General features: G+C 60.4%; 120 protein-coding genes (1 of these 120 running past the window's edge). 32 read left to right on the forward strand and 88 right to left on the reverse strand.

The features are described from left to right. Window positions 1–12: 12 nt before the first annotated feature. Window positions 13–735 (forward strand): SDR family oxidoreductase, encoded by a 723-nt coding sequence (locus BKD70_RS17770; RefSeq protein ID WP_047275876.1) that lies wholly within the window; start codon window positions 13–15, stop codon window positions 733–735. Between the two features lie 41 nt (window positions 736–776). Here BKD70_RS17770 and BKD70_RS17775 read toward each other — a convergent pair whose 3' ends face one another. From BKD70_RS17775 to ccmA, 10 genes are all read right to left on the reverse strand, one after another. Then, complete coding sequence (locus BKD70_RS17775; RefSeq protein WP_047275877.1) at window positions 777–1,175, reverse strand: hypothetical protein; 399 nt, start codon at window positions 1,173–1,175, stop codon at window positions 777–779. A gap of 83 nt (window positions 1,176–1,258) precedes the next feature. Further along, window positions 1,259–2,461 carry a c-type cytochrome biogenesis protein CcmI gene (gene ccmI / locus BKD70_RS17780; RefSeq protein ID WP_047275879.1) on the reverse strand — a complete coding sequence of 401 codons (1,203 nt, stop codon included), beginning with the start codon at window positions 2,459–2,461 and terminating at the stop codon, window positions 1,259–1,261. After that, window positions 2,454–2,927: a cytochrome c-type biogenesis protein gene (locus BKD70_RS17785; RefSeq protein WP_047275881.1), complete on the reverse strand. Its 474-nt coding sequence runs from the start codon at window positions 2,925–2,927 to the stop codon at window positions 2,454–2,456. Before BKD70_RS17785 ends, ccmI begins: the two co-directional genes overlap by 8 nt. Then, on the reverse strand, window positions 2,924–3,460 hold the full coding sequence (locus tag BKD70_RS17790) for a DsbE family thiol:disulfide interchange protein (RefSeq protein WP_047275883.1): 537 nt from the start codon (window positions 3,458–3,460) through the stop codon (window positions 2,924–2,926). The genes BKD70_RS17785 and BKD70_RS17790 overlap by 4 nt, the downstream gene beginning before the upstream one ends. Further along, complete coding sequence (locus BKD70_RS17795) at window positions 3,457–5,445, reverse strand: heme lyase CcmF/NrfE family subunit (RefSeq protein WP_047275885.1); 1,989 nt, start codon at window positions 5,443–5,445, stop codon at window positions 3,457–3,459. Before BKD70_RS17795 ends, BKD70_RS17790 begins: the two co-directional genes overlap by 4 nt. After that, a complete protein-coding gene (ccmE, locus tag BKD70_RS17800; protein ID WP_047275887.1) occupies window positions 5,445–5,903 on the reverse strand; it encodes a cytochrome c maturation protein CcmE in 459 nt (152 codons plus the stop codon). The genes BKD70_RS17795 and ccmE overlap by 1 nt, the downstream gene beginning before the upstream one ends. Next, window positions 5,900–6,076 carry a heme exporter protein CcmD gene (gene ccmD, locus BKD70_RS17805; RefSeq protein WP_047275889.1) on the reverse strand — a complete coding sequence of 59 codons (177 nt, stop codon included), beginning with the start codon at window positions 6,074–6,076 and terminating at the stop codon, window positions 5,900–5,902. The genes ccmE and ccmD overlap by 4 nt, the downstream gene beginning before the upstream one ends. Continuing rightward, the gene (locus BKD70_RS17810) at window positions 6,073–6,831 is read right to left on the reverse strand and encodes a heme ABC transporter permease (RefSeq protein WP_169859523.1); all 759 of its coding nucleotides are present in this window, start codon (window positions 6,829–6,831) and stop codon (window positions 6,073–6,075) included. The genes ccmD and BKD70_RS17810 overlap by 4 nt, the downstream gene beginning before the upstream one ends. A gap of 85 nt (window positions 6,832–6,916) precedes the next feature. Further along, window positions 6,917–7,585: a heme exporter protein CcmB gene (gene ccmB / locus BKD70_RS17815; protein ID WP_047275893.1), complete on the reverse strand. Its 669-nt coding sequence runs from the start codon at window positions 7,583–7,585 to the stop codon at window positions 6,917–6,919. Beyond that, window positions 7,582–8,217, reverse strand: coding sequence for a cytochrome c biogenesis heme-transporting ATPase CcmA (ccmA, locus tag BKD70_RS17820; protein WP_047276198.1), 636 nt, complete (start codon window positions 8,215–8,217; stop codon window positions 7,582–7,584). Before ccmA ends, ccmB begins: the two co-directional genes overlap by 4 nt. Before the next feature lie 191 nt (window positions 8,218–8,408). On the opposite strand from ccmA, the gene BKD70_RS17825 reads away from it, so the two are divergent. The 3 genes from BKD70_RS17825 to idi are packed head-to-tail and all read left to right on the forward strand — an operon-like array spanning window position 8,409 to window position 10,891. Further along, on the forward strand, window positions 8,409–9,980 hold the full coding sequence (locus tag BKD70_RS17825) for a flagellar hook-length control protein FliK (protein ID WP_047275895.1): 1,572 nt from the start codon (window positions 8,409–8,411) through the stop codon (window positions 9,978–9,980). Next, the gene (locus BKD70_RS17830) at window positions 9,977–10,294 is read left to right on the forward strand and encodes an EscU/YscU/HrcU family type III secretion system export apparatus switch protein (RefSeq protein WP_047275897.1); all 318 of its coding nucleotides are present in this window, start codon (window positions 9,977–9,979) and stop codon (window positions 10,292–10,294) included. The genes BKD70_RS17825 and BKD70_RS17830 overlap by 4 nt, the downstream gene beginning before the upstream one ends. Before the next feature lie 18 nt (window positions 10,295–10,312). Further along, window positions 10,313–10,891 (forward strand): isopentenyl-diphosphate Delta-isomerase, encoded by a 579-nt coding sequence (gene idi, locus BKD70_RS17835; protein WP_047275898.1) that lies wholly within the window; start codon window positions 10,313–10,315, stop codon window positions 10,889–10,891. 39 nt (window positions 10,892–10,930) lie between these two features. Here idi and BKD70_RS17840 read toward each other — a convergent pair whose 3' ends face one another. From BKD70_RS17840 to BKD70_RS17915, 16 genes are all read right to left on the reverse strand, one after another. Then, window positions 10,931–11,323, reverse strand: coding sequence for a DUF2802 domain-containing protein (locus tag BKD70_RS17840; RefSeq protein WP_047275900.1), 393 nt, complete (start codon window positions 11,321–11,323; stop codon window positions 10,931–10,933). Beyond that, window positions 11,324–11,806, reverse strand: a complete 483-nt coding sequence (locus tag BKD70_RS17845) for a chemotaxis protein CheW (RefSeq protein WP_047275901.1) — start codon at window positions 11,804–11,806, stop codon at window positions 11,324–11,326. An 80-nt stretch (window positions 11,807–11,886) separates the two neighbouring features. Beyond that, window positions 11,887–12,729, reverse strand: a complete 843-nt coding sequence (locus BKD70_RS17850) for a CheW domain-containing protein (RefSeq protein WP_047275903.1) — start codon at window positions 12,727–12,729, stop codon at window positions 11,887–11,889. An 84-nt stretch (window positions 12,730–12,813) separates the two neighbouring features. Continuing rightward, window positions 12,814–13,602 carry a ParA family protein gene (locus BKD70_RS17855; protein WP_047275905.1) on the reverse strand — a complete coding sequence of 263 codons (789 nt, stop codon included), beginning with the start codon at window positions 13,600–13,602 and terminating at the stop codon, window positions 12,814–12,816. 51 nt (window positions 13,603–13,653) lie between these two features. Beyond that, window positions 13,654–14,544: a flagellar motor protein MotD gene (gene motD / locus BKD70_RS17860; protein WP_047275907.1), complete on the reverse strand. Its 891-nt coding sequence runs from the start codon at window positions 14,542–14,544 to the stop codon at window positions 13,654–13,656. Between the two features lie 15 nt (window positions 14,545–14,559). Continuing rightward, window positions 14,560–15,300, reverse strand: a complete 741-nt coding sequence (locus tag BKD70_RS17865) for a flagellar motor protein (protein ID WP_047275909.1) — start codon at window positions 15,298–15,300, stop codon at window positions 14,560–14,562. Further along, window positions 15,300–16,445, reverse strand: a complete 1,146-nt coding sequence (locus BKD70_RS17870; protein ID WP_047275911.1) for a chemotaxis response regulator protein-glutamate methylesterase — start codon at window positions 16,443–16,445, stop codon at window positions 15,300–15,302. The genes BKD70_RS17865 and BKD70_RS17870 overlap by 1 nt, the downstream gene beginning before the upstream one ends. Window positions 16,446–16,494: 49 nt before the next feature. Further along, entirely contained in the window at window positions 16,495–18,735 is a 2,241-nt protein-coding gene (locus tag BKD70_RS17875) for a chemotaxis protein CheA (RefSeq protein ID WP_047275913.1), read from the reverse strand. Window positions 18,736–18,746: 11 nt separating this feature from the next. After that, on the reverse strand, window positions 18,747–19,535 hold the full coding sequence (locus BKD70_RS17880) for a protein phosphatase CheZ (RefSeq protein ID WP_047275915.1): 789 nt from the start codon (window positions 19,533–19,535) through the stop codon (window positions 18,747–18,749). 21 nt (window positions 19,536–19,556) lie between these two features. Beyond that, the gene (locus BKD70_RS17885) at window positions 19,557–19,928 is read right to left on the reverse strand and encodes a chemotaxis response regulator CheY (protein ID WP_162199707.1); all 372 of its coding nucleotides are present in this window, start codon (window positions 19,926–19,928) and stop codon (window positions 19,557–19,559) included. 207 nt (window positions 19,929–20,135) lie between these two features. After that, window positions 20,136–20,876, reverse strand: coding sequence for an RNA polymerase sigma factor FliA (fliA, locus tag BKD70_RS17890; protein WP_047275918.1), 741 nt, complete (start codon window positions 20,874–20,876; stop codon window positions 20,136–20,138). Then, window positions 20,873–21,706: a flagellar synthesis regulator FleN gene (gene fleN / locus BKD70_RS17895; protein WP_047275920.1), complete on the reverse strand. Its 834-nt coding sequence runs from the start codon at window positions 21,704–21,706 to the stop codon at window positions 20,873–20,875. The genes fliA and fleN overlap by 4 nt, the downstream gene beginning before the upstream one ends. Before the next feature lie 119 nt (window positions 21,707–21,825). Next, entirely contained in the window at window positions 21,826–23,139 is a 1,314-nt protein-coding gene (gene flhF, locus BKD70_RS17900; RefSeq protein ID WP_047275922.1) for a flagellar biosynthesis protein FlhF, read from the reverse strand. A gap of 10 nt (window positions 23,140–23,149) precedes the next feature. Then, window positions 23,150–25,279, reverse strand: a complete 2,130-nt coding sequence (gene flhA, locus BKD70_RS17905; protein ID WP_047276200.1) for a flagellar biosynthesis protein FlhA — start codon at window positions 25,277–25,279, stop codon at window positions 23,150–23,152. A 171-nt stretch (window positions 25,280–25,450) separates the two neighbouring features. Continuing rightward, on the reverse strand, window positions 25,451–25,720 hold the full coding sequence (locus BKD70_RS17910) for a hypothetical protein (protein WP_047275924.1): 270 nt from the start codon (window positions 25,718–25,720) through the stop codon (window positions 25,451–25,453). A gap of 354 nt (window positions 25,721–26,074) precedes the next feature. After that, window positions 26,075–26,644, reverse strand: a complete 570-nt coding sequence (locus BKD70_RS17915) for a hypothetical protein (RefSeq protein ID WP_047275926.1) — start codon at window positions 26,642–26,644, stop codon at window positions 26,075–26,077. A gap of 177 nt (window positions 26,645–26,821) precedes the next feature. Between BKD70_RS17915 and BKD70_RS17920 the strand changes: the two genes are divergently transcribed. Then, on the forward strand, window positions 26,822–27,946 hold the full coding sequence (locus tag BKD70_RS17920) for an RHS repeat-associated core domain-containing protein (protein WP_052892184.1): 1,125 nt from the start codon (window positions 26,822–26,824) through the stop codon (window positions 27,944–27,946). Window positions 27,947–27,962: 16 nt separating this feature from the next. Here BKD70_RS17920 and flhB read toward each other — a convergent pair whose 3' ends face one another. The 35 genes from flhB to BKD70_RS18095 all read right to left on the reverse strand — a co-directional run bounded on the left by flhB (window position 27,963) and on the right by BKD70_RS18095 (window position 63,946). Continuing rightward, a complete protein-coding gene (gene flhB, locus BKD70_RS17925; RefSeq protein ID WP_047275928.1) occupies window positions 27,963–29,099 on the reverse strand; it encodes a flagellar biosynthesis protein FlhB in 1,137 nt (378 codons plus the stop codon). A gap of 2 nt (window positions 29,100–29,101) precedes the next feature. Further along, window positions 29,102–29,884, reverse strand: coding sequence for a flagellar biosynthetic protein FliR (gene fliR, locus BKD70_RS17930; protein ID WP_047275930.1), 783 nt, complete (start codon window positions 29,882–29,884; stop codon window positions 29,102–29,104). Continuing rightward, window positions 29,885–30,154, reverse strand: a complete 270-nt coding sequence (fliQ, locus tag BKD70_RS17935; protein ID WP_047275932.1) for a flagellar biosynthesis protein FliQ — start codon at window positions 30,152–30,154, stop codon at window positions 29,885–29,887. A 24-nt stretch (window positions 30,155–30,178) separates the two neighbouring features. Further along, window positions 30,179–30,922, reverse strand: a complete 744-nt coding sequence (gene fliP, locus BKD70_RS17940) for a flagellar type III secretion system pore protein FliP (RefSeq protein ID WP_047275934.1) — start codon at window positions 30,920–30,922, stop codon at window positions 30,179–30,181. Beyond that, complete coding sequence (fliO, locus tag BKD70_RS17945) at window positions 30,922–31,362, reverse strand: flagellar biosynthetic protein FliO (protein WP_047275936.1); 441 nt, start codon at window positions 31,360–31,362, stop codon at window positions 30,922–30,924. The genes fliP and fliO overlap by 1 nt, the downstream gene beginning before the upstream one ends. Continuing rightward, window positions 31,363–31,830 (reverse strand): flagellar motor switch protein FliN, encoded by a 468-nt coding sequence (gene fliN / locus BKD70_RS17950; RefSeq protein WP_047275937.1) that lies wholly within the window; start codon window positions 31,828–31,830, stop codon window positions 31,363–31,365. It abuts the gene before it with no gap. Window positions 31,831–31,886: 56 nt separating this feature from the next. Continuing rightward, entirely contained in the window at window positions 31,887–32,855 is a 969-nt protein-coding gene (fliM, locus tag BKD70_RS17955) for a flagellar motor switch protein FliM (protein ID WP_047275940.1), read from the reverse strand. Window positions 32,856–32,864: 9 nt separating this feature from the next. Next, window positions 32,865–33,356, reverse strand: a complete 492-nt coding sequence (fliL, locus tag BKD70_RS17960) for a flagellar basal body-associated protein FliL (protein ID WP_047275942.1) — start codon at window positions 33,354–33,356, stop codon at window positions 32,865–32,867. A gap of 196 nt (window positions 33,357–33,552) precedes the next feature. Further along, window positions 33,553–34,893: a flagellar hook-length control protein FliK gene (locus BKD70_RS17965; RefSeq protein WP_047275944.1), complete on the reverse strand. Its 1,341-nt coding sequence runs from the start codon at window positions 34,891–34,893 to the stop codon at window positions 33,553–33,555. Window positions 34,894–34,970: 77 nt separating this feature from the next. After that, window positions 34,971–35,333: an Hpt domain-containing protein gene (locus tag BKD70_RS17970; RefSeq protein ID WP_047275946.1), complete on the reverse strand. Its 363-nt coding sequence runs from the start codon at window positions 35,331–35,333 to the stop codon at window positions 34,971–34,973. Between the two features lie 31 nt (window positions 35,334–35,364). Continuing rightward, a complete protein-coding gene (locus BKD70_RS17975; protein ID WP_186350475.1) occupies window positions 35,365–37,080 on the reverse strand; it encodes a fused response regulator/phosphatase in 1,716 nt (571 codons plus the stop codon). Further along, window positions 37,077–37,382 carry an STAS domain-containing protein gene (locus tag BKD70_RS17980; protein ID WP_047275948.1) on the reverse strand — a complete coding sequence of 102 codons (306 nt, stop codon included), beginning with the start codon at window positions 37,380–37,382 and terminating at the stop codon, window positions 37,077–37,079. Before BKD70_RS17980 ends, BKD70_RS17975 begins: the two co-directional genes overlap by 4 nt. A gap of 86 nt (window positions 37,383–37,468) precedes the next feature. Beyond that, complete coding sequence (gene fliJ, locus BKD70_RS17985; RefSeq protein ID WP_047275950.1) at window positions 37,469–37,921, reverse strand: flagellar export protein FliJ; 453 nt, start codon at window positions 37,919–37,921, stop codon at window positions 37,469–37,471. A gap of 6 nt (window positions 37,922–37,927) precedes the next feature. Next, window positions 37,928–39,286, reverse strand: a complete 1,359-nt coding sequence (gene fliI, locus BKD70_RS17990; RefSeq protein ID WP_047275952.1) for a flagellar protein export ATPase FliI — start codon at window positions 39,284–39,286, stop codon at window positions 37,928–37,930. Continuing rightward, complete coding sequence (gene fliH, locus BKD70_RS17995) at window positions 39,276–40,049, reverse strand: flagellar assembly protein FliH (protein ID WP_047275953.1); 774 nt, start codon at window positions 40,047–40,049, stop codon at window positions 39,276–39,278. Before fliH ends, fliI begins: the two co-directional genes overlap by 11 nt. Next, on the reverse strand, window positions 40,050–41,072 hold the full coding sequence (gene fliG, locus BKD70_RS18000; protein ID WP_047275955.1) for a flagellar motor switch protein FliG: 1,023 nt from the start codon (window positions 41,070–41,072) through the stop codon (window positions 40,050–40,052). It lies immediately after the preceding gene. Next, window positions 41,065–42,858, reverse strand: a complete 1,794-nt coding sequence (gene fliF / locus BKD70_RS18005; RefSeq protein ID WP_047275957.1) for a flagellar basal-body MS-ring/collar protein FliF — start codon at window positions 42,856–42,858, stop codon at window positions 41,065–41,067. Before fliF ends, fliG begins: the two co-directional genes overlap by 8 nt. Window positions 42,859–42,872: 14 nt before the next feature. Further along, window positions 42,873–43,205 carry a flagellar hook-basal body complex protein FliE gene (fliE, locus tag BKD70_RS18010; RefSeq protein WP_047275959.1) on the reverse strand — a complete coding sequence of 111 codons (333 nt, stop codon included), beginning with the start codon at window positions 43,203–43,205 and terminating at the stop codon, window positions 42,873–42,875. A 185-nt stretch (window positions 43,206–43,390) separates the two neighbouring features. Then, window positions 43,391–44,794, reverse strand: coding sequence for a sigma-54 dependent transcriptional regulator (locus tag BKD70_RS18015; protein WP_047276204.1), 1,404 nt, complete (start codon window positions 44,792–44,794; stop codon window positions 43,391–43,393). 5 nt (window positions 44,795–44,799) lie between these two features. Then, entirely contained in the window at window positions 44,800–45,999 is a 1,200-nt protein-coding gene (locus tag BKD70_RS18020) for a PAS domain-containing sensor histidine kinase (protein WP_052892185.1), read from the reverse strand. A 160-nt stretch (window positions 46,000–46,159) separates the two neighbouring features. Beyond that, window positions 46,160–47,635, reverse strand: a complete 1,476-nt coding sequence (locus BKD70_RS18025) for a sigma-54 dependent transcriptional regulator (protein WP_047275963.1) — start codon at window positions 47,633–47,635, stop codon at window positions 46,160–46,162. 177 nt (window positions 47,636–47,812) lie between these two features. Then, window positions 47,813–48,106 carry a hypothetical protein gene (locus tag BKD70_RS18030; RefSeq protein ID WP_047275964.1) on the reverse strand — a complete coding sequence of 98 codons (294 nt, stop codon included), beginning with the start codon at window positions 48,104–48,106 and terminating at the stop codon, window positions 47,813–47,815. A gap of 25 nt (window positions 48,107–48,131) precedes the next feature. Next, window positions 48,132–48,521 carry a flagellar export chaperone FliS gene (fliS, locus tag BKD70_RS18035; protein WP_047275965.1) on the reverse strand — a complete coding sequence of 130 codons (390 nt, stop codon included), beginning with the start codon at window positions 48,519–48,521 and terminating at the stop codon, window positions 48,132–48,134. A 99-nt stretch (window positions 48,522–48,620) separates the two neighbouring features. Continuing rightward, a complete protein-coding gene (gene fliD / locus BKD70_RS18040; RefSeq protein WP_047275967.1) occupies window positions 48,621–49,976 on the reverse strand; it encodes a flagellar filament capping protein FliD in 1,356 nt (451 codons plus the stop codon). 80 nt (window positions 49,977–50,056) lie between these two features. Next, window positions 50,057–50,410: a flagellar protein FlaG gene (locus BKD70_RS18045; protein WP_047275969.1), complete on the reverse strand. Its 354-nt coding sequence runs from the start codon at window positions 50,408–50,410 to the stop codon at window positions 50,057–50,059. A 72-nt stretch (window positions 50,411–50,482) separates the two neighbouring features. After that, the gene (locus BKD70_RS18050) at window positions 50,483–52,204 is read right to left on the reverse strand and encodes a flagellin (RefSeq protein WP_047275971.1); all 1,722 of its coding nucleotides are present in this window, start codon (window positions 52,202–52,204) and stop codon (window positions 50,483–50,485) included. A gap of 258 nt (window positions 52,205–52,462) precedes the next feature. Then, complete coding sequence (locus tag BKD70_RS18055) at window positions 52,463–53,389, reverse strand: ketoacyl-ACP synthase III (RefSeq protein WP_047275974.1); 927 nt, start codon at window positions 53,387–53,389, stop codon at window positions 52,463–52,465. A 365-nt stretch (window positions 53,390–53,754) separates the two neighbouring features. Further along, complete coding sequence (locus BKD70_RS18060; protein ID WP_047275976.1) at window positions 53,755–55,332, reverse strand: flagellar hook-associated protein 3; 1,578 nt, start codon at window positions 55,330–55,332, stop codon at window positions 53,755–53,757. A 14-nt stretch (window positions 55,333–55,346) separates the two neighbouring features. After that, window positions 55,347–57,392, reverse strand: coding sequence for a flagellar hook-associated protein FlgK (gene flgK, locus BKD70_RS18065; protein WP_047275977.1), 2,046 nt, complete (start codon window positions 57,390–57,392; stop codon window positions 55,347–55,349). Between the two features lie 10 nt (window positions 57,393–57,402). Further along, window positions 57,403–58,671: a flagellar assembly peptidoglycan hydrolase FlgJ gene (gene flgJ / locus BKD70_RS18070; protein ID WP_047275979.1), complete on the reverse strand. Its 1,269-nt coding sequence runs from the start codon at window positions 58,669–58,671 to the stop codon at window positions 57,403–57,405. Window positions 58,672–58,681: 10 nt separating this feature from the next. Next, window positions 58,682–59,791, reverse strand: a complete 1,110-nt coding sequence (locus BKD70_RS18075) for a flagellar basal body P-ring protein FlgI (protein WP_047275981.1) — start codon at window positions 59,789–59,791, stop codon at window positions 58,682–58,684. Between the two features lie 44 nt (window positions 59,792–59,835). Next, window positions 59,836–60,531 carry a flagellar basal body L-ring protein FlgH gene (gene flgH, locus BKD70_RS18080; RefSeq protein ID WP_047275983.1) on the reverse strand — a complete coding sequence of 232 codons (696 nt, stop codon included), beginning with the start codon at window positions 60,529–60,531 and terminating at the stop codon, window positions 59,836–59,838. Between the two features lie 49 nt (window positions 60,532–60,580). Further along, the gene (gene flgG, locus BKD70_RS18085) at window positions 60,581–61,366 is read right to left on the reverse strand and encodes a flagellar basal-body rod protein FlgG (RefSeq protein ID WP_047275985.1); all 786 of its coding nucleotides are present in this window, start codon (window positions 61,364–61,366) and stop codon (window positions 60,581–60,583) included. A gap of 44 nt (window positions 61,367–61,410) precedes the next feature. After that, window positions 61,411–62,151, reverse strand: a complete 741-nt coding sequence (locus BKD70_RS18090; RefSeq protein WP_047275987.1) for a flagellar basal body rod protein FlgF — start codon at window positions 62,149–62,151, stop codon at window positions 61,411–61,413. A gap of 232 nt (window positions 62,152–62,383) precedes the next feature. Beyond that, entirely contained in the window at window positions 62,384–63,946 is a 1,563-nt protein-coding gene (locus BKD70_RS18095) for a sigma-54-dependent phenylalanine hydroxylase transcriptional regulator PhhR (RefSeq protein WP_047275989.1), read from the reverse strand. Window positions 63,947–64,220: 274 nt separating this feature from the next. Between BKD70_RS18095 and phhA the strand changes: the two genes are divergently transcribed. The 6 genes from phhA to BKD70_RS18115 all read left to right on the forward strand — a co-directional run bounded on the left by phhA (window position 64,221) and on the right by BKD70_RS18115 (window position 68,411). Continuing rightward, complete coding sequence (phhA, locus tag BKD70_RS18100; protein ID WP_047275991.1) at window positions 64,221–65,012, forward strand: phenylalanine 4-monooxygenase; 792 nt, start codon at window positions 64,221–64,223, stop codon at window positions 65,010–65,012. 59 nt (window positions 65,013–65,071) lie between these two features. Continuing rightward, entirely contained in the window at window positions 65,072–65,428 is a 357-nt protein-coding gene (locus BKD70_RS18105; protein WP_047275993.1) for a 4a-hydroxytetrahydrobiopterin dehydratase, read from the forward strand. Then, window positions 65,425–66,624, forward strand: a complete 1,200-nt coding sequence (locus tag BKD70_RS18110) for an amino acid aminotransferase (protein ID WP_169859522.1) — start codon at window positions 65,425–65,427, stop codon at window positions 66,622–66,624. Before BKD70_RS18105 ends, BKD70_RS18110 begins: the two co-directional genes overlap by 4 nt. Window positions 66,625–66,819: 195 nt before the next feature. Beyond that, entirely contained in the window at window positions 66,820–66,951 is a 132-nt protein-coding gene (locus tag BKD70_RS25445; protein WP_255163946.1) for a hypothetical protein, read from the forward strand. 89 nt (window positions 66,952–67,040) lie between these two features. Continuing rightward, the gene (locus BKD70_RS25085; RefSeq protein WP_088500190.1) at window positions 67,041–67,217 is read left to right on the forward strand and encodes a hypothetical protein; all 177 of its coding nucleotides are present in this window, start codon (window positions 67,041–67,043) and stop codon (window positions 67,215–67,217) included. A gap of 18 nt (window positions 67,218–67,235) precedes the next feature. Continuing rightward, window positions 67,236–68,411: an MFS transporter gene (locus BKD70_RS18115; protein WP_047275995.1), complete on the forward strand. Its 1,176-nt coding sequence runs from the start codon at window positions 67,236–67,238 to the stop codon at window positions 68,409–68,411. 10 nt (window positions 68,412–68,421) lie between these two features. Here BKD70_RS18115 and arfB read toward each other — a convergent pair whose 3' ends face one another. The 8 genes from arfB to BKD70_RS18155 form a co-directional block, all read right to left on the reverse strand. Then, window positions 68,422–68,835 carry an alternative ribosome rescue aminoacyl-tRNA hydrolase ArfB gene (gene arfB, locus BKD70_RS18120; RefSeq protein WP_047275997.1) on the reverse strand — a complete coding sequence of 138 codons (414 nt, stop codon included), beginning with the start codon at window positions 68,833–68,835 and terminating at the stop codon, window positions 68,422–68,424. Between the two features lie 90 nt (window positions 68,836–68,925). Then, window positions 68,926–70,344 (reverse strand): amino acid permease, encoded by a 1,419-nt coding sequence (locus tag BKD70_RS18125; RefSeq protein ID WP_047275998.1) that lies wholly within the window; start codon window positions 70,342–70,344, stop codon window positions 68,926–68,928. A gap of 680 nt (window positions 70,345–71,024) precedes the next feature. After that, entirely contained in the window at window positions 71,025–72,221 is a 1,197-nt protein-coding gene (gene rluB / locus BKD70_RS18130) for a 23S rRNA pseudouridine(2605) synthase RluB (protein WP_047276000.1), read from the reverse strand. 144 nt (window positions 72,222–72,365) lie between these two features. Next, entirely contained in the window at window positions 72,366–72,557 is a 192-nt protein-coding gene (locus tag BKD70_RS18135; RefSeq protein ID WP_047276002.1) for a DUF1289 domain-containing protein, read from the reverse strand. A 54-nt stretch (window positions 72,558–72,611) separates the two neighbouring features. After that, entirely contained in the window at window positions 72,612–73,535 is a 924-nt protein-coding gene (scpB, locus tag BKD70_RS18140) for an SMC-Scp complex subunit ScpB (RefSeq protein WP_047276004.1), read from the reverse strand. A gap of 12 nt (window positions 73,536–73,547) precedes the next feature. Continuing rightward, complete coding sequence (locus BKD70_RS18145; RefSeq protein ID WP_162841639.1) at window positions 73,548–74,246, reverse strand: ScpA family protein; 699 nt, start codon at window positions 74,244–74,246, stop codon at window positions 73,548–73,550. Window positions 74,247–74,374: 128 nt separating this feature from the next. Next, window positions 74,375–75,004, reverse strand: coding sequence for an L-threonylcarbamoyladenylate synthase (locus BKD70_RS18150; protein ID WP_047276008.1), 630 nt, complete (start codon window positions 75,002–75,004; stop codon window positions 74,375–74,377). Window positions 75,005–75,017: 13 nt separating this feature from the next. Continuing rightward, window positions 75,018–75,881, reverse strand: a complete 864-nt coding sequence (locus tag BKD70_RS18155) for a PHP domain-containing protein (protein WP_047276010.1) — start codon at window positions 75,879–75,881, stop codon at window positions 75,018–75,020. Window positions 75,882–75,965: 84 nt separating this feature from the next. On the opposite strand from BKD70_RS18155, the gene BKD70_RS18160 reads away from it, so the two are divergent. The 6 genes from BKD70_RS18160 to BKD70_RS18185 all read left to right on the forward strand — a co-directional run bounded on the left by BKD70_RS18160 (window position 75,966) and on the right by BKD70_RS18185 (window position 80,048). Then, window positions 75,966–76,562 (forward strand): septation protein A, encoded by a 597-nt coding sequence (locus tag BKD70_RS18160; RefSeq protein WP_047276011.1) that lies wholly within the window; start codon window positions 75,966–75,968, stop codon window positions 76,560–76,562. Window position 76,563: 1 nt separating this feature from the next. After that, complete coding sequence (locus BKD70_RS18165; RefSeq protein WP_047276014.1) at window positions 76,564–76,863, forward strand: YciI family protein; 300 nt, start codon at window positions 76,564–76,566, stop codon at window positions 76,861–76,863. Between the two features lie 111 nt (window positions 76,864–76,974). Beyond that, window positions 76,975–77,382 carry a translation initiation factor 2 gene (locus BKD70_RS18170; protein ID WP_047276016.1) on the forward strand — a complete coding sequence of 136 codons (408 nt, stop codon included), beginning with the start codon at window positions 76,975–76,977 and terminating at the stop codon, window positions 77,380–77,382. A 12-nt stretch (window positions 77,383–77,394) separates the two neighbouring features. After that, window positions 77,395–78,072 carry a response regulator transcription factor gene (locus BKD70_RS18175; protein WP_047276018.1) on the forward strand — a complete coding sequence of 226 codons (678 nt, stop codon included), beginning with the start codon at window positions 77,395–77,397 and terminating at the stop codon, window positions 78,070–78,072. 129 nt (window positions 78,073–78,201) lie between these two features. Next, complete coding sequence (locus BKD70_RS18180; RefSeq protein ID WP_047276020.1) at window positions 78,202–78,633, forward strand: Spy/CpxP family protein refolding chaperone; 432 nt, start codon at window positions 78,202–78,204, stop codon at window positions 78,631–78,633. Window positions 78,634–78,713: 80 nt separating this feature from the next. Beyond that, window positions 78,714–80,048, forward strand: coding sequence for a cell wall metabolism sensor histidine kinase WalK (locus BKD70_RS18185; protein WP_047276022.1), 1,335 nt, complete (start codon window positions 78,714–78,716; stop codon window positions 80,046–80,048). Window positions 80,049–80,086: 38 nt separating this feature from the next. Here BKD70_RS18185 and BKD70_RS18190 read toward each other — a convergent pair whose 3' ends face one another. After that, entirely contained in the window at window positions 80,087–80,653 is a 567-nt protein-coding gene (locus BKD70_RS18190; protein ID WP_047276024.1) for an NAD(P)H nitroreductase, read from the reverse strand. A gap of 119 nt (window positions 80,654–80,772) precedes the next feature. Here BKD70_RS18190 and BKD70_RS18195 point away from each other — a divergent pair, with 119 nt between their 5' ends. The 3 genes from BKD70_RS18195 to BKD70_RS18205 all read left to right on the forward strand — a co-directional run bounded on the left by BKD70_RS18195 (window position 80,773) and on the right by BKD70_RS18205 (window position 83,960). Then, window positions 80,773–82,227, forward strand: coding sequence for a TrkH family potassium uptake protein (locus BKD70_RS18195; protein WP_047276025.1), 1,455 nt, complete (start codon window positions 80,773–80,775; stop codon window positions 82,225–82,227). Window positions 82,228–82,239: 12 nt separating this feature from the next. Further along, complete coding sequence (locus BKD70_RS18200; protein ID WP_047276027.1) at window positions 82,240–82,992, forward strand: AraC family transcriptional regulator; 753 nt, start codon at window positions 82,240–82,242, stop codon at window positions 82,990–82,992. Between the two features lie 77 nt (window positions 82,993–83,069). Next, window positions 83,070–83,960, forward strand: coding sequence for a DMT family transporter (locus tag BKD70_RS18205; RefSeq protein WP_047276028.1), 891 nt, complete (start codon window positions 83,070–83,072; stop codon window positions 83,958–83,960). Here BKD70_RS18205 and BKD70_RS18210 read toward each other — a convergent pair. Continuing rightward, window positions 83,954–84,241 (reverse strand): SelT/SelW/SelH family protein, encoded by a 288-nt coding sequence (locus tag BKD70_RS18210; protein WP_047276030.1) that lies wholly within the window; start codon window positions 84,239–84,241, stop codon window positions 83,954–83,956. The two genes, BKD70_RS18205 and BKD70_RS18210, sit on opposite strands and share 7 nt — an antisense overlap. A gap of 71 nt (window positions 84,242–84,312) precedes the next feature. On the opposite strand from BKD70_RS18210, the gene BKD70_RS18215 reads away from it, so the two are divergent. Next, window positions 84,313–86,496, forward strand: a complete 2,184-nt coding sequence (locus BKD70_RS18215; protein WP_047276031.1) for a patatin-like phospholipase family protein — start codon at window positions 84,313–84,315, stop codon at window positions 86,494–86,496. 58 nt (window positions 86,497–86,554) lie between these two features. On the opposite strand, the gene BKD70_RS18220 is transcribed toward BKD70_RS18215, so the two are convergent. After that, window positions 86,555–86,989, reverse strand: coding sequence for a MarR family transcriptional regulator (locus tag BKD70_RS18220; protein WP_047276033.1), 435 nt, complete (start codon window positions 86,987–86,989; stop codon window positions 86,555–86,557). Between the two features lie 117 nt (window positions 86,990–87,106). Further along, the gene (gene recQ / locus BKD70_RS18225; protein ID WP_047276035.1) at window positions 87,107–89,236 is read right to left on the reverse strand and encodes a DNA helicase RecQ; all 2,130 of its coding nucleotides are present in this window, start codon (window positions 89,234–89,236) and stop codon (window positions 87,107–87,109) included. 272 nt (window positions 89,237–89,508) lie between these two features. On the opposite strand from recQ, the gene BKD70_RS18230 reads away from it, so the two are divergent. Both BKD70_RS18230 and BKD70_RS18235 read left to right on the forward strand, forming a co-directional pair. Then, window positions 89,509–90,096 (forward strand): YecA family protein, encoded by a 588-nt coding sequence (locus tag BKD70_RS18230; protein WP_047276037.1) that lies wholly within the window; start codon window positions 89,509–89,511, stop codon window positions 90,094–90,096. 7 nt (window positions 90,097–90,103) lie between these two features. Beyond that, complete coding sequence (locus tag BKD70_RS18235; RefSeq protein ID WP_162841626.1) at window positions 90,104–90,502, forward strand: YbaN family protein; 399 nt, start codon at window positions 90,104–90,106, stop codon at window positions 90,500–90,502. Between the two features lie 27 nt (window positions 90,503–90,529). Here BKD70_RS18235 and BKD70_RS18240 read toward each other — a convergent pair whose 3' ends face one another. The 5 genes from BKD70_RS18240 to BKD70_RS18255 form a co-directional block, all read right to left on the reverse strand. After that, window positions 90,530–91,132: a tRNA-uridine aminocarboxypropyltransferase gene (locus BKD70_RS18240; protein ID WP_047276041.1), complete on the reverse strand. Its 603-nt coding sequence runs from the start codon at window positions 91,130–91,132 to the stop codon at window positions 90,530–90,532. Between the two features lie 378 nt (window positions 91,133–91,510). Beyond that, a complete protein-coding gene (locus BKD70_RS25450) occupies window positions 91,511–91,636 on the reverse strand; it encodes a PA1414 family protein (protein WP_256542973.1) in 126 nt (41 codons plus the stop codon). A 206-nt stretch (window positions 91,637–91,842) separates the two neighbouring features. After that, on the reverse strand, window positions 91,843–92,772 hold the full coding sequence (locus tag BKD70_RS18245) for a DMT family transporter (protein WP_047276042.1): 930 nt from the start codon (window positions 92,770–92,772) through the stop codon (window positions 91,843–91,845). A 49-nt stretch (window positions 92,773–92,821) separates the two neighbouring features. Beyond that, window positions 92,822–93,226 carry a DUF2177 family protein gene (locus BKD70_RS18250; protein ID WP_047276044.1) on the reverse strand — a complete coding sequence of 135 codons (405 nt, stop codon included), beginning with the start codon at window positions 93,224–93,226 and terminating at the stop codon, window positions 92,822–92,824. 25 nt (window positions 93,227–93,251) lie between these two features. Then, window positions 93,252–94,088 (reverse strand): S1 RNA-binding domain-containing protein, encoded by an 837-nt coding sequence (locus tag BKD70_RS18255; protein WP_047276046.1) that lies wholly within the window; start codon window positions 94,086–94,088, stop codon window positions 93,252–93,254. On the opposite strand from BKD70_RS18255, the gene BKD70_RS25090 reads away from it, so the two are divergent. From BKD70_RS25090 to BKD70_RS18265, 3 genes are all read left to right on the forward strand, one after another. Continuing rightward, a complete protein-coding gene (locus BKD70_RS25090; RefSeq protein WP_169859521.1) occupies window positions 94,087–94,263 on the forward strand; it encodes a hypothetical protein in 177 nt (58 codons plus the stop codon). The genes BKD70_RS18255 and BKD70_RS25090 overlap by 2 nt on opposite strands. A 170-nt stretch (window positions 94,264–94,433) precedes the next feature. Next, entirely contained in the window at window positions 94,434–94,613 is a 180-nt protein-coding gene (locus BKD70_RS18260) for a hypothetical protein (protein ID WP_019410559.1), read from the forward strand. 179 nt (window positions 94,614–94,792) lie between these two features. Beyond that, window positions 94,793–95,515 (forward strand): TorF family putative porin, encoded by a 723-nt coding sequence (locus BKD70_RS18265; RefSeq protein WP_047276049.1) that lies wholly within the window; start codon window positions 94,793–94,795, stop codon window positions 95,513–95,515. Between the two features lie 23 nt (window positions 95,516–95,538). Here BKD70_RS18265 and BKD70_RS18270 read toward each other — a convergent pair whose 3' ends face one another. Both BKD70_RS18270 and BKD70_RS18275 read right to left on the reverse strand, forming a co-directional pair. Then, window positions 95,539–95,931, reverse strand: a complete 393-nt coding sequence (locus tag BKD70_RS18270) for a hypothetical protein (RefSeq protein WP_047276051.1) — start codon at window positions 95,929–95,931, stop codon at window positions 95,539–95,541. A 141-nt stretch (window positions 95,932–96,072) separates the two neighbouring features. Continuing rightward, entirely contained in the window at window positions 96,073–97,419 is a 1,347-nt protein-coding gene (locus BKD70_RS18275; RefSeq protein WP_047276053.1) for a DEAD/DEAH box helicase, read from the reverse strand. A gap of 192 nt (window positions 97,420–97,611) precedes the next feature. On the opposite strand from BKD70_RS18275, the gene BKD70_RS18280 reads away from it, so the two are divergent. Continuing rightward, a complete protein-coding gene (locus BKD70_RS18280; RefSeq protein ID WP_047276055.1) occupies window positions 97,612–98,910 on the forward strand; it encodes a mechanosensitive ion channel family protein in 1,299 nt (432 codons plus the stop codon). Between the two features lie 57 nt (window positions 98,911–98,967). Here the strand turns inward: BKD70_RS18280 and BKD70_RS18285 are convergent, their stop codons facing one another. From BKD70_RS18285 to BKD70_RS18295, 3 genes are all read right to left on the reverse strand, one after another. Then, on the reverse strand, window positions 98,968–99,540 hold the full coding sequence (locus BKD70_RS18285; protein ID WP_047276057.1) for an alpha/beta hydrolase: 573 nt from the start codon (window positions 99,538–99,540) through the stop codon (window positions 98,968–98,970). A 38-nt stretch (window positions 99,541–99,578) separates the two neighbouring features. Continuing rightward, window positions 99,579–100,439, reverse strand: a complete 861-nt coding sequence (locus BKD70_RS18290) for a carboxylate/amino acid/amine transporter (RefSeq protein ID WP_047276059.1) — start codon at window positions 100,437–100,439, stop codon at window positions 99,579–99,581. 215 nt (window positions 100,440–100,654) lie between these two features. Continuing rightward, window positions 100,655–101,254 (reverse strand): FMN-dependent NADH-azoreductase, encoded by a 600-nt coding sequence (locus BKD70_RS18295; protein ID WP_047276061.1) that lies wholly within the window; start codon window positions 101,252–101,254, stop codon window positions 100,655–100,657. Between the two features lie 206 nt (window positions 101,255–101,460). On the opposite strand from BKD70_RS18295, the gene BKD70_RS18300 reads away from it, so the two are divergent. The 4 genes from BKD70_RS18300 (at window position 101,461) to aqpZ (ending at window position 105,971) form a co-directional block, all read left to right on the forward strand. Beyond that, window positions 101,461–102,384: a LysR family transcriptional regulator gene (locus BKD70_RS18300; protein WP_047276063.1), complete on the forward strand. Its 924-nt coding sequence runs from the start codon at window positions 101,461–101,463 to the stop codon at window positions 102,382–102,384. Between the two features lie 112 nt (window positions 102,385–102,496). Further along, window positions 102,497–103,066 (forward strand): peptidylprolyl isomerase, encoded by a 570-nt coding sequence (locus BKD70_RS18305; protein ID WP_047276065.1) that lies wholly within the window; start codon window positions 102,497–102,499, stop codon window positions 103,064–103,066. Between the two features lie 169 nt (window positions 103,067–103,235). Beyond that, complete coding sequence (locus BKD70_RS18310; protein ID WP_047276067.1) at window positions 103,236–105,068, forward strand: ABC transporter ATP-binding protein; 1,833 nt, start codon at window positions 103,236–103,238, stop codon at window positions 105,066–105,068. Window positions 105,069–105,269: 201 nt separating this feature from the next. After that, the gene (gene aqpZ / locus BKD70_RS18315) at window positions 105,270–105,971 is read left to right on the forward strand and encodes an aquaporin Z (protein WP_047276069.1); all 702 of its coding nucleotides are present in this window, start codon (window positions 105,270–105,272) and stop codon (window positions 105,969–105,971) included. Between the two features lie 18 nt (window positions 105,972–105,989). Here the strand turns inward: aqpZ and BKD70_RS18320 are convergent, their stop codons facing one another. Continuing rightward, window positions 105,990–107,114, reverse strand: coding sequence for a GNAT family N-acetyltransferase (locus BKD70_RS18320; RefSeq protein ID WP_047276071.1), 1,125 nt, complete (start codon window positions 107,112–107,114; stop codon window positions 105,990–105,992). A gap of 357 nt (window positions 107,115–107,471) precedes the next feature. Between BKD70_RS18320 and BKD70_RS18325 the strand changes: the two genes are divergently transcribed. Next, window positions 107,472–108,764, forward strand: coding sequence for a putative porin (locus BKD70_RS18325; protein ID WP_047276073.1), 1,293 nt, complete (start codon window positions 107,472–107,474; stop codon window positions 108,762–108,764). Window positions 108,765–108,826: 62 nt separating this feature from the next. Here BKD70_RS18325 and BKD70_RS18330 read toward each other — a convergent pair whose 3' ends face one another. The 4 genes from BKD70_RS18330 to hrpA form a co-directional block, all read right to left on the reverse strand. Next, on the reverse strand, window positions 108,827–109,069 hold the full coding sequence (locus tag BKD70_RS18330; protein ID WP_047276075.1) for an anti-sigma factor: 243 nt from the start codon (window positions 109,067–109,069) through the stop codon (window positions 108,827–108,829). Beyond that, window positions 109,063–109,665: an RNA polymerase sigma factor gene (locus tag BKD70_RS18335; RefSeq protein WP_047276077.1), complete on the reverse strand. Its 603-nt coding sequence runs from the start codon at window positions 109,663–109,665 to the stop codon at window positions 109,063–109,065. Before BKD70_RS18335 ends, BKD70_RS18330 begins: the two co-directional genes overlap by 7 nt. A 56-nt stretch (window positions 109,666–109,721) precedes the next feature. Further along, window positions 109,722–110,843, reverse strand: a complete 1,122-nt coding sequence (locus BKD70_RS18340) for a beta-ketoacyl-ACP synthase III (RefSeq protein ID WP_047276080.1) — start codon at window positions 110,841–110,843, stop codon at window positions 109,722–109,724. 187 nt (window positions 110,844–111,030) lie between these two features. Continuing rightward, window positions 111,031–112,621, reverse strand: the 3' end of a protein-coding gene (gene hrpA / locus BKD70_RS18345) for an ATP-dependent RNA helicase HrpA (RefSeq protein WP_047276082.1). It continues 2,321 nt past the right edge of the window; only the last 1,591 of its 3,912 coding nucleotides appear in the window; the start codon falls outside the window, past its right edge — the gene reads right to left on this strand; it ends in the stop codon at window positions 111,031–111,033.

The following is a 112,621-nucleotide window of genomic DNA, read 5'->3' on the forward strand; positions in this document are numbered from 1 at the left end:
CCGGAGCACACCATGACCGCACGGACTTTTCTCATCACCGGCGCCAGTAAAGGAATCGGACGCGCGCTGGCGACTTATCTGTCAGAAGCAGGCCACACCGTCGTTGGCATTGCGCGAAATGCCGACGACCCCACCTTCCCCGGCACGCTGGTGGCGCTGGACCTGGCCGATCGCCAGCGCAGCGCACACGTACTGGGCGAGTTGAGCGAGCGCTTTGCGTTTGACGGGCTGGTCAACAATGTCGGGCTGGTGCGCCCGCAAGCACTGGGCGAGATTGACCTGGATGCGTTCGACGACGTGATGCGGGTCAATCTGCATTCGGCGTTGCAAGCCACCCAAGCCCTGCTGCCCGGCATGCGCCACCGGGGCTGGGGACGCATCGTAAATATTTCCAGCCTGACCGTGCTGGGCATTGCACAGCGCACCGCCTATGCGGCGGCCAAAGCGGCCTTGGTCAGTTTCACCCGCTCTTGGGCGCTGGAACTGGCGCAAACCGGGATCACGGTCAACGCCGTCGCACCCGGGCCGACCGAAACCGAGCTGTTCCGCGCCAACAACCCGCCGGGCTCTGAAGGTGAAGCCCGGTATCTGGCCGGGGTGCCCATGGCGCGTTTGGGCCAGCCGCACGAGATCGCCTCGGCGATTGCGTTCCTGCTGTCCGAACACAGCGCTTACATCACCGGCCAGACGTTGTTCGTGGATGGCGGCGCCTCGGTGGGCAAAGCCGCGTTTTAACGACGCGCAAAAAAACGGCGACCCGCGGGTCGCCATTTAACTTATTTGAACTGCCGGCTCAACCCCGGCGGCACGCCGCTGATGTCGGTCTCTTCCCACGGCCCGTTCGGGCTGACCGAACGGCTCCAACCGTTGTTCCAGCGGTAATACGTACGCTGGCGGTAGAAAGTGTCGGGCTGAGCCTCCAACACATACACCCCCAGACGTGCATCCCAATGGCTGGGCCCGCCCGGTGGCGGCGCAAAGGTGGCCGAGGTCCGCGGCAGCGGTTTTGGCGGCTTGGGAATCGGCATGTCGGGCAACGGTTTGCCAGCAGGCGACGACGGTTGCGGCACGTGCTCAGGCGGGGTCGGTGACGGCTGATCCGAAGGATGATGGACCGCACAGGCGCTCAGGCCTAAGGCGAAACTGAGCAAGGTGATGCGTGCAAGCGGACTCATACGGGTTTCTCTTATCGTGAGTTGCCCCTGCAGACGCGCTTGTCTGGCACTGCCAGCGCGCCTGCAGGGGCGGTGTTGACCGGCTACTTGTCCGGGCTGTCGATGATCAGCTGTTGCAGCGCAGTGGTGCGGCTGGACAGCGGTTGGCTGCGCCCGGCCCATTCGCCTGCTGTCGGTTGGCCAGCACGAGAGACGCGCGCAACCAGTTGGACTTCAGGAAAGTTCGACAGTTTCAATTGCGGCATCATCGCGTCGCGGTCACCCAGCTCGACGGTGATCGGCAGGTCGGCCACCGTCACCCGCTTGACGGCCAATGGCGCCGGCGGCCCGGTCACGGCGCGGGCGAAAATGAACACACTGTCGGTGGGCAACACGCGGGCTTTTACCGCGTCAGCCAGGTCCACGCTGACCTTGATCGACGCCTCGGTCGCGGCCACCGGCGCTGTTTCGACGCGCTCGCCATTGGCCTGCAGTTGCTCGCGGGCCTTCTGAATACCGCCTTCGAGGGCGGCGCGGGACGCATCGCCTTCAGGCAGTTCGTTCATCAGCCGCTGCCAGTAGCCAATGGCCTCCTGATAGCGCTTGGCTTCGAAGGCCGCGATACCCAGCAGGCCGAGGCTGGTGACCTCTTTGGGGTCAGCCTTGAGCGCCTCGTCGGTCAACGCCTGGGTCTTGTCACTCCACTGCTTGTTGTCGGCAAAGTACTGCGCCTGAGCCCACTGCCCCAGCAGCTCGGGCTGACGACCGGCCACCGCGACCGTGCGCTCGAAGACCTTGGCCGCATCGGCCGGACGGTTTTGCGCCATGTAGGCGCGACCCAGGAAATACAAGCCTTCGGCGGATTCGGGCTGAGCCACGGCGGCGCGCTCCAGGCGGGCCACCATCTCATCGAGGGATTGCGGCGGCTGGGCGAATTCGCGGGTCAGTTCGACTTTGTCGCTGGCGCCATAGTGCAAGTACAGCGCCACACCCAGCACCGGCACCATGAACGCAGCCAGCAGAGGCACCACTTTGCCCAGGCTCGAAACCCGCGCTGGCGCCGCGCCTTCAGTGTCGGCCAGCAGTTCACGCGCCGCTTCGGCGCGTCCGGCCTCCAGTTGCGCATCGGTCAACACGCCTTCATCGCGCTGCGCCTGCAACTCGGCCACACGCTCCTGGTACAGCGCGACGTTGAGCGCCGTGCGGTCTTCTTCACGCTGAGCGCGCCGGGCGCGCAGCACAGGGATCAAGATAAAGCTGAGGGCGATCAGTAGCAGCAAACCGGCTGCAAGCCAGAAATCAATCATCTTTGGTTTTATCCAGCAAAGTGTCGAGGCGCTGACGCTCCTCGGCAGAAAGGGTGTCCGTGCGGGTGGCGCGCTGCGTGCGACGGCGGCCCACGATCACGCCGATGACCACAAACCCGCCCACCAGCAAGACCAGCGGCCCGAACCACAGGATCGCGGTCTTGCCGGTCAGCGCCGGTTTGTAACGCACGAATTCGCCGTATCGGTCGACCATGAAGTCGATGATTTGCTGGTTGTCCTTGCCCTCGCCCAGCATGCGGAAAATCTCGCGCCGCAGGTCGGTGGCAATCGGTGCGTTGGAATCGGCAATGTCCTGATTCTGGCACTTGGGGCAACGCAGCTCTTTGGTCAGTTCACGAAAACGGTCACGCTCGGCGTCGTTCTTGAACTCGTAGGTGTCGATGGCCGCCTGGGCCACGCCGGTCAGGGTCAGGCCAAACACCAGGGCGGTTAACCAGCGCTTCATGGTTGGGCCTCGTCGACCAGCGCCTGGTATTTGCCCGCCAGTTGTTCGCGCCACACAGTTTCGTCGATCACGCCGACGAACTTGTGCCGAATGATGCCCTGGCTGTCGATCAGGAAAGTTTCCGGCGCGCCGTACACGCCCAGGTTCAGGCCCAGCGAACCGGCTTCGTCGTTAATGTCCAGTTGATACGGGTTGTGGAATTCCTTGAGCCACTTTTGCGCATCGGCGTTGACGTCCTTGTAGTTGACCCCATGGATCACCACGCCCTGCGCGGCCAGTTTGGTCAGCACCGGGTGCTCGACGCGGCACGAAATGCACCACGTGGCCCACACGTTGACCAGCGCCGGCTTGCCCTTGAGGTCGGCCTCGGTCAGGGTGGTGCCACCGTCAACCGAGGGCAGGCTGAACGCCGGGAACGGCTTGCCGATCATGGCCGACGGCAGCTCGGTGGGGTCCAGGTACAGCCCTTTGTACAGAAAGCCCGCCATGGCCAAAAAGATGGCCAGCGGAATCAGCATCAACCAGCGTCTCATGCGGTGGCTCCTGTCATGCCCAGCGCTTCACGCACGCGGCTTTTCACCTTGACCCGATAACGACGGTCCAGCGCCGCCAGCAACCCGCCAAACCCGGTGAGCAAGCCGCCCAGCCAGATCCAGCGCACAAACGGTTTGACGTGCACCCGCACGGCCCAGGCGCCATCACCCAGCGGCTCGCCCAGCGCCACGTACAGATCGCGCGTAAACCCGGCGTCGATACCGGCCTCGGTCATCATCGACGACTGCACGGTGTACAGGCGTTTTTCCGGGTGCAATACGCTGATTTCCTTACCGTTGCGCACCACGCGCACGGTGCCTTTGTCCGACGTGAAGTTGGGGCCCTGATAATGCTGGGCACCTTCAAAAATGAAGTGATAGCCGCCCAGTTCCATGGACTCGCCCGGCGCCAGGCGCAGGTCACGCTCGGCACTGTTCTGGCTCGACAACACCACGCCGAGCGCGCACACGGCGATGCCCAGGTGCGCAATCTGCATGCCCCAGTAGCTGCGGGTCAGGCTGCGCAGGCCTTTGAACAGCCCTTTGTGACGGGTTTTGTCGCCAATGTCGCGCACCCCGGCCAACAGCACCCACGAGGCCAACATAAAGGTGGTCATGACGGCCCAGTTGAAATCGCCATAGGCCACACCGGCAATCGCCGACAACGCGGCGCTGCCCAGCAACACCGGGGTCAGCATGCCCAGCAGCCACTTGACCGGCGTGTCTTTCCAGCGCACCAGCACGCCCACCGCCATCACCACCATCAACACAGCCATCAACGGGATGAACAGCGCATCAAAATACGGCGGGCCCACGGACATCTTGGCGCCGGTCAGGGCATCGAGCACCATCGGGTACAAGGTGCCCAACAGAATCATCGACGCAGCCACCACCAGAATCAGGTTATTGCCCAGCAGCAGCGTTTCACGCGACCACAGGTTAAAGCCCACCTGGCTCTTGACCACTGGCGCCCGCAAGGCAAACAGCGTCAGCGAGCCACCCACCACGAACAGCAGGAAAATCAGGATGAACACGCCACGCTCAGGGTCCGAGGCGAACGCGTGAACCGAGGTCAGCACGCCCGAACGCACCAGGAAGGTGCCCAGCAGGCTCAACGAGAAAGCCGCAATGGCCAGCAACACGGTCCAGCTTTTGAACACGCCGCGTTTTTCGGTCACGGCCAACGAGTGAATCAGCGCCGTGCCCACCAGCCAAGGCATGAAGGACGCGTTTTCCACCGGGTCCCAGAACCACCAGCCGCCCCAGCCAAGCTCGTAATAAGCCCACCACGAACCCAGCGTGATGCCGATGCCCAGGAATGCCCACGCCACAATGGTCCACGGCCGCGACCAGCGCGCCCAGGCCGCATCAAGCCGCCCGCCCAGCAACGCCGCAATGGCGAAGGCGAAGGCCACCGAAAAGCCCACGTAGCCCATGTACAGCATCGGCGGGTGCACGATCAGGCCGATGTCTTGCAACAGCGGGTTGAGGTCATTGCCGTTGGCCGGCATTTGCGGCAGCAGGCGGGTGAACGGGTTGGAAGTCAGGATCAGGAACAGCAAAAAGCCGACGCTGATCATGCCCATGATCGACAGCACCCGCGCCAGCATCACCTGCGGCAACTGGCGCGAGAAGATCGACACGGCGAAGGTCCAGCCACCGAGAATCATTGCCCACAACAGCAACGAACCCTCGTGGGCACCCCACACCGCGCTGAACTTGTAGTACCACGGCAGCGCGCTGTTGGAGTTGCTGGCCACGTAAGCGACCGAGAAATCATCGGCCATGAACGACCAGGTCAGGCAGCCAAAGGCAAACAGCAAAAAGGCGAACTGACCCCAGGCCGCCGGCTGCGCCAGGCTCATCCACAATTTGTCGCCCCGCCATGCCCCGAGCAACGGCACGATGGCCTGCACGATGGCAATGCACAGCGCCAGAATCATGGCCAACTGGCCCAATTCCGGAATAAACAGTCCGAACGTCATCACTTAACCTCGTTGGCCGCTGCAGGCGCGGATTGACCGCTTTCGTTCAACGCCTTGGTCACTTCAGGCGGCATGTATTTTTCATCGTGTTTGGCCAGTACTTCATCGGCCACCACCACACCCTGGGCATTGAGCTTGCCCAGCGCCACGATGCCCTGCCCTTCGCGGAACAGGTCCGGCAGGATGCCGCGGTATTGAATGGTCACCGACTTATTGAAATCGGTGACCACGAATTCGACGTCCAGCGAGTCGCCGGAGCGTTTCAGCGAGCCGTCCTGCACCATGCCGCCTGCGCGAATGCGCGTGTCCAGCGGGGCTTCGCCGTTGGCAATCTGGGTCGGGGTGTAGAACAGGTTGATGTTCTGCTGCAAGGCGCTCAAGGCCAGGGCCACCGCAGCGCCGACACCGACCAGAATCGCCAGAATGATGATCAAACGTTTTTTACGCAGCGGATTCACTTCGCGTTCTCCCGGCGCAAACGACGCGCCTCTTGTTGCAAATAACGCCGACGCGCCAGGATCGGCAACGCCACGTTCAACACCAGTACCGCCAGGCAAATGCCATAGGACGTCCAGACATACACACCGTGATGGCCCATGGCGATGAAGTCGCCAACAGAAGCAAAACTCATCGTGAACCCTCCAGCGCTTTCAACACTTCATCCTTGGCCCAACGGGTGCGGGCTTCGCGCTTGAGCACCTCCAGGCGCATGCGCAGCAGGACCACGGCGCCAAAGAAGCAATAAAACCCCACCACTGTCAGCAGCAGTGGCAGCCACATTTCCACGGGCATCGCCGGTTTTTCGGTCAGGGTGAAGGTCGCGCCCTGATGCAGGGTGTTCCACCACTCCACCGAGTATTTGATGATCGGGATATTGATCACACCGACAATTGCCAGCACGGCGCAGGCCTTGGCCGCGCTGTCGCGATTGGTGATGGCATTGCCCAGGGCAATCAGGCCGAAATACAGAAACAGCAGGATCAGCATCGAGGTCAGGCGTGCATCCCACACCCACCACGAGCCCCACGTCGGCTTGCCCCAGACGGCGCCGGTCACCAGCGCCACCGCGGTCATCCACGCCCCCACCGGGGCGGCGGCCTGCAACGCGACGTCGGCAATCTTCATCTTCCACACCAGCCCCACCACGCCGCAGACCGCCAGCATCACGTAGCAGGACTGGGCCAGCATCGCGGCGGGCACGTGGATGTAGATGATGCGAAAGCTGTTGCCTTGCTGGTAGTCCGGTGGCGCGAAGGCCAGCCCCCAGACAACCCCGCCCAAGATCAGCAGCACGGCGGCGATGCTCAACCAGGGCAGCAGGCGGCCGCTGATGGCATAAAACCATTTGGGCGAGCCGAGTTTGTGAAACCAAGTCCAGTTCATCACGCTGTTTCCATCACGGTGCCGGTCACGACAGGTTGAGTGCCATGCCAGCCAGGGTCTTTACTGGCCAATTAATGGCCAGACCTCATTATTCGCCGACGCTGATTTTCAGGCCGGCCGCTATCGCAAACGGTGTCAGGGTTACTGCCAGGGCCGTCAGGCTGCCCAGCCACAGCAAGTAACCGGTCGCGGGCATCCCCTGGAGTGCCGCCTGCAAGGCGCCACTGCCCAGAATCAGCACCGGGATATAGAGGGGCAGGATCAACAAGGCGAGCAACAGGCCGCCGCGCTTGAGACCCACCGTCAGTGCAGCGCCGACGGCACCGAGCAAACTCAGTACCGGCGTGCCAAGCAACAACGACATCAGCAATACCGGCAGACACGCCACCGGCAACCCCAGCATCAAGGCCAGCACGGGTGACAGGATCACCAGCGCCAGCCCGGAAAACGCCCAGTGTGCCAGTACTTTGGCCAACACCAGTAGAGCAAGGGGGTGCGACGAAAGGACCCACTGTTCCAGCGATCCGTCTTCGAAATCACTGCGGAAAAGCCCGTCCAGCGAGAGCAGGACCGCTAAAAGGGCCGCCACCCAGAGCAGCCCCGGAGACAAGGTTTGCAACAATTGAGTCTCGGGGCCGACCGCCAACGGGAACATCGCAATCACGATGGCGAAGAACACCAGCGGGTTGGCCAGCTCGGCCGGACGACGGAATAACAAACGCGCTTCACGCGCCACCAGCACGGCAAACACACTCATACGGCCCAACGCCCCAAATCAATGTCGCGATACCCGGCAGGCAGGCGGGTCAGGGTGTGGTGCGTGGTCAGCACCACCATGCCGCCCTGCTCACAATGTCGGGCCAGGTGCTCTTCAAGCTGGGCGACGCCTTGCTTGTCGAGCGCGGTAAAGGGTTCGTCGAGGATCCACAGCGGCGGGCTGTCGAGGTGCAGGCGCGCCAGGGCGACGCGGCGTTGTTGACCGGCCGACAACGTGTGGCACGGCACGTCCTCGAAGCCTTTGAGGCCCACGGCAGCCAGCGCGGCCCAGATGGCCTCGCGCGAGGCCGGGCGATGCAAGGCACACAGCCAGCTGAGGTTCTCTTCGGCCGTCAGCAGGTCTTTGATCCCGGCGGCATGCCCGATCCACAGCAGGTTGCTGGCCAGCTCGGTGCGCTGGCCGCTCAAGGGCTGGCCATTGAGGCGAATTTCACCCGCCGTCGGTTGCATCAATCCGGCCAACAAACGCAGCAGGCTGGTTTTGCCGCTGCCGTTGGGGCCGCTGATTTGCAACATGTCACCGCTGGCCAGACGCAATTCGAGGTCTTCGAACAACATCCGCCAGTCACGCTCACAGGCGAGCGCTACGGCTTCTAGAAGAGGGCTGGTCACGTAATTGAGGCCTTCACGGTTCAAGTCGGCTCAGGCGCGGCCGTTAAAGTGATGCAGGATAAATGCATTTGCGGCCTGTTTCAGAGAGCTGGGTCAAACAATTTTGAAGTTTTGCTGCCCTCTGAACGACGGGGCGGCATTATACATGCCATGTCCTACTCTAAAGAGGGCAATTTCGACAGGTTGTAACGATGAAAGGCGACATGAATATTCCTCCGCTCCCACCCGCCGTCACAAACGGTGCACGCGCAGGCGTGGTCGGCGGCGAGCTGCTGAAATTGTTGCAACCCCTCGATGGCTTGATTGGCCCCGGTCAGAGCGCCAAGGCCGAAGTGCTGTCGCTCAAGCAGGACGACCTCGCGTTTCAACTGCTGCTCAAACTGACGCTGGCGGGCGGGCGCCAAACCCACGTGCAAGCCAACAGCCCGTTCCCATTGCCGCAAGGCACGCAACTGGCCGTCACCCAACCGACCTCCGGCAGCCTGGCCATCAGCGTGCAGCAGGCACTGAGCAGCAGTGTCGCCACCCTCACCCGCCTCGACACCGGGCAACTGCCCGTCGGCACCTTGCTGCAAGGCAAAGTGCTGACCACCCAGCTCGTGCCGCAACCCACGGGCCAACCGGCGCTCTACCGCTCCCTGGTGACCCTGCTCAACACCGCGCTGAGCGGCACCACCCTGGCACTGGACAGCCCGCAGCCCTTGCGCATCGGTAGTCTGCTTACAGCGCAGGTACAAGGTGAGCAAAGCCTGCAGTTCGTCCCCTTGAGCGGGCGACAGGATCAACTGGCGATTGCGCAACAACTGGTCACACAACAACGCGCGCAGGGCTCGCTCGAAGGACTGCTGAACGCCTTGCGAGCGCTGCCGCCGGACGCCACGTTGCCGGCCGACCTGCGAGCGTCCATCGACAAACTGCTGGCGGGCCTGCCCACCCCCGCGCAGTTGAGCACCCCCAAAGGCGTGAGCGATGCCCTGCTCAACAGCGGTGCGTTTCTGGAGGCCAAGCTATTGGGTGGCCAAGCACAGCACCTGGCCCCCGACCTCAAAGCCACGTTGCTGCGCCTGATTGCCCAGATCACGCCGGGCGTGGCGGCCAGTAGCGCTTTCAACCCCGGCGTGGCCGCCAGCGCTCAGGCGCAAGCCATGCCCACGTTCGTGCGCAACGCCCTGGGCATGCTCGGTCAGGTCAGCGCCAAGCCCCAACCGGGCGGCTTCCCGCTGCCCGGCCGCACCCTGCAAAGCGCAGAGGGCGAAGACAACCTCGAAAGCCTGTTAAAACTGGCCGCGGCGGCCATTTCCCGCCTGCAAAGCCATCAGCTGTCCAGCCTGGAACAAAGCGGTCGCACGCCCGACGGCGGCGTGCTGACCACCTGGCAGCTGGAAATCCCCCTGCGCAACGCCCACGACATCGTGCCGTTGCAAGTGAAATTCCAACGCGAAGACCCGCCTGAACAGGCACCCGAAGAAAAGCGCGAGACCCGTGAAGTCAAAGACCCGCTGTGGCGCGTGGAACTCGCCTTCGACCTGGCTCCGCTCGGGCCGCTGCACGTGCAGGCGCAACTGTTGCGCGGCACCCTGTCAGGGCAGCTCTGGGCGCAACACGCCTTCACCGCCGACCTGATCGACAGTCAGCTCGGCCTCTTGCGCCAGCGCCTGAACGACGCCGGCCTGAGCGTGACCGACCTCGACTGCCATCAGGGCACACCGCCCCAGGGCAACCACAAGCCGCTGGAACAACGCTGGGTGGACGAAACCGCATGAGCACACCCAACCCGCCGCGTCAGGCCATTGCCCTCAAATACGACGGCAAACAGGCCCCGACCCTCACTGCCAAGGGCGACGACGAACTGGCCGAAGCCATCCTCACCCTCGCCCGCGAGTATGACGTCCCGATTTACGAGAATGCCGAACTGGTGAAACTGCTGGCGCGCATGGAGCTGGGGGACAGCATCCCGCAAGAGCTGTACCGCACGCTGGCCGAAATCATCGCTTTTGCCTGGCAACTCAAAGGCAAATTCCCGGCAGACTTCGACCCTAATCCGCAACCGCAAGAGCGGGATGTGACCCCCAGGTAAGCCCACAGGACGCCAGCCATGAACATGCCGTCATCCCCTGAGGAAACCTTGATTCTGGTGGATGCGCAGGACCGCGCGATCGGCACCGGCCTGAAAATGCCCGTGCATCGAGAGGGGCTGTTGCACCGTGCTTTTTCTATCTTTGTGTTCAACGCCAGGGGCGAACTGATGCTGCAACAACGGGCCAGCGGCAAATACCACTCCGGCGGTTTATGGACCAACACCTGCTGCGGTCATCCGCGGCCCGGCGAGTCAACCCTGAGTGCAGCGCGACGTCGCTTGCAGGAAGAGATGGGGTTTACCTGTTCGTTGTACGCAGCCGGTACGTTGACCTACCGGGCACAGGTCTCCAACGACTTGATCGAGCATGAATTCGACCACCTGTATGTGGGTCGCTTTGACAGCCCACCGCACCCCGACCCCGCTGAAGCGCAGGACTGGAAATGGATCGATACCTCAGTGCTGGCCGCGCAACTGACCCACCAGCCGCACGCCTTTACGGCGTGGTTCCACGCCATTCTTGAACAACCCGGTGCACACCTGGACACGCTGAAGGCGCGCGCACTGGCGGGGCTGCCTGACAACAACACCCCCTGAGGGCCTGCCCCGGCCAGGGTCAAGCCACACGGGTGCTTATTAGCCTTTGTGCATTTTGCTCATCAACTCGGCTTCGGCCTGGGTCAGGCCGCAGGACTCGGTCAGTTCGTCGATGCTGGCGCCCATGCCCACCAGGCGCGCCGCCTGGGAAAACGACAGGCTGGTCGGGTCGCGCTGTTCCAGCTGGGTCAGCTTCTCGGGCAACGGTGCCACCACTGCGCGCAATTCATGCAAGTCTTCACCCATTTGCACGCTGCCATTCTGGTAGGTGTCCAGCCGCCGCCCCAGCTCCTTGATGCGCTGATCGCGCAGCGCATCCCCCGCAGCCTGTTGCGCCGCGATCAGGCGCTGGCTGCGAACGTAGGACACGAACATCCACACCGTCAGCCCCCACAACAGGCCCAGGACTATTACCGCCACCTCAAGCATCAATCAGATGTTCTCCAGGTCCGACCATTCTTCTTCGCTCATCATTTTGTCCAGCTCAACCAAAATCAACAGTTCGTTGTTTTTGTTGCACACGCCCTGGATAAACTTGGCGGACTCTTCGTTGCCAACGTTCGGCGCCGTTTCGATTTCAGACTGGCGCAGGTAAACCACTTCCGCCACGCTGTCGACCAGAATCCCGACCACTTGCTTGTCGGCTTCAATGATGACAATGCGCGTGTTGTCCGTGATGTCGGCGTTCATCAGGCCGAAACGCTGGCGGGTGTCGATGACCGTCACCACGTTGCCGCGCAGGTTGATGATGCCCAACACGTAGGAAGGCGCACCCGGCACAGGTGCGATTTCGGTGTAGCGCAACACTTCCTGCACCTGCATCACGTTGATGCCGTAGGACTCGTTGTCCAGCTTGAAGGTAACCCATTGCAGGATCGGATCTTCGGACGACGCCTTTGCACTTGACTGATTCATACCCCAAACCCCTGACTAAATACCGCTTAAGCGGCGAGTGTGCTGTCTGACCGCGCCATGGGCCCGGTCGTTATGTTGTGTTACGTCTGTGGCACGGACGCCGCCTTGCTCATGTGCTTGACCGCACCACTGGCGATCAGCTCGGCCAGTTCGGCCACATCCAGCAGCGCGCACATGTGTTCGATCACGGTGCCCGCCAGCCATGGCCGCTGGCCACGCTGCGTGCGCCATTTGATTTCATTGGGGTCCAGGCGCAACGAACGGCTGACCTGATGCACCGCCAGCCCCCATTCGTAGCCCTGAACCGATATCACGTACTGCAAGCCTTCGCGGAAATCGTCGCGGTAGCGGTCGGGCATCACCCAGCGCGCCGTATCGAGCACTTTGAGGTTGCCACTCTGGCTCGGCAGAATGCCGAGAAACCAGTCCGGCTGGCCAAACAATGGCGTCAACTCACGCCCGGCCAGCGAATAAATCGAACCCAGGCACACCAGCGGCACGGCCAGGGTCAGCCCGGCCACATCGAACAACAGGCACTCGAAGGGCTCGGCGGCCCAGGCCGGGCGCCCGTCGCTGTACACCGGCGCCTGACCGCCCGGCGTAGCGGGCAGGTGCACCTGCACCAACGGCTGGGCTACGGCGTCGGGCGTGTCGGCCACACTCACCGCCTCGGCGGGCACGACGTCCGGCGCACGCAACGGCACCACCACCGCAGGCACCACCACCGCATCGCGCACCTGCTCTTCGAGCACGGCGGCGGCAAAGTCATCGAGTTCAACCGGTTCGGCCACGGGCAACGGCGCGATCGGCTCTGGCTCGGGCTCGACCCACAACAGCTCTTGCGTGGCCTCTTGCAACAAACCGTCGAGGTACGACTGCAACGCCAATTGCGGACGCGTAGGAATCATTACAGGTTGCTTCATAACGTGACCCACATCCCGTACTCGCTCGCGTGGCCTTTGAAGGTTATCGGCCGTATTACTTTGTTACTTGAATGCATGCGCACCTCAGGCCACCTGCGGCGACAGCTGGCGGCTGAGCACGTGCTTGAGCAAGGCGCGATAGGCCACCACGCCCCGGCTCTTGGGATCGAATTGCGACGGCGCAAGGCCCGCCCGGCTGGCATCGCGCAAGCGCGTGTCCACAGGGATGTAGCCTTGCCAGATGGTGTCGGGGTACAAATCGCGCAACACCCGCAACGTGCTCATGGACGCCTGGGTGCGGCGGTCGAACAAGGTCGGGACGATGCTGAACGGCAGCTCTTGCTTGCGCGAGCGGTTAATCATCGCCAGCGTGTTGACCATGCGCTCCAGGCCCTTGACCGCCAAATGCTCGGTCTGCACCGGGATCACCAACTGCTGGCTGGCCGCCAGCGCATTGACCATCAACACGCCCAACAACGGCGGGCTGTCGATGATCGCGTAATCGTAGTCTTGCCACAGCTGCGCCAGCGCGCGGGCGATCACCAGACCGAGGCCGCTCTGGCCGGGCGACTGACGCTCCAGCGTGGCCAGCGCCGTGCTCGACGGCAGCAGGGAAATATGGTCATTGCTGGTGGGCAGCAACAGTTGCCCCGGCAAGCCTTCAGGCACCTGCCCCTTGTGCAGGAACAGGTCGTAGTTGCTGTGCTCAAGGGCATCGGGGTCATAACCGAAGTAGCTGGTCATCGAGCCGTGGGGGTCCAGATCGACCACCACCACGCGCTTGCCCGCCTCGGCCAGCAAACCGGCCAGTGCAATGGATGTGGTGGTCTTACCGACGCCACCTTTTTGATTGGCTACTGCCCAGACTCTCATTAGCGTGTTCCTCCCGGCGGCGAAACGCCCTGGCCGAGAATTGGCATTCAGTTAAAGGGCCGGCGACGGAGAATTGACGGCATTCCCGCGAACCGGCGGCGTTGATACCGGCGGTGCAGTTTGTGTGCCAGCCCGCTTCAAGGCCGCATCGGGCGTTGCATGCGCGGTTCCGGTGCCGGTCAGGCTACGGCGCACATCCAGGTTGCGCGAGACCACCAGCACCACCCGCCGGTTCAGCGCACGGCCTTCGGGGGTGGCGTTATTGGCCACCGGCTGAAACTCGCCATAGCCCACCGACGCCATGCGGGCCGGGTTGACCCCTTGCATGGCCAGCATGCGCACGATGCTCGACGAACGGGCCGACGACAGTTCCCAGTTGGTGGGGTACTGCGCCGTACGGATCGGCAAGTCGTCGGTGAAGCCTTCGACGTGAATCGGGTTATCGAACGGTTTGAGGATCGCCGCCACCTTGTCGATGATGCTGAACGCCACGTCGCTGGGCATCGCATCGCCGCTGCCAAACAGCAGGCTGGAGTTGAGTTCGATCTCGACCCACAGCTCATTGCCGCGCACGGTCAACTGGTTGGACGCAATCAGGTCGCCAAACGCCTGGGTGATGTCGTCGGCGATGGTTTTCAGCGGATCGCGGGTGATCTGCCCCAGCCCGGCGTCCGTCTGGTCGCTGTCTTTGACCAGGGGCTTGGCCGGCTGGATGGTCAACGGCCGCTCTTCACCAATGGGGATGGGCTTGAGCGTGCGTTCGGCGTCGTTAAACACCCCCACCAGCGCCTGGGAGATGATTTTGTACTTGCCTTCGTTGATCGATGAGATCGAGTACATGACCACAAAAAACGCGAACAACAAGGTGATGAAGTCCGCGTAGGACACCAGCCAGCGCTCGTGATTGACGTGTTCTTCAGGCTGCCGACGGCGACGGGACATAGCGCAAACTCTCCATTAGTCCATGAAGCCCTGAAGCTTCAACTCAATGGAACGCGGGTTCTCACCTTCGGCGATCGACAGGATGCCTTCGAGCAACATTTCGCGGTAACGCGACTGGCGCATGGCAATCGACTTCAGCTTGCTGGCAATGGGCAACAGAATCAGGTTGGCACTGGCCACGCCATAGATGGTGGCGACAAAGGCCACCGCGATGCCGCTGCCCAACTGGCTCGGGTCGGCCAGGTTGCCCATCACGTGGATCAAGCCCATCACCGCACCGATGATGCCGATGGTCGGCGCATAGCCGCCCATGCTTTCGAACACTTTCGCGGCTTCGATATCGCGGCTTTCCTGGGTCATGAAATCGACTTCCAGAATGCTGCGGATCGCTTCGGGCTCGGCGCCGTCCACCAGCAACTGCAAGCCTTTGCGCGAATAATCGTCGGGTTCGGCATCTGCCACGCCTTCCAGGCCCAGCAGGCCTTCCTTGCGCGCGGTGAGGCTCCAGTTGACGACGCGATCCACGCCGCCCGCCAGGTCAATGCGCGGCGGAAAGAAGATCCACACCACGGTGTGCATGGCGCGCTTGAACGCGCTCAATGGCGACTGCAACAACGCGGCGCCGATGGTGCCACCCAGCACGATAAGGGCCGCCGGGCCATTGGCCAGCGCGCCCAGGTGACCGCCTTCGAGGTAATTACCGCCGATGATGGCCACGAAGGCCATGATGATGCCGATCAGGCTCAGTACATCCATCAGTGACACGCCTCGACCAAGTGCTTGCCGATGTCATCCAGGCTGTACACCGCGTCCGCCAGGTTGGCTTTGACGATGGCCATGGGCATGCCGTAGATCACACAACTGGCCTCGTCCTGCGCCCAGACGTTGCTGCCGCCCTGCTTGAGCAGGCGCGCGCCTTCGCGGCCATCGGCGCCCATGCCGGTCAACACCACCGCCAGCACTTTGTCGCCGTAGGACTTGGCCGCTGAACCGAAGGTGATGTCCACACACGGTTTGTAGTTCAGACGCTCATCGCCCGGCAGGATACGTACCGCGCCACGCCCGTCGATCATCATTTGCTTGCCCCCCGGCGCCAGCAGCGCCAGGCCCGGACGCAGGATGTCGCCGTCTTCGGCTTCTTTCACACTGATGCGGCACAGCTTGTCCAACCGCTCGGCAAACGCCTTGGTGAACGCCGCAGGCATGTGCTGCACCAGCACGATGGGCGCCGGGAAATTGGCTGGCAACTGGGTCAATACCCGCTGCAAGGCCACCGGCCCACCCGTGGAGGTTCCAATCGCCACCAGTTTGTAGGCTTTGCGCTTGGGCGCTGGCGAGTTCGCGGTGGCCGCCGGGGCGGGCGCACTGCGGCTGGCAATCGGCGTGGTGCGGGTCGGTGCCGGGGTGGCAGGCGTGCCCGCTGGCGCAAAACCGCTGACCGACGGGCGTGGCGCGGGCGTCGGGGTGTGCGGCTGGGGTGCGCTGTAACTGGAAAAACGGCGGTTACTGCGCGAGATGGTGTGCACTTTCTCGCACAGCAGTTGCTTGACCTTATCGGGGTTGCGCGAAATGTCTTCGAAGTTTTTCGGCAGGAAATCCACGGCCCCGGCGTCCAGTGCATCCAGCGTGACGCGGGCACCTTCGTGGGTCAGGGAAGAGAACATCAACACCGGGGTCGGACACTTTTGCATGATGTGACGCACGGCGGTAATGCCGTCCATCATCGGCATCTCGTAGTCCATGGTGATCACGTCCGGCTTGAGCGCCAGCGCCTGATCAATCGCCTCTTTGCCATTGGTGGCGGTGCCGATCACTTGAATCGTCGGGTCAGCGGACAGAATCTCCGAGACACGGCGGCGGAAAAAACCAGAATCATCCACCACCAGGACCTTGACTACCATAAACACTCCGTTAGGCGGCGCGGGACGCAACCGCCCCGCTCCACCAGAATCAAATACGCCGTGCGGCGTAGCGTTTGAGCATGCTCGGCACATCCAGAATCAAGGCAATACGGCCATCACCGGTAATGGTGGCGCCCGACATGCCCGGCGTGCCCTGGAGCATTTTGCCCAACGGTTTGATGACCACTTCTTCCTGACCGACCAACTGATCGACCACGAAACCGATGCGCTGCGTGCCCACCGACAGAATCACCACATGCCCTTCACGCTGCTCTTCGTGGGCAGCCGAAGCCACCAGCCAGCGCTTGAGGTAGAACAACGGCAGCGCCTTGTCGCGTACGATCACCACTTCCTGGCCGTCCACCACATTGGTGCGCGACAGGTCGAGGTGGAAAATCTCGTTCACGTTGACCAGCGGGAAGGCGAACGCCTGATTGCCCAGCATCACCATCAGGGTCGGCATGATCGCCAGGGTCAGCGGCACCTTGATCACAATCTTCGAGCCCTGGCCCAGGGTCGAATAGATGTTCAGCGAGCCGTTGAGCTGGGCGATTTTGGTTTTCACCACGTCCATGCCCACGCCACGGCCCGACACGTCGGAAATCTCGGTTTTGGTCGAGAAGCCCGGCGCAAAAATCAGGTTGTAACAGTCGGACTCGCTCAGGCGATCGGCGGCGTCCTTGTCCATCAGGCCTTTCTTCACGGCAATGCCGCGCAGAATATTGGCGTCCATGCCTTTGCCGTCATCGGAGATGGACAGCAGGATGTGGTCGCCTTCCTGTTCGGCCGAGAGGATCACCTTGCCGCAACGGGACTTGCCTGCCGCTTCGCGTTCTTCCGGGGTTTCACAACCGTGGTCGACCGCGTTGCGCACCAAGTGGACCAGCGGGTCGGCCAGGGCCTCGACCAGGTTCTTGTCCAGGTCGGTTTCTTCGCCCACCAGCTCAAGGGTGATTTCTTTCTTGAGCTGACGCGCCAGATCGCGAACCAGTCGCGGGAAACGGCCGAACACTTTCTTGATCGGCTGCATCCGGGTCTTCATCACCGCGGTTTGCAGGTCGGCGGTCACCACGTCGAGGTTGGACACCGCCTTGGACATGGCTTCGTCATTGCTGTTGAGGCCCAGGCGCACCAGACGGTTACGCACCAGCACCAGCTCGCCGACCATGTTCATGATGTCGTCCAGGCGCGCCGTGTCGACCCGCACCGTGGTTTCTGCTTCCGAAGCCGCCGGTTTGTCCGGGTGGGCCGCTGCAGCGCGGGCCGGAGCGACCGGGCGCGCTGCCGGTTCAGGCTTGCTTGCCACGGCCGCCGCCGCTGCAGGCGCGGGCTTGGCCGCAGCCGGCTGGGCAGGGACTTCCGTGAACTTGCCCTTACCGTGCAACTCGTCGAGCAACGATTCAAATTCGTGGTCGGAGATGTGGTCCGGGTTGGCCGGTGCCGCATCAGCCGGCGCGACAGCCGCAGGGGCCGCTGGTGCCGCAGGGGCAGAGGCATCCAGTGCATCGGCACTGAACGACCCTTTACCGTGCAACTGATCGAGCAAGGCTTCGAATTCGTCGTCGGTGATTTCGTTGCTGGCGGGCGCGGCCGGTTCCGCCGGTTGAGCGGCGGGCGTCGCAGCCACGGCGTCCGGCGCAAACTGGCCTTTGCCGTGCAATTGGTCCAGCAGGGACTCAAACTCGGCGTCAGAAATTTCGTCGCTGCCCGGGGCGGATGCCGCCGCCTGCTCAGGCGTGGCCACAGGCGTCGCCGCCCCGCCCGCCGCCGCTTGCGCTTTGACTGCATTGAGCGAGTCCAGCAACAGCTCGAATTCGTTATCGGTGATGTCACCGCTGTCTGCGGCCACCGGTTCTGGCGCAGGCGCCACGGCCACGGGCTCCGGGGCGGCGGGTGCCGCTGCGGGCTCGGCCAGGCGCGCCAGGGCAGCCAGCAACTCCGGCGTCGCGGCGGTGATCGGTGCGCGCTCGCGCACTTCACTGAACATGCCGTTGACCGCGTCCAGCGCTTCCAGGATCACGTCCATCAGCTCCGAATCGACGTGTCGCTCACCCTTGCGCAAGATGTCGAACACGTTCTCGGCGATGTGACAGCACTCCACCAGCTCGTTGAGCTGGAGGAAGCCGGCGCCCCCTTTTACAGTGTGAAAACCGCGAAAAATTGCATTGAGCAGGTCGGCATCATCCGGTCGGCTTTCCAGCTCGACCAGTTGTTCGGACAACTGCTCTAGAATTTCGCCGGCTTCAACCAGGAAATCCTGAAGGATTTCTTCATCGGCGCCGAAGCTCATGTACGTGCTCCTTAGAATCCAAGACTTGAAAGCAAATCGTCTACATCGTCCTGACCGGACACGACGTCATCACGCTTATCGGCATGAATCTGCGGACCTTCACCCTGCGCCAGGTTTTTTTGCGGATTATTTTCTGCCCGCAGTGCTTCGCGGTCATGCTCGATCCCTGCGAAACGGTCAACCTGACTGGCCATCAACACCAGTTTGAGCAGATTGCTTTCAACTTCAGTCACCAGCTGCGTGACCCGCTTGATCACCTGACCGGTGAGGTCCTGGTAATCCTGAGCCAGCAAAATGTCATTCAGGTTGGCGGCGACCACGTGGCTTTCTTCTTCGCTACGCGTCAGAAAACCGTCAACCCGACGCGCCAGATCCCGAAACTCCTCGGCACTGAGCTCGCGACGCATGAAGCGTCCCCACTCTGCGCTCAAGGTTTTGGCTTCAGCGCCCAGGCCATTGACCACGGGCGTGCTGTTCTCCACCAGGTCCATGGTGCGGTTGGCCGCCGCTTCCGTTAAGCGCACAACATACGACAACCGTTCCGTGGCATCCGTGATCTGCGACACTTCTTCGGCTTGCGGCATGTGCGGGTCAATGTGGAAGTTGACGATTGCACTGTGCAGCTCGCGCGTCAGCTTGCCGACTTCGCGGTACAGGCCCCGGTCGCGGGTCTGGTTCAATTCGTGAATCAGCTGCACGGCGTCGCCAAACTGGCCTTTTTCAAGGCTGTCGACCAACTCGCGAGCATGTTTTTTCAAGGTCGATTCAAAATCGCCCTGGCTAGCCTCTTTATGCTCCATAACGCCCCCGTGGCGAGTCGATCAACCGATGCGTTCGAAGATTTTTTCGATCTTCTCTTTGAGTGCCAGCGCAGTGAACGGCTTGACGACATAGCCGTTAACACCGGCTTGCGCCGCTTCGATGATTTGCTCGCGCTTGGCTTCGGCCGTCACCATCAGCACGGGCATGTGCTTGAGTTTTTCATCCGCGCGCACGTGGCGCAGCAGATCGATGCCGGTCATGCCCGGCATGTTCCAGTCAGTCACCAGAAAGTCGATATGACCTTGATTGAGGATCGGTATCGCCGTGGTGCCATCATCGGCCTCAACGGTGTTGGTGAACCCCAGGTCACGCAGCAGGTTTTTAATGATCCGCCGCATCGTCGAAAAATCATCAACGATGAGGATTTTCATATTCTTGTCCAATTCGACCTCCAAGCAGTCTTAAAACGCGTCCAGCACCTGGGCGCGCCATTCAATCAATTCAGTAAACCTTAACCCTGTAGCCGCCACCGCCGACTGCGACGCGGATGCAGCGACCGTCTGTGACAGAAGGTCTTGCGGCCTTATCGCAGCCTGCGGCAGCGGCTACAGGGGGTAAATCGTGTGGACGGCGGCGTCTCAGCGCGCTCGCCATTCCGCCAGGCGCCCGCGCAAACGCGCGGCACACTGGCTGTGCAACTGGCTGACACGCGACTCGCTCACGCCCAGCACCTCACCGATTTCCTTGAGGTTGAGTTCTTCGTCGTAGTACAGCGCCAGCACCAGCCGCTCGCGTTCCGGCAAGTTGGCGATGGCCTCGGCCAACGCGCCCTGGAAACGTTCGTCTTCCAGGTCGCGCGACGGCTCAAGGTGAGCACTGGCGCCGTCCTCGTGCAGCCCTTCATGCTCGCCGTCCTGCAACAGGTCGTCGAAGCTGAACAGGCGGCTGCCCAGGGTGTCATTCAAAATGGCGTAATAATCATCAAGGCTTAAATTGAGTTCGGCCGCAACTTCGTGATCTTTAGCGTCACAGCCTGTTTTTGCTTCAATTGCCCGAATTGCATCGCTGACCATGCGCGTATTGCGGTGGACCGAGCGTGGAGCCCAGTCGCCCTTTCGCACTTCATCAAGCATCGCGCCACGGATACGAATACCCGCGTAAGTTTCGAAACTTGCACCTTTGCTGGCGTCGTATTTGGTCGACACTTCGAGCAGGCCGATCATCCCGGCCTGAATCAAGTCTTCAACCTGCACACTGGCCGGCAGACGCGCCAGCAGGTGGTACGCAATGCGTTTGACCAAAGGGGCGTAGCGTTCGATCAGCTCGTACTGGCTGTCGCGCGATGACTTGCTGTACATGCGATAGCCGCTTGCTGTCATGGAGACGTACCTACATTGGTTTGCTGCACCAGACGCTCAACAAAGAACTCCAGGTGCCCACGGGGATTGGCAGGCAATGGCCAGGTGTCAACTTTCTGTGCAATGGCCTTGAACGCCAGCGAGCATTTGGAGCGCGGGAACGCTTCGTACACAGCGCGCTGCTTTTGCACTGCCTTGCGCACACATTCGTCGTACGGCACGGCGCCTACGTATTGCAGGGCGACGTCTAGAAAGCGGTCGGTGACTTTGGTCAGCTTGGCGAACAGGTTGCGCCCTTCCTGCGGGCTCTGGGCCATGTTGGCCAACACCCGGAAGCGGTTCATGCCGTAATCGCGGTTCAGCAACTTGATCAACGCATACGCATCGGTGATCGAGGTCGGTTCGTCGCACACCACCAGCAGCACTTCCTGCGCGGCGCGCACAAAGCTGACCACCGATTCGCCAATCCCGGCGGCGGTGTCGATCACCAGCACGTCCAGGTTGTCACCGATCTCGCTGAAGGCCTGAATCAGCCCCGCATGCTGGGCCGGGCTCAGGTGAACCATGCTTTGGGTGCCCGACGCCGCGGGCACGATGCGAATCCCGCCGGGGCCAGGCAGCAGCACATCGCGCAGCTCGCAACGGCCCTCGACCACATCGGCCAGGGTGTATTTGGGGGTCAGCCCCAGCAGTACGTCGACGTTCGCCAACCCCAGGTCAGCGTCCAGTAACATCACTCGTCTGCCCAGCTCGGCAAGAGCCAGCGACAAGTTGACTGAAACGTTAGTTTTACCGACGCCACCCTTGCCGCCGGTCACTGCGATCACCTGTACGGGATGCATGCTGCCCATGATCTTTCTTTACCTTGTCTTACTTAGACGCGGCTACAGAGGCTGGCTGCGGGTTCCTCAACGGGAACAGGATGTGCAGACCATCAATGTAGGTACATTCCAACGTAATCATCACTGCCTCAGCCGACCCGTTTGGAAGGGCTGTGGTAGATATCAGCGAACATGTCGGCCATGGCCTCTTCGCTGGGTTCTTCCTGCATTTGCACACTCACCGCACGGCTCACCAACTGGTGACGACGCGGCAGATGGAGATCGTCCGGGATACGCGGACCGTCCGTGAGATAGGCCACTGGCAGCTCGTGGCTGATGGCCAGACTCAACACTTCACCAAGGCTCGCCGTCTCATCCAGTTTGGTCAGGATGCAACCGGCCAGCCCGCAACGTTTATAACTGTGGTACGCCGCCGCCAGCACTTGTTTCTGGCTGGTGGTGGCCAATACCAAATAGTTTTTGGACTTGATGCCGCGCCCCGCCAGGCTTTCGAGCTGCAGGCGCAACGCCGGGTCACTGGCTTGCAGGCCCGCCGTGTCCACCAGCACCACACGCTTGCGCACCAGCGGCTCCAGGGTTTGCCCCAGCGACTGGCCGGGCGCCACGTGCGTGACGGGCACATTGAGGATGCGGCCCAGGGTTTTGAGCTGCTCCTGCGCGCCAATCCGGTAACTGTCCATGCTCACCAGCGCAATGTTTTGCGCGCCGTACTTGAGCACATAACGCGCCGCAAGCTTGGCCAGGGTGGTGGTCTTGCCCATGCCTGCCGGGCCGACCATGGCAATCACGCCGCCGTCTTCAAGCGGTTCGACTTCAGGGGTGGCGATCATGCGGGCCAAATGGGCCAACAGCATGCGCCAGGCCTGACGCGGCTCTTCAATCTCGGTCACTTGCTCCAGCAAGTCGCGGGCCAGCGGGCCGGACAAGCCGATGCGCTGCAAACGGCGCCACAGATTGGCTTGTGCCGGTTTGCTGCCTTGCAACTGATTCCAGGCCAACGAACCCAACTGCACTTCGAGCAACTCGCGCAAGCCATTGAGTTCAAAGCGCATGGTGTCGAAGGCGCGTTGGTCCATGCTCGGCGCGGCCGGGGCTGCGGGACGTGGCGGCTCGTCGAACGTCGGCTCGATCAGTGGCTCGGCGGCGGTCAGGGGCAAACCGGCAAACAATTGCCGACTGACATCCGACTCGCCCTCAGCGCGCATGCTCAACTCGGCCTGGGCCGACACAATGCGCGACTGGGTCTTGCGCAGCTCTTCTTCGAGTTCGACATTCGGCACACGGGGCGCCAGCGCGGACAACTTGTAGTCCAGCGCAGCGGTCAACTCAACACCGCCAGCAATGCGGCGGTTACCAATAATGGCGGCATCAGCCCCCAGCTCATCACGAACCAGTTTCATGGCCTGACGCATATCGGCGGCGAAAAAACGCTTCACTTGCATAAACCAAACCTCAGCCGTTCGGGCCTACTGTCGCAACGATGGTGACTTGCTTGTTGTCAGGGATTTCCTGGTACGCCAGCACATGCAGGTTCGGCACGGCCAAACGGCCAAACCGCGACAGCATCGCGCGGACCGGACCGGCCACCAGCAGGATCACCGGATTGCCTTGCATCTCTTGGCGTTGTGCGGCGTCGATCAACGAACGCTGCAGTTTTTCAGCCATGCTCGGCTCCAGCAGAACGCCCTCTTCCTGACCTTGCCCTGCCTTCTGCAGACTATTGAGCAATATTTGTTCCAACCTTGGCTCCAGCGTGATAACTGGCAGCTCAGACTCAACGCCTACAATGCTTTGGACGATGGCGCGGGACAAACCAACCCGCACGGCGGCCACCAAAGCGGCGGTATCTTGACTCTTGTGCGCATTGTTCGCGACGGCTTCGGCAATACTGCGAATGTCGCGCACCGGCACCTGTTCGGCCAACAGCGCCTGCAACACTTTGAGCAACTGCGACAGGCTCAGCACACCCGGCACCAGCTCTTCAGCCAGTTTAGGCGAGGCTTTGGCCAGCAACTGCATCAACTGCTGCACTTCTTCATGACCAATCAGCTCATGAGAGTGTTTGTAGAGGATCTGGTTCAAATGCGTGGCCACCACGGTGCTGGCGTCCACCACGGTGTAGCCCAGCGATTGCGCCTGACTGCGCTGGCTGACTTCGATCCACACCGCTTCGAGGCCAAAGGCCGGGTCCTTGGCGGTAATGCCGTTCAACGTGCCGAACACCTGACCGGGGTTGATCGCCAGTTCGCGGTCGGGGTAGATCTCGGCCTCGGCCAGAATCACCCCCATCAGGGTCAAGCGGTAGGCGCTGGGCGCCAGGTCGAGGTTGTCGCGGATATGCACAGTCGGCATCAGAAAGCCCAGATCCTGGGACAGCTTCTTGCGCACGCCCTTGATCCGCGCCAGCAATTGGCCACCCTGGTTGCGGTCCACCAGCGGGATCAAGCGGTAGCCCACTTCCAGGCCGATCATGTCGATGGGGGTTACGTCATCCCAGCCCAGCTCTTTGGTGTCTTGCGCACGGGCAGGCGACGGCAGCAGTTCCTGCTGGCGCTGAACTTCCTGCAGGGCCTGAACCTTGACGGCGTTTTGTTTTTTCCACATCAAATACGCCACGCCACCGGAGACGGCGGCCAGGCTCAGGAACGCGAAGTGCGGCATGCCGGGCACGGCGCCCATCACGGCCATCAACCCGGCGGACACCGCCAGCGCTTTGGGCGAGGCGAACATCTGGCGGCTGATCTGCTTGCCCATCTCTTCGGAGCCCGACGCACGGGTCACCATGATCGCGGCGGCCGTGGACAGCAACAGCGAAGGCAGCTGCGCCACCAAACCGTCACCGATGGTCAGCAGCGCATAGACTTTACCGGCATCAGCGAAGGTCATGCCGTGCTGGAACATGCCCACCGCCATGCCACCGATCAGGTTGATAAACAGGATCAACAGACCGGCGATGGCGTCACCGCGCACGAACTTGCTGGCACCGTCCATCGAGCCGTAGAACTCGGCTTCCTGAGCGACTTCCTGACGGCGGGATTTGGCCTGGTTCTGATCGATCAACCCGGCGTTCAGGTCGGCGTCGATGGCCATTTGCTTACCGGGCATGGCGTCGAGGGTGAAACGCGCGCTCACCTCGGAAATACGCCCGGCGCCCTTGGTCACCACCACGAAGTTGATGATCATCAAAATCGCGAACACCACGATACCGACCACGTAGTTGCCGCCGATCACCACCTCGCCGAACGCCTGGATCACCTTACCGGCCGCGCCGTGACCTTCTTGGCCGTGGAGCATCACCACCCGCGTCGAGGCCACGTTGAGCGCCAGGCGCATCAGTGTCGCCACCAGCAGGATGGTCGGGAACACGGCGAAATCCAGTGGGCGCAAGGCGTACACACACACCAGCAGCACCACAATCGACAGCGCAATGTTGAAGGTAAAGAACACGTCCAGCAGGAACGCCGGGATGGGCAACATCATCATGGCCAGCATCACCAGCAACAACAACGGCACGCCCAACTGCCCCTGACCCAGACCGGTCAGACCGTTGCGTGCGGTGTTGATTAACTGAGAGCGATCCAATGACATTGCGGGAAACCTTTAGCAAACTTTTGACGCCATGTGCGCCGTGGAGCCTGCCTTTGCAAGAAGCCTTCCAACTTTGGCAAATGGCCACCTGCCAGTGAAAAAACCTTGGCTTCAGGGGCAAACACCCTCTCCCGTCAGGAGAGGGATGGGGTCAGAGGCACCCTGTCAGGCGGGCCTGAGGCGCCAGCCCAGCACATCGAGCAGATCGCAGCCATCGCGCAGCAACAGCATGGCGGTGGTGGCCAGGTGCTTGAGGTCGACCTGATCGGCGTGTTCCAGATCACGGCTCGCAAAGGTTTCCATCAGTTGCGTGACCGCCAGCACACGGGCTGCGGCGTTGGCGTGCAAGACGTCCAGCGGGGCGTTACGGTCAATCAGCAAGGCGGGGATGGTGCAATCGATGGCAGTCAGCGGGATGTAGGGAGCGTTCGGCATGAGGAAAGTCCAATGGTTAGATGCATAAGCCACCTTTCGTCGCCAAACAAAGGGGTGGCAGCTGTGCGCGGGTTGGCGAACCGGTTAACCATAGAAACCCGGCAGACTCGAAAGTCTCCCACGCACAACCGCCATAAAGTCCTACAGGGCACGGATTGTACGCGCAAAGACTCATGACGCTTCTGCATCTACGGTTAAGTTCCGAGTCGCCAAACCCGGTCGCCATGTGGGCGAGCGCGGACTATAAGCGCCGGCACCGACACCCGGCAAGCAGCAACCCTGTCTGAAGAGGCTGATAAGGCTGCGGGCCGACGACCCTCTTGCACACGTCATACGCGCGCCCACACGCCGGGTTCAGTTCCAGCGCCATTCCCCCAAGTCGATGACCAGGCACGCACTGCTGCTGGCCCCGAACACCACATCAATCTTGCGGTTGGGCTGATAGCGCTCCGACCCGCGCCCGCCAATCAAAATATCCCCGCAGCGCCCGTCCCGCGTGTGCGGCCGATCCTTCCACACCGGCACACTGTCGAGCTTCAACTGGCGCACCAGGTTGCACAGGATAAAACTGCGCGCACAGATCCCGTTGATCCCTTCCGAGCTCAATGACTTGCGTAAAAATCGCAAAATCGTCTCGCGCTCTTTCTCGCACCGCTCCAGCACGGCGGCGTAATACGCCTCGTGGCCACAGCCCTGCGGCACCGTCGGCAGCGAAATCACCGCCAGCAGGTTGGCGCCCTCGGTACTGAACCCCACCACATGTTGATCGAGCGCCTGATCCAGCCAAAAAATCGCAAACGTACCCTCCAGCGCAGGGAACGCCGGAAACAACCCCTCCAGCTCAGCCATGGCCAGACCATGGGCATCACTCAGGGCATAGGTTTTGACCGACGCATCAGGGATCAGGGTTAACTCGATGGGCATCGCGCATCTCCATTGCCAGTTAAAAACGCCACGGCGCGCTCTTTCCACAGTTAAGCAGGTTTGGGCAAACCCACTACTGGCAACATTGACAGGGTGGCTACCTGATAGAACTGCCAGTACCCGTGACGCCTGCTCGCGCTCACCATCAAGCATCCCTCCACGCGCGCGAGACCGCCCATGAAAAAAGTACTGCTGTGCCGCTATGACTACGACCCGCTTGATCGGCTGACGGGCTTGCTCCCCCACCCCCAGGCGCCACGCCAACGCTTTTATCGGCAAAACCGGCTCGCCACGGACATCCAAGGCGACGTGCAGCACACCATCGCGCGGCACGGCGACCAGTTGCTAGCGCTACAGCGCCGTGATGCAACGTCATCCGCCAGCACCCTGCTCGCCACCGACCCGCAGCACTCCGTGCTGTATACGGTGGGTGCTACAGAACAACGGACAATGGCCTATTCGCCTTATGGTCACCATCCAACCGCAGGCGCCAATCAGCAGCTCTTGGGGTTTAACGGCGAGTGCGCAGACCCAGTGACCGGGCATTACTTATTGGGCAATGGCTATCGGGCGTTTAACCCCGTATTGATGCGCTTTAATAGCCCGGACAGTTGGAGCCCATTCTCTGCGAGTGGAATGAACACCTACACCTACTGCAGGAACAGACCCATAAACAGTAATGACCCCAGTGGTCATATCACTGTATTTATAAATGGAAAACTGTCGGAATTTATAACAGGAAAACTACAGAACTGGCTGAGCCGCACCCGAAAGAACTTATTGAATAACACCATTGACTTCCCACGCTTCAAAAACAACCTCGCTCGGTTCAATCAAGATTACTTTCCAGCCACAATAAAACCGGGGATAAGCCGAGCCGACGCGTACAGCGCTAGAACTAAAATATATAAATACACTGCGCGCGCAAACGAAAGACGCTTCCAGAATGAATATTTTCTAGCGGACTATCATCGAACTGCACAGGGAACTTCAACACTACTCAGCCAGGCTGCTTATGTTGTCAAATCAAACCGACTGCCTACCCACACCCTCCCCCAAGAACTCATAGATTATGTAGACGATCTATTACCTCCACCGCAGCACGCCATGTTCCACACGCTTAAAAACCCTCTTTACGGCACCGCCGGCAATCCTTCAGCTTACCGAGTGGAAAGAAATATGCCTGAGACTTATCTGGACTACATAAAAGAATTAAGAGCTAGCAACAACGCTAACTACTACAAATACACGAACAAAGCTAATGCGATCATAGCCAGTCATTTTATGCTTAGACGTGCCTGAATATAACAAAGACATTTCACTCATCCCGCCGCAAATCCGGCGGGATGGGCAGGTCGCTGAGCGGGTCAGGCCGCTTGCCCTTGCCCGCCTGATGCTGGCGGATCTGGTAGACGTACGCCAGCACTTGGGCCACGGCCAGGTACAAGCCGGCAGGGATTTCCTGGTCCAGTTCGGTGGAGTAGTAGATCGAACGCGCCAACGCCGGGGATTCGAGCAGCAGGATGTCGTGCTTGGCGCCGATTTCCCGGATTTTCAGCGCCAGAAAGTCGCTGCCTTTGGCCAGCAGCATCGGCGCCGCGCCTTTCTCGGGGTCGTATTTGAGGGCGACGGCGAAGTGGGTCGGGTTGGTGATGATGACATCCGCATCCGGGATGGCGCTCATCATGCGCCGCTGGCTCATGTCGCGCTGGGTCTGGCGGATGCGCTGTTTGACTTCCGGGCGCCCTTCCTGATCCTTGTGTTCGTCGCGCACTTCCTGCTTGGTCATCAGCAGTTTTTTGTGGCTTTCCCACAGCTGCACGGGCACGTCCACGGCGGCAATCAGGATCAACCCGCAGGCCATCCACAACGCACTCCAGGCCACCACTTGCAGGCTGTGAATCACCGCCGATTCCAGCGGTTCGTGGGCGATGCGCTGTAAGTCGTCGATGTCGGCCTGGAGCACCATCAACGCCACGATCAGGATGATGAAGAATTTGGCCAGCGCCTTGAGCAGTTCGACCAGCGCCTTGGCCGAGAACATGCGCTTGAGCCCCGCCGCCGGGTTCATGCGGCTGAACTTGGGCGCCAGGCTGCCCGCCGCGAACAGCCAGCCACCCAGTGCAATCGGCCCGATCAGGGCGGCAATCAGCAAGGTGATGAGCACGGGTTGGAGCGCGATCAGCGCGATTTTGCCCGAGTGCAGCAAGTAGGCGCCCATGGAATCGGGGTTGAGCAGCGCTTCGCGGCTGATGCTGAAGTTGTAGCGCATGATTTCCATCATGTCCTGCGCCAGCGCACCGCCAAAGATGATCAGGCCGATGGACCCGGCGAGCATGATGGCCAGCGTATTCAGTTCTTTAGAGCGTGCGATCTCGCCCTTTTCCCTGGAGTCTTTTTTTCGTTTCTCCGTGGGGTCTTCTGTTTTATCGGCGCCACTCTCGCTTTCGGCCATGGCTATTTCGCCTGTGCCAGATCACGTAAGAACTGCAGGGCCTCAGTGGCCAGCGGTTGGTACTGATTGAGGATGTCCGCCAGGCTGATCCACAGGATCACCATGCCCAGCACCAGGGTCAGCGGAAAGCCGATGGCGAAGATGTTCAGTTGCGGCGCCGCCCGGGTCATGACGCCGAAGGCAATGTTGACCACCAGCAGCGCGGTAATGGCCGGCAGCACCAGCATCAGGGCCGCGCCCAACACCCAGCCCAGTTTGCCCACCACTTCCCAAAAATGAAGGGTCAATAAACCGCCACCGACCGGCAAAGTGGTAAAGCTTTCGGTGAGCACTTCGAACACCACCAGGTGCCCGTTCATGGACAGGAACAGCAAGGTCACCAGCATGGTGAAAAACTGCCCGATCACCGCCACGTTAACCCCGTTGGCCGGGTCGACCATGGAGGCGAAGCCCATGCCCATCTGGATCGCGACGATTTGCCCGGCCACCACGAACGCCTGGAAAAACAGCTGCAGTGAAAACCCGAGCAACGCGCCGATGATGATTTGCTCGGCAATCAGCATCAACCCGCTCAGGTCCAGCGGGTTGACGGTGGGCAGCGGCGGCAGGCTGGGCACAATGGCCAGGGTAATGGCGATCGACAAAAACAGCTTGATGCGCTTGGGCACCAGGGTCGTGCCGATGATCGGCATGGTGGTCAACAGCGCGCCGACCCGGAACAGCGGCAGCATAAAGCTGGCGACCCAGGTACTGATCTGCGCGTCCGTCAGGGCCAGCAGCGACATTTAGCCGATCAACTGCGGAATGCTGCCGTACAACGACAGGATGTATTCCATGAACGTCTGCACCAGCCACGGCCCGGCCACGATCAGGGTCACGAGCATCACCAGCAAACGCGGGAGGAAGCTCAGGGTCTGTTCGTTGATTTGGGTGGCCGCCTGGAACATGGCGACCATCAGGCCCACCAGCAGGCTGGGCACCACCAGCACGGCCACCATCATGGTGGTCAGCCACAACGCACTGCGAAACAGGTCAACCGCGACTTCTGGGGTCATTGCGCATTACTCCCGGGCATGGCGTCACACCCCGCCAAAACTGCTGGCCAGCGTGCCGATAATCAGCGCCCAGCCATCGACCAGCACGAACAGCATGATTTTGAACGGCAACGAAATAATCAGCGGCGACAGCATCATCATGCCCATGGCCATCAGCACACTGGCCACTACCAGGTCGATGATCAGGAACGGAATGAAGATCATGAAGCCGATTTGAAACGCGGTTTTCAGTTCCGAGGTGACAAACGCCGGCACCAGAATGGTCAGCGGCGCGGCATCCGGGGTGGCGATGTCGGTCCGCTTGGACAGGCGCACGAACAGCTCAAGGTCGCTGCTGCGGGTTTGCGCCAGCATGAAATCCTTGATCGGGCCTTCGGCCTTGAGGATCGCGTCCTGCGCCGAGAGCTTTTCGGCAAGGTACGGCTGCAAGGCGTTTTGGTTAATTTTGTCGAACACCGGCGCCATGATGAACATCGTCAGAAACAACGCCATGCCCGTGAGGATCTGGTTGGACGGGGTTTGTTGCAGCCCCAGCGCCTGACGCAGGATCGAAAACACAATGATGATCCGCGTGAAACTGGTCATCAGCATGACGAACGCCGGGATAAAACTCAGCGCCGTCATGATCAGCAGGATTTGCAGGCTGACCGAGTACTCTTGCTGGCCGTCGGCGCCCGTGCCCAGGGTGATGGCCGGAATCGACAACGGATCGGCACCGAACGCCAACGGCGCGGCCAGCGCCAACAACAGCGCAACGACTAAACGCATTACGGCTTGTCCTTCTGGTTGCCCATCAGTTCGAGCAGGCGCTTGGCAAACTCCGGCGTGGCAGGCTGGGGGGTAGTCGGCAAGGTCACCGGCTCCTTGAGCACATGCAGCGGCGTGATCCGGCCGGGCGTCAGGCCCAGCAGGATTTGCTCATTGCCCACTTGCACCAGCACCAGACGATCACGCGCGCCCAGCGCACGCGAGCTGATCAGTTCAATCACCTGCCCCTGGCGTGGCCCGGCGTGCTGAACCCGGCGCAACAGCCAGGTCAGGCCGAAAATCAGCCCCAGCACCAGCAGCAGGCCCAGCACCAGTTGGGTCAATTGACCGCCGATGCCACTGCCGACCACCGGCGCAGCCGCCGTGGTGGCCGTGACCACCGGTTCCGCCGCCAGTACGCTGAACGGGAACGCCAGTAAACCGCCGAGTAACCGCTTCATTCAGCGCAGCTTCTTGATGCGTTCGCTTGGGCTGATGACGTCCGTCAGGCGAATGCCGAACTTTTCGTTCACCACCACCACTTCGCCGTGCGCAATCAGCGTGCCGTTGACCAGCACGTCCAGCGGCTCACCGGCCAGACGGTCCAGTTCAATTACCGAGCCCTGGTTGAGTTGCAGCAGGTTACGGATGTTGATGTCGGTGCTGCCCACTTCCATAGAGATGGACACCGGAATATCCAGAATCACGTCCAGGTTGGGGCCGTCCAGCGTGACCGGCTCGTTGTTGCGCGGCACGCTGCCGAATTCTTCCATCGGCACGCGGTTGGACGACGGGGCCTTGGCCGCATCGGCCGCCAGCAAGGCGTCAATGTCGTGTTGGCCCACATCGCCGGTTTCTTCCAGTGCAGCCGCCCATTCATCGGCCAGCGCCTGGTCTTCGGCGGAAGTTATTTCGTGTTCGTCAGCCATCATTTGTCCTCGGCGGGCAGTCAATCAGTTACACAGCGAATTCTTGAAACCGGCGCTTAGCGCCGGTCGATGGGCTCAACCACTTGCAGGGCGAGATTGCCCTTGTGCGAGCCCAGTTTGACCTTGAACGACGGCACGCCATTGGCACGCATGACCAGCTCGTCCTGCAACTCGATGGGGATCACGTCGCCGGGCTGCATGTGCAGAATGTCCCGCAGCCGCAACTGGCGACGGGCCACCGTGGCACTGAGCGGCACGCTGACGTCGAGTACGTCTTCACGCAGCGCTTTGCTCCAGCGTTCGTCCTGATCGTCGAGGTCGGACTGGAAACCGGCGTCGAGCATCTCGCGCACCGGCTCGATCATCGAATACGGCATGGTCACGTGCAGGTCGCCGCCACCGCCGTCCAGCTCGATGTGGAAGGTGGAGACCACAATCGCCTCGCTCGGGCCGACGATGTTGGCCATGGCCGGGTTCACTTCCGAGTTGATGTACTCGAAATTGACTTCCATGATCGCCTGCCAGGCTTCTTTCAAGTCGATGAAAGCCTGCTCCAGCACCATGCGCACCACGCGCAACTCGGTGGGCGTGAATTCACGGCCCTCGATCTTGGCGTGACGCCCGTCGCCGCCGAAGAAGTTGTCCACCAGCTTGAACACCAACTTGGCGTCCAGGATGAACAGCGCCGTGCCACGCAGCGGCTTGATCTTGACCAGGTTCAAACTGGTGGGCACGTACAGCGAATGCACGTACTCACCGAACTTCATCACCTGCACCCCGCCCACGGCCACGTCGGCCGAGCGGCGCAGCATGTTGAACATACTGATGCGGGTGTAGCGCGCGAAACGCTCGTTGATCATTTCGAGGGTCGGCATGCGCCCGCGAACAATACGGTCCTGACTGGTCAGGTCGTAACTTTTGACACTGCCGGGTTCGGCAGCCATTTCGGTCTGTACCAGACCGTCATCGACGCCATGCAACAGCGCATCGATCTCATCCTGGGACAGCAGGTCTTGCACGGCCATGTCGTGATCCTACTGCAATACGAAGTTAGTAAAGAGCACCTGATCGACCACCACTTTGCCGAGCTCTTTTTGCGCAACGGCTTGCACACTGGCAGTGGCTTTTTGACGCAACATTTCCTGGCCGACCGGCGTGGCGATGCTGTCGAAGGTTTCCCCGGAGAACAACATGACCAGATTGTTGCGGATCACTGGCATGTGAACCTTGAGCGCGTCCAGATCGGCCTGGTTTCGGGCTTGCAGGGTCATGCTCACTTGCATGTAGCGCTGGCGGCCATTGGCGTTGTAATTGAGCACAAACGCAGGCGCCATCGGCTCGTAGATCGCCGGGACTTTAGCGTTCGGGTCAACCACCACCTCGGGCTTGCTTTGGGCGCTGTGCATGAAATACCAGGTGGCGCCCACGGACAGGCCAATCGCCAGCAGCAACGCCACGACGATCAGGATAATCAGCTTGAGTTTGCCTTTCTGGGCGGGGTCTTTCACTGCGTCGCTCTTCGCCATGCCAATAATCCGTCACTATTCGGTTTTCACAGGTGCATGGCTAGGCAAGAGCAAGTGTTATGCCAGAAGTGAGTGTCGGGCGGGCATTGTTTGGCTTGAGCGGGGTTGGGGCGCGATGGCACGGCGATAACCGCGCGGTGCGCGGCAGCGACTGCACCGTTAAGGGGAGCCGCTGCGCAAGGCTGCTAGCCAGTTATCAGGCGTAATAATCCACCGCACTGGAGCCCAGGATCACACTCGGCGCTGCGGCGTCAACGGCCGCCACGGACAGGTCGTCCTCCACAGCGCCGTCCGCCCGCCCACCGTTGCCTGTGCCATTGGCGCGGTGCTGGCCTTGTTGCTCCTGCCCCTGGCCCTGCCAATTGCGCGATTGATCCGACACGTTGACGTCCACTTGCCCCATGCCCTGCTGGGCGAACATCTCACGCAGACGGTGCATCTGCCCTTCCAGCGCTTCACGCACACCGGCGTGGCCGCTCATGAAGTTCACTTGCGCCGGTTGGTCGGCCGCGATGTTGACGCGGATGTCCAGTCGCCCCAGTTCGGCGGGTTCCAGCTGAATGTCCGCCGACTTGAGGTTGGCGCTGGACAGGTACATCACCCGGTTGACCACTTCTTCAGACCAGCCGTTCTGGTGCATGGCCAAGGGCTGGTTGACCGGCAAGGCATTGGCGGTTTTAGGCACCGCTGCTTGGGTCAAGGCCGCCAGACGATTGGCGAAGTCGTCGACACGGGTGTCGCTGGAGGCGCTTTTCAAGTCTTTAAGGCCATCGTCCACCAACCCCTTGAAGGCCTTTTCGCCGCCCTCGCCGGTGGTTTGGGAGTCGGTTTTCGGCTCGATCAGCAGGGCCATGCCGCTGGCCTGCCCCTGGGTTTGAGCAGCCGGTGCAGCGGTATCAGCAGAAGTGCTTTTGGTCGGTGCCTGACTGCTGGCGGACACGTGCCCGCCCTGCTCCATGGCCAGGCGTACCGCCGGCAGGTCGTCGAGGGGATCAGCCTCGGGGTCGAAGGTGTCATCGGCCACTGGCTGAGGTTGAACCGCAGCCGCCGTGGCCGCCGCAGCCAGTTGCGGCGCCTGCACCTCGGGTTGTGGCGCAACAGCGTCAACCGGTACGTCCGCCACCGGTGGTGTCAGCGGGGTGGTCGGGGCCACGGGCGTCAGCGTGGACGGATCGGTGGAAGCCACGTCATCGGACGCCGACGTCGTGCTGGCATCCTGGTCATCACGGGCATTGTCGGCGCGCTTGCCGCCAGGCAAGGGTTTGCCGCTATCGGCAACGTTCGCCGGTTTGCCAGCGCTTTTGTCGTTGCGCACATCAGGCCTGACTGGCGCATCCGCCCCCTTGTCGCGCGACGGCTTGGCGGCTTTATCGGCGGCATTGGACGCGGTGTCTTGCGACGCCTTGGCGTACACCTTCGAGAACGGCGCCCCCCCGGTTTTGTTGGGCTCAACAGCAGGCTGGGACGCATTCGCCGCGGCGGCTTTGGACGCAGCGGCGGCAGGTGTCTGAAGAAGCGGGTTGGCGGCAAGCGGCATGTAAGGTCTCCACTGTACGGGCTGGCGTAGGTACAGGTCAGAGATTCAGAGCAAGGTTCGGGCCAGCTTTGCGCCCATCAGTGGGAAACCACGTGTGCCGCCCCGCAGCGCTTGCGTTCGGCGCTGTACAGTCGGCGCACGGTTTGGTATTCACGGTCGATTTTCAGCACCAGCGCTTCGATGCCGTCCACCGGCATTTTTTGCACCCCGGCTTCGAGTTCGGCGCACAAGCGCGCCAAACGAATGGCACCCATGTTGCTGCTGCTGCCTTTGAAGCTGTGGGCAACCGCCATCAGCTCGGTAGGACCGCGCGCCAGATGCAATTGCTGCAGACGTTCGTCCGAGTCCGCGATAAAGGTGTCCAGCAGGTCGGCAAACCCGCCCTCCATCACGTCACGCAATGCGCTCACAACAGTCGGGTCCATGTGTAGATCAGACACTTGTTCACTCCTTGATCAAGAATGGGGCGGATTATGCCAGAGCCTCCCACGAAAACTCCACGTACGCGCTGCGACCATCGTCTGACCAGCGCGCCGCAGGACACAGTTGACGCACCAGGCTCACGCCGCGCCCCGACAGGCGCCCTTTGTCCAGGGGACGCGCCAATACGTTGTGGACATCGAATCCTTTTCCGCTGTCTTCAACTTGTATCACTAAACGTCCACCGTTGAGCATAGGCTCAACCCGCAGGTGCAGCCGGACAAATCCTCCTTTAAGGGCTGCCAGCCGCTCTTCCCGGCGCTGGTAATACTGCGCGAACCCGGCGGCGTTGCGCTTGATCCGCGAGTCGAGCCCCAACACGCCATGCTCCAGGGCATTGGCGTACAGCTCGGCCAGCACCGCGTGGATCACCGCCCCCTGCGTGCGCAGCCCATGAACTTCCATCAACAACTGCAACAGGTAGGGCAACGGGTTGAACTGTTGTAGGGATTGGGCGCGAAACTCAAAGCTGGCCGACCAGTCCAGCGGGCTGCAACGCCCGCTGTCGGAGTAGAGAATCGGCGGCAGGTCCCAGGATTGCGGCAACTGCGAAGTGATTTGCACCAGGCTCACGTCATCGCGCTTTTGCCCCTGGAAATCGCGCAGCGCCTGCACCACCTCATCAATCAGGTGTGCCGGGTCCCGATTACGGGCAAACACACGCTCCAGCCCTTGCACGCCAAACAGTTGTTCATCGTGGCCTGCGGTATCGATGACCCCGTCCGAGAGCAAAAACAGCTGATCGCCCGGCGCTATGGGCAGCACCTCGGTGGCGTCGTCAAAGGCGTCGCTGGTGAGCACCCCCAGCGGCAAGTGCCGGGACGGCAACGGCGTGCGCTTGCCGCTGGCCTGGGCATGCAAGTAGCCATCCGGCATGCCGCCATTCCACAGTTCGACGATGCGCCGCTGGGCACTCACGCACGCCAGCGTGGCGCAGCAAAACATGTCCACGGGCAGGATGCGTTTGAGCTTGGCGTTCATCTCACGCAGGATTTCCGCCAGGCCATAGCCTTTGGCCGTCATGCTGTAGAACACCTCCGCCAGCGGCATGGCGCCGATGGCGGCGGGCAACCCATGGCCGGTGAAGTCGCCCAGCAACACGTGGGTATCGCCGGTGGGGGTGTAGGCCGCCAGTAATAAATCGCCGTCGAACAAGGCATAAGGCGACTGCAAATACTGAATATTCGACGCCTTCAAACACCCCGAGTGCGCCACCCGGTCAAACACGGCCTTGGCCACTCGCTGCTCATTGAGCAGGTAGGTGTTGTGCCGGGCGATCAGGTTGCGTTGCTGCAACACCGTGTCCTGCAGGCGTCGCAAGCGGTCCATGACGGTGATCTTGGCGGCCAGCACCTGCGGGTTATAGGGCTTGATCAGCACATCATCGCCCCCGGCTTCCATCGCACGGGTCAAGGCGTCGGCGTGTTCGAGCGAGGTGAGGAAAATGATTGGCACCAGCGTCTCGCCAGCCAGCGCCTTGATCTGCCGCGTGGCTTCAAAGCCGTCCATGACCGGCATCAGCGCGTCCATCAGCACCAGTTGCGGGCGCTGCTCGGCAAACAGCGCCACCGCTTCGGCGCCATCGGCGGCCAGCAACACGCGATGCCCCTGCTTGCTGACAATGCGCGAGAGCAACAAGCGGTCGACCGCACTGTCTTCAGCGATCAGCAGGGTGAGCGGCTGGATGTCTGCGTGTGACCCGTTCAACTGATATCAAACAGCTTGTCGAAGTTGGAAGTGGCGAAGATTTTGCGCACGTCGGCATTGCAATTGACGATCCGCACATCCGACTCATCGCCCCCGGCGTAGTCACGCAACAGCAACAGCATGCCCAGGGCAGAACTGTCGACGTAAGTGGTGTCCTTGAGGTCAACCACAAACTGATCAGGCTTGGAGTCCTGCTGTTCGTAGGCGTGCCTGAAATCTTGATGCTGGACGAAATCAAAACGCCCCTTGATCGCTAACGTCAGTTTTTTATCATCCTCCGTCAATGTTGAAGTGACAGCCATGGGCACGCATCCTTATCTGAGGTCGGGTGCCAAGAACTATAGACGGCGATGACGATTTCACCTCCCGTGGCGGGAATCCGGCGGACTTATAACGTGTCGCGGCGTTGCAGGCGCTGGGACAGCTCGTCCATCAGCTTTTGTTCGCGCTTGTCTTCCAGCTGCCGCGCTTCGTCGGCGTAGCGTTGCACCAGTTTGCGCAACCCTTCGACCCGAGCGTAGGCCTGCTGCCAGGTTTCGCGGGCTTTATTGAGGTTGTTTTCGTGCCAGACCAGACTCTGCCGTTGCTGTGAGACGGCGGTTTCAAGCTGGTTGAGAAAGTACTGGTAACTGCGCAGCCATTGCCCCGACACGCCCTGGCTGCCACGGTCGACCCATTGCGACTGGTACTCGGCGCGGAAGTTTTCCAGGTCGCCCAACTTGCTGTTGGCCAGGTTCACTTGCCCCTGAAAATGCCCGAGGCGCTGCGCCGCGGCTTTTTCGGCGCTTTCGGCCATGTCCACCACTGGCGCCAGACGCGCCGCTCTTCCCCCGCTGGCCATCAGGGATTAGCCGCCCGGTGCCGGGGCAAAAATCGACCCCAGATGGCCACTGCTTTCGCCCAGGCTGATGTTGTCGTTCAGCCCTTGGCGCAGGTACGCCACCATCGCCGGTTGCAGGGCAATTGCGGTATCGGTTTCGCGGTCACCGCCCGGTACGTAGGCGCCGACGCTGATCAAGTCCCGCGCCTGCTGGAAGCGCGACCACAACTGCTTGAATTGCTGCGCGCGGCGCATGTGCTCTTCGTTGACCACCGAGGGCATGACCCGGCTGATGGACGCTTCGATGTCGATGGCCGGGTAATGGCCTTCTTCGGCCAGTCGCCGGGACAGCACGATGTGGCCGTCCAGCACGCCCCGCGCCGAGTCGGCAATCGGGTCTTGCTGGTCGTCCCCCTCGGACAGCACGGTATAGAACGCGGTGATCGACCCGCCGCCCGCTTCGGCGTTACCCGCCCGCTCCACCAGTTTTGGCAGCTTGGCGAACACCGAAGGCGGATACCCCTTGGTCGCAGGCGGCTCGCCGATCGCCAGGGCGATTTCCCGCTGCGCCTGGGCGAAACGGGTCAGCGAGTCCATCAGCAACAGGACGTTTTTGCCTTTGTCACGAAAGTATTCGGCAATCCGCGTGCAATACATGGCTGCGCGCATGCGCATCAAGGGCGCGTCATCCGCTGGCGAGGCCACCACCACCGAGCGCTTGAGGCCTTCTTCGCCGAGGATGTGTTCGATGAACTCCTTCACCTCACGGCCCCGTTCACCGATCAGCCCCACCACCACGATGTCGGCCTCGGTAAAGCGGGTCATCATGCCCAGCAGCACACTCTTGCCCACGCCTGTACCGGCAAACAGGCCCAGACGCTGGCCGCGACCGACCGTCAATAAACCGTTGATGCTGCGGATGCCCACGTCCAGCGGCACGCTGATCGGGTTGCGCTTGAGCGGGTTGATGGTCGGGCCATCCATCGGCACCCAGTCTTCGGCTTTCATCCCGCCTTTGCCGTCCAGTGCCCGCCCGGCGCCATCGAGCACGCGGCCGAGCATGCTCATGCCCATGGGCAAGCGCCCGGTGTCTGCCAACGGCACCACACGGGCGCCCGGCGCAATACCGGCGACACTGCCCACCGGCATGAGGAAGATTTTGCTGCCCGAAAACCCCATCACTTCGGCTTCGACTTCCACCGGGTGAAAGCTGTCGTCGTTGATGACCAGGCAACGGCTGCCCATGGCCGCGCGCAAACCTTCGGCTTCAAGCGTCAGGCCGACCATGCGCAGCAGGCGGCCCTCGACAATGGGCTGGCCGGGCAAGGTGATGGCAGGCGAATAGGTGCTCAGGCGTTTGGCAAAACTGGTGCGTTTAAGGTGCATCCGGTGCGTCCAGGTCGACGTCAATGTCCGGCGCAGACGGGTGCAGCGCCTGTTCGTGCAATTGGTCAAACAACTGGCTCATGGCCTGCTTGATGCGGGTTTCGATGCTGGCGTCGATCCGGCTGTGTTCGGTTTCGACCCGGCAACCGCCCGGCTGCAAGGTGTCGTCTTCGAGGATCCGCCACGTGGCGTCATGCCGCTCGCGCAGGGCTTTGACCTGGGCAAAATCCTGCGGGTTGATGAACAGGCGAATGTTTTCAGCGCCCATTGGCAACAACTTGAGGCTCTCGCGCAGCACCTGCTCGATCTGGCTGGAGTCGGTTTTCAGTTCGCGCTGGATCACCAGCCGCGTCATGTGTTCGACCAGCCCCACCATGGCTTTTTCGAGCTGCTCGTCCTGCTCGGCCAGCGGCGCAAACAGGCTGCTCATCAGGCGTTCAAGGCTGCCGACCTTGGCGCTCAAGGCCACTTCCGCCTCTTGGCGCACCTTGAGCTGCGTGCTGTGAAAGCCTTCTTTTTCGCCGGTGGCGAAGCCTTCGTTGTAGGCCTCCTGACGGATGCTTTCGAGCTCTTCGAGGGTCAGTGGCTGGACTTCCTCCAGCGGCACTTCTTCGCTCTCGACCGGCAGTTCTTCGACCGGCTCGGGCTCGGGTTCCGGCGCTTCGCGAAACGGGTCAAAGCTGGGCAAGGACCACACGTCAAAACCGCCGACATCGCGGGCGCGGATCACATCACTGGGCGACTCGCCCTTGGCATTGCTCACTTAGATCATCTCTTCGCCGCCCTTCCCGCCGAGAACGATTTCTCCGGCTTCGGCCATACGGCGAGCAATGGTGAGGATTTCTTTCTGTGCGGTTTCGACGTCGCTGACACGCACCGGGCCTTTGGCTTCGAGGTCGTCGCGCAGCAGTTCGGAGGCACGCTTGGACATGTTCTTGAAGATTTTTTCCTGAACGTTGTCGTCCGAGCCCTTGAGCGCCAGTACCAGCACGTCCGAAGACACTTCGCGCAACAGTGCCTGAATGCCGCGGTCGTCGACGTCGGCCAGGTTGTTGAACACAAACATGAGGTCTTCGATCTGACCGGACAGGTCTTCGTCGATTTCGCGGATCGAGTCCATCAACTGGCCCTCGGTCGAGCTGTCGAGGAAGTTCATGATGTCGGCCGCACGCTTGATACCGCCCAATGTTGTACGGGCAGCATTGGAGTTGCCGGAGAATTGCTTCTCGAGAATCTGGTTCAGCTCTTTGAGCGCGGCCGGTTGTACGGTGTTGAGCGACGAGACGCGCAGGATGATGTCCAGGCGCGCCTTGTGGTCAAAATGCCCCAGCACTTCACCGGCCTGGTCGGGGTCCAGGTACGCCACCACGATGGCCTGGATTTGCGGGTGCTCGAAACGGATCACGTCCGCCACCGCACGCGGCTCCATCCATTTGAGGCTGTCCAGACCGCTGGTGTTGCCGCCCAGCAGGATGCGGTCGATCAGGCCGTTGGCCTTGTCTTCGCCCAGCGCCGAGGTGAGCATTTTGCGGATGTAGCTGTCAGAGCCAACGCCGAGGCTGGTCTGGTCGCCGACGATCTCGACGAACTCACTCATGACCTGCTCAACCTGCTCACGGTGTACGTTGCGCATTTGCGCCATCGCCACACCCACGCGCTGCACTTCTTTAGGCCCCATGTGCCGCAGCACCTGGGCCGCGTCGGTTTCCCCCAGGGACAGCAGCAGGATCGCGGCCTTGTCGACCCGGGTCAGCTTGAGGTTGGTGGCGGCTCGGTTGTCACTCATCAGCGTTGATCCACTCTTTCACGACCTGAGCCACACGGCCCGGGTCTTCTGCTACCAGACTTTTGATTGCGTTCAACTGAGCGTCATAGCCTTCGCTCGGGCTCGGCAACAGAATGCTTTGTGGACCGCCGAGGCTGACCCGGTCGTTGGCCAGCTCGCCGTCCAGGCCGCCGATGCCGCCCAGACCGCCCAGCTCGGCATCGCTGCCCAACGCCATTTGTTTGTTGCGGCCGTGACCGGTGATGTTGTTGAGCACCGGGCGCAATACGCCGAACACCAGCACCAGAATGAACAACACACCCAGCACTTGCTTGACGATGTCCCAGAACCACGGCTGCGAGTAGAACGGGATATCGGCAATCACTTCGCCACGTTCGGCGGAGAACGGCACGTTGATCACGCTCACGCTGTCGCCACGGCTGGCGTCAAAGCCCACCGCGTCTTGCACCAGACGCGTGAAGCGCGCCAATTGATCGGTGCTCCACGGCTCGCGGGTGACTTCACCGTTGGCCGGGTCGACCTTGACCTGATCGTCCACCACCACGGCAACCGACAGGCGATTGACACGGCCCTGTTGCTGCTTGGTGTGGCTGATGGAGCGGTCCAGCTCAAAGTTTTTGGTCGATTGCGAACGTTTGTCGGCCGGGTATGGCGCCAACATGGGCTGGCCGGTGGCCGGGTCCATGATCTGCTGACCGTTGGCGTCCAGCAGCGGCTGGCCTGGCTGCACCATGCCAGCGGCGGCGGTGGCCTGACCGGTTTGCTGCGGCGCCGACGCCGGGGCCGGTGGCTGATTGCTCAGCGCGCCCGGCACACCTTGCGGGCCATTGCTGGCGGTGCGTTGTTCGTTGGTGGACTGCTCGCTGCGCAACGCCGGCTGGTCCGGGTTGAACTGTTCGGAGGTCGATTCAACGGCGCTGAAATCCACGTCCGCGGACACTTCGGCCTTGTAGCGATCATTGCCCAAGACCGGCTGCAGGATGTTGTGCACGCGCTGGGTGAGCATGCTTTCCATGCGGCGGCTGTAATCAAACTGCTTGCCAGCCATGGTCAGCTCGGAGTTTTCCGCCTGATCCGACAGCAGGTTGCCCTTCTGGTCGACCACGGTGATCTGCGATTTGGTCAATTCCGGGACGCTGGTGGCCACCAGGTTGATAATGGCCAGCACCTGACCCGGCTCCAGCGAACGGCCCGAGTACAGCTCTACCAGTACCGAGGCGCTGGGCTTGCGCTCATCGCGCACGAACACCGAGCTTTTCGGGATCGCCAGGTGCACGCGGGCGCCCTTGACGTTGTTCAGGCTGGAAATGGTGCGTGCCAGCTCGCCTTCGAGGCCGCGGCGATAGCGCGTGGCTTCCATGAACTGGCTGGTGCCCAGCCCTTGGTCCTTGTCCAGAATCTCGAAACCGATGTTGCTGTCGGTCGGTGAGACACCGGCAGCGGCCAGCTTGAGGCGGGCACGGGCGACGTCATCGGCCTTGACCAGCAACGCACCGGATGTGGGCTCGACGGTGTAGGGAATATCGGCGGTGGCCAGGGTCTCCATGACCTGCTTGGCATCCATACCGGCCAGGCTGCCGTACAGCGGCCGGTAATCGGGCTGTTGCGACCACAGCACCACGGCAAAACCAATCGCCACGCTCGCGGCCAGGCCGACCATCAGGCCGACCTGACGCAGCATGGTCATCTCGGAAAGGTTTTCCAGAAAAGACAGCCCGAACAGCGGCGGTTTGCCTTCTGTAGAGCCCGCCTTGGCCGGGACGTTATCAGCGACTGCTTCTGCCATGACCTAATACGTCCTTAAACCGGCATCTGCATGATGTCTTGGTACGCCTGAACCAGCTTGTTGCGCACTTGGGTCAATGCCTGAAAAGAAACACTGGCTTTCTGCGATGCAATCATCACGTCCGTCAGGTCAACGCCGCTCTTGCCGATTTCAAAGGCGTTCGACAACTGGGTCGACGCCTGCTGGGTTTCGCTGACCTTGTTGATCGCGTTGCCGAGCATATCGGAGAAGCTGGGGGCGCCCAGTTCGGCAGGCGCTTGCACCGCCGATTTCGGCTGGGCCATGGCGTCCATTTGCATGGCCCGCATGTCCAACATCATTCGATTAAATTCAATACCTTGGCTCATGGACTACTCTCTCCGACGGCCCGCAATTTTTTGACACTCACACAGCATCTACTGAGGTGTTAGCAACAAGGGTGCCAGTTATTTATTGATCTGGAACAAATCGCGTTACAAAAGGTCGCAGGCAGATGAGCGGCGCGTGGTCGCACCGAAGGGGCACGACCCTGCGCGGTGATGAGCGTCTGCGTTCAAGGGGTGGCGAACAGGTACGCCTCGACATCCATACCGGCATCGCGCATTTGCGCCAATTTGTAGCGCAGGGTGCGCGGGCTGATGCCCAAACGCTCGGCGGCCTCTTTGCGGCGACCGCGCTCGGCGCGCAAGGTGTCGATTATCATCTGGAACTCGCGACGGCGCAGGTCATCGCCCAAGGCCCCCGCCGATTCCCCGGTCAGTTCGCTGGAGGTTTGAGCAGGCGCCGGCAATCTGGCGCTGCTTGAAGAGGACAGCGGCGCACAGGCCACCGACCCGGACAGACAAAAATCCGCCGCTTCGATCAGCCCGCCGTGTTGCAGGATCAGGGCGCGCTGAATTGCGTTGTCCAGCTCACGCACATTGCCCGGCCAGCCGTAGCCGGTCAGGCACGCTTGCGCATCCGCTGAAAAGCGCACGGCGGTGTGTTTCATTTTGTTGATGTGCTCGGCCAGCAGGCGCTCTGCCAGCGGCAGAATATCGGCGGTGCGCTCGCGCAACGGGCGCCAGGCCAGCGGAAACACCGACAGCCGGTAGAACAGATCTTCCCGGAACCGCCCCGCCGCCACTTCGCCCGCCAGATCGCGGTTGGTGGTGGCCACGACCCGAATATCCAGGGCAATCGGCTTGCGCCCGCCGACCCGCTCGACTTCGCGCTCCTGCAACACGCGCAACAGTTTGGCCTGAAGGCCCAACGGCATCTCTGAGATTTCGTCCAGCAGCAGCGTGCCGCCGTCCGCCTGCTCGAACTTGCCCGCCTGCGCCGCAATCGCCCCGGTGAACGAGCCTTTTTCGTGGCCGAACAGCGTCGCTTCCAGCATGTTGTCCGGAATCGCCGCACAGTTGATCGCGACAAAGGGCTGAGTCGCCCGATGAGAGTGCTGATGAATGTAACGCGCCAGGACTTCTTTACCGGTGCCGGACTCGCCCGAGATCAGCACCGTGGAATCGCTGCGGGCCACGCGGGCCGCCAGCTCCAGCAGTTGCACACTGGCCGGTTCGATGGCCACCGGGCCTTGCGCGTCAGCTGCGCTCACACTGCCGAGCGCATGGCGTGCCACCAGCTCCAGCAGCGCCTTGGGTTCAAACGGCTTGACCAGGTAATCCGCCGCGCCTTGACGCATGGCGTCCACCGCGCGCTCCACCGCGCCGTGGGCGGTCATCAACAACACCGGCAGTTGGGGTTGCCGCGCCCGCAACAGGGCGAGCAATTGGTGACCGTCCATGCCCGGCATGTTGACGTCGCTGACCACCAGACTGAACGCTTCGGCCGAGACCGCCTCCAGCGCTTCTTCAGCAGACCCCACGGCGCGAAACCGATGCCCGGCCAGCAGCAAAGTGTCGGATAACGCTTCACGCAGCGCACGATCGTCTTCCACCAGCAGCACATTGATGCGCATTGCCATCAGCTCGCCTCCCCCGCGCACGCCGTCGCCTGCAGGCTGAGCAACGGCAAGCTGAGCAGCGCGCAGGTGCCACGCCCACGCCGCGAGTGCAGCTGCAGTTGGCCCTGATGCGCACGCACCACGGCCTTGACTACGGCCAGCCCCAGACCGGTGCCGGTGGCTTTGGTGGTGAAAAACGGCTCGCCCAAACGCTCCAGCACCTGCGGCTCGATGCCGCTGCCGCTGTCGCTCACGCACAAGCGCAAGGTGTTGCCCCGTGCGTACACGTGCACTTTAAGGCGCACCTGCGCCGTGCCGGCTTGCAGGGCGTTTTCGATCAGATTGAGCAGCGCACCGACCAACGTGTCGCGATTGCACAGCAGCTCGCCATCATGGATATCGCACTGCCAGCGCATGGCAATGCCTTCGACGTGGGGTTGCGCGGCGGCCTGCAGTGCCTGCATCAGCGCTTTGGGGGCAATGCGGTCGGTGAGGGGCAGTTCTCCGCGGGCAAACACCAGCATGTCCCGCACCTGATGCTCCAACTCATGCAAGCGCTCTTTAAGGCGCCCGGCAAAGCGCTGCTGGGTCTCGACCGGCAACTGTTGTTCAGTCAAATGACTGGCGTAGATCAACGCCGCCGACAAGGGCGTGCGGATCTGGTGCGCCAGCGACGCCACCATGCGACCCAGGGAAGACAGGCGCTCATGGCGGGCCAGCTGATCTTGCAAGCGCCGGGTTTCTGTCAGGTCGTTGAGCAGCACCAGTTGACCCGGCTCGGCATCCAGCGAGCGGGTGGAAATCGACAGGCGTCGACCGTCAATCAGGGAAATTTCATGGCCGTCGTCTTCACGGGGCGCGAAGCAGCGCGTGATCACATGCCGCCACAGTTCGCCTTCGAGCGGCAGCCCCAGCAGCTCGCAGGCGGCCGGGTTGGCCTCGCGCACACGGCCGCGGTCGTCGATCACGATCACGCCGCCCGGCAGCAGGTCCAGCAGGTTTTGCAGGCGATTGGCCAGCCGCTCTTTTTCCGCCAGTTCGGCCATGCGCTGGGCGCTGACCACCGCCAGCTCGCCCTTGAGCTCGGTCACCCGGGCTTCCAGCAGGCTGTAGGAATCGGTCAATTGAGTCGACATCTGACTGAACAGCGAGAACGCCTGCTCAAGCCCTTCCCGGCTGGCCTGTTCAACCGGGTTCAAGGGCTGAACGGCGAGAGACATGGCGTGCCCTGCGAGATCAGGGACGGAGGACTGCGGGGCGGACTGAGGCATGGGACTTTCTCGCGTGGCTGACCGTCATTAAACGGTTCGTTAGCAGAGACTTAGCAATACCCGTGCCTAAAAAAAATTGCTTGAAAATCAACAGGTTAAAAAACAGGCGTCAATCATCCGCCTGTTCTTCACCTTCACGACGGCTCATGCCGTACTTGCGCATCTTTTCCACCAAGGTGGTTCGACGAATGCGCAGCCGCTCTGCGGCACGGGCCACGATGCCGTTGGCGTCGTCCAGCGCTTGCTGAATCAGGCCCTGCTCCAGACCACCGAGGTAGTCTTTGAGGTCCAGCCCTTCGGGCGGCAGCATGGCCGTGGCAGTGAAATCCGGCGTGGCATTGTTGATGGCCACGCGCTCTTCCATGTCGCTGCGCAGGCTGTCGACCAATTGCTCGTCTTCGTCGTCCACGTAGCGGAATTTCTTCGGCAGCTCGGCCACGCCGATCACCCCATAGGGATGCATGATGGCCATGCGCTCCACGAGGTTGGCCAGTTCACGCACGTTGCCCGGCCAGCCGTGGCGGCACAAAGACATGATGGCGGCTGAATTGAAGCGGATGGAACCGCGTTTTTCGTGCTCCATGCGCGAAATCAGTTCGTTCATCAGCAACGGGATGTCTTCGACGCGCTCGCGCAACGGCGCCATTTCAATCGGGAAGACGTTGAGGCGGTAGTACAAGTCTTCGCGGAAGGCGCCGACTTCAATCATGCTTTCGAGGTTTTTGTGGGTCGCGGCAATGATGCGCACGTCGGCGCACTGGGTTTTGTTACTGCCCACACGTTCAAAGGTGCGCTCCTGCAACACGCGCAGCAGCTTGACCTGCATAGGCAGCGGCATGTCGCCGATTTCATCCAGGAACAGCGTGCCGCCGTTGGCCAGTTCAAAACGCCCGGCGCGGCTGGTGATGGCGCCGGTGAATGCGCCCTTCTCATGGCCGAACAGTTCACTTTCGAGCAACTCGGCGGGTATCGCCCCGCAGTTAACAGGCACAAAGGGCGCGTCACGGCGCTTGGAGTGGTAATGCAGGTTGCGCGCGACCACTTCCTTACCGGTCCCGGACTCGCCCAAGATCAACACACTGGCGTCGGTGTCGGCCACTTGCTGCATCATCTGGCGCACGTGCTGGATCGCTCGGCTGGTGCCAACCAGGCTGCGGAACAAATTCGGTTCACGGTGCCGACCGCGCTCACGGGCCTGGTCGTACATCTCGCGGTAGACCTGGGCACGGTGCAGCGAATCGAGCAACTTGCTGTAGCTGGGGGGCATTTCAAGGCTGGACAGCACGCGGCGGCGCTGGTCTTCGGGCAGGTCGACCGAAGAAATATCACCCAAAAGTAAAATGGGAAGGAACTCATCCCACACGGCGAGTGTCTTAAGCAAGCTCGAAGCCCCGCCCGGACTGCTCACGTCGCCTACAAGCACGCAGAGTACTTCGCGGCTGGACGCCAAGGAACCGACAGCCTGCTGCCAATCGCTACTCGCGGCGGATAAATTTTCTTCGCCCAGAAAATTTAAAATCACCGCCAGGTCGCGGCGACGGACGCTATCGTCATCGATTAGCAGAATCTTGGTTTCACGCCACATGCAATAGCAACTTCCCTAGTCAACTCAATGCCCTGATTGAGGGGCAAGGTAGACGCCTTGACCCGTTTGGATATTTAAGACGACTGAAATCAGAAAACAGCACTAGTTAAGTCAAAAAATTGTATGCAGTCAATTTTATGGCGCTACAAACACGCTTAACCACAAAATTTTTAGGTCTTAACCGAACAGATGGTAAACCTTTGAAGCACTTTTTGCTTGATTGATCTGCGCCATCTGGTCAACCACGAGCTGCCGCTCCCCTGTGGCGGCCTCCAGCAGCATGCGATACACCACCAGCAAGCCCTCAAGGTTCTCGCGCAGCACGGCTTCGTCCACCGGCTTTTCGGCCAGCACGCTCTCGACACAATCCCGACAAGCGGTATCCAGCTCGCCGATGGCTTCCCAGTTGCGCTCAGCCAGGGCATCGATCAGCGCATCACGGGTTTGTTGAATTCGTTGCAATTGGCTCATGACGCACTCCTCGGGACCGGCAGGCTTATTCTGGCGCGATTGCATCCCAACCACTTTTGACAGTGATCAGCAGGCGGGCGACTTCGTCGATCAGTTCTGGCTCGTTTTTGGCATTAGCCAAGGTCAATTGCTTGGTCATGTACTCGTACAGACTGTCCAACTGACGCAACGCTTCTTTGTCATCGGTATTTTCTTCACGCAGGCCCGCACGCAAGCCCGTGATGATGTCGATGGTCTTGGTGATCAGCAAAGCCTTCTGAGGAATATCCCCCCGAGCCATGGCACCTTTGGCTTGTGCCATACGCTCCAGAGCACCTTCCATCAGCATCTGAATCAACCGGTGCGGGCTGGCCTCGGAGATTTGAGCGTGGGAATTGACCTTCTGGTACTGACGAAGGGCGCGCATCGGGTTCATGTTTCTACCTCGTAACAGGTGACCGGCAAAAATAGGTGGACTTACTAACCTGTGTCGACCGGGCCGGCCAAAACTTTAACCGGCCCGGCCCACCCGGCTTTAATTCGACTTGGGATTATTCAGCGCGTTAAGCGTGGTCATGATGCTGGAGCTACTGGCATTGAGCTGCGCTACCAGGGTGTCCATGGCGTTGTACTTGGCCGACAACGAGGTTTGCAGGCTATCGATGCGACGGTCCAGCTCGGCTTGCTGGGTGGTCAGGTCGGTCAGCTTGTTGTTCAGGTCGGTGGAACGCTGCGCCAGTGTGCCGGTTGTACCGACATAGGACGCGGTCGATTTGGTCATGCGTGAAATCAGACCCGCGTCGCCCGTGAACACTTTGGCAATATTGGTTGCGCCACTCTGCGTGGCGACCGCCTTGGTCCACGCCTTGTCATCCAGAGTCAACAGGCCCGTTTTAGAGTCGGTGCTGATACCCATTTGCGACAAGCCGCCGCCACTGCTGTTGAGCAGCTCATTGCGCAAGCTGGAGACCAACTGACGCATGGAAGCATCACCGGTCAGGGCGCCCGATTTCGTAGTTGCCGCATCGCCGGTCGCCGTGACTTTCGTTTGAGTATTGATCGCAGTCATCAGCGTGTTGTACGCCGAGACAAAGCTTTGAACCGAGGTTTTCAATGTGTCGGTGTTGGCACCCACGGTAATCGTTGTGGCAGCCTTATCCCCCACCAACAGCTCCAGCGTCACACCGCTGATGGCAGAATCGACTTTGTTGCTCTTTGATTCCATCGCCAAACCGTCGATGGTGAACTTGGCGTTCTGCGGATGAATCAGAGTGGTTGCCCCCTTGGACAAGTCCGAGTCGCCGCTCAAGGTGATATCAGTACCCTCGCCCATCGTCGAGGACGTCAGCACCAGTCGCGAACCCGACGCATCTGTCAGGACGTTGGCACTGATCCCTTTAGATCCCAGCTGCGTGTTGATGGCTTCACGCATTTCTTTAAGGGTTGCGCCGCCGGGCACGTTGACGTTGTAGTCAACGCCTGACTGAGAGATGGTCAGCGTGGTGGCTTCGTCGGTCGTGTTGACGATTGACGAGGCGCCATCGGTGTACACCGGACTGCTCACCTTGGAGGCAGTGGCCAACTGCTCTACCACGAGATCGTATTTGCCGGTCGACGCGGTGGCGTCAATCGTCACCTTGGACTTCTTGTCGTCCGAGCTCGAACCCGCCATACCGCTAAAGCTGGAGGGATCCTTGAGCTTGTCGATGGCCGTGCGATAAGCCTCCAGCGCACTTTTCACCGTCCCTAACGACGACAACTGGATAGTCGTGTTGGTTTGTTGGGCAGTGATTTGCGCCTGCTTGGGTGCCTTTTCGGCAGCGACCAAGGCCTTAACGATGGATTGCGTATCAACCCCCGAACCGACGCCGCTTATCGTTGAACTGGCCATCTTTTATCTCCTTTTCGTTGGCTGCCGGTTTATTGGCTAACTGCGCCTTCTCGGCAGACAACAACAAAATTCATGCCACCTCAGGCATTTGTCTGAAATAACAAACTACCGGCATCGCTCAGGCTTTGAGCCAGCTTCAATGCGGTTTCTGAGGGGAGTTGACGTATCACTTCACCACTGTGCGTGGCGATTACCTTGACCACGACCACACCGGTGGAGTCATCAATCGAAAAATCCAGCTGTCGCTGGGTGGACTGCACAAACTCGCGAATGTCGTTGACGGCCTTTTCCAGGTCTTCGCGCTTGGGCGCTGGCGCAGGGGTCATTGCGTCTTGAACCGTGGACGGCGCGGCAGGAGCCGGCGTCGATGGCGTGGCAGCCTGTTGTGCAACAGTGGCGGCGTAAGCCGCGTTCAGCTTGACGCTCATGTCCATGTCATCACCTCAACACTGAAAAAACGAAAGGGCACGTAAACGCGCCCTTCCGTTATTGACCAAGCGCCGTGATTACTGAAGCAGTTTCAGTACGGAGGATGGCAATTGGTTAGCCTGAGACAGGATCGCAGTGGAAGCCTGTTGCAGGGTTTGCTGCTTGGTCAGCTCAGCCGTTTCAGCGGCGAAGTCGGCGTCTTCTACGCGGCCTTTGGCAGCAGCGGAGTTCTGCGCGATGCTTTGCAGGTTGGACACGGTGCTGGCGAAACGGTTTTGTACAGCACCCAGCTGCGAACGCTGGCTGTCGATCTGCTGCATGGCGCCGTCCAGAGCCTGGATTGCTTGCTGGGCAGAAGCTGCAGACAGAACGCTCAGATCGGCAACAGTGGTTTCCATGGTGGTGGCAGATTTAGTGCCAGCCGTAGAAACATCTTTCAGACCCAGTGCAGCCAAGCCAGTGCCCGCGCTACCGTCTTTGACAGTGATGTCTTTGTCGGCAAACAGCTTCAGGGTGCCGTCAGCATTCTTGCTGGCCGTTACACCGGTGCTGGCGCTGTTGATCGAAGCAACGATCGCGTCAGAGGTGTCACCTTTTTTGAACTTGACCTCAACGCCATTCAGTTCGATCGAAGTGTCAGCAGTCAGCTTGGCTTGCGAAGTACCGGCAGACAGACCCAACTGCGACAGCGAGCCGCTTTCGGTGTTAGCCAGCTTGATGTCTTTACCGTCACCCGAGGTCAGAGTTACACGACCATCCTTGAAGGAAGCAGTAGCGCCGGTACCGGCTTCAGCAGCCAACTTATCAATAACAGTTTTAATGCTGTCAGCAGCACCCCACTTGACTTCAGTGCCGTTAACACTGACACCACCATCCGAGCCCATAAGAGTTGCATCAGTAACCGCAACAGCCTTGACAGGGGTAGCAGCTGGCGCAGCGGTCAGGCCAGTCTCAGCCAGAGCACCTGCAGGAGCGCCGTCTTCGATAGTGAAGTCAGACTTAGAGGTCAGAGTCATTTTGCCAGTTGCGGCATCAACAGAGGCAGTAACACCTGTTGTACCCGAAACCTTGTTGATATCAGCGGCAGTAGCAACACCACTGGTAGCCGCATCAGCACCACCCGTCAGAGTGATTTCAGTGCCATTGATGGAAATCTTCCCACCAGCGGTCACCGCTGCAGGTGGAGTAGCCGACGTGGTCGCTTTCATACCACCGATGTTCGAGCCTACAGCAGTAGCGCTCAGGCCCGACATGGCCGTGCCGTCAACCGACGCTTCGCTGTAAGTACCTTTCAGGCCAGTGGCGCTGATGTCGGTCATGCCGAACGAGATGGTCTGGTTGGCGTCAGCACCGATCTGGAAAGCCACGTTGCTGAACGAGCCGTCCAGCAGGTTACGACCACCGAAGGTAGTGGTGTTGGCGGTACGGGTCAGCTCGCCCACTTTAGCGGTGAATTCTTGCTGCAGGGACACACGGTCAGCGTCGCTTTTATCACCGTTCGCCGCTTGCAGAGCCAGCTCGCGCAGACGTTGCAGGGTGTTGGTGGACTCTTGCATTGCGCCTTCGGCGGTCTGGGCAATCGATACGCCGTTGTTGGCGTTGGCGATGGCTACGTTCAGACCTTTTACCTGGTTGCCCAGACGGTTGGCGATTTGCATGCCGGCCGCGTCGTCTTTGGCGCTGTTGATTTTCAGGCCGGAAGACAGACGGTTCATCGAGGTGCTAAGAGCGTCGGAAGCCTTGTTGAGGTTCTTCTGAACACCCAGCGACGTGATGTTGGTATTTACTGATAAAGCCATGACGAATTCCTCGTGGGTTGAATACTGCGGCTTCCGGCCCTGGCAACCGCCGGGTGTGGCCTAGAGAACCTTCGTAATAGTTATCGTCGTGAAAGCAGGTTGCTTGAGGGCTTTTTTGAAATTTTTTACTGGCCGGGTGCCATCCCTTGTATTTCAGGGGGTTAGCCTGTCGCCAAAACGCTATCAGGCACCGCCCGCAGAACGTAAAACGCCCATGGCTTTATCGGCCACGGGCGTTGGGGTACCGCGTGAAACGTTTCAGGGGCGATAGATGATCGCCGAGCCCCACGACAAGCCCACGCCGAAACCACTCAGCGCTACGCGCTTCCAGGTAGTGTCCATGGCGTGTTTTTCCAGCAGCAGCGGAATGCTCGACGACACGGTATTGCCGGTCTCGACCATGTCCTTGATGAACTTCTCGGGCTCACCTTCAAAACGCCGCGCCACGGCATCCACAATAGCCGCACTGCCCTGGTGGATACAGAACGCGTCGATGTCTTGAGCCTTGAGCTCCGATTCATCGAGCAACTCGTGCAGGTGCGCCGGCACTTTGAGCAACGCGAAGTTGAACACCTGACGCCCGTTCATGAAGAACACGCCATCGGTGACTTTCAGGTGCGGCGCGCCCGAACCGTCGGTGCCGAACTTGGCCTTGCCCAGCTGCCAGAGCGCGTCTTCGCCCATCCACGTGGCCGTGGCGGCGTCACCGAACAGCATGGTGGTGTTGCGGTCTTCAGGGTCGACGATTTTGGAGTACGGGTCGGCGGTGATCAGCAGGCCGTTTTTCAGGCCGGTGGCTTCCATGAAGCCCTTCATCGCGTAGAGGCCGTACACATAGCCTGAGCAGCCGAGGGAAATATCAAATGCCGCGACGTGGGTCGGCAGGCCGAGCTTGTCCTGCACGATGGCGGCGGTGTGGGGCAAGCCTTCTTCATCACCGTTTTGGGTGATGACGATCAGCGCGTCGATGGACTCGCGCTTGAGATGGGGGTTATTGGCGAACAGCGCATTGGCCGCTTCGACACACAGATCCGAGGTTTCCTGGTCAGCATCTTTGCGCGGCAGGAATGCCGAACCAATCTTGCCCAGAATAAATTCTTCGTCCTTGGAGAACTTCGCACCCTGGGCATAGTTGTCTACGCCGTTTGCAGGCACGTAACTGGCGATGCTTTTAATGCCAATCATGGTGGCTTCCCAATACTGAATAGCTGGAGATCACCCGCTCTGGAATCGAGGGGCGTTAACAATAAAAGGGCTTCGCCGCGCAAGAAATGCAGCGAATGTGGATGCCTGAAAATACCCAAAACAGCCTGTGAAAGGCCCGGCATCCGCCCGTACGTTTCACACGATACAGTGAAGATGCGCGTTATGACTCATAGGTCACTCTATTTTGTGTGGTTTATACAAAACGTTTCAACGCGACGTTCAGATAAGCACGCGCACGCCGAGGCCGCCACAGGGGCCAGCCGTCAGGGGAAAGAGAGGATTTACAGCGCGCGGAGCGTGACAGACCACTCATTGAGTGGGCTGTCACGGTACACAAGGCGGGATCAGATCTTGTTGAACAGGCTCAACTGAGAGATTTTCACGAAGGCCAGCTGCGAGGCTTCGAGCATGGCTTTCTGGAACGCCAGATCGATGGATGCAGTTGCCATATCTGTGTTGCCAATGGCGGCGATGGTCGACTTGTTGGCCATGGCCATGCTGTCGTTTTCCGCCGTCTGGGTGTCTACCGCTTTCAACCGCGCACCGATGGAACCACGCGCTGTATCCACGCCTGCGCTGGCGTTCTTCAGGTTGCCGATGGCCGAGTTGATGGCATCACGCTGTTTCTGCTGCGCAAGCACATCGCCATCGCTTGGAGTCGCCAGTGCCTGGCGCAACTGGCTGATGGTGTCGAGCGCACTCTGGCTCTGGTGATTATTGGCGCTGACCACAAACTGATCACCTGCCGCGCGCGCACCGGTGAAATCGAAGGTCACGCCCATGGCCGTCAGCGAATCGCCTGTCATGGTGCCCTTGGCAATCGACTTGCTGTTGGCCGTCAACGGCTGCGCGTAAATCTCATATTCGGTATCGCTGGTGAACTTGATCACCGCGCCGCTGGCCGGAAAGCTGTCGCCATAGACCTTGGCATCGTCCACCGTGCTGCCGGTGATTTGTGCGGTCGAGGTATTGCCCGGCGAGCGCGAAGCATTGAACGAGTCAGGCTTGGCTTCCAGGGTGAAAATATGGCCCTTGACCGCATCGTCCTGATCCGCTGCCGCGATGTCCTTGAGGTTCAGGTTGATATCAAAATCCACCCCCCGCAGGCTGATGCTATGAGCGCCTTCCTTGGTGGCGTCGAACACGCCGTTGCCCGGCACCTCGGAGGTGATGTCGTTGCCCGAGCCGTCGCGCACCACGTATTGCGTGCTGCTGAGGAACTCCACCTGATAAGGCTGGCCCTGGGAAAAATCCTTGTTGAACACAGGACTTGAGGTGATCAGGCCACCCGACACCGAGACCGTGCCATCCACAGCCGTCGCGGGTTTGGTGGTGAGTTCAGCCTGCGTGCGACCGGTATTGATAGCACCATCAAAGATGCTTTTGGCCGTGTCACTGCCCGCGAGGGTCAGCGTGTCAGACACCTTCAGGTTCAACTGTGTGTCATCGCCCTGATAGGTGTAAGTGCCGTCATTGTTACGGGTATACGGCGGCGTATCGGTCTTGGAGCCGGAGAACATGTAGTTGCCCGATGCATCCTTGCTGTTGAGCAAACTGAACACTTGCTCTTCAATGTTGCCCAATTCGTTGGCAATCGACAGCCGGTCAGCATCACTGACCACCCCGCCGCCCGCTTGCAGGGCCAGCTCACTGGCTTTTTGCAGGGCATTGTTGATCGTGTCCAGCACCGATTCCTGATTGGCGAGCGACGATTTAATGCTGTTCATGTTGGTGGTGTATTGCGCCAGCATGTCTTGCTGCTGCTGCAATTGCAGCAAGCGCCCGGCCCCGACCGGATCATCGGCGGCGGTCTGGATGCGCACGCCGGAATCGATCTGTTCCTGGGTCTTGATTACCGAAGAATAGTTGCTCTGGTACTTGGAAGACGTGGTCTCGAAGAACTGGGCAGTAGAAATACGCATCGTCGATGACTCCCTTAAATACTGTTGATCAGCGTCGTGAAGGTATCTTGCGCGACCTTGATGATCTGCGACGATGCCGTGTAGTACTGCTGAAACTTGACCAGGTTGGACGCTTCTTCGTCCAGGTTGACTTGCGATACCGAGCTGCGGCTGGCAGCTGCGTAAGACAGCGCGGCATTGGTGGCTGTGCCGTCAACCTGAGCCTGACTGGCCTTGCCGCCCACCTTGGACACCAATTGGCTGTACGAGGTGGCCATGCTTACGCCACCCCCGCCGCTGTTCACGCCCACGGTCGGTTTGGTTTGCAGGTCGAGCAGTTTGTTGGCGTTGGTGTTGTCTGCCTTGCCGTCCTTGTTGAACTTGATGTCGAAGCTGTCGCCCTTGCCCGGCGAGCCACTGATGGTGGTCTCGAAGCCGACGGTTTTGGTCGAGCCGTCCGGGTTGGTCACCGGCAGACCGGCGGCGTCCAGTACCGGCACATTGATCGTGACCTTGTTGTCCTGACCCGGCACGATCGTGCCCTTGCCGATTTCTTCGCCTTTCTCGTTCAGCACGCGATAGCCCTGAACCCCGTTGACCGCTTCGTCAAACGCCAGGCGTACGGGCATCGCGCCTTCAATTTCGCTTTGCGCCAGCCCTAGGTCCGCGCCGCCGTAGATGTTCAGCGCCTGAGACAGGTCCAGACCACTGACCACGCCAGTGCCACTGTTGGAGCCACCCTTGCTCGCCACCAGCGGGCCGGCCAGCGCCAACGTGCTGGAATCGGTCATTTGCACGCCCATGTTGGTCGCGCCACTGCGGGTCGGGCTGACTTTGAAACTGTCGCCCTTGTCCAGCCCGCCGCCATTGAGCTTGAGGGTAAAACCGTCGATTTCCGGGGCCGGTTTTTGGTCCAGTTTGTAGGACCCCATGACCGTGCCGTCGGAGCGCTTCACCGTGTAGTCGTTGTTGCTGCTGAATGTCACCTGATAGTCGTAGGTGGTCAGCGCGCCGCTGTTGGTGATGGTGACATCCAGGTTGCCCGAACCCGCGCTGTTGCCGCTCGACGCCAGGCTGCGCTCACTGATGGCTTTGGCACTGTTGATGTTGTTGAACAGCGACGAGCCGAACTCGCCGTTGGCATCCAGGCCCTGCCCCAACTGTTGGTTGATCGCGTCGGCAACCACCAGCGCGGTGCGCCCCAGCTCATTGATCGCAGGGGCCAGCACATCGTCACGGTAACGAATCAGGCCGCCGATCTTGCCCCCGCTGATCACCGAGGTGACGTCAGAGGTGGAAGACGGGTAGTTGATCTGAATCGTGTACTGGCTCTTGTCGGTTTTACCCGGCACAGCCGACAGCGTATTGGAGGTGTTGCCCAGCACCAGGGATTGACCGGTGCCGAGGGTGACGTCGTACACGTTGTCGTGTTCTTGCACCGTCACGCCGACCAGCTCATTAAGCGAACGCACGGCTTCGTTGCGCGCATCCATCAGGTCGTTCGGGGTATTGCCCCCGGTCGTCGCCTGGGCAATCTGCTTGTTCAATGACGCAATGGTCGCTGTGTGCTGATTGACCATGGAGGTCAGGGTTTCCAGCTGGCTGTTCACGCCTTCGTTTTGCTGGTTGAGCTGGCTGGCAATGGAGTTGAACCGGTTGCTCAGGGTCTTGGCGTTGCCCAGCAGCAGGTCCCGTGACGAGGCATCGCCCGGCGCCGCTGCAGCGCTTTGCAGCGAGGCGAAGAAGCTGCTCAGCGCCGCAGAAACGCCCGTGCTTTTATCCGACAGCAATTTGTCGATCGGGCCGATCTGGTCAAGATAGGCTTGGGCGTCGCCATTGAGCGACGTGGTGGTTTGCAACTGGGCGTCGAGGTAGGCGTTGTAGACGCGACGCACGTCCGCCAGCGTGGTGCCGGTGCCGATAAAGACCCCGCCCACTTGCTGCGAGCCAGCCGTGCCCTGCACGATTTGCTGGCGCGAATAGCCCGCCGCGTTAGCGTTGGCAATGTTATTGCCGACCGTGGCCAATGCCCCTTGGCTGGCGTTCAGCCCCGACATCCCGATGTTGATCAAACTCGCCATGGTTCAAACCTTATAAATGCGCGAAGGAACCTGTTGAGGCATAGCTCTGGTAGGTCTTCATTTGTTTGGCTATCTGCGAAATCTTGCTGGCGTAATTCGGGTCGGTTGCGTAACCGGCCTTCTGCAGCTCGCGTACAAATTGTTCTGGTTTATCGGCAGCGTTCAGCACTTCTTTATAACGATTGTTGCTCTGCAACAACGTGACCAGGTCGTGGAAGCTGTCCTGGTAGGAGTCGTAGGAACGGAACGCCGCTGTTTCCTTGACCATCTGCCCGCCCTTGAACTCACTGGTGATGGCGCGCGCCTGAGCGCCCTGCCAACTGCCGGTGGCCTTGATGCCGAACAGGTTGTGGCTGCTGGTGCCATCTTGTTGACGCATGACCGATTTGCCCCAACCGGTTTCCAGTGCCGCTTGCGCCACCAGATATAGCGGGTCGACGCCGATACGGTCGGCCGCTTGCTGGGCCATTGGCAACATAGTGGCAACGAACGCATCCGGCGATTCAAAGGCTTTTTTCGCGGGCGCCAAAGGTGGCTGGGCCACAGCGCGGCCATACACCTGCATCCGGCCCTGGGCACCTGCGGCACTGACCATCGGCTGGCGACTGCCCTTGAGCACGGCGTCCATCGACGCGCTGGTGCGATCCGGCACGGGCGCCGTATTGATCGTGGCGCGCGCCGGATCTGCCGACGGCACAATGCCTGCCAGCAACCGGTCCGTCAGTTTGGTAGGCAAGGCCAGACGCCGCTGATTGAGCAGCGCCATGTCATTTTGATGACCGCCCTGCCCTGCACCCGGTGCCAGCGCCACCCGCGCCGCCCACAACGGCCGCTGGCCATTGGAACGTACAAACGGGCTGTCGGCCGGGGTCACCGCGGCGGTTGGGGTGGCGACTTTGGCCTCAGGGGTCAGTGCGGTGGCCGCCGGGGTATCGCCCGGCACCGCCGATTTGTTTTTCGACATCTGACGCATCAACACGTCAGCCAGGCCAATGCCGCCCCCCTGACGCGACAAGGTCACGGACAACTGCTGGTCGTACATTTCCTGATATTGCTTGGCCGCCGGGGTGTTGAGCGGATTGTCCTTGCCCAGCACTTCGTTGGCCGAGCGCATCGACTTGAGCATTTCATTCAGGAACAGCGACTCGAATTCCTGCGCAACCTTGCGCATGTTGCCGTCGCTTTCGCGGTCGCCCACTTTCAAGTTGTTCAGACGGTTCAGGTCGGTGAACGCACCCGAATCACTGCCGCTGACTACGCCACTCTTACGCATATCCATGACGCAGGCCTCAGATCACAATCAGGTCGGCTTGCAGCGCGCCGGCCTGTTTAAGGGCTTCAAGGATCGCCATCAAGTCACCCGGCGCTGCCCCCACCTGATTCACGGCACGCACGATTTCATCCAGCGTGGTACCCGGACCGAATTTGAACATCGGCTTGGCTTCCTGCTGTGCATTGACCCGCGAACGCGGCACCACGGCCGTCTGGCCGTTGGACAGCGGGCCGGGCTGGCTGACAATCGGGTCTTCGGTAATGGTCACGGTCAAGCTGCCGTGGGTCACGGCCGCTGGCGATACCTTGACGTTCTGGCCGATCACGATGGTGCCGGTACGCGAGTTGATGATGACCTTGGCCACCGCTTGGCCGGGGTCCACTTCCAGGTTTTCCAGAATCGACAGGTAGTCGACACGCTGGCTAGGGTCCAGGGGCGCGGTGACGCGAATCGAGCCGCCGTCGATGGCTTGCGCGACGCCAGGGCCGAGCAGGTCGTTAATTTTGTCCACCACGCGCTTGGCGGTGGTGAAGTCGGAGCGGTTGAGGTTCAGCGTCAGGCTGTTGCCCTGGTTGAAACCGCTTGGCACGGCACGTTCAACCGACGCACCGCCCGGAATCCGACCCGCCGAGGGTACGTTAACCGTGATTTTCGAACCGTCGCGACCTTCAGCGTCAAAACCGCCCACCACCAGGTTGCCCTGGGCGATGGCATACACGTTGCCATCGATACCTTTCAGAGGGGTCAGCAACAGGGTGCCGCCGCGCAGGCTTTTGGAGTTACCGATGGAGGAAACGGTGATATCAACCAACTGACCCGGCTTGGCAAACGCTGGCAAGTCCGCACTGATCGACACCGCTGCAACGTTTTTCAACTGCACGTTGCCCGAACCCGGCGGCACTTTGATGCCGAATTGCGAGAGCATGTTATTAAACGTTTGCAGGGTGAACGGCGTTTGCGTGGTCTGGTCGCCCGTGCCGTTAAGCCCGACCACCAGGCCGTAACCGATCAATTGGTTGGACCGCACGCCAGAAATGCTGGCGATGTCCTTCAACCGCTCGGCGTGCGCGCCAAGGGCTGTGGACAGTAGCAGTACAGCTGCCAGCAGATGCTTGAGGTTGAACATGGTTCGGGCCATCACTTGAATAAAAACACTGATAAAAGGTCCGCTTAGAACGGGAACAGCGGGCTCAGGAAGAAACGATCAAACCAGCCCGGCTGACTCGCATCGGCAAACGAGCCGGTGCCCGAATACGTGATGCGCGCATCGGCCACACGGGTCGACGACACGGTGTTGTCCGTGGCGATGTCATCGGCCCGCACCAGACCGGCAATACGCACCAGCTCGTCACCGGTGTTGAGGGTCATCCACTTCTCGCCACGCACGGCAATGATGCCGTTGGGCAGTACGTCAGCCACGGTCACCGTGATCGAACCGGTCAGGCTGTTGCCCTGCCCGGCCTTGCTGTCGCCCTTGCTCGCCCGGCTGCCGCTGTACCCGGCGTTCAGGCTCAGGTCACCGCTGCCCAGCGGGTTATTGGTGGTCAGGCCACTGCCGAACAACGAGCTCAGGCCGATACTGGTGTTGCTGTTCTTGCCGATCTGCGAGTTGGCGTTTTTGCTCGCCTGGGTCTTCTCGTTCAGGGTGATGGTGATGATGTCACCCACCCGGTACGCCTTGCGGTCGCTGTACAGGTTCTGCTCAAAGCCCGCCTGGTAGATCGAGCCGTTATTGGCCGCCGCCGGTAGCGGCGTGCGCGGCAACACTGGCGCATAGTACGGGTCGTTGGCCCGTGGTGGCGGGCTGACGCACCCGGCCAGCAACGTGATACCGCCCAATGCCAGAACAGAAAACAAGCGTTTCATGACCTCTCCCGCGAGTGCAGGCGACCTTCAGGCCGCCTTGTCTACGTGATTACAGATTTTGCGTAACGAACGACAACATTTGGTCGGCGGTGGAGATGACTTTGGAGTTCATCTCGTAGGCACGCTGGGTGGTGATCATGTTGACCATTTCTTCCACGGTGCTGACGTTGGAGGTCTCAAGCATGCTTTGCATGGTCAGACCAAAACCGTTCAGGCCCGGCGTACCGATCTGCGGCGCGCCGCTGGAAGCGGTTTCCAGGAACAAGTTGCCGCCCTGCGCCTGCAAACCGGCTGGGTTGATGAAGTCAGCGGTTTGCAGGTTGCCGATCACTTGCGCGGCCGGGTTGCCGGCGATGGTCACCGACACGGTGCCGTCCTGGCCGACCGTGAAGGTCTGCGCATCAGGCGGCACCACAATCGCCGGTTCCAGCGCGAAACCGTTGGCTGTCACGATCTGGCCGTTGGAGTCGAGGTGGAAAGTACCGTCACGGGTGTAGGACGTAGTGCCGTCCGGCTGCATGATCTGGAAAAAACCACGGCCATTGATGGCCAGGTCGAGCGGCTGCTCGGTGGTTTGCAGGCTACCGGCCTGAAAGTTCTTCTGGGTGCCCACGATGCGCACACCGGTACCCACTTGCAGGCCCGAAGGCAGCTCGCTGTCCTGGGTCGATTGCGCGCCGGGCTGGCGTTTGATCTGGTAAAGCAAGTCCTGGAACTCGGCACGATCACGCTTGAAGCCCGTGGTCGATACGTTGGCCAAGTTGTTGGAAATGGTGGTCAGGTTGGTGTCTTGTGCAGCCAAACCCGTTTTAGCAACCCAGAGTGCCGGAAGCATGCAGTTCTCCTCGCGCGCCGGTTTTTCGGCGCCGCGTTAAATAATTAGCTGATGGACAGGACGCGCGTCATGGCCTGATCGTCTTCTTTGGCGGTGTTCATCATCTTGATGTGCAGCTCGAACTGCTTGGCCAGGGCCAGCACCGAGGTCATTTCATCCACCGCGTTCACGTTGCTGGCTTCCAGGAAGCCCGAGACCACGCGCACGTTGGCATCGGCCACCGCAGGCTGGCCGTCTTTGGTGTGGATCAAACCGTCGAGGCCCTTGGTCATGTTTTTCAGGTCGGGCTGCACCATCTTGATCCGGTCGACTTCAGCCATCACCCGCGGGCCTTCGCCCATGGCGCGGATGCTGATGGTGCCGTCTTCACCGACTTCAATCTGTTGCTGCGGCGGCACGGCAATCGGCCCGCCATTGCCCATGATCGGCATGCCGTTGCCTGCTCGCAGAATGCCCAGGGCATCGACGTTCATGCTCGCCGTGCGCACGTAGGCTTCGCTGCCATCAGGCGCCTGCACGGCCAGCCAGCCATTGCCCTGCACGGCCACGTCCAGGTCGCGACCGGTTTCAACCAGTGCGCCGGGGGTGAAGTCCGTGGCCGGGCGTTCCGACAGTGCAAAGGCACGCGCCGGAAAGCTGTCACCGAACACCGGCATCGAACGCGCCTGTTCCAGGTCACGCTGAAAACCGTTGGTTGAGATGTTCGCCAGATTGTTGGCATGCGCCTTCTGCGCCAGTGCGTTCTGGCTGGCGCCGGTCATTGCCACATAAAGGTACTTGTCCACAGTCTTTCCTCTGCCTGACGGACGCTTGCCGCCCACCGCTGTACTGCAGAGCACTAAGCAATTTGCGCACCAACTTTTTTTTGACGGCGAAAAAGCCCGGTTTGACGGGGCCTGAGAGTAAAAGGCAGGAAAGTGAAGACGACGATAAGACGTAAAAACGGCGCAAGGGTGCCGCTTGCGGCAAGGCGTCGCCCATGCGACCCCTTGCCGATGGTGACGTGACGCGCCCGGCTCAGTCTTTGCCGGGCTTGAGGATGTCGTATTCGCGCAGTTTATTGGCGATGGTGGTGTGCGAAACACCGAGCCGCTTGCCCAGCAAACGGCTGCTCGGGTGTTCGCAGTACAAACGCTCCAGCACGGTTTTCTCGAAACGCCCGACAATCTGGTCCAGGCCGCCCTCCATCGAGAACTCGCCAAGCGGCTGACGCACGCCGTAATCCGGCAAGCGAATATGCTCAGCCTTGACCACGCCGCCTTCACACAACGAGACAGCCTGAAACAGTACGTTTTCCAATTGGCGCACATTGCCCGGCCAGTGGTAATGACGCAGGCGATCCATCGCGGCGGGCGCCAGACGCGGCAGCGCGCAGCCAATCTGACGGCTGGCCTGATCCAGAAAATGCTCGACCAGCGGCTCAAGCCCGTCCAGGCATTCGCGCAAGGGCGGGATGTGCAGCGACAGCACGTTCAGGCGGTGATAAAGGTCCTGACGAAATTCGCCCTTGGCACACAGTTCGGACAAATCCACCTGCGTGGCGCACATCACCCGCACATCAAGGTAGACCTCTTCATCACTGCCCACGCGCCGGAAGCAGCCGTCCTGCAAGAAACGCAGGAGTTTGACCTGCAAACGCGGGCTCATTTCCCCCACACCATCGAGAAACAACGTACCGCCAGCGGTCAGTTCCAGCAGTCCGAGCTTGCCTTCAGCCCGTGCGCCCTCAAAAGCGCCGGGGCCATACCCGAACAACTCGGTTTCGGCCATGGACTCCGGCAAACCGGCGCAGTTGAGCGCCATCAACGGCGATTGCCCGCGCGGGCTGGCGAGATGGCAGGCCCGGGCCAGCAGCTCTTTGCCTGTGCCGGTTTCGCCTTCTATTAATAGAGGGGCGTCCAGCGGCGCCATGCGCCGCGCCTCGCGCACCACCGCGGCCATTACTTTGGAGCTTTGGAAAATACTGTCAAAGCCGCGCAACTCTTGTTTGCGCACGTTGTAGATCTGTTCACCCACGCGATCAGCCCGGTGCAGGGTGAGAACGGCACCGGCCATGGCCTCGCTGTCATCGCTTTCCAGTTGCAGGGGCGCAATGTCCGCCAGAAATACATGCCCCTTGATCTTGACCCGCAACCCGTTGATCCGCGATTTGTTGGCGCGCACCAGTTCCGGCAGGTCGAAGTCTTCGGCATAGCGCGACAACGCAATACCCGGCACTTCATCCACGCGCACCCCGAGCAACTGAGCCGCCGCGCGGTTGGCCGCCACGATGGAACCGCCCATGTCGATGGACAACACCGGAAACTCAAGCGCGCCGAGCAACGCGTTGAGCTCCATGTGCCGACGCTCGCTGGGCATCAGCCCGACGCGCTTGACGCCAAATACACCGGCGATGGTCTCAAACTTGGGGCGCAGCGCCTGAAATTGCAGGTTGATCAGGTTCGGGCAATACAGGTAGATCGCATTGCCCTGATCGCCACCCACCTCACCGCGCTTGACGTTGATGCCGTAGGCAACCAATAGGTTGAGGATGTCACGCAGGATGCCAATGCGGTTTTGGCAGTGAACTTTGATACGCATGGACGCAGGCTCAAAAAGGTGGGCGGTTGAGTCCCATAACAGTAGGCTTTTTCACCGTTCGACGATTTCAACGTCACGTTTATGTGACAGTTTGAGGGTCGGCAAGCACAAGAACCTCGGCGCGGCACTCAACTCGTAACGAATACTTTACGAATGCCGGGCATCATCCCAGCATTCATGGCTTTGCGCCAGTGCAACAAGGGCGGGGTTTGGGGTATCACTAGGTCATCGCCACACACCGAATAATAAAAACGATTTCCTTGCGGAGAGCCCCATGAAGCAAACGAAATACGTCGCCCGCGAGCCTGATGCCGATGGCTTTATCGACTACACACCTGCCGAGCACGGCGTGTGGAACACGCTGATCACCCGCCAACTGAAGCTGCTCGAAGGCCGTGCCTGCCCTGAGTACATGGAAGGCATCGAAAAGCTGGGTCTGCCCCACGACCGCATTCCGCAACTGAGCGAAATCAACCACGTGCTGGGCGAAACCACGGGCTGGCAAGTCGCCCGTGTACCGGCCCTGATTCCGTTCCAGACCTTCTTCGAATTGCTGGCCAATAAACAGTTTCCGGTGGCGACGTTTATTCGCACCCCCGAAGAACTGGATTACCTGCAAGAGCCGGACATTTTTCACGAGATTTTCGGCCACTGCCCACTGCTGACCAACCCGTGGTTTGCAGAATTCACCCACACCTACGGCAAGCTTGGCCTGCAAGCCACCAAGGAACAGCGCGTGTATTTGGCCCGCCTGTACTGGATGACCATTGAGTTTGGCCTGGTCGACACCCCCGACGGCAAACGCATCTACGGCGGCGGGATTCTGTCATCGCCCAAAGAAACGGTTTACAGCCTGTCTTCAGAACCGGAACATCAAGCCTTCGACCCGCTGGAAGCCATGCGCACGCCTTACCGCATCGACATCCTGCAGCCCCTGTATTTTGTGCTGCCGGATTTGAAGCGACTGTTCGACCTGGCCCACGAAGACATCATGGGCATGGTTGAAAAAGGCATGGCACTGGGCCTGCATGCGCCCAAGTTCCCGCCTAAACCCAAGGCCGCGTGACGCACGCCTTTACGACTTCTCTTTGTACACATAAGAAAAACTGACTTCAGGAACACACCATGAACGCACTGAACCAAGCCCACTGCGAAGCCTGCCGCGCCGATGCCCCACAGGTCAGCGACGAAGAACTGCCGGTACTGATCAAACAGATCCCGGACTGGAACATCGAAGTTCGCGACGGCGTGATGCAGCTGGAAAAGGTCTTTCTGTTCAAAAACTTCAAGTTCGCCCTGGCGTTCACCAATGCCGTCGGCGAGATCTCCGAAGCTGAAGGCCATCACCCGGGCCTGCTGACGGAATGGGGCAAAGTGACCGTGACCTGGTGGAGCCACAGCATCAAGGGCCTGCACCGCAATGACTTCATCATGGCCGCGCGCACTGACGAAGTGGCCAGCACCGCCGAAGGTCGCAAGTGAGGCACTTCGCGGCCATTGGCCGGGTGCCGGGCGACCCGATTCTGGGCCTGATGGACGCCTACAATCAGGACACCAACCCGGACAAGTTCGACTTGGGCGTGGGCGTGTACAAGGACGCCAACGGCCTGACGCCGATTTTGCAGTCGGTCAAGCAGGCAGAACAGCGCCTGGTGGACCAGCAGCAGACCAAAACCTACATCGGCGGGCATGGCGACAGCCGTTTTGGCCAACTGATCAGCGAACTGGTGCTGGGTGCCGATTCGCCCCTGTTAAGCGCCAAACGTGCGGGCGCCACCCAAACCCCGGGTGGCACCGGCGCGTTGCGCTTGAGTGCTGACTTCATTGCACAGTGCTTGCCGGGGCGCGGCATCTGGCTGAGCGACCCGACCTGGCCGATCCACGAAACCATCTTTGCCGCGGCTGGGCTGAAGATCAGCCACTACCCGTATGTGGGCAGTGACAACACGCTGAACGTGGCCGCCATGCTGGCGGCGCTGGAACAGGCGCCCAAAGGTGACGTGGTGCTGTTGCACGCCTGTTGCCACAACCCCACCGGCTTCGATCTGTCGCAAGACGATTGGCATCAGGTACTGGACGTCGTGAAGCGGCGTGAGTTGTTGCCGCTGATCGACTTCGCGTATCAAGGCTTCGGTGACGGTCTGGAGCAGGACGCGTGGTCCACACGCCTGTTTGCTCGCGAACTGCCTGAATTGCTGATCACCAGCTCCTGCTCGAAAAACTTCGGCCTGTACCGCGAACGTGTGGGCGCGCTGATCGTCTGCGCCAGTGACGCCGAGAAACTGACGGACATCCGCAGTCAATTGGCCTATTTGGCGCGCAACCTGTGGTCCAACCCACCGGACCATGGCGCTGCGGTGGTGGCGACCATTTTGGGTGATGAGCAACTCAAGCACCTGTGGGCCAGCGAAGTCGAGGCCATGCGCAGCCGTATCGCGCAACTGCGCAGCGGCTTGGTGGAGGCACTGACGCCGTTTGGCCTCGCCGAGCACTTTGCTCATATCACTCAACAGCGCGGGATGTTTTCCTACACTGGATTGAGTGCCGATCAAGTGCAATTGCTGCGCGAGAAGCACAGTGTGTACATGGTCGGGTCCGGCCGCGCCAACATGGCCGGGGTCGACGGCACGCGCCTGGGCCTGCTGGCCAAAGCCATCGCGCAGGTCTGCACGCACTGAGGCCGTGAATCTGCCGGGACGGCCGCGTCCGTTCCGGCAGATGCACGACAACAGCACGATGAAAAGTTCGCCACACACCCCCGCCAGACACAAAAAAAGACAAATTGTCACACCCGGTCATGTATCCTGCCCTAGCTTTTTAAAAGCGCGGATGTACCCAGCGATTTAAAAACACACCTTGCGAGGAGCGCGACGATGCACGAAATCCCAAACCTCCCCTTCCCAAGCCTGCATGAAACTCAGCAGCCAACCCCGCAACACACCAGTGGCGAAAACCCCGCACTGGACGAGGCCCCTGAAAGCCTCAAGGCCGACAGCGAAGACTGACGGTTCGCACTCAGGCGGTGCGAAAAGCTTTCGGCTTTTCATACCGCCTGACACAATCGCCCCACCTTTTTACTCCCCCGGATTACAGCGTGACTGACTCTTTCGACGACACCCAGGCCAGCGTTCTGATCGGCACCGCCGAGCAAATGATCGTGCTGTGGGATCGCCTCACACCGGAAAAACAAGCCACCCTGCTCCAGCGGTTCGGCACCCGGGAAAACGCCCTGGCCGCCCTGATCGCAACCCGCCTGGTTGCACCGCTCTAACCCCGCAGGACCTGCCCCATGACCGAACAACGTCCACTGGCGATCACCCTGCAGGTGGTGTCCATCGTTCTGTTTACCTTTATTGGCTATCTGAACATCGGCATCCCGCTGGCGGTTTTGCCCGGTTACGTGCACAACCACTTGGGTTACGGCACGGTCATCGCCGGGCTGGTGATCAGCGTGCAGTACCTGGCCACACTGCTCAGCCGCCCTTACGCCAGCCGCATCATCGACAACCTGGGCAGCAAACGTGCGGTCATGTATGGCCTGGCCGGGTGCGGGCTGAGCGGCGTTTTTATGCTGGTGTCCAGCTGGCTGTCGGCCATGCCTGCACTGAGCCTTGCCAGCCTGTTGATCGGGCGACTGGTATTGGGCAGCGCTGAAAGCCTGGTGGGTTCGGGCTCCATCGGCTGGGGCATTGGCCGCGTCGGTGCGCAGAACACCGCCAAGGTGATTTCCTGGAACGGCATCGCCAGCTATGGCGCAATCGCCGTCGGCGCACCCTTGGGGGTGATGATGGTCGACCACTGGGGCATGTGGAGCATGGGCGCCAGCATCATCGCCCTGGCCGCGCTGGGGCTGCTGCTGGCGTGGCCCAAACTGGCCGCGCCGATTGTCAGTGGCGTGCGCCTGCCGTTCCTGCATGTGCTGGGCCGGGTGCTGCCCCATGGCACCGGACTGGCACTGGGCTCCATCGGCTTTGGCACCATCGCCACGTTCATCACCCTGTATTACGCGGCCCAACACTGGGAAAACGCGGTTCTGTGCCTGAGCCTGTTCGGCGCCAGCTTTATCGGCGCGCGACTGCTGTTCGGCAACATGATCAATCGCCTGGGCGGCTTTCGAGTAGCGATCGCCTGCCTGAGCGTCGAAACCGTGGGCTTGCTGCTGCTGTGGCTGGCGCCAAATCCGCAACTGGCACTGGCTGGCGCGGCGCTGAGCGGGTTTGGCTTTTCGCTGGTGTTCCCGGCCTTGGGCGTCGAAGCAGTGAACCTGGTGCCTGCTTCCAGTCGCGGTGCGGCCGTCGGGGCCTATTCGCTGTTCATCGACTTGTCACTGGGCATTACCGGACCGCTGGTGGGCGCGGTAGCGGCCGGTTTCGGGTTTGCGTCCATCTTCCTGTTTGCCGCGCTGGCAGCGTTCAGCGGGCTGATGCTGAGCCTGTATTTGTACCGGCAGGCACGCAGTCGCTGACGCGCAGCACCTAGAAATCCACTTTGCCGCGCCCCGCCTTTAGGTTGCCGCGCTTGCTCTTGGACTCCAGCCGACGGGTTTTTGACCCCAACGTCGGCTTGGTCGGGCGACGCTTTTTCTCAACCTTGGTCGCACTGACGATCAGCTCAAGCAACCGCTCAAGGGCATCGGCGCGGTTTTGCTCTTGGGTGCGGTATTGCTGCGCCTTGATAATCAACACGCCATCGCCGGTAATCCGGCTGTCACGCAGCGCCAGCAACCGCTCTTTGTAGAACGGCGGCAAGGACGAGTTGGGGATGTCGAAGCGCAGGTGCATGGCGCTTGAAACTTTGTTGACGTTTTGCCCGCCCGCCCCTTGGGCGCGGATGGCCGTGAGTTCAATCTCGGCGTCGGGGATGTGGACGTTGTTGGAGATGACCAGCATTAAAAAGGGTCCTTGATCAGGGCGTGCAGGATACCCCACAAACGACAAACCCGGCGCAATGGCCGGGTTTGTCATGACCAACCGCTCAGCTTATTTGGCTGAACTGTAAGCGGCTGCCGAGGCGTGTACCTCGCGCTTGCTCTTGATCAGGTAGCAGACCCACATGAAGATCACCCACACCGGGATCGCGTAAACCGACACGCGGATGCCGGGAATCATCAGCATGATGACCAGGATGAACGCCACGAACGCCAGGCATACATAGTTGCCATAGGGGTACCACAGGGCCTTGAACAACGGGGTTTGCGCCGTTTTGTTCATGTGCTGGCGGAACTTGACGTGGGAGAAGCTGATCATCGCCCAGTTAATCACCAGGGTGGCAACCACCAGCGACATCAGCAGTTCCAGGGCGTCGTGGGGCATCAGGTAGTTGAGCAGCACCGCGATAACCGTGACCGCCGCCGACGCCAGAATCGAGTTCACCGGCACGCCACGCTTGTCGATTTTGGACAGTACTTTTGGCGCGTCACCTTGCTGGGCCATACCCAATAGCATGCGGCTGTTGCAGTACGTGCCGCTGTTGTACACCGACAACGCTGCGGTCAAGACCACAAAGTTGAGGATGTGTGCCGCGGTGTTGCTGCCCAGCATCGAGAACACTTGCACAAACGGGCTGCTGCTGTAGCTGTCGCCACCGGCGTTCAGGGTTTCAAGCAGCGAATCCCACGGCGTCAGGGACAACAGCACCACCAGGGCACCGATGTAGAAAATCAGGATGCGGTAAATCACCTGATTGATCGCTTTAGGGATCACGGTGCGCGGCTTATCGGCTTCAGCGGCGGTGAAACCGAGCATTTCGAGCCCGCCGAAAGAGAACATGATGAACGCCATGGCCATCACCAGACCGGTGGTGCCATTGGGGAAGAAGCCACCGTGCTCCCACAGGTTGCTGACCGACGCTTGCGGGCCGCCGCTGCCACTGACCAGCAAATAGCTGCCCAGCGCGATCATGCCGACAATGGCCACGACCTTGATGATGGCGAACCAGAATTCAGCCTCGCCAAAGACTTTGACGTTGGTCAGGTTGATGACGTTGATCAGCACGAAAAACGCTGCCGCCGAGGCCCAGGTCGGGATCTCGGGCCACCAGTAGTGCACGTATTTACCGACCGCGGTCAGCTCCGACATGCCCACCAGGATGTACAGCACCCAGCAGTTCCAGCCCGACATGAAGCCGGCGAAACCGCCCCAGTATTTGTGTGCAAAGTGGCTGAAAGAACCGGCTACCGGTTCTTCGACGATCATTTCGCCCAGTTGGCGCATGATCATGAAGGCAATAAAGCCGCAGATCGCATAGCCCAGAATCATCGACGGGCCCGCCGATTTCAGGACCCCGGCCGAGCCGAGGAACAGGCCTGTACCAATCGCGCCACCGAGGGCAATCAGTTGGATATGACGATTTTTCAGGCCGCGTTTAAGCTCGCCCGAATGCGAGGTTTGTCCACTCATTGAAAAGGGTCCCACACAAGGTTTGATGTCGTTCAGTGCGTTTTCGCTTGAGCACCGGCAGTGATCGAAGGGTCTACAACACAAATCAAACCCCAGCGCAGGCGCCAGGAATCCAAGGTTGTTTCACGAGTCATGCGTCACCTGTTTGTTTTTATCTGTGACGGAATCGAACCCGCAATGCTTATGGCATTGCGGAGTTTACAAGGCGGGTTTGCCTTGAGGTTTTGGCCAATCAGCACATCGCCGAGCAGCGCAAAATGCGCGGGTACGCAATTGAGTCACAGGTAAAACGCCGCGCATTGTACACCTGCTCGAAGGCAAGATCCCATCACACCGCCGCTTGCAACACGAAACAAGCCGCAGATGCGGTCTCAAACGTCACAAATTTGTAAAACGCGGAACATTTTCTATACACAAACCGAATAATTCACGGCCGAGGGCGGTAAACGGCGCAGAACGTCACGTTTACTTGACGCTTTGTAACGTTTTTTTGCCACCCTAAACGCCCTGCGGTGCTCAGCGACCGATTGCCGCAGGCCTAATTCATTGATTTTCAATGATTAACCGGGCGTTGCGTGGGCGCTTCCACGCCGTGACCACAGTGCCCCCACGGAACGACGTGTGCAGGCAAAAAAAAACGCCAACCCGAAGGTTGGCGTTTTTTTAACAGCGTTAAACGCTTATTGCGGCTTGCGACGACCGAAGCCAGGGCGCTGACCGGAACCTGCCGGTGCGCCACGACGCTTGCCGGACGGCGCATCGTCAACCAGCTTTGGCCCCTGACGGGACGGCTTGGTCGGGCGCTTGTTCACTTCGCTCGGGCGCTCGGCAACCGGCGCACCGCGACCGGCCGGCACACGGTCCGTGCGACCGGCAGGCTTGCGTGCAGGACGCGCGGCCTCGTCACGGGCCGGGCGACCCGGACGCTCGCCTTCAATGTGCGGCTGACGCGCAGGACGCGGGGCAGCAGGCTCACCGTTGGCAGGGCGCAAGGTACGGGCAACACGATCAGCGCGTGCCACAGGACGCGACGACTTACGCTGCATACGCTCAAGCTTGTCTTTGCTCTTGGCGTTCATCTCAGGCATGGCCACCGGCGTGAGGCCGACTTCAGCACTGAGGATATCCACCTCGTACTGACTCATTTCACGCCAGCGACCCATCGGCAAGTCCGAGTTCAGGAACACCGGACCGAAACGCACGCGCTTCAGGCGGCTGACCACCAGCCCCTGGGATTCCCACAGACGACGCACTTCACGGTTGCGGCCTTCCATCACCACGCAGTGGTACCAGTGGTTGAAACCTTCGCCGCCCGGTGCCTGCTTGATGTCGGTAAAACGCGCCGGGCCGTCTTCCAGCACCACGCCCGCCTTGAGGCGTTCGATCATCTCGTCATCCACTTCACCACGCACACGTACCGCGTATTCACGGTCCATTTCGTAGGACGGGTGCATCAGGCGGTTGGCCAGCTCACCGTCAGTGGTGAACATCAGCAAGCCGGTGGTGTTGATGTCGAGACGGCCGATGTTGATCCAACGGCCTTCTTTAGGGCGCGGCAGCTTGTCGAATACGGTTGGACGGCCTTCCGGGTCGTCACGGGTGCAGATCTCGCCATCGGGCTTGTTGTACATGATCACGCGGCGCACCGATTCGGCGGCCTCTTCGCGCTTGATCACTTTGCCATCGATGGAAATGGCGTCATGCAGGTCAACGCGCAAACCCAGCGTTGCATCCTTGCCATTGACCTTGATCCGGCCCTGGCTGATCCAGGCCTCTACATCGCGGCGCGAACCGACGCCAATACGGGCGAGGACTTTTTGCAGTTTCTCGCCTGCTGGGCCAATTTCCTGGTCGTCTTTAGGGGTTAAATCACTCATCTGGGCACCTCCCGGTGTGTCAATTCAGGCGGGCGCCTGAAGTGTTGAAAATGGGCCTTGGCACACGACTGCGCGCCAAAGGGTCGCGAATCATACGCTGATCTTGCGTGTTTCGCATCAAAGGCCGGGCCTGTTCTGCCCGGTCTATTTCTTTTTCCGCCGGCCGGTGGCGTCAAGCGTGAGCAAACGCAGGTCGGCTTGCGCCAGCACGGCTCGCTTTTCGTCTTTGTCGAGCTTTTTCCAGGCCTTGATTTCACGCTGGGTGCGTCCGCAACCGATACAGACGTCCTCGCAGAACTTGCAGACGCCGATGCAGGGATCTTTGATTGAACTCATCAGCTGTGCTCCCGTTACGTGTTGTCGGTGAGAACGTGCGGGCGCGAGGCCGGATCACTCTTCGCGTTCGAGACGCTCCTGCTCGATGGCGTCGGCCAGCGCCCTCGCTTCGGCCTCTTCGTCGCTCAGCGCGGGCGGCAACTCCAGCGCCGCCACCGCCGCCAGCAACTGGCTGCGCGCCTGCTCGGCATCGCTTGGCTGCAGGGCGGGTGCGGTTTGAGGCTCAACCGCACCGTCAGGCGTGAACGCCTCTTTGGCCAGGTCCTCACGCAGCAAGTCGTCAAAGTCGATTTTCAGACCTTCCTCCATGGAGTCCAGTTCCGTCAGCAAGGTACGGAAGCTGGTTTCGTCCTTTGGCTCCTCGGGCTCGGCACTTTCGTCCGCCAATGCCTGAATGTGCTCGGGCACAGGCGCATCGTCGAAATCGAGAATCGGGTCGGGCTCCAGCTCGCGCAATTCGGCCAGCGGCGGCAGGTCGTCGAGGTTTTTCAAGTTGAAGTGGTCGAGAAATGCCTTGGTGGTGGCAAACATCGCAGGACGGCCCGGCACTTCGCGATAACCCACCACGCGAATCCACTCACGCTCGAGCAGGGTTTTGACGATGTGGCTATTGACCGCCACACCCCGCACGTCTTCGATCTCGCCACGGGTGATCGGTTGGCGATAGGCAATCAGCGCCATGGTTTCGAGCATGGCGCGGGAGTAACGCTGCGGCCGCTCTTCCCACAATCGCCCGACCCAAGGCGAAAACGTGTCGCGGATTTGCAGGCGGTAACCGGACGCCACCTCTTTGAGTTCAAAAGAGCGGCCGTCGCAGGATTTGCGCAGCAGTTCCAGCGCTTTTTTGAACACCGGCGGCTCTGGGCGCTCGCCTTCTTCAAACAGCTCAAACAAACGCTCAAGGCTTTGCGGCTTGCCCGAGGCCAACAGAAACGCCTCCAGCAACGGGGCCAGCTCGCGGGGATCAGTCAAATTCATGGTTTCAGCTCTTTATTCGGCTCGCGCCCGCACATGGATCGCCGCGTAGGGCTCGTTTTGCACCAACTCGATCAAGGACTCCTTGACCAGCTCCAGGATGGCCATAAACGTTACCACCACCCCCAAACGCCCTTCTTCCGCTGTAAACAACTCGACAAAGGGCACAAAGCCACCACCCTTCAGGCGTTCCAGTACATCGCTCATGCGCTCGCGGGTGGACAGGGCCTCGCGGCTGACCTGATGGCTTTCAAACATGTCAGTGCGGCGCAGCACCTCGGCCATCGACATCAACAACTCTTCAAGCGCCACGTCCGGCACCAGCTTGCGCGCCCGGGCCTGGGGGGCATCAAGCTTGGGCACAAACACGTCGCGCCCTACTCGCTCAAGGCCATCAATGCCTTCGGCCGCGGCTTTGAAACGCTCGTACTGCTGCAAGCGACGAATCAGTTCGGCACGCGGATCGCCCTCGTCCTCTTCCACCTCGGCCGAACGCGGCAGCAGCATGCGCGACTTGATTTCGGCCAGCATGGCTGCCATCACCAGATACTCGGCGGCCAACTCCAGGCGCACGGTCTTCATCAGCTCGACATAGCCCATGTACTGGCGAGTGATTTCCGCCACCGGGATGTCGAGGATGTCGATGTTCTGTTTGCGGATCAGGTACAGCAGCAAGTCGAGCGGGCCTTCGAACGCGTCGAGAAACACCTCCAGCGCATCCGGGGGGATGTACAGGTCTTGCGGCATTTCAATGACGGCCTGGCCGTAGACCATGGCGAACGGCAGCTCTTGCTGCGCATCGGCTTGCGGGTCTACCGGTTCAATCACTTCAACGTCAGACATCAGGCCTCGACCATAAAGGGCGTCGGATCACCGCAGCCGACCCGTACCACCTGCGGCTCGTCGTCCACCAGACTGATCACGGTGCTGGCTTTGTGCCCACCGAAACCGCCATCAATGATCAGGTCGACCTGTTTTTCCAGCGCATCGCGGATTTCGTACGGGTCTTCCATCGGCTCGGTTTCACCCGGCAGAATCAACGTCACACTCATCAACGGCTCGTCCAGTTCAGCCAGCAGGGCCAAGGCCAGCGGATGGCTGGGCACGCGCATGCCGATGGTACGCCGCTTGGGGTGCAGCAGCAGGCGCGGCACCTCACGGGTGGCGTTGAGAATGAAGGTGTACGGCCCCGGCGTATGGGCCTTGAGCAACCGGAACGTGCCGGTATCGACCTTGGCGAACAGGCCCAGTTGCGACAGGTCGCTGCACATCAAAGTGAAGTTGTGCTTGTCGTCCAGATTACGCAGGCGCTTGATGCGTTCGATCGCATGCTTGTCGCCCATCTGGCAACCGACCGCGTAGGACGAATCGGTGGGGTAAATCACCACACCGCCTTTTTTAATGATCTCGACCGCCTGTTTGATCAGACGCGGCTGAGGATTCTCCGGATGAATATGGAAAAATTGACTCACGTTGTGTACCTGTTCAGACGTTGGCTGTGGGCGGGTCCAGTTTGAAACGGGACCACAAAGGCGGCAGGTCGTCCGGTAGCGGGCGGTATTCGCCAATCTCGGACCAGCCTCCCGGGCCATGAAAATCGCTGCCGGCCGTCACCAGCAAACCGAACTCACGGGCGAGAATCGCCAGGCTGCCCACTTGATCAGCAGGTTGATAGCCATTGACCACCTCGATGGCGTGACCTCCCGCTTGAATATAGTCGCCAATCAGACGCCGACGCTTGCTGCGGGTGAAATCGTAGTGCGAGGGGTGCGCCAGGCTGACCCAGGCCCCGGCTGCCCGCAAAGTGCCCACGGTCTCTTCCAGGGTCGGCCAATGCTGCTTGACGTCGCCCAACTTGCCCGCGCCCAGCCATTTGCGAAACGCTTCGGCGCGGTCCTTGACGTAACCGGCGCCCACCAGAAAATCAGCGAAATGCGGACGTGCCGGGGCATTACCGCTGTCACCCAGCGCCGCCTGAATGGCGCGGGCGCCTTCGAGGGCGCCGGGCATACCTTTAAGGGCCAGCTTGCGGCTGATCTCTTCGGCGCGCAGCCAACGACCTTCATGGAGCGCCGCAATGGCCTGCACCAGCGCCGGGGCCTGCACGTCAAAACCGTAACCCAACACATGAATCGTGGCGCCGCCCCAGGTGCAGGACAGTTCAACGCCGTTTACCAGCTGCATGTTCAGCGCCTGAGCCGCTGTGCGGGCCTCATCAAGGCCCTCAAGTGTGTCGTGATCGGTCAGGGCCAGGACTCGCACACCTTTCTCGTACGCACGCGCCACCAGAACCGCAGGCGCCAAAGCGCCGTCCGACGCTGTGCTATGGCAATGCAAGTCAATTTCCACGGGAATTTAATAACCTCTAGCTGACGCTTTCGCTGTCATTGATGTTTGTTATTATGCCGCCACATCCTGCTTCTGGCTGCCACTGTGAAACAATTCATCGACTTCATCCCGCTGCTCCTGTTTTTCATCGTCTACAAAATCGAACCCCGCATCGTCGAGATCGCCGGCCACAGCCTGACCTTCGGCGGCATTTTCAGCGCGACCGCCATGCTGATCGCCAGCTCTGTGGTGGTGTACGGCATTCTGTTTTTCAAACAACGCAAACTCGAAAAAAGCCAATGGCTGACGCTGATTGCCTGCCTGGTATTCGGCAGCCTGACGCTGGCGTTCCACAGCGAGACCTTCCTCAAATGGAAAGCGCCCGTGGTGAACTGGCTGTTTGCCCTGGTGTTTGCCGGTAGCCACTTTATTGGCAACACCTTGCTGATCAAACGCGTCATGGGCCACGCCCTGACCCTGCCGGATGCGGTGTGGACACGCCTGAACCTGGCGTGGATCGCCTTCTTTGTGTTCTGCGGCGCCGCCAACCTGTTCGTGGCGTTCACCTTTCAGAGCATCTGGGTCGACTTCAAAGTCTTCGGCAGCCTCGGCCTGACCGTGCTGTTCCTGGTAGGTCAGGGCATTTACCTGTCGCGCCACCTGCATGATTCCGACACTCCAACCTCCAAAACCGAGGATTGACATGCTCTACGCAATCATTGCCACTGATGTCGCCAACTCCCTTGAAGCACGTCTGGCGGCTCGCCCGGCGCACCTTGAGCGCTTGCAGCAACTCAAACATGAAGGCCGGGTGATCCTGGCGGGCCCGCACCCGGCCATCGACAGCAATGATCCGGGCGCGGCCGGTTTCAGCGGCAGCCTGATTGTCGCTGAGTTCGACTCGCTGAGCGCCGCGCAAGCGTGGGCCGACGCCGATCCGTACATCGCAGCGGGCGTGTACGCCCATGTGATCGTCAAACCGTTCAAGCAAGTCCTGCCTTAAACCTGATATGCAGCGAAGCCGCCTTCGCGGCTCGCTGCATGTTTCTCGCCTCATTATTCCCGATCAACGGCCGACAACCTCTCCGAATCCCGTCAGGAATGAGGAGTTGCGATGCGCCAAGGTTTGCTGTGTGTGCTGTTGATCATGTTCTCGCTGGGCCACCTCGCCCAAGCTGAAGACGCTCCCGCCCCCGATAATTCCGTGCCGCTCTCATTGAGTGCTGGCGCGCGCATCACTGACTTGCAACAGCGCCTGGACGACAGTGAACGCCTGCGCGGCGAGCTGAGTCAGGCCCTGAAAAATGCCGATGCCTCCCGCGAAAGCAGCCAACTGGCGCAACTGCGCAAGGAAAACCAGCAGCTCAGGCAGCAGCTCGACAAAACCGCCTCCAACCCCGGTTTTAAACTGCTGACTGATTCGCAACAGTGGTTTGTGATTGGTGGCGCAGTTGCCCTATTGGCCCTACTCTGCGGTATCTTCGCCGGCGGCGGACGTAAACAGCGTCGGCAATGGCTATAAATAGAGTGAGTCATGAGCGACCTGTTACTGATAGATGATGACCAGGAGTTGTGTGAACTCCTGACCAGTTGGCTGAGCCAGGAAGGTTTTCACGTGCGCGCCTGCCACGATGGTTTGAGCGCACGCAAGGCGTTGAGCGAATCAAGCCCTGACGCCGTGGTCCTGGATGTCATGCTGCCCGACGGCAGCGGCCTGGAGCTGCTTAAACAATTGCGCAACGACCACCCCGACTTGCCGGTGCTGATGCTTTCGGCCCGGGGCGAGCCGCTGGACCGCATTCTGGGGCTGGAACTGGGGGCCGATGACTACCTGGCCAAGCCGTGCGACCCACGGGAACTGACCGCCCGCCTGCGTGCCGTGCTGCGCCGCAGCCACCCGGCGCCCGCGTCGAGCCAGATGGAGCTGGGCGATCTGTGCTTCAGCCCGATGCGCGGCGTGGTCACCATCAACCAACATGACATCACCCTGACCGTCTCCGAAAGCCGCATCCTCGAAGCCCTGTTGCGCCAGCCGGGTGAGCCGCTGGACAAGCAGGAACTGGCGCAACTGGCGCTGGGCCGCAAACTGACGCTGTATGACCGCAGCCTGGACATGCATGTCAGCAACCTGCGCAAGAAGATCGGCCCGCACCCCGACGGACGCCCGCGCATTGTGGCGCTGCGCAGCCGCGGGTATTTCTATAGCGCTTGACGCGCCTGTGTAAACCCGACGCAACCCCCTCTTTACTCAAGCTTTACGCTTGGCTGACAGCGCTTGACTTTGATCTCCCTAAACTGAGCGCATCCGGATTCACCGGAACGTACTAAAAGGAGACACACCATGCGTAAGACGCTTATTGCTTTGATGTTTGCTGCAGCACTGCCAACCGTCGCAATGGCCATGCCCGGTGGCGAAGGCCCAATGGGGCCACGTCACGGCGGTGAACACCATGGTCGCGGCGACGCACCTTACAGCCAACTGGACTTGACCCGCGAACAGCGCCAGCAAATCGGCAAGCTGATGGGCGAGCAAATGCACGAACGCAAACAGTTGGTCGACAAATACCTGGAAAAACTGCCAGCCGCTGATCAAAAAGCGCTGAAAGACGAAATCGCAGCCAAGCACGAAAAAACCCAGAAAGACATTCGTGCCCTGCTCAAGCCAGAACAGCAAAAACGCTTCGACGAGATGCAAAAGCAGCGCGCCGAACGCAAGGCTGAGTGGAAAGAGTTCAAAGACTGGAAAGCACAGAAAGACCAAAAAGCGCAATAATCCGCGCACTTGCCAAGCCCAACGGCCCCCCCAGCCGTTGGGCTTTGCGCGTTTCACTCACGTCACGATGAGGACCTACCGTGCGATCACTGTTTTGGCGCATTTTGGCCAGCTTTTGGCTGGCGATAGCCTTGGTCGCCGGGCTGTCACTCTTGCTGGGGCATATGCTCAACCAGGACGCGTGGATTTTGAGCCGTCACCCCGGCATCTCGAATCTGGCCCAGGAATGGACCCAGCGCTATGAAACCCAGGGCGCAGACGCTGCCCAGCAATTTCTTGAGCGGCGCAAGCGCCGCTATCACATTGACGTGCAGGTGCTCAACGAAAGCGGCGACCCCGTGGTGCGCGGCACCTTCCCGCGCCGGGCGGCTGCCTGGGAGGCTCGCCAGCATCCGGGCGAAGACCCGCTGCCATGGCGTCGCCTGACCGTCGAATACACCAGCCCGCAAACGGCCGACACCTACCTGCTGATTTACCGCATCCCGCACCCCGAACTGGACGCCTGGCACCGTCAAAGCCTGATCTGGCCACTGAGTGCGCTGGGCATTGCGCTGGTGGTGCTGACCCTCTTCAGCCTGCTGGTGACCCTGTCCATCACCCGCCCGCTCAGCCGCCTGCGCGTGGCCGTGCATGACTTGGGGCAAACCACCTACCAGCAGAACAGCCTGGCGCGACTGGCTTCGCGGCGCGACGAGTTTGGCGTACTGGCCACCGACTTCAACCGCATGGGCGCGCGCCTGCAAAGTTTGATCAGCAGCCAGCGTCAACTGCTGCGCGACGTGTCCCACGAGCTGCGTTCACCCTTGGCGCGCTTGCGCATCGCATTGGCGCTGGCTGAACGCGCGGGCCCCGAAGAACGCGAAAAGCTATGGCCACGCCTGACCCGTGAATGTGACCGGCTGGAGTCCCTGATCAGTGAAATCCTGACGCTGGCCCGGGTCGACGCCGATCAGGCCAGTGCCGAGCACGTTGACCTCAACCCCTTGCTGCACAACCTGCAAAAAGACGCGGCGCTGAGCGCACCGGAGCAACGGGTTGAGGTGGCGGCCGAGCCGGGGCTGAGCCTGACAGGCTGGCCCACCATGATTGAGCGCGCGGTGGATAACCTGCTGCGTAACGCGCAACGCTTCAATCCGCCCGGCCAGCCGATTGAGTTGAGGGCGTATCGGGAAGGGGAACACATCAACGTGAGCGTGCGCGATCACGGCCCGGGGGTAGCACCCGAGCACCTGGCTCAACTGGGCGAGCCGTTCTTTCGCGCGCCCGGTCAGGCGGCCGCCGGCCATGGCCTTGGACTGGCCATCGCGCGGCGCGCCGCCGAACGGCATGGCGGAAGACTGATGGTGGCCAACCATCCCGAAGGCGGGTTTATCGCCACGCTGGAGTTGCCGCTCATCCCCGACGGCAACCTGTGACGCAGCCCTGCGCCACCCCTCAGCGAGGGGGCTGGCGATCAGTTGGCAGCTGACCACACCTGGACGTACTCGGCCGTATCGACCTTGGGCGCATCGCGCATTTCTTTGAGCGGTGTGCCGAGGTAGAGGAACGCGATAATTTCTTCGCCTGCTTGCAAGCCCAACGCGGCGGTGACCAACGGGGCATGGGACAACTCGCCCGTGCGCCACACAGCGCCAATGCCTTGGGCATAGGCCGCCAGCTCAATGGCGTGCGCCGCGCAGCCAGCGGTAATCAACTGCTCGGTTTTGGGCACTTTGAAGTGATCCTGCAAGCGTGCAATCACCACCACCACCAACGGCGCACGCAGCGGCATGGCACGTGCTTTGTCCAGCGCAGCCTCGGTCACTTCGCCACCCTGGGCCTGCACGGCCTGCGCCAGAACCTCACCCAAACGGTTGCGCGCCTGGCCTTCGATGCTCAAAAACCGATAAGGGCGCAATTGCCCATGATCCGGCGCGCGCAGGGCGGCCGCAAACAGTACGTCACGTTGCTCGGCCGTGGGCGCCGGTTCAACCAGGCGCGGGGCAGAAACACGATTGAGCAAAGCGTCGAGAGCCTCCATTGGCCACCTCCTGAAGAAAATGTGTGGCTATTCTAACGGTATCTCCTCAACGTCTGGCGGTTTACATAGCCAGACCCACAGGTAGAATGGCGCCCCTCTTTCATGCCCGAGCTGACTTCATGGCGTTGCCGACTCTACGCATCATCGGTTTTGTAATCGGCATCTTCCTGATTACGTTGGCAATCAGCATGGCCGTGCCCATGCTCACCCTGGTCATTTATGACCATCTGGGCGATCTGCCGTCCTTTCTGTGGGCCAGCCTGATTACCTTCGTCGCCGGTCTTGCGCTGGTACTGCCGGGCCGTCCCGAGCAAGTGCACCTGCGCCCGCGTGACATGTACCTGCTGACGGTGTCGAGTTGGGTCATCGTGTGCATCTTTGCCGCGCTGCCGTTTTTGCTCACCCAGCACATCAGTTACACCGACTCGTTCTTCGAAAGCATGTCCGGCATCACCGCCACCGGCTCCACCGTCCTGAGCGGCCTGGACACCATGTCCCCCGGCATTCTGATGTGGCGTTCCATGCTGCACTGGCTCGGCGGCATCGGGTTTATCGGCATGGCGGTAGCGATCTTGCCGTTGCTGCGCATCGGTGGCATGCGCCTGTTCCAGACCGAATCCTCGGACCGCTCCGAAAAAGTCATGCCGCGTTCCCACATGGTGGCGCGCCTGATTGTGGCGACCTACGTCGGCATTACGATCATCGGCAGCCTCGCATTCTGGTGGGCCGGGATGAGCGTGTTCGATGCGATCAACCATGCCATGTCCGCCATTTCCACCGGCGGGTTCTCGACCTCCGATCAGTCGCTGGCCAAATGGTCGCAACCGGCGGTGCACTGGGTGGCCATCGGCGTCATGATCATGGGCAGCCTGCCGTTTACGCTCTATGTCGCCACACTGCGCGGTCACCGCAAGGCATTGATCAAGGACCAGCAAGTGCAAGGCCTGCTCGGCCTGTTGGTGGTGACTTGGCTGGTGCTCAGTGCGTGGCTGTGGTGGACCACCCACATGCCGTGGTGGGACGCGTTCCGTCACGTGGCGCTGAACGTGACGTCAGTGGTCACGACCACCGGTTTTGCGCTGGGCGACTACAGCCTGTGGGGCAATTTCTCCCTGATGCTGTTTTTCTATCTGGGCTTCATCGGCGGCTGTTCAGGCTCGACAGCGGGCGGCATCAAGATTTTCCGCTTTCAGGTTGCGTACATCCTGCTCAAGGCCAACCTTAATCAGTTGATTCACCCGCGCGCCGTCATCAAACAGAAATACAACGGCCATCGGCTCGACGAAGAAATCGTGCGCTCGATTCTGACGTTTTCGTTCTTTTTTGCCATCACCATCTGCGTGATTGCACTGGCGCTGTCGCTGCTGGGGCTGGACTGGATGACCGCCTTGACCGGCGCAGCCAGCACGGTGTCCGGCGTGGGGCCGGGGCTGGGCGAAACCATTGGCCCGTCCGGCAACTTCGCCAGCCTGCCCGATGCGGCCAAGTGGATCTTGTCGCTGGGCATGCTGCTGGGGCGACTGGAGATCATTACCGTGTTCGTGTTGTGCATCCCGGCCTTCTGGCGGCACTGATCAGAGGTCGGCATGGGGCACATTCTTTCGCTGCGCCACTACCGTGAAGACGTGATTGCTCACGTCCACGACCATGCGCAAGTGGTGATCAATGTGTCCGGCGCCCTCGATGTTGAAATCGAGGGCCGCGCCAGCCTGTTACGCCAGCAGCACGTCATGGTGATCCCTGCCGGTGCTCACCATGCGTGCGACAGCGCACAAGGCAGTCGCTGCCTGGTGCTGGATGTGCCTGATGAGCAATGGCTGAAAGACACGCTGGGCAGCCACGCCGAGGCCAGCCGACGGCTGCTGGGCACCGCGGGCCAACACACCCTCGACCCGCGCCAGGAGCAATTGGTGCAGTGGCTCGCCGCCAGCCCGGTCGCGGACCCGTTGATCGCCCGGCAAGGGGCGATCCTGTTGCTCGCCAGTTTGAACACGCCCGCGCAGAGCCCCCGTGCACACCTGCCTTTTGCCAGGCTTGATGCCTACATCGACCAGCATGCGGCTTACCCGTTACAAGTGGCGGATCTGGCGCAGGTGGCAGATTTGTCCTGCGCCCGCTTGCACAGTCGCTTTATCAGCGAATGCGGGCAAACGCCCATGGAATATGTACGCCAGCGCCGTCTGCGCCAAGCGTTGTACCTGTTGCGCCAGACCTCGCTGGCAGTGGGTGACGTGGCCAGCCGCGTCGGTTACGGTTCACAAAGCGCCTTTGCGGCTGCCATGTTGCGCGAGTTCGGCGCGTCCCCCAGCGCATTGCGCCGCGAGCCTGACGACAATTGATCGCCGTTTGGCGACAGACAACGGCTCGCCCGACGCTCTAGACTGCACGCCATGCCTCATACCACTCAAGGACTGTGATGACTCCGCGTACTGCCCTGGGCGCCTTGCATATCGGCGCGTTGATGTTTGGCCTGACCGGCGTATTCGGCAAACTCGCGGCGGCTTCGGCCGCTGTGATTGTGCTGGGACGCGCCGGCTTTGCAGTCATCGCCCTCGCCGGCTTTGCCGCCCTGTCCAGACGTACGCGCTGGTATTCGCTGACGCTCAAAGACGCCCGCAGCCTGCTGATCAGCGGAGGGCTACTGGCGGCACACTGGGTGAGTTTTTTTGTCGCGGTCAAAGTGGCCGGGGTTGCCATTGCCACGCTGGGCTTTGCCAGTTTTCCGGCCTTTACCGTGTTGCTCGAAGGGTTGATTTTTCGCGAGCGCATTCGCTTCAACGAAGGGGTGCTGGTGATGTTGGTCAGCGTCGGGCTAGTTCTGGTCACCCCCAGTTTTGACCTGGCCAGTCAGGCCACAGAAGGCCTGTTGTGGGCCATCGCCTCCGGCCTGACGTTTTCATTGTTGTCCCTCAACAACCGCGCCAATGCCGGTCGCGTCCCCGCCGTGCAAGCGGCCATGTGGCAAAACGCTGTGGTTGCCCTGTGCCTGCTGCCGTTTGCCGCCCCGCAACTGAGCAGCGTTCGCCCGCTCGACTGGCTGTGGATCGGGCTGCTCGGCGTGCTGTGCACCGGCGTCGCCCACAGCCTGTTCGTGGCCAGCCTCGCGGTGATCAAGGCCCGCACAGCCGCGGTGGTGTTCGCGTTAGAGCCGGTGTATGGCATCACGCTGGCGTGGCTGTTGTTCCACGAAACCCCGACCCTGCGCATGTTGCTGGGCGGTGCGCTGATCATCATCGCGATTGTGGTGTCCAGCCGCCTGGCCAGCAGCCCTGCCCCGGCCACGGTAAAACTCGACGCCGCTCACTGAACCCGGTCGTTGTGCCCCAGGTCGCGTTGCGGGTCAATCTGGTCCCGCACCCGCTGCTTGAGCACCTTGGCCTCCGGGAAGCCCCCGTCGGCTTTGCGCTCCCAGATCTGCACGCCGTCACAGGTGATGCGAAATACCCCACCCGTGCCGGGTTCCAGCGCCACACGCCCCAGATCGTCTGCAAAGGTGCTGAGCAGCTCCTGGGCCAGCCACGCGGCGCGCAGCAGCCATTGGCATTGGGTGCAATAGGTGATGACAATGTACGGCTTGTTGACTGACATGATTTCGAAAGCTCGTGGAAAGAAAGGCGCCGCTATAATAGCCGCCTTTGTCGCTTGCCCAGAGATTCACGATGCGCCGCCTGCTCTGTTGTTTACTGCTTTGCCTGTGCCCACTGATGCTGTTTGCCGCCGAAAAAACGCAGCCGAAAATCGGGCTCGTGCTCTCGGGCGGCGCCGCACGCGGCCTGGCCCACGTCGGCGTGCTCAAGGCGCTGGAGGAGCAAGGTATCCACATTGATGCCATCGCCGGCACCAGCATGGGCGCTGTGATCGGCGGGCTCTATGCCTCGGGTTACAAGATTGAAGAGCTGGAAAAGCTCGCCCTGGGCATCGACTGGCAAGAGGCCCTGTCCGATGCACCGGCGCGCGAGGACGTGCCATTCCGGCGCAAACAGGATGACCGCGACTTTCTGGTCAAGCAAAAACTGAGTTTCCGTGACGATGGCAGCCTGGGCCTGCCGCTCGGTGTGATTCAGGGGCAAAACCTGTCATTGCTGCTTGAAAGCCTGCTGGCACATAGCAGTGATGTGCGCGATTTCGACAAGCTGCCGATCCCGTTTCGCGCCGTCGCCACTGACATCGTCAACGGCGAGAAAGTGGTATTTCGCAAAGGCCATCTTCCGCAAGTGATCCGCGCCAGCATGTCGATCCCGGCCGTGTTCGCCCCGGTCGAGATCAACGGGCAACTGCTGGTGGACGGAGGCATGGTCGACAACATCCCGGTGGATGTCGCCCGCGAAATGGGGGTTGACCTTGTGATCGTGGTCGACATCGGCACGCCATTGCGCGGCCGCAAGCAACTGAACACGGTATTCGACATCCTCAATCAATCCATCACGCTGATGACCCGCAGCAACTCCGAAGTGCAACTGGCCTCCTTGACCCCGAACGACATCCTGATCCAGCCCGCGCTGGCCAGTTATGGCGTGACGGACTTTGGCCGCTCGCAGGAAATCATCGACGCCGGCTACCGCGCCACCCAGGTTCTGGCCAACCGCATGAGCGGTTTGCGCCAACCTTCCGATGCCCAGCTCAATGCGGCGCGTGCCCCTGAAGAGCGCACCCCGGTCATCACCGCCATCAAGATCGAAAACGATTCGAAAATTGGCGACTCGGTGATTCGCTACTACATCCGCCAACCTGTGGGTGAGCCGCTGGATCTGGGCCGTTTGCAACGGGACATGGGCACGTTGTACGGGCTGGATTACTTCGAACAAGTGCAGTACCGCGTGGTGCACAAGGGCAAAGAGCGAACCCTGGTCATCAGCGCACGCGGCAAACGCAGCGGCACTGACTACCTGCGGTTGGGGCTTAACCTGTCCGACGACATGCGCGGCGACAGCGCCTTCAACATCGGCGCCAGTTACCGGGTAAACGGCATCAACACCTTGGGCGCCGAATGGCTGACCCGGGTGCAAATCGGCGATCAGCAAGAGCTCTACAGCGAGTTCTACCAACCGCTGGACGCCGGCTCGCGGTACTTTGTCGCCCCCTACCTGCATGCACAGTCACAGAACGTCGAAGCCATTCTGGACAACGACCCGATCGCCGAATACCGACTGGAGCGCTACGGTTTTGGCCTGAATTTGGGACGTCAAATCGGCAACAGCGGTGAGATCCGTCTGGGCGTTGGTGAGGCGTGGGGTAAAGCGGACGTAAGAATTGGCGAACGCGACCTGCCGAGCACCAGCTTCAACGAAGGCTTCTATGACATTAAGTACTCATTTGACTCCCTGGATAACGTGTACTTCCCCCATGAAGGCGAAGACATTGGCCTGAGCGTGCGTCAGTTCGACCCGGCGCTGGGCTCGGACGATCGTTACCGCCAGTGGGAATTCCATCTGGACAAAGCGCTGAGTGCCGGGCCCAACACCTGGATTCTGGGTGGCCGCTACGGCCGCACGCTGGACAAGGCTGAAGTGGTGACTTCCAGCTTCCTGCTGGGCGGCGCACGGCAACTGTCAGGGTTTCGTCAGGACGCCCTCTCGGGGCAAAACATCAGCCTGATGCGCGCCGTGTACTACCGCCGGCTGACGCCGCGCTCGTACTTGCCGTTTGATTTCCCGTTGTACGCGGGGGCCTCGCTGGAGCGCGGGCGCGCCTGGAACAACGACAATGAATTCGACAGCGGTTACATCAATGCAGCCAGCGTTTTTATCGGGTTCGACACACCGCTCGGCCCGCTCAACTTCAGCTATGGCTTTAACGATGATGATCAGAAGGCGCTGTATCTGAATCTGGGGCAGACGTTCTAAGGTCTGTATTGCGGGGGCTGGCGCAGACGGTGCCAGCCCCCGCAGGGAAGGCAGCTACTCAGTTTTTCTCGAGGTTGTCGAGGATGCGCTTATGCACCCGCATGCAGATGCGTTGTTCTTCTTCGGTAATGCCGACGAACAACTCCTGGCGCAGGGCCGAAGCAATGGCCTCAATCTGGCCGATCAACGGCCGTGCGGTTTCACTCAAAACGATTTTTTTCGCCCGCCGGTCTTCCATCACCGCATGGCGCTGCACCAGGCCTTGGGCTTCAAGACTGTCAAGCAAACGCGCCAGTGTTGGCCCTTCGACGCCAACGCTTTGCGCCAATTCACGCTGAGTGGGCGCTCCTTCAAAACGGGCCAGGTGCAACAGCACCAGCCAGCGCGCCTGCGACAACCCCAGACCCGCGAGGCGCCGATCCAATTCGGCACGCCAACCGCGAGACATTTGGGCCAGTTGCATACCGAAACGGTGTTGATCGGTTAAAGGCATAAAAAACTCAATGATTAGACTGAAATAGAGTGAAACTAATTGTTAGCCAGCTAAGCATGGAGCTTGTCAATAGGCAAGACCCTGAAGTCACTGAAACGTTACCTATCGCAATTTGATTTAAATTTCAAACTCCGATTGCAAGGCAGCGCGCACGCAATACAGCACACCTTCCGGCACGCGGCCTTTGAATTGCTCAGCGATGCTGGCCACGCTCGGCAGCTCACCTTCACCGTCGAGGAACGCGTCCTGGACTTCTTCCATGAGCGCTTCTGGCAGGTCCAGCGCCTGCTCAAGCGAGAGTTCCTGACGGCCAATGGCTTCGGCCAGCATTGTGTAAACATTCTTTTCAGAACACTGCAACTGACCGGCGATCTGCATCGGCGTCATGCCTGCGCGCGCCAGACTAATCAGCTCGTGGCGAATATCGGCCACCACTTTCGGCGTTTCGGCCTGACCGCCCAGCACCTCAAGGAACGCCTCGCCGTAACGCTCCAGCTTACGCGCACCAATGCCGCTGACCTTGGCCATGTCGGACAACGAGGTGGGCTGGCTGCGCAGCATTTCCAGCAAGGTTGAGTCGGGGAAGATGACGTAAGGCGGCACGCCGTGTTCTTCGGCCAGCTTGCGGCGCAAGGCCCGCAGTGCTTCCCATTGTTCGCGCTCTTCGCCACGCACCAGCTGGCTGGCCGGGCTGGCAGAACTGCTGCGCACCGTGGTTTGCGGCTTGAGTTCGCGGCGCAGTTCAAGGGTCACTTCCCCGCGCAGCAACGGCCGGCAGCTGTCGCTCAGGCGCAACCCGCCGTAGCCCTCGATATCAATGTCAGCCAGACCACGGGCCACCAGCTGTCGGAACAAGGTGCGCCACTCGCCTTCAGAGCGATCTTTGCCGACGCCGAATACCGACAAATGCTGATGGCCGAAACTGCGAACCTTTTCATTGTCACGACCCAGCAACACGTCGATCAAATGACCGGTGCCGTAACGCTGCCCCGTGCGATAGATCGCTGACAACGCCTGCCGCGCCGGTTCGGTGGCGTCCCAGGTTTGCACGCCATCGACACAGTTGTCGCAATGCCCGCAAGGTTGCGGCATGTCTTCATCGAAGTAAGCCAGCAGGGTCTGACGGCGGCAGCGGGTTTCTTCACACAGGGCGAGCATGGCATCGAGCTTGTGATGCTCAAGACGCTTGTGGCGCTCGTCGCCCTCGGAGTTTTGCAGCATTTGCTTGAGCATCACCACGTCTTGCAGGCCATAAGCCATCCATGCATCGGCCGGCAAACCGTCACGACCGGCGCGGCCGGTTTCCTGGTAATACGCCTCAAGGGACTTGGGTAAATCCAGGTGCGCGACAAAACGTACGTTGGATTTGTCGATGCCCATGCCGAACGCGATGGTCGCCACCATGATCAGCCCTTCCTCGTTCAGAAAGCGCTTCTGGTTCGATGCACGGGTTTCGCTGGGCAATCCGGCGTGATAAGGCAGTGCCGGGAAGCCCTGATCACAGAGAAACTGAGCGACTTCATCCACTTTTTTGCGCGACAGGCAATACACAATGCCCGCATCACTGCGCCGCTCGGAGAGAAATGCCAGCAACTGCTTGCGCGGCTGCTCTTTGGGCACGATGCGGTAAAAGATGTTCGGGCGGTCAAAACTCGACAGAAACCGCTCGGCGTTTTGCAGGTGCAGGCGGGTGACGATTTCTTCACGGGTACGCTTGTCGGCGGTGGCGGTCAGGGCGATGCGCGGCACCTGGGGAAACATCTCGGCCAACTGGCCCAATTGCAGGTATTCCGGGCGGAAGTCATGGCCCCACTGGGACACGCAATGGGCTTCGTCGATGGCGAACAGCGCGATATCAAGGCTCTGCAAAAACGCCATCATGCGCGGCTGCACCAGGCGTTCGGGCGCCAGGTAGAGCATTTTCACTTCGCCACGCTTGATGCGGTTGGCCAAGTCACGCTGCTGCTCGGCGCTCAGCGTCGAGTTCAGTGACGCGGCTGCCACACCGAGTTCTTCAAGGGTGGCAACCTGATCGTCCATCAGGGCGATCAAGGGTGACACCACCACCGCCAAACCATCACGCAACAAGGCCGGGACCTGGAAGCACAAGGATTTGCCGCCGCCGGTGGGCATCAGCACCAACGCGTCGCCGCCACTGGCCACGCGCTCAATGATGTCACCCTGACGGCCACGGAAACTGTCGTAGCCGAAGATGTCTTTGAGTACGCGTTGAGCCTGTTCGAGCATAGAAACTCCAGAAATCGCTGAAACACCCCTGCGCACGCGGGGCGTCCGGCGCGGCCTCGGGCCTGTTCAAGGGCCCGGGCACACAGCGCGGGACGCACTGCATCCAGCGCAGGGCATCACAAAACGCGGCAGTATACCCGAGCGCTCTACTGCGCAGGGCCTTGTGATTGCATGACCGATCACCGGGAAGTGATGGCAAATGCGCCCTGCGGCTGGCCTGCGGGCTCAAGAAAGCCTAGAATTCGGCATCGTATATTTTCTAGGTAGTCCTAATGTCCTTCGCTGAGCAACTAACCCGCCTGCAAGTCTTCCTCGACGCTGACGATCTGCATGACGAGGCGCTGGACTACGTGGCCACCCACGGCTTTCTGACCGCCCTCTCCATTTGCGCCGAGGAAGTCCCGCAGCGCGAGTGGATCGACGCCGTTTTCTCCGAGTCGCCGCAGTACAAAGACGATGCCCAGCGCGAAGAAATCGAAACCACACTGGTTCTGCTCAAGGCTCACATCGCCCGCCAACTGGCGTCGGACGAAGAGTTCGAGCTGCCCTGCGACCTTGACCTGGGCGATGATCCGGACGATTCCGAGCTGCGCGGCTGGTGCATCGGCTTCATGGAAGGCGTCTTCATGCGTGAAGAAGCCTGGTTTGAAACCGCTGAAGATGAAGTCAGCGAAATGCTGCTGCCGATCATGGTGGGTTCGGGCCTGTTCGACGAGCAACCGGAGTTCGAAGACATCGCCAAGGACGCTAACCTGATGGACGACATGATCGTTCAGATCCCCGAAGCGCTGACCGCCCTGTACCTGTTGTGCCAGGCACCTGACGAAAAACCGGCGATTCTCAAGCCTCGCCATCACTGAGAGATCAGTGACTAACCCCTTACCCGGCAACCGGCCCCGGTTGCTGCGCTACACACTGTTCGCCATCGGCTGGCTGAGTGTAGCGCTGGGGGTTATCGGTATTTTCCTCCCCGTTTTACCCACCACGCCGTTTCTGCTATTGGCCGCCGCCTGTTTCGCCCGCAGCTCCCCGCGCTTTTATCAGTGGCTGGTGGATCATCCGCGACTGGGCCCGTGGATACGCGATTACCTGGACGGCAACGGTATCCCGCTCAAAGGCAAAGTCTATGCCATCGGTTTGATGTGGTTGAGCATTGGCGTGTCGTGCTACCTGGTGCCGCTCCCTTGGGCGCGCGGCTTCATGCTGCTCAGCGCCGTGCTGGTCAGCCTTTATATCCTGCGGCAAAAAACCCTCGAAAAGCCCTGACACGCCCTCGCCCTCGACCGCACCTGATTAAGTCTGCCCATGGTTACGCTGGAAGGTGTCGTGGCCCATGGCGGCAATCTGCCCCTCGATCAAGGCTTCAAACGGGCGCAGCAGGGGTGTGAAAGAGTGGGGAGCTTCAAGAATGTCCAGGGTTTGCACAATGGCTTCCAGCGTGGACAGCGCCCCTGGCCCCGGTGCCTTGCGCAAGCGATACCGCGACACAGCCCCTGGCGCCAGCGTCACCCGCGGCAGTTGCGCCAACAGCGGGTTGAGGTGCAGCAGCTTGCGCGCTTTGCGCCACGTGCCGTCCGGCACCACCAGTAACCACGGCTGACTGTCCTCTGAAGACGATGGCGTTTCGATCAACTGCGCATCGTCCCCCGGGAATAACAGCCGCGCCTGATAACCCGGCGGGTTGAGCAGCACGTCCAGATCGTCAAATGTTTCACCGACCCGCAGCTCGGCGTTTTTCAGCCCCAGCGCGGCCAGGCGTGCCGTGTTGAGGGCATGGTTGACTTCGCTCGGGTGCTGCAACAGCAAGACCCGAGTGCGGCTGTCCAGCTGTGGGATCAGTTCGCACAGACAGTGGGATTGGGGGCGCAAGCAACGAGGGCATTGGGCTCGGGACATGGGGCAAAAACTCTTCAGGATGGATAGCGCTGTGCATTCAGCAGATCGTGGATCGGGTGAATCGCGGGCGCCGTTACTCGGCGCTTTTTACAGGAAACAGGCCAGCGGTGCATGCGCCATCAGCCACATGAGCCTGGGTTTTATTACAGCGCGGGTGTTTATTACAAGGAGGGCCTGCATGCCAATACGCCGATCGGCTACGGCCTGGTCGTTATCGGGGTGGAATTCGTACGGGTCAGCCTACGGTCGCCCTGCCCCCGGTATCCGAAGCAAGGTGACGAATGTGTTTGGCTCAATACCAACGGCAGCGGGTGCGACAACGGAGGTCGCTCCCGTTTTTCAAGACAGCCAACCCCTGCGTCGAGCGCAGGCGTGAGCTTAGCGGCGGCGTTGCGGGCGGCGACGCGGTTCGTCGACAGGAATCGGCACCGGTTGCAGCGGCGGCTCAATCAGGCCGAGCGCTACGCCCACGTCATGGAGCCAGCTTTGCAGTTTGTCTTTCATAGATCCCCCTTGGGGTGACAACGGCGACCTTCAATCTTTGGTCGCTTCGTACAGATAATAGTCCTAAGTCCTACGCAATGCTTGCCCGAAGTCAATGAACTTTAGGCTAATCTCGCCCCACTCTGACTCATGCAGGGGCAGCAAGTTGCACTGAAGGCATTACGCCATGTTGCAGCCACCGACTCCGCAGCCGGCGATGCCATCGGTCAATGGCCCAGCAGCGTGCGCAGACGCCGACGCAACCACTGCTCAGCACTGACGAATGTGATACCGAACAGCACCAGAATGGCACCCACGACAAAATTGAAACTCAGCGGTTCGTCGAGCACCAGCACGCCAAAGGTCACGCCAAACAGTGGGGTCATGAACGAGAACACCGCCAGGTTGGACGCCAGATAACGTTTGAGCATCCAGAACCACACCAAATAGCTGAAAAACGACACCACCAGCCCTTGAAACAGCACACTGGCCACCGCCACGGTGCTGAGGCTGACGTGGCTGATCTGGCCACTGGCTGCCGCGATCACCAACAACCCGACAAAGCCGACCATCAATTGGTAAAACAGCGTCAGGGTGACCGGTGCTTCAGACAGTCGCGAGCCCCGCACCACCACCGTCGTCGCACCCCAGGCCATGCCGGCCAAAATCCCGCAGGCATCGCCCAGCAGCATGTTGCGGTCCATGTCGGCCAACGACACGCCGCCCGCGAAAGCAAACACGATGCCGAGGAACGCGAGGAAGATCCCCAGCCACTGCAACGGGCGCAAGCGCTCACTGGGCAACAGCCAGTTGACACCCAGGGCAGTAAAGATAGGGGCGGTGTAAAGGAAGACCGACATATGCGCAGCGCTGGTCAATTGCAGACCTTCGGCAATGAAGAAAAACTCCAGACCGAACAAGCTGCCGGCCAGCAAACCGGCGCGCCACGTGGAAGGCACCTGGCTCCAGCCGCCTTTGCAGCAGATCAGCACACCCACCAGCAATGCCGCAATGCCCGAGCGGGCGGCCGCCTGCATCACGGGCGCAATATCGGGAGCGGCCATTTTGATGACCACTTGCTGCACGCCCCAGATCAAACAAAGGCCCAGCATCACTTGCAAGGCAAACGAATCCGTAGGCCGCCGCGAAACACTCATATCAACACCCTGGATCCATCAACAAACGCATCGGGCCACCACGTGTGCATCACGCGGCCATTTTGCGGGCAGTCCAATAACCTGAAAGTGAGGCCAGGCAGGTCAACAGCGTCCCCCAGGCCATGTCCATCAACGCCAACTGCGCCGACCAGCCATTGAGGGTGGCCCAGTTGGTCATGTCATAGGTGCCGTAGGCGATCAACCCGAAAAACGCGCCGGTGACCGCCGCCCTGCGCGCACTGCCCTGGGCCAGCGCCGGGCGCACGACAAAAAACACCACGCCCGCCACATACAACAAGTAAAACACGGCTGCCGGCCCCCAATTAGGAGATGCCAGCATCAGGGGGCCGAACAGCTCTTTATAGGTGGAGCTCATGAGCACACCCAACCAAAGGCCGTCGAGAATCAGAAAAGCCAGTAATACGCCGCTGTACGCCCACACACTTTTCCTCATCTCGACAGCCCTCTTGGCAGGTGGATCAGATCAATTCGATACGGTCCGGGTGGATCGTAATCTTGCCTTCCTTGTACAACGAACCGATGGCTTTCTTGAAGTTGCCCTTGCTCACACCAAACAGGCTGCTGATCAACTCGGGGGCACTCTTGTCGCTCACCGGGAGCACGCCATCATGTTCACGCAACTTGCCGAGGATCTTGGAATTCAGGCTGCTGGCGGCTTCTTGACCGACGGGCTGCAAGCTGAGGCTGATCTTGCCATCGGCGCGAATCTCTTTGATGAAGCCTTTCTCTTGCTTGCCTGCACGCATGAACTTGAAGATTTCATTCTTGTGAATCAAGCCCCAGTGCTTGTTGTTGATCACTGCCTTGAAACCCATGTCAGTGGCTTCAGCCACCAGCAAGTCGACTTCCTGACCCACCTGATAGTTGGCAGGGGTTTTATCCAGGTAGCGATCCAGACGCGCAGTGGCCGTAATACGCCGGGTGTGTTTGTCCAGATAGACATGCACCACCACGTATTCGCCCGCCTTCATCTGGCGTTTTTCTTCCGAATACGGCAGCAGCAAATCCTTGGGCAAGCCCCAATCCAGGAAAACGCCGATGCTATTAACTTCCACCACTTTAAGACTGGCGAATTCACCCACCTGAACTTTTGGTTTTTCAGTGGTGGCAATTAACTTGTCATCGCTGTCTAAATAAACAAATACGTTGAGCCAATCTTCATCTTCACTGGGAATATCTTTGGGAATATAACGATTGGGTAACAGGATTTCCCCGTCAGCCCCGCCATCGAGATACAAACCAAAGTGAGTGTGTTTAACCACTTGCAAACTGTTGTAGCGACCGATTAAAGCCATGTCCAATACCCTCATTACGTGGGCGGCATTCTACCCGAGTTTGGGCGGGCACACCGAAGCGGCACCGTCCAGGCCTGAAAAAATCTGCGCCACGCCTGATTTAGCGGCATGTGCGGGTATTTCCGGCTGCCGCTCGTCAGTGCGCAGCCACTCCACGGTGGCAACCCAAGGCTAAAAAATGCCCGACTGTTATGAATTAAAACAGCGAGTTAGCGGGTTAATAAGCCGTTCGCGATAATTATCAGCGGCGCTGATAATTATTTTACGCCGATATTTAACAAGCAATTGTCAAGCCTTTCAGGTATTATCGCTGGCCAAGTTATTTTCTACAGGTCAATAGCCGCCATGCGTGTAAAAGCATCCGCCAGCAAAGCAAAGCCAGCTCCTGCTGTTGAAACCAGTGATTCTATCAATGCACAAATTGCCGCCTTCCTGAAGTCCGGTGGCGAAATTCAGCAAATTGATAAAGGCGTCAGCGGTCAAACGTTCGGCCCGTCCAAGCAGATCACGCTCGGCAAAAAGTAATACCCCTCGCATGACCTGGTCCTCTTGCGCTTTGCCCACAAAGCGCTAGGACTACCGAGCCATTCTCCCCTGCTTCGCCCCATCTTCGAAAAATCGACCAACGGCACCCTGTGGCCGACGCGTACCCGTATCCTCTAAGGCCTCTAGATCAAGCCTCTGAGCCCATACAGGAGGGACCCATGCTCACCCGGGCATTCCTACTGGCCAGCATCCTGTTGACCAGTACGTTAGTTGATGCACACGTTTTCTCCCGCGAGCTAGGGGATTTCGACCTCAAACTGGCCACTCAACCCAGCCGCAGCATGGCACAGGGCCTGGTCAAACCCACCAGTGCCGGTTCCACCTTCCACGGCGGCCTGGACCTGACCCACGACAGCGGCTGGTACGTCGGCCAATGGGCGCCGACCATGGGCATCAAGCCCGGCACCAACCTCGAAGTCGACACTTACATGGGCTACAAGCACCCGTTCGATCAGACCCTGAGCTATGAACTGGGGATGATTCACTACAGCTACCCCGCACTCAGCCCCCTCGACAGCCAGCAGTTCTATGCCGGGCTGACCATGCTGGGCACTCGCTTCGGCGCGGCCTTCAGCAATGACCCGGATCGACAGGACACCACCCTGTTTGCCGACCTGGGCGTCAATCAGCCCTTCGGCATTGGCGTGAGCATGAAATACACCACCCACCAGCTCGGCACCCCGGTATCGATTGTCGAGGGCGGCAGCGTGCGCGCCTTCAATGACTGGTCCATCAAGTTCTCACGCCCCTTTATGGGCATCGACCTCAACCTGATCTACAGCGACTCCAACCTGGACGGCACGCAATGCTCGGCCTATTCGGGGCAAAACGCGCAATGTGACGGACTGGTCACCCTCAAGGCCGAGCGCGCGTTTTACTGAACCCGCATTAAACGCAAGGTGACTCAAGCAATTTGGGGCTTGGCGGCGACGCTATCGAAGGTCTCGGGATCAAGGGGATCCACTTGCTCATTCAACACCTGTATCGGGTGCTCGCTGCCCGGATTTGAGCTGTCGATCATGCATAGCAGGCGAGATCCACGTTCCGTCAGGACAAAATTTTCACCCGTGCCGCCTTCGTCTTCGGGACGCGGCTCGATGTAGCCCTGCTTCAACAACAAGGCTTCATAATCCGAGGCCAATTTCTTCAAATCATCGAGACTGCCTAGTTTTTGGGCTTCATTAGCCATTTCAACAGCGTAATCCTCTGCATACTGACGCGGCGCGAACGGCTCGCCAGCACCGTTTTGCACTTCATGCAGAAGACGCTCAATCAGTGTCCAGTTATAAGTGGTCATCAGCTTCACTCTCCGTACGGTGGGATAAAAGATCCTTCATGAGTAGTGACTGACAAACCCCACAGACGTTCAGACGCAGTTTTACAGGCGCAAAAAAACCCGGCCTGGGCCGGGTTTTTTTGACAGCGCTTGCGGGGCGGATTATTCCGCTGCCGGCGCTTCTGGCTTGCGACGCTTGAGCGGCGCCATACCGTCCTTGCTGACCAGCGACAGGGCGTCGGTCTTCGGGCGATTGGCGATCTTGCGCTTGGTAGGCGCCTTGGCGCCTGATTTCTTCTTGTCGCCTTTGGCGTCGGTCTTTTTCTTTTTCACGCCGACCGCTTTGCCCGAGGCCTTAACCTTTTTCGGTCCGCCGTACGTGCCTTTGACTTCCTTGATGGTGCGACGCTCAAAGGTTTGCTTCAGGTAGCGTTCGATGCTGGACATCAGGTTCCAGTCACCGTGGCAGATCAGCGAGATCGCCAGGCCATCGTTACCTGCACGGCCGGTACGGCCGATACGGTGCACGTATTCGTCGCCGCTGCGCGGCATGTCGAAGTTGATCACCAGGTCCAGGCCTTCAACGTCCAGACCACGGGCTGCCACATCGGTCGCCACCAGGATCTTCACGCCGCCCTGCTTGAGGCGGTCAATGGCCAGCTTGCGGTCTTTCTGGTCTTTCTCACCGTGCAAGACAAACGCCTTGTACTCCTGCGCCACCAGACGGCCGTAGATACGGTCGGCCATGGCACGGGTATTGGTGAAAACTATGGCCTTCTGATACGTCTCGTTCGCCAGCAACCAGTTAACGATCTGCTCTTTATGCTGGTTGTGGTCGGCGGTGATGATCTGCTGACGCGTGGTGGCGTTCAACTGGCTGACCTGGTTGAGCTGCAAGTGCTCGGGGTTGGTCAGCACCTTGCCAATCATGTCACGCAGGCCCGAACCACCGGTGGTGGCCGAGAACAGCATGGTCTGCTGGCGGTTAGGGCATTCGTCCACCAGACGCTGGACGTCTTCGGAGAACCCCATGTCGAGCATGCGGTCGGCTTCGTCGAGCACCAGCACTTCAACTTCCTTGAGGTCCAGATTGCCCGCGTTCAGTTGCTCCAGCAGACGACCCGGCGTACCGATCAGGATATCCGGCACCTTGCGCAACATGGCCGCCTGAACCTTGAAGTCTTCACCCCCGGTGATCAGGCCGGATTTGATGAACGTGAACTGCGAAAAACGCTCCACTTCTTTCAGCGTTTGCTGTGCCAGCTCGCGGGTCGGCAGCAGGATCAGGGCTTTGATGCTGACGCGGATTTTGGCCGGGCCGATCAGGCGGTTCAGGATCGGCAGGACGAAAGCGGCGGTCTTGCCACTCCCGGTCTGAGCTGTTACCCGCAGGTCACGCCCTTCGAGCGCGAGCGGAATGGCCGCTGCTTGCACAGGCGTAGGCTCGACAAATTTAAGCTCGGCCACAGCTTTAAGCAGGCGTTCGTGCAGGGCGAAATCGGAAAACACGGGTGCTACCTCGAAGAAATGCAAAAAATCAGCGGCATAGAGTAACGGTTTCGAGCGCTCAGGCCGAGTTTCTTTGCACCAACGGTGTGAAACAACTGCTTTTTTAGGGTCTTTAGTCCCACGTCAGCCCATAAAGCGCCGGTAAATGCTCTAATCCATGAGCCATTTACTTTTGGGGTAACGTTTTCGCTTATGGATATTCAACAACTCTGGGTTCAGTTCCAGACCCTTTGGGCCAACCTTGACGATCATCCCTGGCTGTCGGCACTGCTCGGCCTGATCGTACTGGTGAGCATCGCGCTGATCGCCGGCCACATTGCACGCATCCTCATTTTGCGCGTGACCAAGATCCTCGCTCGCCAACCGGCGCTGCACTGGATCAACGACTTGCGCGAACACAAGGTGTTCCACCGACTGGCACAACTGACGCCATCGCTGATGGTGCAGTTCGGGCGCAATCTGGTGCCGGACATGAGCGACAACGGTCGCCACTTTCTCGGCAACCTGGCGCTGGCCATTACCATTTTCGTCCTGACGCGGGTCATCAGCGCACTGCTGGACGCGATGCTCGATATTTACTCGCGCACCAACTACGCCAAGACCCGCCCGATCAAGGGCTATGTGCAGCTGACCAAAATGCTGCTGTATGTGTTTTCGGCAATCATCATCGTCGCCACCCTGATCGACCGCTCGCCAATGCTGCTGCTCTCGGGCCTGGGGGCGATGTCTGCGGTCATTTTGCTGGTCTATAAAGACACCCTGCTGTCGTTTGTCGCCAGTGTGCAGTTGACCAGTAACGACCTGCTGCGCGTGGGCGACTGGATCGAAATGCCGCAAGTGGGTGCCGACGGCGATGTCATCGACATCACCCTGCACACGGTCAAGGTGCAGAACTTCGACAAAACCATCGTCTCGATTCCGACCTGGCGCCTGATGTCCGAGTCGTTTAAAAACTGGCGCGGCATGCAGCAGTCCGGTGGGCGCCGGATCAAACGCAGCCTGTTTATCGATGCAGCCGAAATCGGTTTTCTCACCGATGAACAAGAGCAGCGGCTGGAGCAAGTGCGTTTGTTGCGCGACTACCTGACGCGTAAAAAAGCCGAACTCAAGAGCTGGAACGAGGCCCAGGGCAACGTCGCCGAGCTGTCAGCCAACCGTCGACGCATGACCAACATCGGTACGTTCCGCGCCTACGCCCTGGCTTACCTGAAAAGCCATGCCGAGATTCAGCCGAACATGACCTGCATGGTGCGCCAGATGCAGACCACCGCTCAGGGCGTGCCGTTGGAAGTGTACTGCTTCACCCGCACCACGGTGTGGGACGAATACGAGCAAATCCAGGGCGATATTTTTGACTATTTGCTGTCGGTGATGCCGGAGTTCGGCCTCAGCGTGTATCAGCAACCGAGCGGCAATGACTTGCGCAACGGGCTGCTGAACAAGCTCAAAACGCCCCTAGTGGTGGCTGAAGCGGCCAACGCCGACGACTGATCGCCTTGTGCGGGCGTGCAGGAGCTGCCAGCGGGTGCTCCTGCACGGCGGGGACTGTCAGTGCCCGGCTGCCGTTTTGAATTGCGGATCGCCCGTCAACTCAAACAATAACCCCACCCCTTGCGGCCAATACCCCAGGCCACTGTCGGCATTGATATGCCCCGCATTGTCCAATGTCTCCAACCTTTTGCTGCCCCACGCCTCGCTAAAGGCCTGTGCCCGTTCAAGCGCAACAAAAGGATCGTCCGTGCTGGCAACGGTGATGGACTCAAACGGCAGCTTGTTCAGGGGCATGGGGGTAAACCCCCGGGTGCCTGACGGGTAACTGTCCGCTTCGGTATCGCTGGGCGCCACCAGCAACGCGCCTCTCACCTGCTTGGCCGCCTCCGGGTGTTCGTGTGCCCAGCGGGCAATCAGGGTACAGGCCAGGCTGTGGGCCACCAGCGCCACCGGGCGCGGGCTGGCGGTGACCTTTTCATGCAACCGCTGCACCCAGTCGTCACAGGATGGCGTCTGCCAGTCGGTCTGTTTAACGCGCTTCAAGCCGCTGAAACGCTGTTCCCAATGGGATTGCCAATGATCGGGGCCTGAATCAAGTAGCCCGGGCAATATCAACACTCTGACGGTCATCCCTGCTCTCCTCTGGATGCTGGATAGTCACCGTGACCTTAGCTGCTCACTGGCCTGCGGTCGAGGCGACTGATCCACACGGCGACGAGTATCACTAATCCACCCAAAAACAGCCGCCCCAGCGGCTCGTGCTGATTCCAGATCAACAGGTTGAGCAACAAGCCCACCGGCACATGCAGATTGTTCATCACCGCCAGCGTGCCCCCGCTGACCAGGCAAGCGCCCTTGTTCCACCAGTACATGCCCAGCGCGGTGGATACCAAGCCCAGAAACAGCAGCACACCCCACTGCAACCGCGCGTCGGGCAGAAAGTGGGCCTTGCCGAACAGCAGGAAAGCTGGCAACACCACGGCCAGTGCGCCCAGGTAGAAATAACCGAAACGCCGGTAGTGCGGCAAATCGCTGGGGTAACGCGCCACCAAATGCTTGTACATCACCTGCCCGGCGGCGTAAGTAAAGTTGGCCAGTTGCAGCAGCAGGAAGCCTTTGAAAAAGTCCGGGCTGATGCTGTCAAAACGAATGACCGCCGCACCGCTCACGGCCACCAGTGCCGCCACCAGCGCCCACGGGTTGAAGCGGCGATTGAGCGCGTCTTCAATCAGCGTCACGTGCAACGGCGTCAAAATGGTAAACAGCAACACTTCCGGCACGGTCAGGACGCGAAAACTCAAATACAGGCAGACATAGGTGATGCCGAACTGCAACGCGCCGATCAACAGCATGCCGCGCATAAAGCCCGGCTCAACCGCGCGCCAGCGGGTTAAGGGGATAAACACCAGCCCCGCCAGCACCACCCGTACCAGCACTGCAAAGTAACTGTCGACATGCCCCGCCAGATACTCGCCAATCAGGCTGAAGGAAAACGCCTGTATCAGCGTAACAATCAATAAATAGCCCATTACTTTTCGCCTGCCGCCCAACGGAATGAGGGCGACCTTAGCGGTTTTCCACCGGCAGCGAAATCCCGGGCAAAAAAAACCCGATACAGCTAAAAAGCTGATCGGGCTGGAGCACTCAGAAGCAAAGTGCAAAGGGAGGTTCGATGCGCGAACCGCATGCTTGAAGGAGCAATGAAGCGATTAAGCCCGCTGGCGATTACCTGCCGATTAAGGCGTCATGCAATCTCTGAAATCCGGGATCTGGCTTGGTTCAATCCTTTTTCCTGGAAGTCACCACCCAAATTCATACCCTCTGCGTGGATAAAGGCCACATCGTGGATCCCGATAAACGCCATCACCTGACGCAGGTAGGGTTCTTGGTGGTCCGTGGTGCTACCCGCGTATAGGCCGCCCCGTGCCGTCAACACGTATGCTTTTTTGCCGGTTAGCAGCCCTTGCGGCCCGGTGTCGGTGTATTTGAACGTCACACCCGCCCGCAACACGTGATCCAACCAGGCTTTGAGGGTGCTGGGAATGGCGAAGTTGTACATCGGTGCGGCCATGACCAGCACGTCGGCGGCCAGCAATTCATCGGTCAGTTCGTTGGAGCGCTGCAACGATGCCTGTTCCGCCTCGCTGCGTTGCGCTTCAGGCTTCATCCAGCCACCCAACAGGTTGGCATCCAGGTGCGGAACCGGGTTACGCGCCACATCGCGGACCGTGATCAGGTCAGCTGGATGCGCCGCTTGCCATTGGCTGATGAACTGCCGGGTCAGTTGACGGGAAAAGGAATCCTGCTGGCGGGCACTGCTTTCGATGATCAGAACACGGGACATGATAGGTAGGCTCCATCTCTAAATGCTGTAAGGCGATGGAGTGAAGGTTAAAGGCCACAGCTTCGATGAAAAAGCGCAAATACCTGCTACAACCTATCTATAAAGTTGTTTATTAATCGTTGTGCCGGTGCGAACATCAGGCCCACGTGCCTTGGCCCAACGTGGCTACCAGCGCAGTCATCTATTCATTCTCAGAGGTACTCATCGTGAAAGCGCCCCGCGTGACCCTTGACCAATGGCGCACCTTGCAAGCGGTGGTCGACCATGGCGGCTTTGCACAGGCCGCCGAAGTGCTGCACCGCTCGCAATCGTCAGTCAGTTACACCGTGGCCCGCATGCAGGACCAGCTCGGCGTGCCACTGCTGCGCATCGATGGGCGCAAAGCCGTGCTCACGGAGGCTGGCGGCGTGTTGTTGCGCCGCTCCCGGCAACTGGTCAAACAAGCCAGCCAGCTCGAAGACCTCGCCCACCACATGGAGCAAGGCTGGGAAGCAGAGGTACGCCTGGTCGTGGATGCCGCCTACCCCAACGCACGCCTGGTCCGTGCTTTGGCCGCCTTCATGCCGCAGAGCCGCGGCTGCCGGGTGCGGTTGCGCGAAGAGGTCTTGTCCGGGGTTGAAGAAGTGTTGCTCGAAGGCGTGGCCGATCTGGCCATCAGCAGCTTCAACATTCCGGGTTACCTGGGCACCGAACTGAGCGCGGTGGAGTTTGTGGCCGTGGCCCATCCCGACCATCCGTTGCATCGCTTGCAGCGCGAGTTGCAATTTCAGGACCTGGAAAGCCAACTGCAAGTGGTAATCCGCGACTCGGGACGCCAGCAACCCCGCGACATGGGCTGGTTGGGGGCTGAACAGCGCTGGACCGTCGGCAGCCTGGCCACCGCGGCGGCGTTTGTCGGCAGCGGACTGGGCTTTGCCTGGCTGCCACGGCACATGATTGAGCGGGAAATCAACGAAGGCGTGCTTAAACCCTTGCCCCTTCATCAAGGCGGCAACCGTCACCCGGTGTTTTACCTGTATTCCAACAAAGACAAACCGCTGGGGCCTGCGACGCAAATTCTTGTCGAGTTGTTACGCACCTTCGACACGGCCCCACTGGACGCCGCCTTTGCAGCGCCCTTGCAAGCATGACAGCGGTGGGCAGGAACCGGATTCGGGCATATCCTGTCCAACACTCGCGACATCTGCTTTGCTGTCTGCGTGACCTTCAACCGTCACCCCACTTTTTCAGGATCACACACCCATGCTTAAAAAAATTGCCCTCGCCGCTGGCGCCCTGCTGTTTGCCGCCAACCTGATGGCAGCGACGCCTGCATCGGCCAAGGCGCCCCATGTGCTGTTGGATACCAGCTTCGGCAAAATCGAAATTGAGCTGGACCCGGTCAAGGCCCCGATCAGCAGCAAGAATTTTCTGGCATACGTCGACAGCGGCTTTTACACCAACACCATTTTCCACCGCGTGATTCCAGGATTTATGGCGCAAGGCGGCGGTTTTACGGCCCAGATGGTGCAAAAGCCGACCCGCGACCCGATCAAGAATGAAGCCAGCAACGGCCTGCACAACGTGCGCGGCACGCTGTCGATGGCACGCACCTCCAACCCGAATTCCGCCACCAGCCAGTTCTTTATCAACGTGGCCGATAACGCGTTCCTTGACCCGGGCCGCGATGCCGGTTACGCCGTGTTCGCGAAGGTGGTCAGTGGCATGGACGTTGTGGACCAAATCGTCAACTCGCAAACCACCACCAAACAAGGCATGCAAAACGTGCCCATCGACCCGGTCGTTATCAAATCTGCCAAGCGCATTGATTGACCGATTGAGCCTTGCAGGAAGCGTAGACCGCTCCCCCTGAACGTAGCTGCTGCCAAACCTGCGAGCTGTTACACCTGCCGGAACAGCTCGCACGTTTGAGTCCTTGCGTGTTCATCGGGTCAGTGGTCACACCACGAAAGGAGAGCCCGCGCTGCGGGCGTCAGTGCCCATGCTTTATCGCCGCTTCGAAAAACTGATCGATATCTTCCGCGAACCGCCCACCCCGGCGCCCCCCTCGACGGTCTGGGCGTTTTATCTGTATTACCTGCGTCAGGTCTGGCCGATTTTTGCCGCCTTGCTGGTGATCGGGCTGGTGGCGGCGCTGATTGAAGTTTCCCTGTTCAGCTACCTGAGTACCTTGATCGACCTGGCCCAAGGCACGCCCAACACTGATTTTTTCAGGGTCCACAGCACCGAGCTGATCTGGATGGCCGTGGTTGCGCTGATCATTCGTCCAGTTTTTTTCGGCCTGCACGACTTGCTGGTGCATCAAACCCTGAGCCCCGGCATGACCAGCATGATCCGCTGGCAGAACCACAACTACGTGCTCAGGCAGAGCCTGAACTTCTTCCAGAACGATTTCGCCGGGCGCATCGCCCAACGCATCATGCAAACCGGCAACTCGTTGCGCGACTCATTGGTGCAAGCCGTCGACGCGCTCTGGCATGTGCTGATCTACGCCATCAGCTCGCTGGTGCTGTTTGCCGAGGCGGACTGGCGCCTGATGATTCCACTGCTGACCTGGATCGGGCTGTATATCGGCGCGCTCTATTACTTCGTACCCAGGGTCAAGGAGCGCTCGGTGGTGTCCTCCGACGCGCGCTCCAAACTGATGGGCCGCATCGTCGATGGCTACACCAACATCACCACCCTCAAATTGTTTGCCCACACCCACTTCGAACAAGAGTACGCGCGCGAAGCCATCGTCGAGCAAACCGAAAAAACTCAACTGGCCAGCCGTGTCGTGACCAGCATGGACGTCACCATAACCGCCATGAACGGCCTGCTGATCGTCACTACCAGCGGCATGGCCTTGTGGTTGTGGAGTCAGTCGCTGATCAGCGTCGGCGCCATTGCCCTGGCCACGGGCCTGGTGATTCGCATCGTCAACATGTCCGGCTGGATCATGTGGGTGGTCAACGGCATCTTCGAGAACATCGGGATGGTTCAGGACGGCCTGCAAACCATTGCTCAGCCGTTGGCCGTCACCGACCGCGAAAATGCGCCCCGCCTCACCGTCACGCGCGGCGAAGTGCGCTTTGAGCATGTGGATTTCCACTATGGCAAACGCAGCGGGATCATCAGCGACCTGAACCTGACCATCAAACCTGGCGAAAAAATCGGCCTGATCGGCCCTTCTGGCGCGGGCAAGTCAACGCTGGTCAACCTGTTGCTGCGCTTGTATGACCTGCAAGGCGGACGCATCCTGATCGACGATCAGAACATTGCCGAAGTGACGCAGGAAAGCCTGCGTGAACAAATCGGCATGATTACTCAGGACACTTCGTTGCTGCACCGCTCCATTCGCGACAACTTGCTGTATGGCAAACCGGATGCCACCGACGACGCGTTGTGGGCTGCCGCGCACAAAGCGCGAGCCGACGAGTTCATCCCGCTGCTGTCCGACGCCCAGGGCCGCACCGGCTTTGACGCCCATGTGGGCGAACGCGGGGTCAAATTGTCAGGCGGCCAGCGCCAGCGGATAGCCATTGCGCGGGTGCTGCTGAAAAACGCGCCCATCCTGATCATGGACGAAGCCACCTCAGCGCTGGACTCCGAGGTTGAAGCGGCCATTCAGGAAAGCCTTGAAACCCTGATGCAAGGCAAAACCGTGATCGCCATTGCCCACCGGCTATCCACCATCGCCCGCATGGACCGTTTGGTGGTGCTGGACAAAGGCCGCATCGCAGAAAGCGGCACCCATGCCGAGTTGCTCGCCCACGGCGGTTTGTACGCACGGCTTTGGCAACATCAAACGGGGGGATTTGTCGGCATCGACTGATCCAAACCAACCGCTCCTGTAAACCCCCTGAAACACATCGCCAGCGCCCGGTTTTAAAGGGCTCTGGCTTTTTTTTGGGCAATGGAAAATCCGCTGCCGCCTGCTGTAATGAAAAAAGGATTCGGAGGAATTCTGTCGTCAAACATGCAGGATGCACCGAGTGATCACTGATAGATCAAGCCATCTATCCAGGACCCTGACATGAACCTGTTCAAACGCTCCATCACAGAGTTGATCGGCACTTTCTGGTTAGTCCTTGGCGGGTGTGGCAGCGCGGTACTCGCCGCTGCTTTCCCCGATGTCGGCATCGGATTGCTCGGCGTGGCGCTGGCATTTGGTCTGACAGTACTGACAATGGCCTTCGCCATCGGCCATATCTCCGGCTGCCACCTCAACCCCGCCGTATCCTTCGGGTTGTGGGTGGGCGGACGCTTCCCGGCCAGGGAGTTGCCCGCCTACATGGTGGCCCAGGTCATTGGCGGGATCATTGCGGCCAGCGTGCTGTACTTCATCGCCAGCGGCAAACCGGGTTTCGATCTGGCCGTCAGCGGGCTGGCCGCCAACGGCTATGGCGAACACTCACCCGGAGGCTATTCAATGATCGCCGGGCTGGTGTGCGAATTGGTCATGAGCGCCATGTTTATCCTGATCATCATGGGCGCCACCGATAAACGCGCACCGCCCGGATTGGCCCCCATTGCCATTGGCCTGGCACTTACGCTGATTCACCTGATCTCAATACCGGTGACCAACACCTCGGTCAATCCGGCCCGCAGCACCGGGCCGGCGCTGATCGTCGGCGGCTGGGCGATCCAACAGCTGTGGATGTTCTGGGTGGTGCCACTGGTGGGCGCGGCCATCGGCGGGCTGACCTATCGCTGGCTGGGCAAGACCGACAACTGAGGTGCAACACGGCGAGGCTCAGGCCTGCCGATAAGGCAGCGCCGACCTCGCTTGTTCCGCATACGCCAGCACGCCTTCGCGCTCGCGTTCCAGAAAATCGCTGACCGCGGCTTTCAGGCCCGGGTGCCGCAGGTAATGCCAGGAACGTGTGATGACCGGCTCAAAGCCGCGGATCAACTTGTGCTCACCCTGGGCCCCCGCATCGAAGCGCTGAATACCGTGGGCGATGGCGTACTCCATCCCCTGGTAAAAACACGTTTCGAAGTGCAGGCGATCGAACTCGGCCAGGCAGCCCCAGTAGCGGCCATACAGGCTATCGCCTCCCAACAGACTGAACGCCATGGCCACCGGTGAAGCGCCCTGCTTGGCCAATACCACGCGAATGGCCTCGGGCATGCGCTCGGCCAACAGGCTGAAAAATGCGCGGGTCAAATACGGCGTCTGTCGACGCACGGCGTAGGTGTGCGCATAGCAGGCGTAGACAAAATCCCACTGCGCCTCGCTCACCTGACGACCTTCCAGCCACTCGAACGTAAAACCCTGCGCGGCGACCTGCTCGCGTTCCTTGCGCATTTGTTTGCGCTTGCGCGAGCTGAGCGTGTCGAGAAAGTCCTGAAAGTCGCGATACCCGCGGTTTTGCCAATGGAACTGGCAGCCCAGGCGTTGCAACCAGCCGGCTTGCTCCGCCAACGCGCTGTCTGCCAGCGCATCGGTAAAATTGATGTGCGCACTGGACAACCCTTCAAGCTCCAGATAGCCCGGCAACGCCGCCAGCAACTCACGCCCTTGCTCGGCGCTGGCAGCCAAAAGACGCGGGCCGCTCACGGGGCTGAAAGGCACGGCAGTCAACAGCTTGGGGTAGTACTCGATCCCCGCCCGTTCACAGGCGTTGGCCCACTCGTGATCGAACACGTACTCGCCATAGGAATGCCATTTGCGATAACTGGGCAATGCCGCCTGCAAAGTGCCGTGCGCGTAATGCAACAGGTGCTCGGGCTGCCAGCCGGACTGCGGGTTCAGGCTGCCACTGTCTTCAAGCGCGCTGAGAAAGGCATGACGCAAAAAAGGGTGGGACGTCGGGACCAGTGCATCCCATTCAGGGGCGTTGATAGCCGACAGACTGTCCAGACGATGTAACGGCATTGAGGGGCTCCGGCACGCGCTTCAGAGCGGCGATGGTATCACCCCGCCCGCCTTTGAAAACGCCCTTCGCCGCCTCATGCCCGGCAGCACCTGCACACAGCACGCGTGCCGGCGCCGCACTTCAGCCCACCGGAACGCCTGCCAACCGGGGGCTGGAGCGGTGTCACAGACTTGCTATCACCCTGCCACTTTTCTGTCATATCCAGCCGCGATACTGGCGCCGCTTCTTAGAGCGCGGGGTTATGAGTGGACGGCTGCCAACACGCCAATAACACACTCGCCCCGCACCCATTTTGAGCCCGAGAAGGGCCGTTTTTCCTGGGATGGTCATCGCCATCCCACCACTGGGAGATTCATATGCGTCTTGTATCTACACGGGTTGCGGCGGGACTATGTGGCGGCCTGGCGTTAGCCATGAGTATTCCGGCCAGCGCCGGGGTCGATGCCAAACTGCTGGAAATGCTCAAGGCAAACGGTTCCATCTCCCCTGGCCAATACGCCGAGTTGCAAACCGAACTCGCCAGTGAAAAACAGGCTCAGCAGGAAGCTGCCGCCCAACAGGTCAAAAAATCCGACCTCAGCGCGTTTGAACAAAAAGTGGCATGGGCCGCCAAGACCGAGTTCAAGGGTGACGTGCGGGTTCGCCATGAGAACGTCAAGATCGACGGTGAGTCAGACGGCAAAAACAAGGACCGCCAGCGTATTCGTGCACGCCTGGGTGCCTACACCCAGATCAACCCGCAGGTGAACACCGGGATTCGTATCGCCACTGGCGGCGGCGACGATGCACGCTCGACCAACCAGGACCTGGACAACTATTTCGACAAGAAACAGCTGTGGCTGGATCAGGCCTATATCGACTACCACCCGACCGCGGTCAAAGACCTGCACCTGATTGGCGGCAAGATGCCACAACCGTGGGTGAGCACCGGTGATGTGATCTGGGACAGCGACATCAACCCTGAAGGCGTGGCCGCTACCTACAAGCACAACCTGGGCAACAGCGGCGTCGAAATGTTCGGCAGCGCGGGTTACTACACCCTCAAGGACAACGTCGACGGCGAAGGCGTGCAGTTCCGCCACGACCTGAGCATGTATGCCGGTCAATTGGGCACACGCTTCGCACCCACCGACAGCCTCAAAGTGACCTTGGGCGGCAGCGTTTACGGCTACAAAAACGACGATGACAGCAAGTGCCCGACCACCGGCACCAAAACCACGCCGTGCGCCCTGGCCGTCAATGGCAACAGCACCAGCGAGTTCCGCCTGTATGAAGGTTTCGGCCAGGTCGACATCGCCAACCTGCCACTGCCGCTGTCACTGTACGGCCAGTACGTGCACAACGCCGCCACCGACAGCGATCAGGACGATGCCTGGCTGGTGGGTTTCAAGAGCAAACTGGACGCCTTCAGCCTGGACTACAACTACCGCGACGTTCAACGTAACGCCGTGGTCGGGGCATTCACTGACTCCGACTTTGCCAACGGCACGACTGGCTCGCGTGGCCATAAGGTCAAACTGGGTTACGAAATCGACAAGAACTTCGGTGTCGGCGTGACGTACTACCTGACCAAGGCCGACTACGCCACCACGACCCAGAAAGACGCGAACACCAACACCCTGCAACTGGACGTAGAAGCCAAGTTCTAATCCCGGCTTGAATCAAAGAAAGGCGCCGTCGATCCCCTTCATCCGTCGACGGCGCCTTGTCTTTAGTCCCCTTTTTGGTGACGCGACCGCTCACGCACCATTCGCTCAACCGTCGCCTCAAGGTCCGCTGGCGGGGCCTGCGGCACGTGTTTGAGGGTGGCATTGAGCAACCGCATTTGCTTGATGAACCGACGGCAGTTGGGGCAGAACAGCAAATGATGGCGCACCAGCAGCCGCTCACGAAAGGTCAACTGGCCATCCAGATAATCACTTGAACGGGCAACTTGCTGTTTGCAGGTCAACATTCACCGGTTTCCTCGAAATGCTCCACCGTCGCGAAGACTTTAAGCCGGGCACGATGTATCAGCACCCGGGCATTAGAGAGCGTTATCTGCAGAAGATTACAAATGTCTTCCAGCGCCAGCCCTTCGCGCTCGCGCAACACCAGCACACTGTTTTGCAACTGCGGCAGGCTGAGCAAGGTGTGCTCAAGGCACTCACGCAGTTCGTCCTCCGTGAGCAAGGCTTCCGGGGTGTCCTGATGCCAGGCAAAAGGTGCCAACAGCCAATGGCCATCACTGGAGAAACGGTCATCGTCAACACTGCCGTGGGGCGATGGCAGGTCATCGAGCAGCACTTCGCGCCGATTCTGTTTGTAGCGGTTTTTGGCCGCGTTGGCCGTGATCGTCAGCAACCAGGTTTTCAGGCTGGATCGACCTTCGAACCCGTCCAGATTGCGCACCACCGACAACCAGGCGTCTTGCACCGCTTCGTCTGCATGACGACTGCCGACAATCGCGTACGCCACGGCACGCATGGCACTTTGATAGGTGCTGACCAGCTCGCGAAACGCCCGGTCATCACCCGCCAGCAGGCGGGCGAGTAATTCAGAGTCAGCCATCAGGCCTCACATCATCAGGGCCGCTGCCCTATCTGGACAACGACCCTGCAAGGGGATTAACGCTTGCGCAGAATCACGCTACCGATGGAGTAACCCGCACCGAACGAACTGAGAATGGCCAGCGCGCCGTTGGGCAAGTCATCCTGGTACTTATGGAACGCAATCACCGATCCCGCCGAACTGGTGTTGGCGTAGGTATCCAGAATCACCGGCGCTTCTTCGACCGAGGCTTCACGGCCCAGCAGGCGCTTGACGATCAGGTGGTTCATGCTCAGGTTGGCCTGGTGCAGCCAGAAGCGCTTCACGTCGGCTACGTCCAACTGGTTTTCTTCAAGGTGCTGCCCGATCAGCTCGGCCACCATCGGGCACACGTCACGGAACACTTTGCGCCCTTCCTGCACGAACAACTTGTCCGGGCTGTCGGCAGGTTCGTCCGAAGCACGGTTCAGGAAGCCGAAATTATTGCGGATGTTGTTCGAAAAGGTTGTCAGCAGTTTGCTGCTGACGATGTCGAATTGATGCGCCGAAGTCGCCAGGTCAGCGCGCTCGATCACCACGGCCGTCGCCGCATCACCAAAGATGAAATGGCTGTCGCGGTCCCTGAAGTTCAGGTGGCCGGTGCACACTTCGGGGCTGATCAGCAGCACGGCGCGGGCCTGGCCCAACTGCACACTGTTGCTTGCGGTCTGGATGCCGAAGGTCGCGGACGAGCAGGCGACGTTCATGTCAAAACCAAAACCCTGAATGCCCAGTGCGTGTTGCACCTCGATGGCAATGGCCGGGTACGGGCGCTGCAGGTTGGAGCACGCCACGATCACGCCGTCGATATCGGCTGCGGTTTTGCCTGCGCGCTCCAGCGCCTGCTGTGCCGCGCCGACCGCCATTTCGCAGAGCACCGACATTTCGTCGTTGGAACGCTCCGGGAGACGCGGGCGCATGCGCTGCGGGTCAAGGATGCCGTCCTTGTCCATCACAAAACGGCTTTTGATGCCGGAGGCTTTTTCGATAAAGGCCGCGCTGGATTCGGCCAGAGGCTGGATCTCACCGGCCTCAATGGCAGCCGCGTGTTCGGCGTTGAACTGTTGCACATAGGTATTGAAAGACTGCACCAGCTCTTCGTTGGAGATGCTGTTGGCCGGGGTATACAGGCCGGTGCCGCTGATGACGACGTTATGCACGGTCGTTCCTCTGTTCTGTTCAAGCAGAAAATATTGGCACTCGCGTACCAAATCATAAAAGGACTCACCCCGGACAAACGGGGGTGAAGTGCCTTGGATCACATACGTGTCTGGACTTAATAGCCGCGAAGTTTGCCATAAAAGGCAACATTTGCGTTATCGCCGCATCGACGGCCGCAGGCGCGTGTCACGCCTCCACCTGGCTCCACTGTTTGCTCAGGCGCTTGTCAGAAATCGGCACCTTGGTGCCCAGTTGCTGGCCGAACAGCGACACCCGGTATTCTTCCAGCCACCAGCGGTACAGCTCCAGTTGCGGATCGCGCTTGCCTTCCTGCGCATGCTTGGTGGCGCGGGCTTGATACTGCGCCCACAGCCCACTCAATTCGCCGCTCCACACCCGATCTTTTTGCACCTGGCCCGGCAGTTTCTCCAGGCGCAGCTCAATGGCCTTGAGGTAACGCGGCAGCTCCTTGAGCCACATCGCGGGGGTTTCCCGGACAAATCCGGGGTACACCAAATGGCTCAGTTGCTGCTTGATGTCATTCAACGCCACGGCCTGGGCCAGGTCGATCTTGCCTTTGAAGCGCTTTTGCAGACCGTGCCACAGCTTGAGGATGTCCAGCGTCAGTTTCGCCAGTTTCTCCGCGTGTTCCGTCCAGCCGGCGCGCTTGCGTTCGGCCAGTGAAGCCAGCCCGGCCCCATCACGTGGCAGCACGGCCTCGCCTTCAAGAATGCAGCTGTCGAGGCTGGCCAGCAGAATGTCTTCGACCAGACTTTCAACCCGTCCCAGCTCGCGGTACAGCAAGCCCAGTTCGGTCAGCCCCGGCAATTTGCCCCGCAGGAACTTCGCAGGTTCGGCCAACTGTTGCATCAGCAAGCGCTGCAAGGCGCGACGGTGCTGGTATTCGGCCTCGGCCGGGGTCGAGAATCGACCTTCCTTGACCGTATTGCCCTCTTCGACCAGCGCCGGGTACACCGTCATCGACAAACCGGCAATCTTTTGCTGGGTTTTCTCCGCCACCGGGGCAAAGCCCCTGGCCTGCACCGGCTGTTGGCTTTCGGCGCTCTGCGGCACCGCCAGAGCGGCTTGGCTGGCTTCAGCAAAACGCGCGGTCAGCTCGGCCAGATCGCGGCCTTCGCCAAGGAACTTGCCATGGGCGTCGACGATTTCCAGGTTCATCCGCAGATGACTGTCGACCTGCTGCGCCGCCTCGGCCCACGCCTCATCACTGACCCGCACGCCTGTCATGCGCAACAGTTCACGCCCCAGCGCCTGGGGCAACGAACCCTGACCAAACTCCATACGCTGCAACGCAGCCTTGACGAAGTCCGGCACCGGCACGAAGTTTTTACGCAATGCCTTGGGCAGGCTGCGCACTAGCGCGATGCACTTGGCCTCGATCATCCCCGGCACCAGCCACTCCAGGCGCTCGGGCGGCAGCACGGGCAACAGCGGCGCGGGCACTTTGACCGTCACCCCGTCACGGGGGTGGTTCGGCTCAAAGTGATAACTGAGCGCCAGCGTCAAATCCCCCAGACGCAATGTGTCCGGGTAATGCTGGGCGGTGATTTCAGTGGCCTCGCGGGCCAGCACGTCTTCTTCGCGCATGATCAACAGCTGCGGGTCTTTCTGACTGTTGACCCGGTACCAGCTGTCGAAAGTCGCGGTCTGATGAATCTCGGCGGGCAGGCGCGCATCGTAGAACGCAAACAGGGTCTCTTCGTCCGCCAGAATGTCACGGCGCCGGGCCTTGGCTTCCAGCTCGTCGAGCTGCTCC

The sequence above is a fragment of the Pseudomonas sp. BS-2016 genome, from assembly GCF_001806145.1.
Classification (GTDB): Bacteria; Pseudomonadota; Gammaproteobacteria; order Pseudomonadales; family Pseudomonadaceae; genus Aquipseudomonas; species Aquipseudomonas lundensis.

Excerpts from the sequence above, each read along its gene's own strand:
- BKD70_RS17770 (WP_047275876.1), top strand. The coding sequence starts at position 13 with ATGACCGCACGGACTTTTCTCATCACCGGCGCCAGTAAAGGAATCGGA.
- BKD70_RS17775 (WP_047275877.1), bottom strand. The coding sequence starts at position 1,175 with ATGAGTCCGCTTGCACGCATCACCTTGCTCAGTTTCGCCTTAGGCCTG.
- ccmI (WP_047275879.1), bottom strand. The coding sequence starts at position 2,461 with ATGATTGATTTCTGGCTTGCAGCCGGTTTGCTGCTACTGATCGCCCTC.
- BKD70_RS17785 (WP_047275881.1), bottom strand. The coding sequence starts at position 2,927 with ATGAAGCGCTGGTTAACCGCCCTGGTGTTTGGCCTGACCCTGACCGGC.
- BKD70_RS17790 (WP_047275883.1), bottom strand. The coding sequence starts at position 3,460 with ATGAGACGCTGGTTGATGCTGATTCCGCTGGCCATCTTTTTGGCCATG.
- BKD70_RS17795 (WP_047275885.1), bottom strand. The coding sequence starts at position 5,445 with ATGACGTTCGGACTGTTTATTCCGGAATTGGGCCAGTTGGCCATGATT.
- ccmD (WP_047275889.1), bottom strand. The coding sequence starts at position 6,076 with ATGAGTTTTGCTTCTGTTGGCGACTTCATCGCCATGGGCCATCACGGT.
- ccmB (WP_047275893.1), bottom strand. The coding sequence starts at position 7,585 with ATGAGTGTGTTTGCCGTGCTGGTGGCGCGTGAAGCGCGTTTGTTATTC.
- BKD70_RS17825 (WP_047275895.1), top strand. The coding sequence starts at position 8,409 with ATGAAAGGCGACATGAATATTCCTCCGCTCCCACCCGCCGTCACAAAC.
- BKD70_RS17830 (WP_047275897.1), top strand. The coding sequence starts at position 9,977 with ATGAGCACACCCAACCCGCCGCGTCAGGCCATTGCCCTCAAATACGAC.
- idi (WP_047275898.1), top strand. The coding sequence starts at position 10,313 with ATGAACATGCCGTCATCCCCTGAGGAAACCTTGATTCTGGTGGATGCG.
- BKD70_RS17845 (WP_047275901.1), bottom strand. The coding sequence starts at position 11,806 with ATGAATCAGTCAAGTGCAAAGGCGTCGTCCGAAGATCCGATCCTGCAA.
- BKD70_RS17850 (WP_047275903.1), bottom strand. The coding sequence starts at position 12,729 with ATGAAGCAACCTGTAATGATTCCTACGCGTCCGCAATTGGCGTTGCAG.
- BKD70_RS17855 (WP_047275905.1), bottom strand. The coding sequence starts at position 13,602 with ATGAGAGTCTGGGCAGTAGCCAATCAAAAAGGTGGCGTCGGTAAGACC.
- motD (WP_047275907.1), bottom strand. The coding sequence starts at position 14,544 with ATGTCCCGTCGCCGTCGGCAGCCTGAAGAACACGTCAATCACGAGCGC.
- BKD70_RS17865 (WP_047275909.1), bottom strand. The coding sequence starts at position 15,300 with ATGGATGTACTGAGCCTGATCGGCATCATCATGGCCTTCGTGGCCATC.
- BKD70_RS17870 (WP_047275911.1), bottom strand. The coding sequence starts at position 16,445 with ATGGTAGTCAAGGTCCTGGTGGTGGATGATTCTGGTTTTTTCCGCCGC.
- BKD70_RS17875 (WP_047275913.1), bottom strand. The coding sequence starts at position 18,735 with ATGAGCTTCGGCGCCGATGAAGAAATCCTTCAGGATTTCCTGGTTGAA.
- BKD70_RS17880 (WP_047275915.1), bottom strand. The coding sequence starts at position 19,535 with ATGGAGCATAAAGAGGCTAGCCAGGGCGATTTTGAATCGACCTTGAAA.
- BKD70_RS17885 (WP_162199707.1), bottom strand. The coding sequence starts at position 19,928 with ATGAAAATCCTCATCGTTGATGATTTTTCGACGATGCGGCGGATCATT.
- fliA (WP_047275918.1), bottom strand. The coding sequence starts at position 20,876 with ATGACAGCAAGCGGCTATCGCATGTACAGCAAGTCATCGCGCGACAGC.
- fleN (WP_047275920.1), bottom strand. The coding sequence starts at position 21,706 with ATGGGCAGCATGCATCCCGTACAGGTGATCGCAGTGACCGGCGGCAAG.
- flhF (WP_047275922.1), bottom strand. The coding sequence starts at position 23,139 with ATGCAAGTGAAGCGTTTTTTCGCCGCCGATATGCGTCAGGCCATGAAA.
- BKD70_RS17910 (WP_047275924.1), bottom strand. The coding sequence starts at position 25,720 with ATGCCGAACGCTCCCTACATCCCGCTGACTGCCATCGATTGCACCATC.
- BKD70_RS17915 (WP_047275926.1), bottom strand. The coding sequence starts at position 26,644 with ATGCCCATCGAGTTAACCCTGATCCCTGATGCGTCGGTCAAAACCTAT.
- BKD70_RS17920 (WP_052892184.1), top strand. The coding sequence starts at position 26,822 with ATGAAAAAAGTACTGCTGTGCCGCTATGACTACGACCCGCTTGATCGG.
- flhB (WP_047275928.1), bottom strand. The coding sequence starts at position 29,099 with ATGGCCGAAAGCGAGAGTGGCGCCGATAAAACAGAAGACCCCACGGAG.
- fliR (WP_047275930.1), bottom strand. The coding sequence starts at position 29,884 with ATGTCGCTGCTGGCCCTGACGGACGCGCAGATCAGTACCTGGGTCGCC.
- fliQ (WP_047275932.1), bottom strand. The coding sequence starts at position 30,154 with ATGACCCCAGAAGTCGCGGTTGACCTGTTTCGCAGTGCGTTGTGGCTG.
- fliP (WP_047275934.1), bottom strand. The coding sequence starts at position 30,922 with ATGCGTTTAGTCGTTGCGCTGTTGTTGGCGCTGGCCGCGCCGTTGGCG.
- fliO (WP_047275936.1), bottom strand. The coding sequence starts at position 31,362 with ATGAAGCGGTTACTCGGCGGTTTACTGGCGTTCCCGTTCAGCGTACTG.
- fliN (WP_047275937.1), bottom strand. The coding sequence starts at position 31,830 with ATGGCTGACGAACACGAAATAACTTCCGCCGAAGACCAGGCGCTGGCC.
- fliM (WP_047275940.1), bottom strand. The coding sequence starts at position 32,855 with ATGGCCGTGCAAGACCTGCTGTCCCAGGATGAGATCGATGCGCTGTTG.
- fliL (WP_047275942.1), bottom strand. The coding sequence starts at position 33,356 with ATGGCGAAGAGCGACGCAGTGAAAGACCCCGCCCAGAAAGGCAAACTC.
- BKD70_RS17965 (WP_047275944.1), bottom strand. The coding sequence starts at position 34,893 with ATGCCGCTTGCCGCCAACCCGCTTCTTCAGACACCTGCCGCCGCTGCG.
- BKD70_RS17980 (WP_047275948.1), bottom strand. The coding sequence starts at position 37,382 with ATGGCTGTCACTTCAACATTGACGGAGGATGATAAAAAACTGACGTTA.
- fliJ (WP_047275950.1), bottom strand. The coding sequence starts at position 37,921 with ATGGCCAGCGGGGGAAGAGCGGCGCGTCTGGCGCCAGTGGTGGACATG.
- fliI (WP_047275952.1), bottom strand. The coding sequence starts at position 39,286 with ATGCACCTTAAACGCACCAGTTTTGCCAAACGCCTGAGCACCTATTCG.
- fliG (WP_047275955.1), bottom strand. The coding sequence starts at position 41,072 with ATGAGTGACAACCGAGCCGCCACCAACCTCAAGCTGACCCGGGTCGAC.
- fliF (WP_047275957.1), bottom strand. The coding sequence starts at position 42,858 with ATGGCAGAAGCAGTCGCTGATAACGTCCCGGCCAAGGCGGGCTCTACA.
- fliE (WP_047275959.1), bottom strand. The coding sequence starts at position 43,205 with ATGAGCCAAGGTATTGAATTTAATCGAATGATGTTGGACATGCGGGCC.
- BKD70_RS18015 (WP_047276204.1), bottom strand. The coding sequence starts at position 44,794 with ATGCGCATCAATGTGCTGCTGGTGGAAGACGATCGTGCGCTGCGTGAA.
- BKD70_RS18020 (WP_052892185.1), bottom strand. The coding sequence starts at position 45,999 with ATGTCTCTCGCCGTTCAGCCCTTGAACCCGGTTGAACAGGCCAGCCGG.
- BKD70_RS18025 (WP_047275963.1), bottom strand. The coding sequence starts at position 47,635 with ATGTGGCGTGAAACCAAGATTCTGCTAATCGATGACGATAGCGTCCGT.
- BKD70_RS18030 (WP_047275964.1), bottom strand. The coding sequence starts at position 48,106 with ATGAGCCAATTGCAACGAATTCAACAAACCCGTGATGCGCTGATCGAT.
- fliS (WP_047275965.1), bottom strand. The coding sequence starts at position 48,521 with ATGAACCCGATGCGCGCCCTTCGTCAGTACCAGAAGGTCAATTCCCAC.
- fliD (WP_047275967.1), bottom strand. The coding sequence starts at position 49,976 with ATGGCCAGTTCAACGATAAGCGGCGTCGGTTCGGGGGTTGATACGCAA.
- BKD70_RS18045 (WP_047275969.1), bottom strand. The coding sequence starts at position 50,410 with ATGGACATGAGCGTCAAGCTGAACGCGGCTTACGCCGCCACTGTTGCA.
- BKD70_RS18050 (WP_047275971.1), bottom strand. The coding sequence starts at position 52,204 with ATGGCTTTATCAGTAAATACCAACATCACGTCGCTGGGTGTTCAGAAG.
- BKD70_RS18055 (WP_047275974.1), bottom strand. The coding sequence starts at position 53,389 with ATGATTGGCATTAAAAGCATCGCCAGTTACGTGCCTGCAAACGGCGTA.
- BKD70_RS18060 (WP_047275976.1), bottom strand. The coding sequence starts at position 55,332 with ATGCGTATTTCTACTGCCCAGTTCTTCGAGACCACGTCTTCCAAGTAC.
- flgK (WP_047275977.1), bottom strand. The coding sequence starts at position 57,392 with ATGGCGAGTTTGATCAACATCGGGATGTCGGGGCTGAACGCCAGCCAA.
- flgJ (WP_047275979.1), bottom strand. The coding sequence starts at position 58,671 with ATGGATATGCGTAAGAGTGGCGTAGTCAGCGGCAGTGATTCGGGTGCG.
- BKD70_RS18075 (WP_047275981.1), bottom strand. The coding sequence starts at position 59,791 with ATGTTCAACCTCAAGCATCTGCTGGCAGCTGTACTGCTACTGTCCACA.
- flgH (WP_047275983.1), bottom strand. The coding sequence starts at position 60,531 with ATGAAACGCTTGTTTTCTGTTCTGGCATTGGGCGGTATCACGTTGCTG.
- flgG (WP_047275985.1), bottom strand. The coding sequence starts at position 61,366 with ATGCTTCCGGCACTCTGGGTTGCTAAAACGGGTTTGGCTGCACAAGAC.
- BKD70_RS18095 (WP_047275989.1), bottom strand. The coding sequence starts at position 63,946 with ATGCGTATCAAAGTTCACTGCCAAAACCGCATTGGCATCCTGCGTGAC.
- phhA (WP_047275991.1), top strand. The coding sequence starts at position 64,221 with ATGAAGCAAACGAAATACGTCGCCCGCGAGCCTGATGCCGATGGCTTT.
- BKD70_RS18105 (WP_047275993.1), top strand. The coding sequence starts at position 65,072 with ATGAACGCACTGAACCAAGCCCACTGCGAAGCCTGCCGCGCCGATGCC.
- BKD70_RS25445 (WP_255163946.1), top strand. The coding sequence starts at position 66,820 with ATGCACGAAATCCCAAACCTCCCCTTCCCAAGCCTGCATGAAACTCAG.
- BKD70_RS18115 (WP_047275995.1), top strand. The coding sequence starts at position 67,236 with ATGACCGAACAACGTCCACTGGCGATCACCCTGCAGGTGGTGTCCATC.
- arfB (WP_047275997.1), bottom strand. The coding sequence starts at position 68,835 with ATGCTGGTCATCTCCAACAACGTCCACATCCCCGACGCCGAGATTGAA.
- BKD70_RS18125 (WP_047275998.1), bottom strand. The coding sequence starts at position 70,344 with ATGAGTGGACAAACCTCGCATTCGGGCGAGCTTAAACGCGGCCTGAAA.
- rluB (WP_047276000.1), bottom strand. The coding sequence starts at position 72,221 with ATGAGTGATTTAACCCCTAAAGACGACCAGGAAATTGGCCCAGCAGGC.
- BKD70_RS18135 (WP_047276002.1), bottom strand. The coding sequence starts at position 72,557 with ATGAGTTCAATCAAAGATCCCTGCATCGGCGTCTGCAAGTTCTGCGAG.
- scpB (WP_047276004.1), bottom strand. The coding sequence starts at position 73,535 with ATGAATTTGACTGATCCCCGCGAGCTGGCCCCGTTGCTGGAGGCGTTT.
- BKD70_RS18165 (WP_047276014.1), top strand. The coding sequence starts at position 76,564 with ATGCTCTACGCAATCATTGCCACTGATGTCGCCAACTCCCTTGAAGCA.
- BKD70_RS18170 (WP_047276016.1), top strand. The coding sequence starts at position 76,975 with ATGCGCCAAGGTTTGCTGTGTGTGCTGTTGATCATGTTCTCGCTGGGC.
- BKD70_RS18175 (WP_047276018.1), top strand. The coding sequence starts at position 77,395 with ATGAGCGACCTGTTACTGATAGATGATGACCAGGAGTTGTGTGAACTC.
- BKD70_RS18180 (WP_047276020.1), top strand. The coding sequence starts at position 78,202 with ATGCGTAAGACGCTTATTGCTTTGATGTTTGCTGCAGCACTGCCAACC.
- BKD70_RS18190 (WP_047276024.1), bottom strand. The coding sequence starts at position 80,653 with ATGGAGGCTCTCGACGCTTTGCTCAATCGTGTTTCTGCCCCGCGCCTG.
- BKD70_RS18195 (WP_047276025.1), top strand. The coding sequence starts at position 80,773 with ATGGCGTTGCCGACTCTACGCATCATCGGTTTTGTAATCGGCATCTTC.
- BKD70_RS18200 (WP_047276027.1), top strand. The coding sequence starts at position 82,240 with ATGGGGCACATTCTTTCGCTGCGCCACTACCGTGAAGACGTGATTGCT.
- BKD70_RS18205 (WP_047276028.1), top strand. The coding sequence starts at position 83,070 with ATGACTCCGCGTACTGCCCTGGGCGCCTTGCATATCGGCGCGTTGATG.
- BKD70_RS18210 (WP_047276030.1), bottom strand. The coding sequence starts at position 84,241 with ATGTCAGTCAACAAGCCGTACATTGTCATCACCTATTGCACCCAATGC.
- BKD70_RS18215 (WP_047276031.1), top strand. The coding sequence starts at position 84,313 with ATGCGCCGCCTGCTCTGTTGTTTACTGCTTTGCCTGTGCCCACTGATG.
- BKD70_RS18220 (WP_047276033.1), bottom strand. The coding sequence starts at position 86,989 with ATGCCTTTAACCGATCAACACCGTTTCGGTATGCAACTGGCCCAAATG.
- recQ (WP_047276035.1), bottom strand. The coding sequence starts at position 89,236 with ATGCTCGAACAGGCTCAACGCGTACTCAAAGACATCTTCGGCTACGAC.
- BKD70_RS18230 (WP_047276037.1), top strand. The coding sequence starts at position 89,509 with ATGTCCTTCGCTGAGCAACTAACCCGCCTGCAAGTCTTCCTCGACGCT.
- BKD70_RS18240 (WP_047276041.1), bottom strand. The coding sequence starts at position 91,132 with ATGTCCCGAGCCCAATGCCCTCGTTGCTTGCGCCCCCAATCCCACTGT.
- BKD70_RS25450 (WP_256542973.1), bottom strand. The coding sequence starts at position 91,636 with ATGAAAGACAAACTGCAAAGCTGGCTCCATGACGTGGGCGTAGCGCTC.
- BKD70_RS18245 (WP_047276042.1), bottom strand. The coding sequence starts at position 92,772 with ATGAGTGTTTCGCGGCGGCCTACGGATTCGTTTGCCTTGCAAGTGATG.
- BKD70_RS18250 (WP_047276044.1), bottom strand. The coding sequence starts at position 93,226 with ATGAGGAAAAGTGTGTGGGCGTACAGCGGCGTATTACTGGCTTTTCTG.
- BKD70_RS25090 (WP_169859521.1), top strand. The coding sequence starts at position 94,087 with ATGTCCAATACCCTCATTACGTGGGCGGCATTCTACCCGAGTTTGGGC.
- BKD70_RS18255 (WP_047276046.1), bottom strand. The coding sequence starts at position 94,088 with ATGGCTTTAATCGGTCGCTACAACAGTTTGCAAGTGGTTAAACACACT.
- BKD70_RS18260 (WP_019410559.1), top strand. The coding sequence starts at position 94,434 with ATGCGTGTAAAAGCATCCGCCAGCAAAGCAAAGCCAGCTCCTGCTGTT.
- BKD70_RS18265 (WP_047276049.1), top strand. The coding sequence starts at position 94,793 with ATGCTCACCCGGGCATTCCTACTGGCCAGCATCCTGTTGACCAGTACG.
- BKD70_RS18270 (WP_047276051.1), bottom strand. The coding sequence starts at position 95,931 with ATGACCACTTATAACTGGACACTGATTGAGCGTCTTCTGCATGAAGTG.
- BKD70_RS18280 (WP_047276055.1), top strand. The coding sequence starts at position 97,612 with ATGGATATTCAACAACTCTGGGTTCAGTTCCAGACCCTTTGGGCCAAC.
- BKD70_RS18285 (WP_047276057.1), bottom strand. The coding sequence starts at position 99,540 with ATGACCGTCAGAGTGTTGATATTGCCCGGGCTACTTGATTCAGGCCCC.
- BKD70_RS18290 (WP_047276059.1), bottom strand. The coding sequence starts at position 100,439 with ATGGGCTATTTATTGATTGTTACGCTGATACAGGCGTTTTCCTTCAGC.
- BKD70_RS18295 (WP_047276061.1), bottom strand. The coding sequence starts at position 101,254 with ATGTCCCGTGTTCTGATCATCGAAAGCAGTGCCCGCCAGCAGGATTCC.
- BKD70_RS18305 (WP_047276065.1), top strand. The coding sequence starts at position 102,497 with ATGCTTAAAAAAATTGCCCTCGCCGCTGGCGCCCTGCTGTTTGCCGCC.
- BKD70_RS18310 (WP_047276067.1), top strand. The coding sequence starts at position 103,236 with ATGCTTTATCGCCGCTTCGAAAAACTGATCGATATCTTCCGCGAACCG.
- aqpZ (WP_047276069.1), top strand. The coding sequence starts at position 105,270 with ATGAACCTGTTCAAACGCTCCATCACAGAGTTGATCGGCACTTTCTGG.
- BKD70_RS18320 (WP_047276071.1), bottom strand. The coding sequence starts at position 107,114 with ATGCCGTTACATCGTCTGGACAGTCTGTCGGCTATCAACGCCCCTGAA.
- BKD70_RS18325 (WP_047276073.1), top strand. The coding sequence starts at position 107,472 with ATGCGTCTTGTATCTACACGGGTTGCGGCGGGACTATGTGGCGGCCTG.
- BKD70_RS18330 (WP_047276075.1), bottom strand. The coding sequence starts at position 109,069 with ATGTTGACCTGCAAACAGCAAGTTGCCCGTTCAAGTGATTATCTGGAT.
- BKD70_RS18335 (WP_047276077.1), bottom strand. The coding sequence starts at position 109,665 with ATGGCTGACTCTGAATTACTCGCCCGCCTGCTGGCGGGTGATGACCGG.